The organism is Actinocorallia sp. A-T 12471 (assembly GCF_033875155.1).
GTDB lineage: Bacteria > Actinomycetota > Actinomycetes > Streptosporangiales > Streptosporangiaceae > Actinocorallia.
Genome location: NZ_JAWZTE010000001.1, coordinates 57,672 through 169,239 on the forward strand (window position 1 = coordinate 57,672; position 111,568 = coordinate 169,239).

118 protein-coding genes, 3 tRNA genes and 1 pseudogene (1 of these 122 running past the window's edge) are annotated in these 111,568 nt (G+C 69.7%); 98 read left to right on the top strand and 24 right to left on the bottom strand.

The annotated features are described in order from the left end of the window. Together R9X44_RS00230 and R9X44_RS00235 are read left to right on the top strand one after the other, a co-directional pair. Positions 1-116: the 3' end of a hypothetical protein gene (locus R9X44_RS00230; RefSeq protein WP_319811861.1), read on the top strand. Its footprint begins 5,323 nt before the window's first position; 116 of the gene's 5,439 nt are visible here — the last part of the coding sequence; its start codon lies off the left edge, out of view; its stop codon occupies positions 114-116. A 1,935-nt stretch (positions 117-2,051) separates the two neighbouring features. Continuing rightward, on the top strand, positions 2,052-2,222 hold the full coding sequence (locus R9X44_RS00235) for a hypothetical protein (RefSeq protein ID WP_319811862.1): 171 nt from the start codon (positions 2,052-2,054) through the stop codon (positions 2,220-2,222). A gap of 88 nt (positions 2,223-2,310) precedes the next feature. On the opposite strand, the gene R9X44_RS00240 is transcribed toward R9X44_RS00235, so the two are convergent. From R9X44_RS00240 to mshD, 7 genes are all read right to left on the bottom strand, one after another. Then, complete coding sequence (locus R9X44_RS00240) at positions 2,311-3,462, bottom strand: inorganic phosphate transporter (protein WP_319811863.1); 1,152 nt, start codon at positions 3,460-3,462, stop codon at positions 2,311-2,313. Continuing rightward, positions 3,459-4,076, bottom strand: a complete 618-nt coding sequence (locus R9X44_RS00245; RefSeq protein ID WP_319811864.1) for a DUF47 domain-containing protein — start codon at positions 4,074-4,076, stop codon at positions 3,459-3,461. Before R9X44_RS00245 ends, R9X44_RS00240 begins: the two co-directional genes overlap by 4 nt. A gap of 272 nt (positions 4,077-4,348) precedes the next feature. Next, complete coding sequence (pstB, locus tag R9X44_RS00250; protein WP_319811865.1) at positions 4,349-5,125, bottom strand: phosphate ABC transporter ATP-binding protein PstB; 777 nt, start codon at positions 5,123-5,125, stop codon at positions 4,349-4,351. Positions 5,126-5,145: 20 nt separating this feature from the next. Further along, positions 5,146-6,036, bottom strand: a complete 891-nt coding sequence (pstA, locus tag R9X44_RS00255; protein ID WP_319811866.1) for a phosphate ABC transporter permease PstA — start codon at positions 6,034-6,036, stop codon at positions 5,146-5,148. Then, on the bottom strand, positions 6,033-7,004 hold the full coding sequence (pstC, locus tag R9X44_RS00260) for a phosphate ABC transporter permease subunit PstC (RefSeq protein ID WP_413774900.1): 972 nt from the start codon (positions 7,002-7,004) through the stop codon (positions 6,033-6,035). The genes pstA and pstC overlap by 4 nt, the downstream gene beginning before the upstream one ends. Positions 7,005-7,133: 129 nt before the next feature. Then, positions 7,134-8,243: a phosphate ABC transporter substrate-binding protein PstS gene (pstS, locus tag R9X44_RS00265; RefSeq protein WP_319811867.1), complete on the bottom strand. Its 1,110-nt coding sequence runs from the start codon at positions 8,241-8,243 to the stop codon at positions 7,134-7,136. 172 nt (positions 8,244-8,415) lie between these two features. Then, positions 8,416-9,255, bottom strand: a complete 840-nt coding sequence (gene mshD, locus R9X44_RS00270) for a mycothiol synthase (RefSeq protein ID WP_319811868.1) — start codon at positions 9,253-9,255, stop codon at positions 8,416-8,418. A gap of 155 nt (positions 9,256-9,410) precedes the next feature. Between mshD and R9X44_RS00275 the strand changes: the two genes are divergently transcribed. After that, positions 9,411-11,222: a bifunctional UDP-sugar hydrolase/5'-nucleotidase gene (locus R9X44_RS00275; RefSeq protein WP_319811869.1), complete on the top strand. Its 1,812-nt coding sequence runs from the start codon at positions 9,411-9,413 to the stop codon at positions 11,220-11,222. A gap of 178 nt (positions 11,223-11,400) precedes the next feature. On the opposite strand, the gene R9X44_RS00280 is transcribed toward R9X44_RS00275, so the two are convergent. After that, positions 11,401-11,973, bottom strand: coding sequence for a TetR/AcrR family transcriptional regulator (locus R9X44_RS00280; RefSeq protein WP_319811870.1), 573 nt, complete (start codon positions 11,971-11,973; stop codon positions 11,401-11,403). Between the two features lie 98 nt (positions 11,974-12,071). Between R9X44_RS00280 and R9X44_RS00285 the strand changes: the two genes are divergently transcribed. Next, complete coding sequence (locus tag R9X44_RS00285) at positions 12,072-12,434, top strand: DUF4267 domain-containing protein (protein ID WP_319811871.1); 363 nt, start codon at positions 12,072-12,074, stop codon at positions 12,432-12,434. 70 nt (positions 12,435-12,504) lie between these two features. Here R9X44_RS00285 and R9X44_RS00290 read toward each other — a convergent pair whose 3' ends face one another. Beyond that, the gene (locus R9X44_RS00290; protein WP_319811872.1) at positions 12,505-14,160 is read right to left on the bottom strand and encodes an alpha/beta hydrolase; all 1,656 of its coding nucleotides are present in this window, start codon (positions 14,158-14,160) and stop codon (positions 12,505-12,507) included. Between the two features lie 173 nt (positions 14,161-14,333). On the opposite strand from R9X44_RS00290, the gene R9X44_RS00295 reads away from it, so the two are divergent. Next, the gene (locus R9X44_RS00295) at positions 14,334-14,513 is read left to right on the top strand and encodes a hypothetical protein (RefSeq protein ID WP_319811873.1); all 180 of its coding nucleotides are present in this window, start codon (positions 14,334-14,336) and stop codon (positions 14,511-14,513) included. A gap of 45 nt (positions 14,514-14,558) precedes the next feature. On the opposite strand, the gene R9X44_RS00300 is transcribed toward R9X44_RS00295, so the two are convergent. From R9X44_RS00300 to R9X44_RS00305, 3 genes are all read right to left on the bottom strand, one after another. Then, positions 14,559-14,951 (bottom strand): hypothetical protein, encoded by a 393-nt coding sequence (locus R9X44_RS00300; RefSeq protein ID WP_319811874.1) that lies wholly within the window; start codon positions 14,949-14,951, stop codon positions 14,559-14,561. After that, the gene (locus R9X44_RS35630) at positions 14,948-15,145 is read right to left on the bottom strand and encodes a type II toxin-antitoxin system HicA family toxin (protein ID WP_413774901.1); all 198 of its coding nucleotides are present in this window, start codon (positions 15,143-15,145) and stop codon (positions 14,948-14,950) included. The genes R9X44_RS00300 and R9X44_RS35630 overlap by 4 nt, the downstream gene beginning before the upstream one ends. A gap of 235 nt (positions 15,146-15,380) precedes the next feature. Then, positions 15,381-16,094 (bottom strand): response regulator transcription factor, encoded by a 714-nt coding sequence (locus tag R9X44_RS00305; protein ID WP_319811875.1) that lies wholly within the window; start codon positions 16,092-16,094, stop codon positions 15,381-15,383. 172 nt (positions 16,095-16,266) lie between these two features. On the opposite strand from R9X44_RS00305, the gene R9X44_RS00310 reads away from it, so the two are divergent. From R9X44_RS00310 to R9X44_RS00345, 9 genes are all read left to right on the top strand, one after another. Beyond that, positions 16,267-16,521 carry a MoaD/ThiS family protein gene (locus tag R9X44_RS00310; RefSeq protein WP_319811876.1) on the top strand — a complete coding sequence of 85 codons (255 nt, stop codon included), beginning with the start codon at positions 16,267-16,269 and terminating at the stop codon, positions 16,519-16,521. Between the two features lie 71 nt (positions 16,522-16,592). Beyond that, positions 16,593-17,294, top strand: a complete 702-nt coding sequence (locus tag R9X44_RS00315) for a DUF2993 domain-containing protein (RefSeq protein ID WP_319811877.1) — start codon at positions 16,593-16,595, stop codon at positions 17,292-17,294. Positions 17,295-17,415: 121 nt separating this feature from the next. After that, a complete protein-coding gene (locus R9X44_RS00320) occupies positions 17,416-17,727 on the top strand; it encodes a thioredoxin family protein (RefSeq protein ID WP_319812767.1) in 312 nt (103 codons plus the stop codon). Positions 17,728-17,850: 123 nt separating this feature from the next. Further along, positions 17,851-17,916, top strand: coding sequence for a putative leader peptide (locus R9X44_RS35635; protein ID WP_413774902.1), 66 nt, complete (start codon positions 17,851-17,853; stop codon positions 17,914-17,916). A gap of 81 nt (positions 17,917-17,997) precedes the next feature. Continuing rightward, positions 17,998-18,420 carry a DUF4395 domain-containing protein gene (locus R9X44_RS00325; RefSeq protein WP_319811878.1) on the top strand — a complete coding sequence of 141 codons (423 nt, stop codon included), beginning with the start codon at positions 17,998-18,000 and terminating at the stop codon, positions 18,418-18,420. 13 nt (positions 18,421-18,433) lie between these two features. Next, complete coding sequence (locus tag R9X44_RS00330; RefSeq protein WP_319811879.1) at positions 18,434-19,273, top strand: sulfurtransferase; 840 nt, start codon at positions 18,434-18,436, stop codon at positions 19,271-19,273. Positions 19,274-19,338: 65 nt separating this feature from the next. After that, positions 19,339-19,647, top strand: a complete 309-nt coding sequence (locus tag R9X44_RS00335) for a DUF1416 domain-containing protein (protein WP_319811880.1) — start codon at positions 19,339-19,341, stop codon at positions 19,645-19,647. 322 nt (positions 19,648-19,969) lie between these two features. After that, a complete protein-coding gene (locus R9X44_RS00340; protein ID WP_319811881.1) occupies positions 19,970-21,064 on the top strand; it encodes a hypothetical protein in 1,095 nt (364 codons plus the stop codon). Positions 21,065-21,285: 221 nt separating this feature from the next. Next, positions 21,286-23,064, top strand: a complete 1,779-nt coding sequence (locus tag R9X44_RS00345; RefSeq protein ID WP_319811882.1) for a hypothetical protein — start codon at positions 21,286-21,288, stop codon at positions 23,062-23,064. A 15-nt stretch (positions 23,065-23,079) separates the two neighbouring features. On the opposite strand, the gene R9X44_RS00350 is transcribed toward R9X44_RS00345, so the two are convergent. The 3 genes from R9X44_RS00350 to R9X44_RS00360 all read right to left on the bottom strand — a co-directional run bounded on the left by R9X44_RS00350 (position 23,080) and on the right by R9X44_RS00360 (position 30,215). Further along, a complete protein-coding gene (locus R9X44_RS00350; protein WP_319811883.1) occupies positions 23,080-25,875 on the bottom strand; it encodes an ATP-binding protein in 2,796 nt (931 codons plus the stop codon). 5 nt (positions 25,876-25,880) lie between these two features. Then, positions 25,881-27,005, bottom strand: a complete 1,125-nt coding sequence (locus R9X44_RS00355; RefSeq protein ID WP_319811884.1) for a hypothetical protein — start codon at positions 27,003-27,005, stop codon at positions 25,881-25,883. A 90-nt stretch (positions 27,006-27,095) separates the two neighbouring features. Next, a complete protein-coding gene (locus tag R9X44_RS00360; protein ID WP_319811885.1) occupies positions 27,096-30,215 on the bottom strand; it encodes a hypothetical protein in 3,120 nt (1,039 codons plus the stop codon). A 421-nt stretch (positions 30,216-30,636) separates the two neighbouring features. Here R9X44_RS00360 and R9X44_RS00365 point away from each other — a divergent pair, with 421 nt between their 5' ends. The 3 genes from R9X44_RS00365 to R9X44_RS00375 all read left to right on the top strand — a co-directional run bounded on the left by R9X44_RS00365 (position 30,637) and on the right by R9X44_RS00375 (position 33,023). Next, positions 30,637-31,869, top strand: coding sequence for a MurT ligase domain-containing protein (locus tag R9X44_RS00365; protein WP_319811886.1), 1,233 nt, complete (start codon positions 30,637-30,639; stop codon positions 31,867-31,869). After that, entirely contained in the window at positions 31,859-32,578 is a 720-nt protein-coding gene (locus tag R9X44_RS00370; protein ID WP_319811887.1) for a glutamine amidotransferase, read from the top strand. The genes R9X44_RS00365 and R9X44_RS00370 overlap by 11 nt, the downstream gene beginning before the upstream one ends. A 118-nt stretch (positions 32,579-32,696) precedes the next feature. Beyond that, positions 32,697-33,023 carry a hypothetical protein gene (locus tag R9X44_RS00375; protein ID WP_319811888.1) on the top strand — a complete coding sequence of 109 codons (327 nt, stop codon included), beginning with the start codon at positions 32,697-32,699 and terminating at the stop codon, positions 33,021-33,023. A gap of 8 nt (positions 33,024-33,031) precedes the next feature. On the opposite strand, the gene R9X44_RS00380 is transcribed toward R9X44_RS00375, so the two are convergent. Next, a complete protein-coding gene (locus R9X44_RS00380) occupies positions 33,032-33,397 on the bottom strand; it encodes a DsrE family protein (RefSeq protein ID WP_319811889.1) in 366 nt (121 codons plus the stop codon). 166 nt (positions 33,398-33,563) lie between these two features. Here R9X44_RS00380 and R9X44_RS00385 point away from each other — a divergent pair, with 166 nt between their 5' ends. The 30 genes from R9X44_RS00385 to R9X44_RS00530 all read left to right on the top strand — a co-directional run bounded on the left by R9X44_RS00385 (position 33,564) and on the right by R9X44_RS00530 (position 53,519). After that, positions 33,564-35,342, top strand: a complete 1,779-nt coding sequence (locus tag R9X44_RS00385; RefSeq protein WP_319811890.1) for a hypothetical protein — start codon at positions 33,564-33,566, stop codon at positions 35,340-35,342. Positions 35,343-35,904: 562 nt separating this feature from the next. Beyond that, on the top strand, positions 35,905-36,279 hold the full coding sequence (rpsL, locus tag R9X44_RS00390) for a 30S ribosomal protein S12 (protein WP_123669978.1): 375 nt from the start codon (positions 35,905-35,907) through the stop codon (positions 36,277-36,279). Beyond that, positions 36,279-36,749, top strand: coding sequence for a 30S ribosomal protein S7 (gene rpsG / locus R9X44_RS00395; RefSeq protein WP_230615144.1), 471 nt, complete (start codon positions 36,279-36,281; stop codon positions 36,747-36,749). Before rpsL ends, rpsG begins: the two co-directional genes overlap by 1 nt. A 41-nt stretch (positions 36,750-36,790) precedes the next feature. Then, positions 36,791-38,902, top strand: a complete 2,112-nt coding sequence (gene fusA / locus R9X44_RS00400) for an elongation factor G (RefSeq protein ID WP_319811891.1) — start codon at positions 36,791-36,793, stop codon at positions 38,900-38,902. 66 nt (positions 38,903-38,968) lie between these two features. Then, positions 38,969-40,162, top strand: a complete 1,194-nt coding sequence (tuf, locus tag R9X44_RS00405) for an elongation factor Tu (RefSeq protein ID WP_319811892.1) — start codon at positions 38,969-38,971, stop codon at positions 40,160-40,162. 218 nt (positions 40,163-40,380) lie between these two features. Continuing rightward, complete coding sequence (rpsJ, locus tag R9X44_RS00410; protein ID WP_012854632.1) at positions 40,381-40,689, top strand: 30S ribosomal protein S10; 309 nt, start codon at positions 40,381-40,383, stop codon at positions 40,687-40,689. Positions 40,690-40,697: 8 nt separating this feature from the next. Beyond that, on the top strand, positions 40,698-41,354 hold the full coding sequence (gene rplC / locus R9X44_RS00415) for a 50S ribosomal protein L3 (RefSeq protein ID WP_319811893.1): 657 nt from the start codon (positions 40,698-40,700) through the stop codon (positions 41,352-41,354). Then, positions 41,351-41,956 (top strand): 50S ribosomal protein L4, encoded by a 606-nt coding sequence (rplD, locus tag R9X44_RS00420; protein ID WP_319811894.1) that lies wholly within the window; start codon positions 41,351-41,353, stop codon positions 41,954-41,956. The genes rplC and rplD overlap by 4 nt, the downstream gene beginning before the upstream one ends. Next, positions 41,953-42,252, top strand: coding sequence for a 50S ribosomal protein L23 (gene rplW, locus R9X44_RS00425; RefSeq protein ID WP_319811895.1), 300 nt, complete (start codon positions 41,953-41,955; stop codon positions 42,250-42,252). The genes rplD and rplW overlap by 4 nt, the downstream gene beginning before the upstream one ends. A 38-nt stretch (positions 42,253-42,290) precedes the next feature. Then, on the top strand, positions 42,291-43,124 hold the full coding sequence (rplB, locus tag R9X44_RS00430; protein ID WP_319811896.1) for a 50S ribosomal protein L2: 834 nt from the start codon (positions 42,291-42,293) through the stop codon (positions 43,122-43,124). Positions 43,125-43,132: 8 nt separating this feature from the next. Beyond that, complete coding sequence (gene rpsS / locus R9X44_RS00435) at positions 43,133-43,414, top strand: 30S ribosomal protein S19 (RefSeq protein ID WP_319811897.1); 282 nt, start codon at positions 43,133-43,135, stop codon at positions 43,412-43,414. A 29-nt stretch (positions 43,415-43,443) separates the two neighbouring features. Beyond that, entirely contained in the window at positions 43,444-43,815 is a 372-nt protein-coding gene (gene rplV / locus R9X44_RS00440) for a 50S ribosomal protein L22 (protein WP_319811898.1), read from the top strand. After that, positions 43,815-44,645, top strand: a complete 831-nt coding sequence (gene rpsC, locus R9X44_RS00445) for a 30S ribosomal protein S3 (RefSeq protein ID WP_319811899.1) — start codon at positions 43,815-43,817, stop codon at positions 44,643-44,645. Before rplV ends, rpsC begins: the two co-directional genes overlap by 1 nt. 5 nt (positions 44,646-44,650) lie before the next feature. Beyond that, entirely contained in the window at positions 44,651-45,067 is a 417-nt protein-coding gene (rplP, locus tag R9X44_RS00450; protein WP_106402397.1) for a 50S ribosomal protein L16, read from the top strand. Beyond that, positions 45,067-45,294 carry a 50S ribosomal protein L29 gene (gene rpmC, locus R9X44_RS00455; protein WP_230615122.1) on the top strand — a complete coding sequence of 76 codons (228 nt, stop codon included), beginning with the start codon at positions 45,067-45,069 and terminating at the stop codon, positions 45,292-45,294. Before rplP ends, rpmC begins: the two co-directional genes overlap by 1 nt. Continuing rightward, a complete protein-coding gene (gene rpsQ / locus R9X44_RS00460) occupies positions 45,291-45,566 on the top strand; it encodes a 30S ribosomal protein S17 (RefSeq protein WP_319811900.1) in 276 nt (91 codons plus the stop codon). The genes rpmC and rpsQ overlap by 4 nt, the downstream gene beginning before the upstream one ends. 155 nt (positions 45,567-45,721) lie before the next feature. Then, entirely contained in the window at positions 45,722-46,090 is a 369-nt protein-coding gene (gene rplN, locus R9X44_RS00465; RefSeq protein ID WP_319811901.1) for a 50S ribosomal protein L14, read from the top strand. After that, on the top strand, positions 46,090-46,392 hold the full coding sequence (gene rplX, locus R9X44_RS00470) for a 50S ribosomal protein L24 (RefSeq protein WP_319811902.1): 303 nt from the start codon (positions 46,090-46,092) through the stop codon (positions 46,390-46,392). The genes rplN and rplX overlap by 1 nt, the downstream gene beginning before the upstream one ends. Before the next feature lie 2 nt (positions 46,393-46,394). Continuing rightward, positions 46,395-46,964 carry a 50S ribosomal protein L5 gene (gene rplE, locus R9X44_RS00475; protein ID WP_319811903.1) on the top strand — a complete coding sequence of 190 codons (570 nt, stop codon included), beginning with the start codon at positions 46,395-46,397 and terminating at the stop codon, positions 46,962-46,964. Between the two features lie 35 nt (positions 46,965-46,999). Beyond that, the gene (locus R9X44_RS00480; protein WP_123669994.1) at positions 47,000-47,185 is read left to right on the top strand and encodes a type Z 30S ribosomal protein S14; all 186 of its coding nucleotides are present in this window, start codon (positions 47,000-47,002) and stop codon (positions 47,183-47,185) included. Positions 47,186-47,446: 261 nt separating this feature from the next. Further along, positions 47,447-47,845 (top strand): 30S ribosomal protein S8, encoded by a 399-nt coding sequence (gene rpsH / locus R9X44_RS00485; protein ID WP_123669995.1) that lies wholly within the window; start codon positions 47,447-47,449, stop codon positions 47,843-47,845. A gap of 19 nt (positions 47,846-47,864) precedes the next feature. Beyond that, positions 47,865-48,401, top strand: coding sequence for a 50S ribosomal protein L6 (gene rplF, locus R9X44_RS00490; protein ID WP_319811904.1), 537 nt, complete (start codon positions 47,865-47,867; stop codon positions 48,399-48,401). Between the two features lie 2 nt (positions 48,402-48,403). Continuing rightward, on the top strand, positions 48,404-48,790 hold the full coding sequence (rplR, locus tag R9X44_RS00495) for a 50S ribosomal protein L18 (protein WP_319811905.1): 387 nt from the start codon (positions 48,404-48,406) through the stop codon (positions 48,788-48,790). A gap of 34 nt (positions 48,791-48,824) precedes the next feature. Continuing rightward, entirely contained in the window at positions 48,825-49,463 is a 639-nt protein-coding gene (gene rpsE / locus R9X44_RS00500) for a 30S ribosomal protein S5 (protein WP_319811906.1), read from the top strand. Next, positions 49,460-49,645, top strand: a complete 186-nt coding sequence (gene rpmD / locus R9X44_RS00505; protein WP_123669999.1) for a 50S ribosomal protein L30 — start codon at positions 49,460-49,462, stop codon at positions 49,643-49,645. Before rpsE ends, rpmD begins: the two co-directional genes overlap by 4 nt. Continuing rightward, the gene (rplO, locus tag R9X44_RS00510; protein ID WP_319811907.1) at positions 49,642-50,088 is read left to right on the top strand and encodes a 50S ribosomal protein L15; all 447 of its coding nucleotides are present in this window, start codon (positions 49,642-49,644) and stop codon (positions 50,086-50,088) included. The genes rpmD and rplO overlap by 4 nt, the downstream gene beginning before the upstream one ends. A 154-nt stretch (positions 50,089-50,242) precedes the next feature. Continuing rightward, positions 50,243-51,541 (top strand): preprotein translocase subunit SecY, encoded by a 1,299-nt coding sequence (gene secY, locus R9X44_RS00515; protein WP_319812768.1) that lies wholly within the window; start codon positions 50,243-50,245, stop codon positions 51,539-51,541. After that, positions 51,541-52,182: an adenylate kinase gene (locus tag R9X44_RS00520; RefSeq protein ID WP_319811908.1), complete on the top strand. Its 642-nt coding sequence runs from the start codon at positions 51,541-51,543 to the stop codon at positions 52,180-52,182. The genes secY and R9X44_RS00520 overlap by 1 nt, the downstream gene beginning before the upstream one ends. Positions 52,183-52,211: 29 nt before the next feature. Beyond that, positions 52,212-53,027 (top strand): type I methionyl aminopeptidase, encoded by an 816-nt coding sequence (map, locus tag R9X44_RS00525; protein WP_319811909.1) that lies wholly within the window; start codon positions 52,212-52,214, stop codon positions 53,025-53,027. A 48-nt stretch (positions 53,028-53,075) separates the two neighbouring features. After that, entirely contained in the window at positions 53,076-53,519 is a 444-nt protein-coding gene (locus R9X44_RS00530) for a DUF1707 domain-containing protein (RefSeq protein WP_319811910.1), read from the top strand. 55 nt (positions 53,520-53,574) lie between these two features. On the opposite strand, the gene R9X44_RS00535 is transcribed toward R9X44_RS00530, so the two are convergent. Then, positions 53,575-54,120, bottom strand: a complete 546-nt coding sequence (locus tag R9X44_RS00535; RefSeq protein WP_319811911.1) for a hypothetical protein — start codon at positions 54,118-54,120, stop codon at positions 53,575-53,577. 322 nt (positions 54,121-54,442) lie between these two features. Here R9X44_RS00535 and infA point away from each other — a divergent pair, with 322 nt between their 5' ends. The 8 genes from infA (at position 54,443) to truA (ending at position 59,288) form a co-directional block, all read left to right on the top strand. Then, on the top strand, positions 54,443-54,664 hold the full coding sequence (gene infA / locus R9X44_RS00540; RefSeq protein ID WP_123670005.1) for a translation initiation factor IF-1: 222 nt from the start codon (positions 54,443-54,445) through the stop codon (positions 54,662-54,664). 66 nt (positions 54,665-54,730) lie between these two features. Further along, positions 54,731-54,844 carry a 50S ribosomal protein L36 gene (gene rpmJ / locus R9X44_RS00545; protein WP_106402415.1) on the top strand — a complete coding sequence of 38 codons (114 nt, stop codon included), beginning with the start codon at positions 54,731-54,733 and terminating at the stop codon, positions 54,842-54,844. A 171-nt stretch (positions 54,845-55,015) separates the two neighbouring features. After that, on the top strand, positions 55,016-55,396 hold the full coding sequence (gene rpsM, locus R9X44_RS00550) for a 30S ribosomal protein S13 (protein ID WP_230615091.1): 381 nt from the start codon (positions 55,016-55,018) through the stop codon (positions 55,394-55,396). A 69-nt stretch (positions 55,397-55,465) separates the two neighbouring features. Next, positions 55,466-55,870, top strand: a complete 405-nt coding sequence (gene rpsK / locus R9X44_RS00555; protein WP_230615089.1) for a 30S ribosomal protein S11 — start codon at positions 55,466-55,468, stop codon at positions 55,868-55,870. 16 nt (positions 55,871-55,886) lie between these two features. Beyond that, positions 55,887-56,513 carry a 30S ribosomal protein S4 gene (gene rpsD / locus R9X44_RS00560; RefSeq protein WP_319811912.1) on the top strand — a complete coding sequence of 209 codons (627 nt, stop codon included), beginning with the start codon at positions 55,887-55,889 and terminating at the stop codon, positions 56,511-56,513. A gap of 127 nt (positions 56,514-56,640) precedes the next feature. Then, positions 56,641-57,657, top strand: a complete 1,017-nt coding sequence (locus R9X44_RS00565; RefSeq protein WP_319811913.1) for a DNA-directed RNA polymerase subunit alpha — start codon at positions 56,641-56,643, stop codon at positions 57,655-57,657. A 101-nt stretch (positions 57,658-57,758) separates the two neighbouring features. Then, the gene (rplQ, locus tag R9X44_RS00570) at positions 57,759-58,256 is read left to right on the top strand and encodes a 50S ribosomal protein L17 (protein WP_319811914.1); all 498 of its coding nucleotides are present in this window, start codon (positions 57,759-57,761) and stop codon (positions 58,254-58,256) included. A gap of 132 nt (positions 58,257-58,388) precedes the next feature. Continuing rightward, positions 58,389-59,288, top strand: a complete 900-nt coding sequence (gene truA / locus R9X44_RS00575; RefSeq protein ID WP_319811915.1) for a tRNA pseudouridine(38-40) synthase TruA — start codon at positions 58,389-58,391, stop codon at positions 59,286-59,288. 18 nt (positions 59,289-59,306) lie between these two features. On the opposite strand, the gene R9X44_RS00580 is transcribed toward truA, so the two are convergent. Together R9X44_RS00580 and R9X44_RS00585 are read right to left on the bottom strand one after the other, a co-directional pair. Further along, positions 59,307-60,560 (bottom strand): hypothetical protein, encoded by a 1,254-nt coding sequence (locus R9X44_RS00580; protein ID WP_319811916.1) that lies wholly within the window; start codon positions 60,558-60,560, stop codon positions 59,307-59,309. Positions 60,561-60,625: 65 nt separating this feature from the next. Next, the gene (locus R9X44_RS00585) at positions 60,626-62,353 is read right to left on the bottom strand and encodes a hypothetical protein (protein WP_319811917.1); all 1,728 of its coding nucleotides are present in this window, start codon (positions 62,351-62,353) and stop codon (positions 60,626-60,628) included. 393 nt (positions 62,354-62,746) lie between these two features. Between R9X44_RS00585 and rplM the strand changes: the two genes are divergently transcribed. The 4 genes from rplM to R9X44_RS00605 all read left to right on the top strand — a co-directional run bounded on the left by rplM (position 62,747) and on the right by R9X44_RS00605 (position 65,815). Then, complete coding sequence (gene rplM / locus R9X44_RS00590; protein WP_319811918.1) at positions 62,747-63,190, top strand: 50S ribosomal protein L13; 444 nt, start codon at positions 62,747-62,749, stop codon at positions 63,188-63,190. 113 nt (positions 63,191-63,303) lie between these two features. Further along, positions 63,304-63,807: a 30S ribosomal protein S9 gene (gene rpsI, locus R9X44_RS00595; RefSeq protein WP_319811919.1), complete on the top strand. Its 504-nt coding sequence runs from the start codon at positions 63,304-63,306 to the stop codon at positions 63,805-63,807. 207 nt (positions 63,808-64,014) lie between these two features. Then, positions 64,015-65,355, top strand: coding sequence for a phosphoglucosamine mutase (glmM, locus tag R9X44_RS00600; protein WP_319811920.1), 1,341 nt, complete (start codon positions 64,015-64,017; stop codon positions 65,353-65,355). 82 nt (positions 65,356-65,437) lie between these two features. Continuing rightward, a complete protein-coding gene (locus R9X44_RS00605; protein ID WP_319811921.1) occupies positions 65,438-65,815 on the top strand; it encodes a luciferase family protein in 378 nt (125 codons plus the stop codon). A 32-nt stretch (positions 65,816-65,847) separates the two neighbouring features. On the opposite strand, the gene R9X44_RS00610 is transcribed toward R9X44_RS00605, so the two are convergent. Then, positions 65,848-66,498: an HNH endonuclease family protein gene (locus R9X44_RS00610; RefSeq protein ID WP_319811922.1), complete on the bottom strand. Its 651-nt coding sequence runs from the start codon at positions 66,496-66,498 to the stop codon at positions 65,848-65,850. Positions 66,499-66,682: 184 nt separating this feature from the next. Here R9X44_RS00610 and R9X44_RS00615 point away from each other — a divergent pair, with 184 nt between their 5' ends. The 6 genes from R9X44_RS00615 (at position 66,683) to R9X44_RS00640 (ending at position 73,258) form a co-directional block, all read left to right on the top strand. Then, the gene (locus tag R9X44_RS00615) at positions 66,683-67,576 is read left to right on the top strand and encodes an ABC transporter ATP-binding protein (RefSeq protein ID WP_319811923.1); all 894 of its coding nucleotides are present in this window, start codon (positions 66,683-66,685) and stop codon (positions 67,574-67,576) included. Then, complete coding sequence (locus R9X44_RS00620) at positions 67,573-68,496, top strand: ABC transporter permease (RefSeq protein ID WP_319811924.1); 924 nt, start codon at positions 67,573-67,575, stop codon at positions 68,494-68,496. Before R9X44_RS00615 ends, R9X44_RS00620 begins: the two co-directional genes overlap by 4 nt. Continuing rightward, positions 68,496-69,407, top strand: a complete 912-nt coding sequence (locus R9X44_RS00625) for an ABC transporter ATP-binding protein (RefSeq protein WP_319811925.1) — start codon at positions 68,496-68,498, stop codon at positions 69,405-69,407. The genes R9X44_RS00620 and R9X44_RS00625 overlap by 1 nt, the downstream gene beginning before the upstream one ends. Further along, positions 69,404-70,120 carry an ABC transporter permease gene (locus R9X44_RS00630; RefSeq protein WP_319811926.1) on the top strand — a complete coding sequence of 239 codons (717 nt, stop codon included), beginning with the start codon at positions 69,404-69,406 and terminating at the stop codon, positions 70,118-70,120. Before R9X44_RS00625 ends, R9X44_RS00630 begins: the two co-directional genes overlap by 4 nt. Positions 70,121-70,541: 421 nt before the next feature. Beyond that, the gene (locus R9X44_RS00635) at positions 70,542-71,735 is read left to right on the top strand and encodes a CoA transferase (protein WP_319811927.1); all 1,194 of its coding nucleotides are present in this window, start codon (positions 70,542-70,544) and stop codon (positions 71,733-71,735) included. A 47-nt stretch (positions 71,736-71,782) separates the two neighbouring features. Further along, positions 71,783-73,258 carry a dihydroorotase family protein gene (locus R9X44_RS00640; RefSeq protein WP_319811928.1) on the top strand — a complete coding sequence of 492 codons (1,476 nt, stop codon included), beginning with the start codon at positions 71,783-71,785 and terminating at the stop codon, positions 73,256-73,258. A gap of 159 nt (positions 73,259-73,417) precedes the next feature. On the opposite strand, the gene R9X44_RS00645 is transcribed toward R9X44_RS00640, so the two are convergent. Continuing rightward, on the bottom strand, positions 73,418-73,819 hold the full coding sequence (locus R9X44_RS00645) for a nuclear transport factor 2 family protein (RefSeq protein ID WP_319811929.1): 402 nt from the start codon (positions 73,817-73,819) through the stop codon (positions 73,418-73,420). A gap of 123 nt (positions 73,820-73,942) precedes the next feature. Between R9X44_RS00645 and R9X44_RS00650 the strand changes: the two genes are divergently transcribed. After that, positions 73,943-75,376 (top strand): class I SAM-dependent methyltransferase, encoded by a 1,434-nt coding sequence (locus R9X44_RS00650; protein WP_319811930.1) that lies wholly within the window; start codon positions 73,943-73,945, stop codon positions 75,374-75,376. A gap of 131 nt (positions 75,377-75,507) precedes the next feature. Next, positions 75,508-76,875 (top strand): HAMP domain-containing sensor histidine kinase, encoded by a 1,368-nt coding sequence (locus R9X44_RS00655; protein ID WP_319811931.1) that lies wholly within the window; start codon positions 75,508-75,510, stop codon positions 76,873-76,875. Here R9X44_RS00655 and R9X44_RS00660 read toward each other — a convergent pair. Then, entirely contained in the window at positions 76,872-78,059 is a 1,188-nt protein-coding gene (locus R9X44_RS00660; RefSeq protein WP_319811932.1) for an MFS transporter, read from the bottom strand. The genes R9X44_RS00655 and R9X44_RS00660 overlap by 4 nt on opposite strands. Positions 78,060-78,135: 76 nt before the next feature. Between R9X44_RS00660 and R9X44_RS00665 the strand changes: the two genes are divergently transcribed. The 8 genes and pseudogenes from R9X44_RS00665 to R9X44_RS00705 all read left to right on the top strand — a co-directional run bounded on the left by R9X44_RS00665 (position 78,136) and on the right by R9X44_RS00705 (position 83,218). Next, complete coding sequence (locus R9X44_RS00665) at positions 78,136-78,843, top strand: FadR/GntR family transcriptional regulator (protein WP_319811933.1); 708 nt, start codon at positions 78,136-78,138, stop codon at positions 78,841-78,843. A 72-nt stretch (positions 78,844-78,915) separates the two neighbouring features. Beyond that, positions 78,916-80,283, top strand: a pseudogene (locus R9X44_RS35640) (alpha/beta hydrolase); the annotation flags it as partial. A gap of 213 nt (positions 80,284-80,496) precedes the next feature. Continuing rightward, positions 80,497-80,569, top strand: a tRNA-Thr gene (locus R9X44_RS00680). 116 nt (positions 80,570-80,685) lie between these two features. Continuing rightward, a tRNA-Met gene (locus tag R9X44_RS00685) sits at positions 80,686-80,759 on the top strand. 81 nt (positions 80,760-80,840) lie between these two features. Then, positions 80,841-81,005: a 50S ribosomal protein L33 gene (rpmG, locus tag R9X44_RS00690; protein ID WP_111167039.1), complete on the top strand. Its 165-nt coding sequence runs from the start codon at positions 80,841-80,843 to the stop codon at positions 81,003-81,005. Between the two features lie 193 nt (positions 81,006-81,198). Next, the gene (locus R9X44_RS00695; protein WP_319811936.1) at positions 81,199-81,636 is read left to right on the top strand and encodes a MaoC family dehydratase N-terminal domain-containing protein; all 438 of its coding nucleotides are present in this window, start codon (positions 81,199-81,201) and stop codon (positions 81,634-81,636) included. Positions 81,637-81,638: 2 nt separating this feature from the next. After that, complete coding sequence (locus tag R9X44_RS00700) at positions 81,639-82,064, top strand: MaoC family dehydratase (protein ID WP_319811937.1); 426 nt, start codon at positions 81,639-81,641, stop codon at positions 82,062-82,064. Positions 82,065-82,156: 92 nt separating this feature from the next. Next, entirely contained in the window at positions 82,157-83,218 is a 1,062-nt protein-coding gene (locus R9X44_RS00705) for a UDP-N-acetylmuramate dehydrogenase (RefSeq protein ID WP_319811938.1), read from the top strand. Here the strand turns inward: R9X44_RS00705 and R9X44_RS00710 are convergent. Further along, positions 83,215-84,249: an adenosine deaminase gene (locus R9X44_RS00710; RefSeq protein WP_319811939.1), complete on the bottom strand. Its 1,035-nt coding sequence runs from the start codon at positions 84,247-84,249 to the stop codon at positions 83,215-83,217. The two genes, R9X44_RS00705 and R9X44_RS00710, sit on opposite strands and share 4 nt — an antisense overlap. A gap of 156 nt (positions 84,250-84,405) precedes the next feature. Here R9X44_RS00710 and R9X44_RS00715 point away from each other — a divergent pair. The 23 genes from R9X44_RS00715 (at position 84,406) to R9X44_RS00825 (ending at position 110,768) form a co-directional block, all read left to right on the top strand. After that, positions 84,406-84,478: transfer RNA gene (locus R9X44_RS00715), tRNA-Trp, on the top strand. Between the two features lie 103 nt (positions 84,479-84,581). Continuing rightward, positions 84,582-84,824, top strand: coding sequence for a preprotein translocase subunit SecE (gene secE / locus R9X44_RS00720; RefSeq protein ID WP_319811940.1), 243 nt, complete (start codon positions 84,582-84,584; stop codon positions 84,822-84,824). 54 nt (positions 84,825-84,878) lie between these two features. Continuing rightward, on the top strand, positions 84,879-85,688 hold the full coding sequence (nusG, locus tag R9X44_RS00725; RefSeq protein ID WP_319811941.1) for a transcription termination/antitermination protein NusG: 810 nt from the start codon (positions 84,879-84,881) through the stop codon (positions 85,686-85,688). 168 nt (positions 85,689-85,856) lie between these two features. Then, positions 85,857-86,288 carry a 50S ribosomal protein L11 gene (gene rplK, locus R9X44_RS00730; protein ID WP_319811942.1) on the top strand — a complete coding sequence of 144 codons (432 nt, stop codon included), beginning with the start codon at positions 85,857-85,859 and terminating at the stop codon, positions 86,286-86,288. 93 nt (positions 86,289-86,381) lie between these two features. After that, positions 86,382-87,095 (top strand): 50S ribosomal protein L1, encoded by a 714-nt coding sequence (rplA, locus tag R9X44_RS00735; RefSeq protein ID WP_319811943.1) that lies wholly within the window; start codon positions 86,382-86,384, stop codon positions 87,093-87,095. Between the two features lie 198 nt (positions 87,096-87,293). After that, complete coding sequence (locus tag R9X44_RS00740) at positions 87,294-88,091, top strand: LppX_LprAFG lipoprotein (RefSeq protein WP_319811944.1); 798 nt, start codon at positions 87,294-87,296, stop codon at positions 88,089-88,091. A gap of 76 nt (positions 88,092-88,167) precedes the next feature. Continuing rightward, positions 88,168-89,028 carry an LppX_LprAFG lipoprotein gene (locus tag R9X44_RS00745; protein WP_319811945.1) on the top strand — a complete coding sequence of 287 codons (861 nt, stop codon included), beginning with the start codon at positions 88,168-88,170 and terminating at the stop codon, positions 89,026-89,028. A gap of 118 nt (positions 89,029-89,146) precedes the next feature. Further along, positions 89,147-89,956, top strand: a complete 810-nt coding sequence (locus tag R9X44_RS00750; protein WP_319811946.1) for a hypothetical protein — start codon at positions 89,147-89,149, stop codon at positions 89,954-89,956. Between the two features lie 334 nt (positions 89,957-90,290). After that, complete coding sequence (gene rplJ, locus R9X44_RS00755; protein ID WP_319811947.1) at positions 90,291-90,842, top strand: 50S ribosomal protein L10; 552 nt, start codon at positions 90,291-90,293, stop codon at positions 90,840-90,842. Between the two features lie 67 nt (positions 90,843-90,909). Then, the gene (rplL, locus tag R9X44_RS00760; protein ID WP_319811948.1) at positions 90,910-91,299 is read left to right on the top strand and encodes a 50S ribosomal protein L7/L12; all 390 of its coding nucleotides are present in this window, start codon (positions 90,910-90,912) and stop codon (positions 91,297-91,299) included. 373 nt (positions 91,300-91,672) lie between these two features. Beyond that, complete coding sequence (locus tag R9X44_RS00765) at positions 91,673-92,701, top strand: ABC transporter ATP-binding protein (protein ID WP_319811949.1); 1,029 nt, start codon at positions 91,673-91,675, stop codon at positions 92,699-92,701. Further along, a complete protein-coding gene (locus R9X44_RS00770; protein WP_319811950.1) occupies positions 92,702-93,523 on the top strand; it encodes an ABC transporter permease in 822 nt (273 codons plus the stop codon). Next, positions 93,523-94,338 (top strand): ABC transporter permease, encoded by an 816-nt coding sequence (locus R9X44_RS00775; RefSeq protein WP_319811951.1) that lies wholly within the window; start codon positions 93,523-93,525, stop codon positions 94,336-94,338. Before R9X44_RS00770 ends, R9X44_RS00775 begins: the two co-directional genes overlap by 1 nt. Then, a complete protein-coding gene (locus tag R9X44_RS00780; RefSeq protein ID WP_319811952.1) occupies positions 94,339-95,607 on the top strand; it encodes an MCE family protein in 1,269 nt (422 codons plus the stop codon). It abuts the gene before it with no gap. Then, the gene (locus tag R9X44_RS00785; protein ID WP_319811953.1) at positions 95,604-96,659 is read left to right on the top strand and encodes an MCE family protein; all 1,056 of its coding nucleotides are present in this window, start codon (positions 95,604-95,606) and stop codon (positions 96,657-96,659) included. Before R9X44_RS00780 ends, R9X44_RS00785 begins: the two co-directional genes overlap by 4 nt. After that, on the top strand, positions 96,656-97,726 hold the full coding sequence (locus R9X44_RS00790) for an MCE family protein (RefSeq protein WP_319811954.1): 1,071 nt from the start codon (positions 96,656-96,658) through the stop codon (positions 97,724-97,726). Before R9X44_RS00785 ends, R9X44_RS00790 begins: the two co-directional genes overlap by 4 nt. Then, positions 97,723-99,018: an MCE family protein gene (locus tag R9X44_RS00795; RefSeq protein ID WP_319811955.1), complete on the top strand. Its 1,296-nt coding sequence runs from the start codon at positions 97,723-97,725 to the stop codon at positions 99,016-99,018. Before R9X44_RS00790 ends, R9X44_RS00795 begins: the two co-directional genes overlap by 4 nt. Continuing rightward, positions 99,015-100,217, top strand: a complete 1,203-nt coding sequence (locus R9X44_RS00800; protein ID WP_319811956.1) for an MCE family protein — start codon at positions 99,015-99,017, stop codon at positions 100,215-100,217. Before R9X44_RS00795 ends, R9X44_RS00800 begins: the two co-directional genes overlap by 4 nt. Further along, positions 100,214-101,599 carry an MlaD family protein gene (locus R9X44_RS00805; RefSeq protein WP_319811957.1) on the top strand — a complete coding sequence of 462 codons (1,386 nt, stop codon included), beginning with the start codon at positions 100,214-100,216 and terminating at the stop codon, positions 101,597-101,599. Before R9X44_RS00800 ends, R9X44_RS00805 begins: the two co-directional genes overlap by 4 nt. Then, on the top strand, positions 101,572-102,084 hold the full coding sequence (locus R9X44_RS00810; protein ID WP_319811958.1) for a hypothetical protein: 513 nt from the start codon (positions 101,572-101,574) through the stop codon (positions 102,082-102,084). The genes R9X44_RS00805 and R9X44_RS00810 overlap by 28 nt, the downstream gene beginning before the upstream one ends. After that, on the top strand, positions 102,081-102,962 hold the full coding sequence (locus R9X44_RS00815; RefSeq protein ID WP_319811959.1) for a hypothetical protein: 882 nt from the start codon (positions 102,081-102,083) through the stop codon (positions 102,960-102,962). Before R9X44_RS00810 ends, R9X44_RS00815 begins: the two co-directional genes overlap by 4 nt. A gap of 432 nt (positions 102,963-103,394) precedes the next feature. After that, a complete protein-coding gene (rpoB, locus tag R9X44_RS00820) occupies positions 103,395-106,865 on the top strand; it encodes a DNA-directed RNA polymerase subunit beta (RefSeq protein WP_319811960.1) in 3,471 nt (1,156 codons plus the stop codon). A gap of 12 nt (positions 106,866-106,877) precedes the next feature. Beyond that, positions 106,878-110,768: a DNA-directed RNA polymerase subunit beta' gene (locus R9X44_RS00825; RefSeq protein WP_319811961.1), complete on the top strand. Its 3,891-nt coding sequence runs from the start codon at positions 106,878-106,880 to the stop codon at positions 110,766-110,768. Between the two features lie 62 nt (positions 110,769-110,830). Here R9X44_RS00825 and R9X44_RS00830 read toward each other — a convergent pair whose 3' ends face one another. Next, on the bottom strand, positions 110,831-111,445 hold the full coding sequence (locus R9X44_RS00830) for a TetR/AcrR family transcriptional regulator (protein WP_319811962.1): 615 nt from the start codon (positions 111,443-111,445) through the stop codon (positions 110,831-110,833). Between the last annotated feature and the right edge of the window lie 123 nt (positions 111,446-111,568).

Sequence of the window (111,568 nt, forward strand, 5' to 3'; positions counted from 1 at the left end):
TAACCGGCGCAGACGCCCTAACCGTCGCCCGCCTAACCACCCGAGACCTCCCCGAATCCGGCCTAGAACGCCTCCTAGGCAACCTCCACCAAACCCACCCCCCCACCCCCCAATAACCCCGCAGTCCCTCCGGGACCGCGGCTGTAAGCCCCCTCCGCCCCCCGGTCCCCCTCCGGCCCCACCCGAGACCCCCGGGCCCCGCCCCGGGAGCCGAAACCCCTCCGGACCGTGTCCCCGGGCCGCCCTTCGGGCCGCACCCTCGGGGAGCCGACACCTCACGCCAGGGGAGCGGACCTCGCCTCCGGGCGGTCCCCCCGGGGGGCCGACAGCTCGCGCACCGAGCAGCGGCCCTCGCCCCCCGGGGGAGTTCTTCGGGCCGCGCCCCGGGAGCCCTTCGGGCCGCGCCCCCGGGTACCTTCCGGGCAGGCCCCCGGGAAGCCGACAGCCGCGCCCCTGGGAGCGGGCCTCACACCCGGGAGTCCTCCGGGCAGTGCCCCCGGGAGCCGACAGTTTGCGCACCGAGCAGCGGGCCTCGCCCACAGGGGGTCCTTCGGGCCGCGCTCCCGGGAGTCCTCCGGGCCGTGCCCCGGAAATCCCCCACAGCCCTCGCCCTCGGAAGACCTCCTCCGGCCCTTACCCCCGGGAGCCCTTCGGGCCAAGCCCCGGGGAGCCGACGGCTCGCTCCCCGGGGAGCGAGCCTTGCCCCCGGCGAGTCCTTCGGGACTGCGGGAAAAGAGACCCACCCAGCCCCCCGGTCCCCACCCGGGACGCCGGGCCGCGCTCCCGGGAGGCCGGGACCCCTCCGGGCCCGTGCCCACGGGAGACGACACCTCACGCCAGGGGAGTGGAACTCGCCCCTGGGGAGTCCTTCGGGCCGAGCTCCAGGGAGTCCTCCGGGCCGTGCGCCGGAAGAGCCTCACAGCCCTCGCCCTTGGAAGACGCCCCCTGCGGTCAAAAGGCGTCGGGAGAGCCTCGCGCGGGCGAAAAGTCCCGTTAGGGCACCTGAGGGGGAAGGCTCCGCAGAAGGTCCCACAGGCGAAAGCTTCCGTGGGAGGCCCTGCGGGTGAAAGGTCCCGGTAGGACCCTGGGGGAAGGCTTCACAGGAGGTCCTGCGGGCGAAAGGTCTTGGAGGAGCTTCTGCGTGTGAAAGGTCTGGGTAGGTGCCCCGTGAGGGAAAAGCCCCGGTAGGGGCCCTGCTGGGGGAACGCCCCAGGGCTCCTCGCATCCGCGTCGGGTCCGTCTGCGGGAGGTCCCTGAGTGGGGCGGTCCCGGGGCCGTGCGGGAAAGGCTCTGGGGAGGGGTCGGGGAAGTCTTCTGGGCGGGGGTGGGCTTGGGGGAGTGCCCTGTGGGGAGGTTCCGGTGGGGGCTGGCCACGGAGAAGTGCATGGTGTTGATGGCCTGCGGGGTTGGCGCGGGTTGTTCTACTTGTGGGGGTGTGGGCGACCTGCGGGACTGGCCGGGCGGGGTGCGTGTGCGGTGGGTTCGAATGTGGGGAACTGCAGTAGCTGCCCCTGCAGTCCCGGAGGGACTGCAGGGAGGAGTGCGCTCCGCGGGGGTGTTTCGGCGGGTTCTGTCCGGGTTTCGGAGGGGTGGGCGGTATGCGGAGCTGCCGGGTGGGGCTGTGGTGTGCGCGTGCTTTTTGGGTGTGGGGGAGCGGAGCAGGTATCCCGGCAAGCACGGAGGGACTGGGGGAGGGGTGCGCGCCCTGCGGGTTGTTATGTGCGGGCCCGGGGTGTGGGGCCTGGAGCACCTGTTCCCGCAGGCTCGAAGAGACTTCGGGGGTGGCTCGGTGGGTTGCTGTGTCGAGTGGGGGGTGTGGACGCTGTGCGGAACTTGCCGGGTGGGTTGTGGTGTGTGCGTGGGGGCGTGGAGCAGCTGTTCGTGCAGTCCGGAGGGACTGCGCGGCGTGGGGCACCTGCCCGGCAGGCGCGAAGGGGCTGCGGGAGGGGGTGGGGCTAGGTGGGAATAGTCCGGGGGTAGTTCGGTTGGGTCATGGGAAGGGGGCGGGGCGGCGGCGTAGCCTTGGGGTCTGGCCAAGGAGGAGGTGGACGGTGCGTCTGTCTGAACTCGACCGGCGGCTGCACGACGACGTCGCGCTGGGCGAGATCGAGCTTGTCTCGGAGCTGCTCAGCGCTGTCGCGGTCGCCGACCGCAGGCTCACCGACGCCGAGATCGACATCGTGCTCGGCGTGAGCGAGGAGCCGGCGGTGGAGCGCCGTTGAACCGCGCGTCCGAGCCCGCACCCGGGGAAGGTGCGGGCTCGGACCACGGCAGTGAGCCCAGTGAGCCCCGTGAGCCCACCGAGGCCCGCTAGACCCCGAAGAGTTTCAGCCCGAGGAACACCAGCGCGGCCATCAGGCCCGCCGCCGGCAGGGTGAAGATCCACGCGAGCAGGATGTTCCCGGCGACCCCCCACCGCACGGCCGACAGCCGCTTGGTGGCGCCGACGCCCATGATGGCCGAGGAGATGACGTGGGTCGTGGAGATGGGCGCGTGGAAGCCCATCGCCGCGATGTAGAGGATCGACGAGGCGGTCGCCTCGGCGGCGAAGCCCTTGGGCGGGTCGAGTTCGATGACCTTGCGGCCGAGCGTGCGCATGATGCGCCAGCCGCCCGCGTAGGTGCCGATGGACAGCACCGCGGCGCTGACCAGGACCACCCAGGTCGGGACGTGCCCGAGGTCGTCCTGGTAGCCGGTCGAGACCAGCGCCAGGACGATGACGCCCATGGTCTTCTGCGCGTCCTGCAGGCCGTGGCCGAACGCCATGGCCGCGGCCGACAGCGACTGCGCGATGCGGAAGCCGCGCGACACCTTGGCCGGTTTGGCCCTGCGGAACGCCCACATGATGGCGACCATGAACAGGTAGCCGAGCAGGAACCCGGCGAACGGGGAGATGATCATCGGCAGGACGACCTTCTCGACGACCTTGTCCCAGCCGACGGTGGTCGACGCGGCGATGCCCGCGCCGACGAGACCGCCGATGAGGGCGTGGGAGGACGACGAGGGGAGGCCGAACCACCAGGTGATGAGGTTCCAGATGATGGCGCCGGCGAGCGCCGCGAAGACGACGCCGAGGCCGCTGAGCCCGGTCAGGTCGGGGAGGATCTCGGCGATCGTCTTGGCGACGCCGATGCCGACGAACGAGCCGAGCAGGTTCATGATCGCGGCCATCAGGAGCGCCGCCCGCGGTGTCAGCGCCCGGGTGGACACCGAGGTGGCGATGGCGTTGGCCGCGTCATGGAAGCCGTTGGTGTAGTTGAAGCCGAGCGCCACCGCGACGACCGCGACGAGCGCGACGGTCTCGGTGGACGGGCCGAGGTGGAAGACGAAGTAGACGCCGATGGCGACGGTGAGCACCGCGCCGATGACCGACACCCATGTGGTGCGCGCCTGTTTGGTGCTGGAGGCGACGACGTGTTCCGGCACCGGCTTTTCGGCCAGCTCCGGACCCTTCGTGGTCATGATTCCTTGACCGCGATCGTCTCGATGGTGTTGGCGACGTGCTCGAAGGCGTCGGCGGCGTCCTCGAGGCGGTCGATGACCTGCTGGAGCTTCATCACCTCAAGCGTCTCGTACTCGCCGCTGAACAGGCGGGCGAGCAGCCTGCGGTGGATGCGGTCGCCCTCGTTCTCCAGGCGGTTGATCTCGATCCAGTACTCGTTCAGCTCCCGCATCGACTTGAGCCGCGGCATCGCCTCGGCGGTGAGTTCGGCGGCGCGCTCCAGGACCTCGACCTGGCGGAGCACGTCCGTCGGCAGCTTGTCGATCTTGTAGAGGACGACGAGGTCCGCCGCCTCCTCCATGTAGTCCATGACGTCGTCGAGCTGCGAGGCGAGGTCGTAGATGTCCTCGCGGTCGAACGGCGTGATGAAGCTTTCGTTGAGTCTGTGCAAGATCGCGTGAGTGCATTCGTCGCCCGCGTGCTCGCAGGCGCGCATCTTCTCCGCGATGGCCTCCCGGTCAGCGCCGTCGCTGATGAGTTCCACGAGAAGGCGGGCCCCGGTCACGATGTTGTTCGCCGAGTCGGCGAACAGGTCGTAGAAGCCGTCTTCACGAGGTGTGAGACGCAAGCGCACGTTCTTCTCCTAGTGCGGGAACTGTCCGCGTGTGATCGTAGGCGCAGTCCGGAGGTATGACGAACTTTCACCCGAGATTTCGTTCGTGTCCACCGCCCTTCTCCTGTGATGGTTACCAATGATCGCCGCGAGCACACGCCGCGACACTCGCGTTTTGCGCACTGCGCCCGGCCTCGCGCCGCTTCGGGAAGACGAAGGCCCACACCGCGCGGCGGTGTGGGCCTTATCACCGGAAGGGTGCGGCGTCCCGCCCCCCGGGACGCCTTTCGCGGTCAGCCGAAGCGGCCGGTGATGTAGTCCTCGGTGGCCTTCTCCGACGGGTTCGTGAAGATCCGCGAGGTGTCGTCGAGCTCGATGAGCTTGCCCGGCTTGCCCGTCCCGGCGATGTTGAAGAACGCGGTGCGGTCCGAGACGCGCGCGGCCTGCTGCATGTTGTGCGTGACGATGACGATCGTGTACTGCGACTTCAGCTGCGCGATCAGGTCCTCGATGGCGAGGGTGGAGATCGGGTCGAGCGCCGAGCACGGCTCGTCCATCAGCAGGACCTGCGGCTGGACGGCGATCGCGCGGGCGATGCACAGCCGCTGCTGCTGTCCGCCGGAAAGACCCGCGCCGGGCTTGGCGAGCCTGTCCTTGACCTCGTTCCACAGGTTCGCGCCCTTGAGCGACGTCTCGACGATCCCGTCGAGCTCGCTCTTGCCCTTGACGCCGTTCAGCTTGAGCCCGGCCGCGACGTTGTCGTAGATCGACATCGTCGGGAACGGGTTGGGCCGCTGGAAGACCATGCCGACAACCCGCCGGACCGCGACGGGGTCGACCTTGTCGCCGTACAGGTCCTGGTCGTCGAGCATCACCTTGCCGTCGACGCGTGCGCCGGGGATGACCTCGTGCATGCGGTTGAGCGTGCGCAGGAACGTCGACTTGCCGCAGCCCGACGGGCCGATGAAGGCGGTCACCGAGCGGGGCTCGATCGTCATGGAGACGTCCTCGACGGCGAGGAAGCCGCCGTAGTAGGCGTTGAGGCCCGAGACCTCGATCCGCTTGGCCATGGTGCGGTACTCCTTGTCAGCTATCGGATCGAGGTCCGGCGGGCCAGCAGGCGGGCGCCGATGTTGAGGACCATGATGATGAAGATGAGGGCGAGGGCCGCGCCCCACGCGCGGGAGACCGCGACCTGGTTGGGGTCGGCGGCCTGCTCCCAGATGTAGGTCGGCAGCGAGGACTGCGCGCCGCTGAACGGGTTGAAGTTGATCACCTTGGTGACCCAGATGGTCAGCAGCAGCGGCGCGGTCTCGCCCATGACGCGGGCGATCGCCAGCATGATCCCGGTGATGATGCCGGTGAACGCGGTCGGCAGGACGACCCGGGTGATGGTCCGCCAGCGCGGCACGCCGAGCGCGTAGGACGCCTCGCGCAGCTCGTTCGGGACGAGCTTCAGCATCTCCTCGGCCGACCTGACGACGGTCGGGATCATCAGCACCGCGAGCGCGAGCGAGCCCGCGAAGCCGGACACCTCGAACCCGAGCACGAGGATCCAGAACGCGAGGACGAACAGGCCGGCGACGATCGACGGGATGCCGGTCATGACGTCGACGAAGAAGCTGATGGTCCGCGCGAGCCGCTTGCCCTGCCCGTACTCGACGAGGTAGACGGCGGTGAGCACGGCGATCGGGATCGACATGGCGCTGGCCAGCGCGACCTGCTCAAGCGTTCCGACGAGGGAGTGGTAGATGCCGCCGCCGGCGTCGCGTCCGCCGATGCCGTTCATCGACTTCAGCAGGAAGTCGGGGCTGATGACCCGGATGCCCTCGCCGATCACCTTGTACAGCACGCTCACCAGCGGGATGACCGCGAGCGCGAACGCCGCGTAGACCGCGACGAGCACGATCCGGTCCTTGACCTTGCGGCCGGTCGACGTCTCCGGAATCGCCTGCCCGGTCTTGGCGGTGAGGACGCTCATTCGGTGAACTCCTTGCGGCGGGAGACCACCGCGCGGGCGGCCATGTTCACGATCATCGTGATGACGAAGAGGACGAGGCCCGAGGCGATGAGCGCGCTGCGGCCGATCCCGCCGGACTCACCGAAGGTCCGGACGATGTTGGCGGCGAAGGTGTTGCCGCCGGGCTCCAGGATGTGCCAGTTGATCCCCGCGACCGTGGACAGCACGAGCGCGATCGCGACGGTCTCGCCGAGCGCGCGGCCGAGGCCGAGCATCATCGCGCTGATGACGCCGGAGCGGCCGTAGGGCAGCACGGACAAGCGGATGGTCTCCCAGCGGGTCGCGCCGAGCGCCTGCGCGGCCTCGATGTGCGGGGTGGGCACCTGGAGGAACACCTCGCGAGAGATCGACGAGATGATCGGCAGGATCATGATCGCCAGCACGACCGAGCCGATGAAGATCGACTGCCCGCCGACGTTGTCACCGGCGAAGAGCGGGATCCAGCCCAGGTAGGTGTTGAGGAACTCGATCACCGGGTCGGCGTTCATCACCAGGAAGTGCAGGCCCCACAGGCCGTAGATGATGCTGGGCACCGCGGCGAGGAGGTCGACGACGAACCCGAGCCCGTCGGCGAGCCTGCGCGGCGCGTAGAAGGAGATGAACAGGGCGATCCCGATCGCGACGGGGGTGGCCATGAGCAGCGCGAGGAACGCCGACATGATCGTGCCGAAGGCGAGCTGGGCGATGCCGAAGCGCGGCGGGTCCGCGTTGGCGCGCCACTCGGTGTCGGTGAGGAAGTTGCCCTCGTTCGCCTGGAGCGCGGGGATCGCCTTCCACACAAGGAACGCCGCGATCGCGCCCATGATGACCAGGACGAAGATGCCGGAGCCCAGGGCCGCGCCCCGGAAGACCTTGTCGCCCCGCCTTCCCGTGCTGATCGCCCTTCTCCTGCGCGCCGCGCCGACGGCCCTGCCCTGGACCTCGTCGATGCTGGTCACACCAGCTCCTCCCTCTGCCATTTCCGGGTAACCGGGTGAGGCCCCTCCGCCGTTCTCGGCGGAGGGGCTCGGGTGGTTCTCTGCGCTCAGTGCCCTGCTCTGTTCTTGAGAGGCTGTCTCTTAGGAGACGGAGATGGCGTCGATGGAGGCCCGGACCTTGGTGATGATCTCCTGCGGGAGCGGCGCGTAACCGAGTCCCTCGAGGGCGGCCTGGCCCGCGTCGGACGCGGTGTAGGTGAGGAACGACTTCACGAACTCGCCCTCGGTGCCGGTGAGGCCGCCCTCGCAGGCGATCTCGTAGGTGACCAGGACGATCGGGTACGCGCCCGGGGTCTTGGTCGCGTAGTCGATCTTCAGCGAGAGGTCGTTGCCGGTGCCGGTGATCTCCGCGCCCGCGACGACCTTCGACGCGCTCTCGGCGGTCAGCTCGGTGTACTCGCCCGCGCCGTTCTTCACCTTGACGGTCGACAGGTCGGCGTTCTCGGCGTAGGACATCTCGACGTAGCCGATGGAGCCCTTGGACTGCTTGACCAGCGTGGTGACGCCGTCGGACTTGGTGCCGCCCTGGCCGCCGGGGGCGGTCCACACCTTGCCGAGCTCGAACTTCCACACGTCGGGGGCGACGGCGGCGAGGTACTTGGTGAAGTTGTCCGTGGTGCCGGACTCGTCCGCGCGGTGGATCGTGGTGATGTTCTCGTCCGGCAGCTTCGCGTCGGGGTTGTCGGCGGCGATCGCCGGGTCGTTCCACTTCTTGATCTCGCCCGCGAAGATCTTCGCGAGGGTCTCGGGCGACAGCTGGAGGCCCTCGACGCCCTCCAGGTTGTAGGCGACCGCGACGGGGCCGACGACCATCGGCAGGTTGAGCGCGTTGTTGCCGGCGCAGCGCTCCTTGGCCGAGGTGGCCTCTTCGGGCTTGAGCGCGGAGTCGGAGCCCGCGAAGGACGCCTGCTTGCCGATGAACGCCTCGATGCCCGCGCCGGAGCCGCTGGGGTTGTAGTTCAGAACGGCACCGGCGCAGTTCGCGGTGTAGTTCTTGATCCACTCGTCGATCGCGTTCTTCTGCGCGCTCGACCCTGCGGCGTTGACGGTGGCCGCGACGCAGTTGCCGTCGGCGGGGGCCTTGGCGGCGTCGCCGGGGGTCGTGTTGTCGTCCGAGCCGCACGCGGACAGCGCCAGGGCGCCGGTCAGGATGACGCCGCCGAGGGCCGCAAGCCGAATGCCGTTCTTCACGGGTTGTTCCTCCAGATCGCTGCGGTGATCCCCGTAGCTAGGTCAGGGAGGTGGGGTCACCGTCAGGTCTGAAGGTAGGAAGGCCAGGTGAACGGCTCGGAGCGGTCCAGGTGAACGGAGAGTGAACAGCGCCGGGATGCTTCGGGAAGAATGTCTCGATTTGGCGTAGCCGTCAGGTGAACGAGCGTCCGAACATCACATCGACCTGGTAGCGGCGGAACCCGAGTGACTCGTAAAGCCTTACGGCACTGGTGTTCTCACCGTCGACATAGAGCAGGACGGTGTCCAGCCCGAGGCCCTTCAGGTGGTGCAGACCGGCCAGGGTGAGGGTGCGGCCGAGGCCGACGCCCTGCTGCGCGGGATCGACGCCGACGACGTAGACCTCGCCCATGCCGTCGGGATGAACTTTCGTCCAGTGGAACCCGACGAGCTTGTCGTCCTTGGTGACGACGAAGAAGCCCTTCGGGTCGAACCACGGCTCGCCCATCCGGCGGCGCAGGTCCTCTTCGGTCCACTTGCCCTGCTCGGGGTGCGAGGCGAAGGACGCGGCGTTCAGGCGCAGCCAGGCGGCGGCGTCGCCCGGCTGGAAGGTGCGCAGGGTGTACCCGGCGTGGATGCGGGTCACCGGCAGCGGCTCGCCCAGCGGCCGCCGCATCTGGATCAGCGTCCGGACCGGGCTCAGCCCCTGGGACGCGGCGAGCTCGGCCGCCCCCGGCAGGTCGCCGTGCGCCCAGATCCGCGCGTCCGGCGGCAGCTCGGCGAGCAGCCTGCCGCCGATGCCGCGCCTGCGGTAGGCCGGGTCGACCACCGCCTCGGCCGATCCGGCCTCGGCGAACGCGTAGCCCGCGAGGTCGGACCCCTCCTGCACGAGGTGGTGCTCGCCGCCGCCGTGCCGCACGGCGAGCAGGGTCTGTTCGGACAGGGGAGCCACGCCGTCGGCCTCGGCGGCCCGGTCGGCCAGATCGAGGACGGCGGCTGACTGCTCGGCTGACAACTCATGCACGACGACCATAGATCGCCAGCTTATTCGTCAGTCAGTTCGTACGTCACCACCAGGACGCACACCGTCCACTCGCAGACGTTCTCATCAATCTCCAAGTGACACGTATGACGGAGATCTTTAGTGTCATCGGTGGACTCCCGTCTTCAGACCCCCAAAGGATCTGCATGAAGCCCTCAAGCAGGACGCGCAGCCTCCGCAGCACACTGCTGGCCGGGGCGGTGGCCGCCTCGGCGGTCCTCGCCGTGACAGCCCCAGGCGTCCAGGCCAAGCCCAAGCCGCCCAAGCCGCCCAAAGACCAGTCGGTCCCCGTGCGGCTGCTCGCGCTCAACGACTTCCACGGCAACCTCGAGCCCCCGACCGGGTCGTCCGGCCGGATGGTCGACGAGGCAGGCAACACCGTCGACGCCGGGGGCGCGGCCTACATCGCCGCGTGGATGGACCGGATGTCGAACAAGAACACCCTCAAGGTGGCCCAGGGCGACCTCATCGGGGCGACCCCGTTGATCTCCGCGGCCTACCACGACGAGCCGAGCGTCGAGTTCCTCGGGAACGTCGGGATCACCGTGTCGTCGGTCGGGAACCACGAGTTCGACGAGGGCTACGGCGAGCTGAAGCGGATCATGAAGGGCGGGTCGCACCCCGTCGACGGGCCGTCGCCCGCCGGGAAGTGGAAGGGCGCGAAGTACTCCTACATCGGCGCGAACGTCTTCCTTGAGGACGGGACGGCGCTGCCGAACCTGCCCGGCATGGAGATCCTCAAGAAGATCGACAAGAAGCGGCTGTCCGCGCTCGTCCGGCAGTACGGGGTGCCCGCGCTGCCGCCCATCGCGGTGCGCAAGGTCAACGGCCAGGAGATCGGGTTCATCGGCGCGGTCACCGAGACCACGCCGACGATCGTCACCGCGTCCGGGATCGCGGGGCTGAAGTTCGGCGGGGTCGTCAAGTCCGCCGAGTTCGGCTCCAAGCTGCTCAAGGAACTCGGCGTCGACGCCCAGGTGCTGCTCGTGCACGAGGGCGACAACGTGCTCACCGGCCGCTCACCCGACTCCTGCTCCACCACCACCGACCCCGACGGCAGCGCCGGGGCGGGCACCGAGATCGCGGCCAAGGCCGACCCCGAGATCGACCTCATCCTGTCGGGCCACTCCCACCAGGCGTACATCTGCACGGTGAAGGACCCGTCGGGCAACCCGCGCCTGTACAGCCAGGGCGGCTCGTTCGGCCGGGTCATCTCCCAGGTCGACCTCAAGATCTCCAAGAAGACCGGCGAGATCGACAGGTCGTCGGTGACGATCGACAACCAGATCGTCACCCGCGACATCCCCGCGCACGCCAAGACCGCCGCGTTCGTCCAGACCTGGAAGGATCGGGTCGCCGACGTCGCGAACAAGCCGGTCGGCTCGATCACCGCGGACCTGACCCGCGCGACGACCCCGTCGGGGGAGACGACGCTCGGCAACCTCATCGCCGACGCGCAGCTCGCCGCCACCAAGGGCGAGGGCGGCGCGCAGATCGCGCTGATGAACCCCGGCGGCGTCCGCGCGGACCTGCCTTACGAGCCGGACGGCGGCGTCGTCACGTACGGCGAGGCGTTCGCGGTGCAGCCGTTCAACAACCTCATGCAGGTCGTGACGCTCACCGGGGCGCAGCTCGACGCGCTCCTCGAGCAGCAGTGGACGGCCTCGCGTACGGCGGTGCTGCTCCCGTCGGCGAGCCTGACGTACACCGCGACGCTCGCGAACCCGTTCGGCGAGCGCGTCAGCGGGATCAGGATCGACGGCGTGGCCGTCGACCCGGCCGGGACCTACCGGGTCGCGGCGAACAACTTCCTCGTCGGCGGCGGCGACGCCTTCTCCGTCTTCACCCAGGGCACGAACCTGTGGAGCGGGCCGCTCGACCTCGACGCGTTCACCGCGTACCTGACCGCCAACTCCCCGGTCGCGCCCCCGGCGACCGACCGCATCACCCTCGGCTAGGACGGGCCGCGCGTTTCCTTCGGCGCGCGGCCCCGTCCCTTCCCAAGGCCCCCACGTCTCGCGGCGTGGGGGCCTTCTGCGTTGTGCGGCCTGCGTGTACGGCCTGCGTGTGCGGCCGGTGTGTACGGCCTGCGTGTGCGGCCTGCGTGTGCGGCCGGTGTGTGCGGCTGCGGGTGCGTCAGCCCGCCAGACGGGACAGCAGGAGGGCGAGGCGGCGGTCGTGGTCCTGTCGGGGGAGGCGGCCGTTGCGGGTGAGCGTGAGCAGGCCGTGCAGGCAGCTCCACAAGACCTCGGCGAGGACCGCCTCCTCCCCGGGCCCGGCCATCGGACGGACGGCGCGGCACAGCTCCGCGAAGCACTCCTGGAGCGCGCTGGGGGTCTCCGGGGTGGCCCAGGGCAGCGGGAGCACCCGGTTGAACATGACGTCGTACAGCTCGGGACAGCGCTCGCCGAACGCCAGATAGGCGGCGGACACCTCCGCTAGCGTCTCCTGCCCGGGTGCGGCCTCCCGGCCCGCCGCGCGCAGCTCAGCCGCGAGGTCGGCCGACCCCTCGACGGCCACGGCCGCCATGATCGCGTCCTTGCCCTTGAAGTGGCTGTACAGGACGGGCTGGCTGTACTCGACGCGCTCGGCGAGCCGCCGGGTCGTGACCGCGTCCCACCCCTCGGCCTCGACGAGCTCGCGCGCCGCCATGACGATCAGCCGTTCCCGCTCCGCGCGCTCCCGCTCACGTCTCGCTTGTATCGACATGACACTGATTCTAGCAGTGCTAGCCAATCTGTCGAAGCTATGTTAGCGTCATTCTTGTTGCTAGCGCTGCTAGAAAAACTTGGAGAGGGAGTCCCCCCATGCTCACGTTCGCCGCCTACGGGCTCGCCATCGTCCTGTCCGTCTTCTGCGCCTATATCGGCGCGTTGTTCCTTCTTCGTCCTGTGGCCTCCGCCGCCGGTTATGGCGTCCCGTCGGAGATGAGCGCGTACCTGACCGTCAAGGGGCTGCGCGACTTCAGCTACGGGGTCCTCGGGCTCGTCCTGATCGCGTTCGCCGATCCGTCGGCGGTGGGGCTGTACATGCTCGTCGTGGCCCTCAACCCCCTCGGCGACACCCTTGTTGTGCTGCGGAACGGCGGGACCAAGGCCGTCGCCTTCGGGATCCACTTCGCGACCGCCGTCGCCGTCCTCGTCAGCGCGGGCCTGATGTTCGCCGTGTAGTGGCGGCGCACGAAACGGCTCAGGCCGGACCCCGTGGCGGGGTCCGGCCTGAGGAGTTCTCGGGGGAGGGTCAGAAGGGGAGGTAAGGGCGGATCTTGCCGGAGATCCGCTCGGCCTCCGCGAGGGGGTTCGGGGCGCGACCACCGGCCACGATGATGTCCCCGCCGTCCATGTCCGGGATCGGCTGGCCCTTGCAGGACGTCCCGGCCTTCGGGTACGTGCCGTCGAGGAGGTAGGACTCCACGATCCGGTTCACGCACGGGTTGTCACCGAGGTAGACGCCGTGGTCGCCCTCGTTCTTCACGACCACCAGGCGGCTGTTCCGGTACTTGGCGTGCGCGGCCTCGGCCCCGTCGAGCGGGGTCGCCGGGTCGAGCGCCGACTGGATCATCAGCAGCCGCGGGCCCTTGACCCCGGCCGGACGCTTCAGCTTCGGGTTCTTCGCCGGGAACTTCCAGTGCTGGCAGGGGTTGTCGGCGAGGTAGTAGCCGATGAGCGGGTACTTCTTCCCGGCCGCGACCGCCTGCGCCTTCAGGTCCTTCGGCGTCCCGGAGAACCGCGTGTCGTTGCAGGTGATGTCGTAGTACGTCGGCGTCTCACCCGCGTACGGGTCGGTCGCCGCGGGCTTGCGCACCGGACGCGTCCGCGCGCTGGACGGGAACGCCTGCGCGGCGTAGTACGCGAGCGTGTCGGCCGCGTAGGCGAACATGTACTTCACGTACATCGCCGAGGCGATCGTGTTGTCGAGCGTCGGGCCGTCGAGCGTCTCGATCCAGCCGCCGCCCGTGTCGACCTCGATCGGGCCCTTCTCGGCGATGGCCGTCCTGATCTCCTCGTACCTGGCGATGACGGCCGACGCCGTCGTCCCGAGGCCGAAGGTCTTGTCGTTCTTGGCCGCCCACGGCGCGAACTGCTTGACGAACCTGTCCTGGAAGCCCTTCGGCTGCCGGTCGGCCGCCTTCTTCCACGTCGAGGTGAAGTCGACGTTCGAGTCGAGCACGAAGCGCCGGGAGTGCTGCGGGAAGTAGCGCGCGTAGTGCGCGCCGAGCCAGGTGCCGCCCGAGAAGCCGAGCCAGTCGATCTTCTTGACCTGCTTGCCCGACGAGTCCCGCAGGTTCCGCCTGATCCACTCGAGGTCGTGGACGGTCTGGTGGGTCGTCACATAGCGCGCGGGAAGCTTCTTCGCGCCCTTCTGGCACGCCTTCGCGGTCTTCTTCGCGTCGGCGAGGATCTTGTCGAGGTTCCCCGCGACGCGCGGGTCGCGTCGGGCGTAGGACATGCCGGGGCATCTGGCCTGGGTGCTGAGGCCGGTGCCGCGCACGTCGATGCCGATGATGTCGAGGTTCTTCAGCATCCGCTCGCGTCCGGCGGCGGCGAACACCAGCGGCAGCTCGAGCCCGTAGCCTCCGGGGCCGCCCGGGTTGGTGAACAGCACGCCCTTGGGCTTGCCGCTCTTGGCCTTCAGCCGGGTGAACGCCAGCGTGATCTTCTTGCCCTTCGGCTTGCGCCAGTCGAGCGGCGCCTTGATCGTCGCGCACTCGAGGCGCTTGTACTGCGCGGGGAGCGGCACGATCGGCCCGAAGCAGTTCTCCCAGACGACCTTCTGCGCCCCGACCCCCGCGAACGGGTCGCCGGCCGCGCTCGCGCCGCCCGCCGGACCGAGGATGCCCCCCAACAGCACAAGGCCGAGCCCGGCCCCCGCAAACCTGCCCACGGCAAGCCGCATACATCCTCCTCGAACGAAAGGAAGGGCCCCCGGCCGTCACCCGACCGAAGACCCTCACCAAGCCGCCAAAGAGAATCTCACAGACATATGCCGCAAACCCACCCCCACCCCCCGAAAGTCACCACATCGAGTCCTCCCCGAAACCCAGGTTGCCGCGGCGGGTCGTCGAGCGCGTGCGGGCGCAGGCGAAGGAGCGAGGGCTGAAGCCGACGGCGTACCTGCGCGAGATCGTGGAGGCGTCGGTGGGCGACGAGGACGAGGAGGGACAGGGTGAGACCCGGATACCCGTCACCGCACTACGGGCGTTCCTCAACGAGTACGTAGGCGAGGAAAAGGCCCGCCGTGCCGGCTAAGACACGCGAAGAGCCCCCGGGCCGTGCGCGACGCCCCGGGGGTGCTCAAGCGCCGGCGCGTTCGGTGTCGGTTGCGAGAAGCTGGGAGACGCGTTGCGGGGACACATGAAGGATGGTGGCGATCTCCTTGCCGGTGAGCCCTTCGCGTTTGAGCTTGTACGCGACGGTCCGCGTCGAGCGCGCGGCCTCGGCCGCGGCGGACTGGGCCGCGGCGGTCGCCTCGCGGGCCGCGCGCATCTCCTCGTCGAGGCCGTCGCCGACGCTCGGGACGATCAAGACCGAGAAGGCGTCCGCCGGGACGTCGAGTTCGAGGGCGATGTAGTCGCGGGCGGCGGCTTCGGCCTCGGTGAGCCGGTGGACCTGGGTGACTCCGACGCCGTCGATGTGAAGTTCCCATCCGCGCTCCCAGCGCAAGGCGCGCACCGTGTAGTCCCTCACCGCAACCACCCCTCCGGTAGGCACTTCAGGCGGTCCACGGTGTCCCCGACAACGCCCGGCGACACCTCGCGGTGACGCGGAAGGATCGCCGTGTGCCGTCCACAGGGGCAGATCCACTTCGTGTGGCGGCCCGTGTCGGAGCGGACGGAACACCCGTGTTTGAGCAAGGCCCTCACCAGGTCCCTTAGCTTCATCGCCGTTGGCACGAGGCTAAATCTAGGGGGTCTAGACGTCAAGTCAAATCTGTGTGCGCATAGCTACATCAGGTAGTAAGCGCAGGTGGTCGCTATGTCGATTTGATTGGTGTAGGTCCGGGATGTGCCAGGGACGCGAAGAGCCCCCGGGCGGGGGGCGCGGGGGCTTCTTGGCGTGCGGGGTGGGCCTACCGGCGGGTAGGAACGTTCCAGGGGCCGGTGGGTGGTGGGGTGGTCAGTTCTTGCCGGCGAGGGCCTCTTCCGGGTCGCCGGGGCGGTGGTCGGGGACGAAGCGGTAGCCGACGTTGCGGACCGTGCCGATCAGGGACTCGTACTCCGCGCCGAGCTTGGCGCGCAGGCGGCGCACGTGGACGTCCACGGTGCGGGTGCCGCCGAAGTAGTCGTATCCCCAGACCTCCTGGAGCAGCTGGGCGCGGGTGAAGACCCGGCCGGGGTGCTGCGCGAGGTACTTCAGCAGCTCGAACTCCTTGAACGTGAGATCGAGCACCCGGCCGCGGAGCCGGGCGGTGTAGGTCGCCTCGTCGATGGTCAGGTCGCCGGAACGGATCTCGCCGGGCTGGTCCTCCGCCTCGCCGGCCGACGAACGGCCGATCGCGAGCCGGAGCCTGGCCTCGACCTCGGCCGGACCCGACGCCTGCAGCAGCACGTCGTCAAGACCCCACTCGGGGGTGAGCGCGGCGAGGCCGCCCTCGGTGACGACGGCCAGCAGCGGGCAGTCAAGACCGGTCGTGCGCAGCAGCCTGCACAGGCTCTTGGCCTGGACGAGGTCGCGGCGCGCGTCGACGAGGATCACGTCGGCCGGTGGTGCGTCGATCAGGGCGGACGCCTCCGCCGGCGCGACGCGGATCGAGTGCAAGAGCAAACCCAACGCCGGAAGAACCTCGTCTGACGGTTCCAGAGCGTTGGTGAGCAACAGCAAGCTGCTCAACGGCCGCCTCCCTCTCTTGCCCTTCGGGGGTGGAATATCCCCTTAAAGACGTCAAGGACCCGGGGGCCTCATCGCCCGGATCCTTCGCTAGAAGCTTATACGAGCCCTCGAAAGGGGCAATGGTCGGCCGACCGATTCATTACGGGCGATACATGAATGAGATCCTTGGACGATGGCCAACGGAGTGATCCGCTACTGGGCCGCGGCCAAGGCCGCCGCCGGCGTCCCGGAGGAACCCTACGCGGCGGAGACCGTCGCCGAAGCGCTGGAAAACGCCTGCACTGGGCGGGATGCGGAGTTTCGACGGGTTCTTCGGCGCAGCTCGTTCCTGCTCGACGGCGCCCCCGTCGGGGCACGTCCGCACGCCTCGGTGACGCTCCCCGAGGGCGGCGTCCTCGAGGTTCTCCCCCCGTTCGCCGGTGGTTGACGTCACATTAAGAACTTTCCGGGCATTAACCTTCGTCCCACTGGTGTACGCCCCAGGAACCCGGAGGTCCGATGCGCAAGGTGCTGATCGTCCTGCTCGTGCTGATCCTCGCCGGGCTCTTCGGAGCCGACCGGTACGCGGAGTCCCGCGCCGAGGCCGAGGTCGCGCGCCAGGTCGCGGTCCAGTACCGGCTGACGTCCGAGCCGTCCGTCTCCTTCGGCGGCTTCCCGTTCCTCACCCAGGCGCTGTCCGGCAAGTACGACTCGGTCGACGTGTCCATCGGCGCGTTCACCGACCAGGGCATCTCCCTCCAGGACGTCAACGTCAGGCTGGAGGGCCTGAACGCGCCGCTGTCGGACCTCATGAACGGCGACGCGTCATCCCTGACGGCCGACAAAGCGGTCGCCTCGGCCGTCATCCCCTACGGGATCGTGCAGAAGCAGCTCGCCGACCGCGGCGTGACGGCGGTCGCGCGCAGCGCCGACGGGAACGTCCTCGCCAAGGGCACCTACAGCGCGCCGGTCGTCGGCGAGATCCCGATCGACCTGACCGTCTCCCTGCGCCTCACCGACGAGGGCGTCGCGATCGTGCCGGAGAAGGTCGCCGCCGTCGGCTTCCAGGTGCCGCTCGCCGCGGTGAAGGGCATGTTCACCCACACGATCCCGATCTCCGGCCTGCCGTTCGGCGCGAAGATCACCGGCGTCGAGCCCGTCGCGTCGGGGCTGAAGGTCACCGGCGAGGCCGCCAACGTCCCCCTCAACCGGGCGCTCTAGCACCCCGATCGCATACATTTCCGGTATGACCGGAGCTCTCGTCGCCGTGGCGACCCTCGCCCTGTGCACCGTGTTCGGCCTGGTCTGGCAGCGACGGACCGGAAGGCTGAAGGCGCAGGGGATGGCCGAGCAGACCCGCACGTGGGACTTCGAGCTGGGGGAGCGGGCGACCCTCCTGCAGTTCTCCAGCGCCTTCTGCGCGCCGTGCCGGGCCACCCGGCGCGTCCTCGAGGACGTCGCGGGCATGGTCGACGGCGTCCGGCACATCGAGGTCGACGCCGAGGCCCACCTCGACCTCGTCCGCGAGCTGAACGTCCTCAAAACCCCGACGGTCTTCGTCCTCGACGCGTCCGGCGCGATCGTCCAACGGGCTTCCGGACAGCCCCGTAAGGCCGACGTCATCGCCGCCCTGGGACGTTCCACCAGCGTCTGAACCCACACTGACCAGCCGAAACGATCTTCTAACGGCGTGGTAATCGTCTCGTCATACGAGACGGGGGTGACATCGCGCCGGAAGGCTCGTAACATCGTGTCCGTGCGTTACTGGACAGAGCAGATGCTGACGAAGCGACGGGCGGTTGACTACTGCCGCGTCGCCACAGCGCTCTGTCGCATGGCCTGAGAACAGCCGTAGCCGCTGTCGCGGGGAGCTCCCCGCACCGTCCAGGCGCCCGCACTACCTGCTTCCTGAGGGAGCACCCACATGAAAGTCGACCCGCGAGGTCAGCGTTTCGCTGCCTTCCTCACCTCGATCGTCCTGTTGGCTGTTCTCCTCACCGGAAGCTGGGCGCTCCTCGCCGCTCAGGCCGTGGTGTTCGCGATCGGAGTTCTCTTCGGACTGCGTCACCATCCGTACGGGCTGGTCTTCGCCCGCCTCGTACGGCCGCGCTTGGGCCCCCCGGCAGAACTCGAGGACGAAGCCCCGCCGCGTTTCGCGCAGGGCGTCGGCCTTGCGTTCGCGCTGGTGGGCGTGGCCGGATACAGCCTGGGAGCCACGTGGCTGGGCATCACAGCCACCGCCTTCGCACTCGGGGCGGCGTTCCTGAACGCCGCGTTCTCGTTCTGTCTCGGGTGCGAGATGTTTCTGATCATCAAGCGTGTCACGCCGAAGAAGAAGTTCTCCTAGAGGAGGTTCCGTAATGAGCCGCAACGACGTCCTGGTGGACGCCGCCTGGGTCGAGGCCAACCTTGACGCCCCCGGCCTGGTGCTGGTCGAGGTCGACGAGGACGTCTCCGCCTACGACAAGGGTCACATCCGTGGCGCCGTCAAGCTGGACTGGAAGACCGAGCTGCAGGACCCGGTCCGCCGCGACTTCGTGGACCAGGTCGGCTTCGAGCAGCTGCTGTCGTCCAAGGGCATCGCCAACGACGACACCGTGATCCTGTACGGCGGCAATAACAACTGGTTCGCGGCCTACGCGTACTGGTACTTCAAGCTGTACGGCCACGAGAACGTCAAGCTGCTCGACGGCGGCCGCAAGAAGTGGGAGCTCGACTCGCGCGAGCTGGTCACCGACGTCCCGACCCGTCCGGCCACCGACTACAAGGCCAAGGCGCAGGACCTCGCGATCCGCGCGTTCCGCGACGAGGTCGTCGACGCCATCGGCAACAAGGGCCTGATCGACGTCCGCTCCCCCGACGAGTTCAGCGGCAAGCTGCTCGCGCCGGCCCACCTGCCGCAGGAGCAGGCGCAGCGCGCCGGCCACGTGCCGACCGCCCGCAACATCCCGTGGTCCAAGGCCGCGAACGACGACGGCACCTTCAAGTCCGACGAGGACCTGCGCGCGCTGTACACCGAGGCGGGCGTCGACCTCGACAACCCGATCATCGCCTACTGCCGGATCGGCGAGCGCTCCTCGCACACCTGGTTCGCCCTGAAGGAGCTGCTCGGCCTGCCCGACGTCAAGAACTACGACGGTTCCTGGACCGAGTACGGCTCGCTGGTCGGCGTGCCGGTCGAGCTCGGCCCCGCGAAGTAGTCCGGGTCTCCCGGTAATTCCGGCCACAGCCAAGTTCGGTTCAAAGCTCCAAAGGGAGAACAGTCATGACCCAGGGATGCGCCGCCCCGGCCCAGACCGCTCACCTTCCGGCGACCGTCGACCTCAACAACGAGGCGGTGATCCAGGGCACCGTCATCCGTGACGGGTCCCCCGTCTCGGGCGCCTACGCCAGGCTGCTCGACTCCAGCGGTGAGTTCACCGCCGAGGTCGTCACCAGCGAGGAGGGCGTGTTCCGCTTCTTCGCCGCCGACGGTTCCTGGACCGTCCGCGTCCTGGCCCCCGGCGGGGTCAGCGTGGACTCGTCCGTGACCGCCGAGACCGGCACCATCGCCGGCCTCGAGGTCGCCATCTAGGCAGAGCGGAAATCTCCCCGTACGCAAGAGCCCCGGAACCCGTTCCGGGGCTCTTCGCATACCCGGCAACCTCGGGGGCCAGGCGAGCTTCGGTCCCCGGCAGTTCGGCGGCCGGCAAGCTTGGGTCCCCGGCCGCTCGGAGCCCGGCGAGCTCGGGGGCCAGGCGAGCTTGGGGGCCTGGCAACGCCCCCGAGTCGTCCGCCCGCCCGCAGGGCCGGGCGCCCCCGGTGTCGCCCCGGAGGCCCCCCAGGGCCGGAGGGGCGGCGCCGGGCTTGTAAGGCGCCCGGCCCTGCGGGCCAATAAACAGGTAAAGTTCTGGGGTATGGGTAATCCCGGGAGCCATGAGCCGTCGCCCTATCAGGGGCAGAGCCCGGGGGAGGAGACCCACCTCGGGACGCCGCTGGTGCAGCCAGGGCAGCCGCAGGGCGCGCCGCCGTCGTTCGCGCAGCCGCCCGGCGCGCAGCCCGAGCAGCCGCCGCAGTCAGGGCCCGGCACCCAGCCGCCGTTCCCCGCCGCGCCCTTCGCCCCGCAGCCCGGCGCGCCGCAGCCCTTCGCGCAGCCGGAGGCCGCGCCGCAGGCGTTCGCGCAGCAGCCGGGCACCCCGCCGCCGTTCGCGCCGCCCTCCGGCACCCCGCAGCCCTTCGCGCCCCCGTACGGCGCGGGCTACGCGCCGCCCGGCACGCCGCCGCCGTTCGGGCAGGGCGGGTTCCCCGCGCCGCCGCCCGGCCCGCCGAAGGCCAAGACGAACCCCGTGCTCATCGTGGGCGCGGTCGTGGTGGCCCTCGTCGTCGCGGTGGGCGCGGTGACGGCCGTCAGCCTGCTCGGCAAGGACGAGGCCAAGGACAAGCGGCCCGTCGTGGCGCTCCCGACGGTGAGCGCCCCGCCGATCCCGACGGTGTCGATCCCGCCGATCGACGTGCCGACGCTCCCGGCCGACACCGGCCCGAGGCAGGTCCCCGACATCCTGAAGGCGTCGGTGAAGACGTCGTTCGGCACGACCTACCGCAGGGTCGGGACGGCGTCAGGCAAGTGCCCGTCTATCGCGCCCAAGAGCCTGCGCAAGGCGCTGACGAAGAACCCGTGCATAGGCAGGTTCAAGGGAGCGGTCTACAGCAGCCCCAAGAAGGACGCCGTCATCACGGTCGTCATCATGCCGATGAAGAGCACCGAGGCCGCCTCGGCGGTGAAGCGCGCGAGCCAGTACCCGTACCTGATCGCGCCGAAGAAGGGCAGCGGCGTGAAGTCGTTCGGCGACGGCCTCGTGCACACCTGGTGCCAGATCCACACCCAGGGCAACCTCGTGCTGTTCTCCATGGCCTACCGCGGCGACCTCGGCAAGAAGGACAAGGACGGCGTCGCCAACAAGGCGTCGGCCGAGCTCGGCACCGAACTGAGCAACGTCCTCATCCAGCGGTGACCCACGTGTCACGCAGCGGCAGGGATATCGGTCGGATGTCCGGCGAGTTGTGTCGTGTGCCCGACTTGGCATGAAGGCTCCCGACCTGTTCCGTTGAACTCCGGGCGGAAAACCGGCAACCTTCTTAGTCTGACACCAGTGGGAAACTACCGGACACGCCGCGACTGACACATGCAGGAACCTTCGGACGAACAGGGGACACCGGACGTGGACGACGTGAGGTGGACCGCACGGTTATGGACCGGGTCTTCGTCGGCTGGCGCTACGCACAGACGCACCCCGACCCGGGGCCGGCACCCCGGCCTCCGTCCCCGCACGTCCGCGTCGCGCCCACGTGGCGGGAGGAGGCCGAACGGTACGAGGGCGAGACGCTGCTCAACCGTCCGCTGAAGTACACCGCCGGGTTCTCGGGCGCGGGGGCCGTGCTGCTGTTGACGCTCGGCGTGCTGGACTGGCTGCCGTGGCCGTTCGCGCTCGTCGGGCTGCTCGCGTGCGCGCTCGTCGCGGGCATCACGGGGTGGGCGATCTGGCAGGGCGAGCAGGCGATGCGGATTCGTCGGCGGGCCGAGCAGGTCAGGCAGGACCGGGAGCGGGCGCGGGTCGAGCGGCGGCGCGCGGAGGCCGAGGACGGGTACGTCCGGGCGCGCCTGGCGTGGGAAAGGCAGCGCGCCGCCTACGAGGACCAGCCCGAGTGGCATCCCGTGCCCGTCCCGCCCGGCGTCGACAGGATCGACGTCGCCGGCGGCACCCTCGCGGGGTGGGCCGCCGCCGTCACCCTGATGGGCTCGGCGCGGCTCGCGGCCGGATCGCAGGTGACCGTCCTCGACCTTTCCGAGGGCGCTGTCGCGCGCGACCTGCTGCGCGCCGCCGGAGACGACCCGCTGGTGTGGGTGCTGCCCGCCGACCTGCGCCGCTTCGACCTCGGCGCGCGGCTGTCCCCGTCGGCCCTCGCCGACGTGCTCTCCGTCGTCGTCAACGCCACGGAAGCCGAGTCGACCGTACGCGACACCTCGATAGACAACTCGATCCTCGAGCGCGTCATCTCCGTCCTCGGCGAAACGCCCCGGATCAGCCAGATCACCGCCGCGCTGCGCGCCCTCGGCCAGGTCGGCGACCCCCGCGACGACCTGCGCGCCGGCCTCCTCACCGAGCCCCAGCTCGACGCCCTCACCACCCTGTTCGGCAGAACCGCCGCCGACCGCGTCGTCCTGGAACGCGCCTGGACCCTGGAATCCCAACTCCGCAAACTCGACGACCTGGGCGCGGAAACCGTCCACCTCCCCCCAGCGCGCTTGCGCGTGGTCTCCCTCGACCGCAAAGCAGGCGTCCTCACCAACAAGGTCCTGGGCACCTACGTAGCGACAGTCCTCACGCACCTCCTACGCCAGTCCCCCAGCAGCAACCCCTGGGACCACACCCTCTTCCTCTGCGGCGCGGAGAAGCTACGCGGCGACGTCATAGACCGCCTGACCGACGCCTGCGAAACCACAGGCACCGGCCTGGTCCTCCTCTACCGGACCATCCCCCCACACGTCCGCGAACGCCTCGGCCGAGGCAGCAGCGCCGTCGGCTTCATGCGCCTGGGCAACGCCGACGACGCCGCCGCAGCCGCCGCCTACCTGGGCGCAGACCCCCGCCTCCTCCTGGCGGAAACGACCGAACGCGCCTCCCCGGAAGAACCCACCGGCCCCTACCCCAGCACCATCGCCTACGCCCGCCGCAAACAAGACGAACACATCCTCACCGCCCCCGTAACCGCCCCCACCCACCCCGCCCCCACCCTCCTGGACGCCATCCGCACCGGCCCCTGGCCCGACACGGTCGCCGGTGCCCCCACCCCCCAACCCACCCGGGAACTCCGCCCAGAACGCCGCCAACTCCAGGACCTCCCCCCCACCGCCATGGTCTTCGCCCACAAATCCAAAATCCACCTCCTCGACACCAACCCCGGCATCCTCACCCTCCCCACCGCCCACCCCCTAACCCCCAACAAAGACTGACAACCCGCATGACGGCTAGAGGTCGGGGTCGTTTTGGTCGGGGTTGGGGGGGTCGATGAGGCGGTCGGGCCAGGAGAGGACCGGGGGGAGCCAGGGGGTGTTGAGGGAGGTGGTGAGGTGGTCCAGGTGGGAGGTGGGGGGGAGGCCGACGGAGACGGTTTCCAGGTCGGTTTCGAAAGGGTCGGGCGGGGTGCCGATGAGGGCGGTCAGGGCCGGGGGGCGGTTGGCGGGGAGGTCCATGGACAGGGGGTGGCGGCGGAGGGCGTGGAGGCGGTGGCCCATCTTGACGGCGGGGTCGCGGGAGCGGAGGCCGGAGAGGGCGTAGTCGAGGGGTGGGGCGGGGGCGTGGGCGTCGGGGGTGGGGACGTCGAGGGGGAGGAGTTTGTCTATCTCGTGGAGCCAGCGGAGTTGGGGGATGACGAAGGCGGGGCCCGGAGGGGCGGCCGCCGGGGTGCCGCTCAGGAGGGGGCCTGCGGCGGACGTCACCGCGCGGGTCAGGTCGAGGGGGTCGAAGGAGGCGCGGAGGGCTCGGGCGCGGCGGTCCACCGTGCGGTCGACGACGGTGGCGAGCATGCATTCGCGGGTGCGTGGGCCGAGGCGCTGCCAGGCGCGGCGCAGGTCGGCGGGGACCTCGGGCAGGGGCCGGTTCACCAGGTGGGCGACGACCAGGACTTCGGTCCACAGCCGCAGCCACGCCTGTTCGGTCGCGCCCGCGAGCAGTTCGGCCTCGCGCAACTCGCGCAGTGAGCAGGCGCGGCCCGCCCGGCATTCGGTGCCGCAGGCGGCGGAGCGGCGTCCGGCGATCGGCGGCGGCGGGCCCGGCATCCTGCGCTCGCGTCCCTCGCCGTGCGGGACGCGGACGCGCAGCGGCCGGTCCATCCCGTCGGCGAACACCGCCGCGACCCCCGGCCGCAGCGAGACGACCTCGCGCGACTGCTCGGGATCGAGGTTCATCGCCGACCCCACGACGTGCCTGTCGTCATAAGCCGGAAGCCGGTGCACGATCTTCAGAGCCGTGTTCTTGACGACGTCGGGAATGAGCTTCACCGGGATCTGCTCGGCCACCACGATCCCCTCGCCGTACGCGCGGATCTCCGCGAGCAGCCCCGCGAACAGCTCGACCGCGTGCGCGCTCGCGTTCTCCCGGTGCCGCAGCAGCCGGTGCGCCTCCTCGATGACGATCACATGCCGCAGGCCCGGCGGACGCTCCTCGCGCGCCCGCATCCGCAGGTGCTCCACGACGCGGATGATGAGCGTGCCCATGAGGAACGCCTTGTCCTCGTCGTTGGCCACGTCCTCGATCGCCAGGACGACGTTCTCGCGCAGCAGCCCGCTGATGTCGGCGTCGTGCCCGCCCTCGAAGAACCGCCCGGCCGACCCGATCCGCAGCGACCGCAGCCGGACGTCCACGAACCCCTTCACATCGGCCATGAGCTCCTTGCCGTAGCCGACGTCGTCGATGACCTCCAAGGCCGCGCGCTGCAACTGCTCGAGCGTCGGCACGGCCGGACGGACGTGCGCGCCGGGCCGTCCCGCACCCGTCACGACGTCCCACCCGCACTCCTCGTAGACCCGCTGCAACGCCTGCGCGATGATCTGCGGGAACGGCTCGTCCGCCGCGAACGCCGCCTGGAACAGCGCGCGGACCATGTCGATGTGCGCCTGCACCGGATACCCAGGCTCGGGCGCGAGCGGATTGACCGAAAGCGGCACCGCCGCCGGATCCGACGGATTCACCACCGTCACCGGGGTCCCGATCCGCCCGGCCATCGCCGCGTACTCCGACTTCGCGGGCTCGATCGCCAGCCACGGCACCCCCGCCGACGTCAGCTGCTCGAGCAGGTGCCGCACGGTCTGCGACTTGCCGGAACCCGTCGCCCCCGTGACGAACGCGTGCCGGTTCAACGTCTCGAGCGGCACCGTGAACGCCCCGACGGCCCTGTCCCGCCCGTCGAGGATCTCCCCGAGGACGAGCCCGCCCGAGGGGGTCTCCGACGTCACGTCGAACGACCCCGAGTCCAGCACCCGCACGCCGGGAACCTCACGCCGCGGCAGCCCCGCTAGCGGCGCTAGAACTCCTGCCGTCGCTGCGAACGGGAACCCTTCCTGCCCGCCCGCGAGCGCGTCACGCAGCGCGTGTACGCCGCGTCCGGTGCGCAGCCGGTACGGGTGGTGGCCGAGCTCCACCGAGCCGACGAGCACCGGCGCGACGCGTTCCAGGTCGGCGGCGCTCGCCGCGCCCGCGAGCACCCGGACGTCCCACAGCGCGCCCTCGCGGTAGGCGTCGAGCTCGGCGAGCCTGCGCTCGAGCCGCTCCGCGCCGCCCTGCTCGTCCCTGCGGGCCATGCGCAGCTCGTGCCTGACCGCCCTGATCTCGTCCTCGAGCTCGGCCTCGGTGCGCGGCTCGGCCGCCACGAGCCACCCGAACGGACGCCCGAGCAGCGTCACCAGCATCGACTCGAACAGCGACGCGCCCTCGGCGGGCGGCGAGGCCAACGGCGGCGCCTGACGCCCAGGGCAGCGCGTCCACACGAGCCGCGACGCCTCCGCAAGGAAGTCCACCGGATACCGCGTGCCGCGCGCCCCGTTGGGGAACAGCAGCCCCCCGTCCCCGGAGACCGCGTTCGTGACGAGGTCGAGCGGCGTCCCGCCCCCGCGCGACAGCCACCCAGCGACGAACGGACGCCGCTGCTGCGCCGCCGACAGCGCCGCGGGCAGCATCGTCAGGAAGTCCCACTCGGGCGAGGCCGTGCGCTGCGCCGCGGGCACCGCCTCGACGCGCATCCACGGCCCGGGGGCGCTCCCGGACATCGCGGTCAGATCTCCCCGGTCTCCCGCTCGGGGAGCCCCTGGTCCTCCGCGACGGGGTTCCACAGGGCGAGGAACGCCTCCTTGGCCTCGGTCGCCTTGTCGTTGACGGCCTTCAACCGGTCGGCCGGGTCGACGCCGTCGCAGGGCCCGTCGTCCTCGAGGAACTCAAGGGCCGCGGAGTTGGCGTCCACCGACGCCTGGAGCGCGGCCTGGAGCGCCTCCTTCAGCTCCGCGCCCTCGGGCAGCGCGGCGGTGTCGAGCTTGCCGACCGACGCGAGCTGCGCCTCACGCTCCCCGACGACTGTGCTGAACGTCGAGATCTCCGACTCGGTGTTCGCGCACGAGTAGGTGATGTTCGCGAGCTTGCTCCGGCTGCCCTTCATCTCGCCGAGCAGCCCGTCGACGGCCTCGGCCTGCGCGGCGGCGTCGCCGGACGGGCCACCCGCCTCGTCGCCCGCGTCGACCCCGTCGCCGGGGGAGGGCGGCGCGGCCTGCTCGGTGCCCTGCCCGCCGTTCAGCTGGAGGTCGGTGTCGGCGCCGGAGTCGCGCGTCCAGAAGACGTAGCCGACGACGATCGCCGCGGTCAGCAGCGCCGCGACGAGCCCCGCCGCGAGCGGGCCGCGCCAGCGCGGGCCCTCGTCCGGGAGCCAGTCGCCGCCCTGGTAGCGGCGCGCGGAGTCGTCGGAGGACTGCGGGGTGCGCGGCGGGGCCTGCGGGGCCCTGCCCCACACCCTCGGCGGGTCGTCGCCGGCCTGGCCTGGCGGCTGCGGGGACCCGCCCCACGCCTCAGGACGGCCCGCGCCGCCCCACCCGGGATCGGGCTGCTCGGCCCACGGGGTGTCGTCGGCCTGCCACGGCGGCGGCTCCTCGGGCGCTTCGGCGCGCTGCTCGGCGGGGCTCGGCGACGGCGTCACCGGGTCGGGCCAGGGCGCGCGCTCCTCCTCGACGGGTTCGGGCGGCCGCCACGACGAACGCACCGCAGGATCGGGCTGCCACGGCTCGGGCGGCCACGGCTCGCCGGAGAAGCGCGGCGTCCACGGTGCCTCGTCCGCCTGCGGGAGCTGCGCATCGCAGCGGGTGCACCGGCCGAGGGAACCGGGGGTCTCGCTCCGGCATTCGGGACACTGCATCGCGGTCGCTCCAGGGGGGAGTGCTCAGACCTGGCGTTCGTCGCAGCTCACATTAGCGCCAGCATGCCCGGCATTTCCCCGCACGGCCCCTCAGAAGTGCTGCCGCTTGGCGAGCCCGTGCGTCGGCGCGACCTTGTTCCACACCGAAAGGAACTGGCTCTTGGCGGTGCTGGCCTGCGCGGACAGGGAGTTGCCGCGCTCGTAGTCGGGGTCCTTGGTCGGCGTCTTGCCCTTGCAGCCCTTGTGCCGGTCGGCCCACGCGAGGAACGCGTTGTCGACGTCGAGGGACAGCTGGATCGAGCGGACCAGCGTCGAGCGCAGCTTGCCCCGGTTCGGCAGCTTGCCCAGCCGCAGGTTCTGCGCCCGCTGCAACTGCTCCTGCCGCTGCTGGGCGATCTGCTGCATCGACGTGATCGCCTCGGGCAGCCGCTTGCACTTCTTGGCGCTCTCCAGGGCCGACCCGAGCTGGGTACGGCTCTTGGACGACGCGTTGAGCAGCGCGTTGACCTTCTTGGCCTGCCGCGCGGCGGCCGGATCGGCCGACGAGCCCGCCGCGACGTTGTCCGACGACTTCTGCGGCTTCACCGTCTGGACGGGGTCGGCGTCGTCCCCGCCGAACACCACGAACATGACGGCGACGATCGCGGCGGCCACCAGCGCGGCGACGCCGATCAGCATGGGTTTGCGCGCCCGGTCGGCGCGGCCGGACTCCGGAGCGGGGGCGCGGTGCGAACGCGTCATGGGCAGGGGGCCGTCGGGGTCCCACAGCGGACGCTCCTCACGCCGCTCCGCGGTGTACGGGCCGGGCATGGGCGGCGGCGCGTACGGGACCGGAGGCCCGGCCGGAAGCTGCGCGACCGGGGGCGGCCCGGCGGGCGCGTGCCCCGCGGGCCCCTGCGCGGACGGCTGCCCGAGCGGCGGCAGCGCGGCGGTGGCCTGCGCGGCGGCCCTGCCCGGGTCGACGGGCTCGGCGAACCACGAGTCGGGCACGACGGGCGCGACTGGCGGTTCCGGCGCGGGCGCGGGCACGGCCGGGGGAGCCGACGGGGTCGGCGGCAGCGGGCTCGCGCCGGACGGCCCGTCGAGCGCGGGCGTCCACCACTGGGTGGCCTCGCCCGGGTCCTCGGCGGGCGGCGGCGGACCGGCCGCGAGCGCGCCCGGCGACCCGGCGAACGTCGAGTCGAACGGCGACCCGCCCTCACCCGCCGGCGGATACCCGCCGAACGGCCCGGGCGCGCCGAACGGATCGTCCGACGGCGTCGCGAACGGCGTAGCGGGCGCGGGATCGTAAACAGAAGCCGCGAACGTGGACCCGGGCGGCAACCCCCCGTCCCCGAACCCGGGCACCTCACCCCGGTCGATCGCGAACGTGCTGTCCGCACCCCTTGGGAACGAATCCGACCCCCCGGGGAACACCCGCTCCCCCTGCCGCTCCCCGTCTGTCGACCCTCCGACCCCGCTCACCTGACCCCCAAACCCAGCATCCCCCGCAAAGCCCCCATCCGAAGCGAACCCCGCCCCACCACCGACCCCCCCGTCACCGGAGAACCCGGACCTACCAGCCGATATCGCCCCACCCGAGAACCCCGGATCACTCGCGAACCCGTTGTCGTTGAAGCCGCTGTCGCCGCCGAACCCCGGCCCGCCAGCCGCTATCGCTCCGCCGGGGAACCCCGGATCGCTCGCGAACCCGTTGTCGCTGAAGCCGCTGTCGCCGCCGAACCCCGGCCCGCCAGCCGCTATCGCGCCACCCGAGAACCCCGGATCGCTCGCGAACCCGTTGTCGCTGAAGCCGTTGTCGCCGCCGAACCCCGGCCCACCGGCCGCTGTCGCTCCTCCGGGGAACCCGGGATCGCTCGGGAACGCGGTGTCCGAGAACGCGTCGCCCCCGGCCCTGCTCGCGGACGCGGCCCCACCCGGGAACGCCGGATCGTCACCGAACCCGGCGTCAGAGAACCCGTTGTCTCCGCCGAAGCCCGGCCCACCGGGCCCCGTCCCTCCGGGGAAGGACACGTCGCCGCCGAACTCGGTGTCGCGGAACCCGTTGTCACCGCCGAAGCCCGGCCCACTGCCGGGCCCCGATCCTCCGGGGAAGGCTGTGTCGCCGCTGAACTCGGTGTCGCGGAAGCCGTTGTCACCGGGGAAGCCCGGGCCACCGCCAGGTCCCGATCCTCCTGGGAAGGTCGGGCCGCTGCCGGGTCCCGTTCCGGTCGCCGACGAAGAGGGGAATCCCGTGTCGTTTCCGAACGCGCTGTCGCCGGGGAAAGCCGGGCCGCCTGCCGGTACGCCGCCGGGGAAGCCCGGGTCGCTGGCGAACGCGGTGTCAGGGAAGGCGTTGTCGCCGGGGAAGGCCGGGCCGGTCGCGGAGATCGCGCCGCCTGAGAAGGCCGGGTCGCTCGTGAAGGCGTTGTCGCCGGGGAAGCCGGGGCCGTTCGCGGGGAGTGCGCCGTTGGGGAAGGCGGTGTCGGGGAAGCCCGGGCCATTTGTGGACATCGGGGGTGCGGGGAAGGGCGGGTCGCTGGGGAACGGGCCGCTGCCTGTGCCGGGTGGGGGCGTTGTGTTGGGGAAGGCGGGGTCGTTGCCGAAGGCGTTGTCGTAGGCGAGGCCCGGGTTGCTTGCGGAGGTCGGGTCGCTCGGGTAGCCGGGGACCTGGTTGCTCGTCGGGTCGCCTGGGTAGGCGAGGCCCGGGGTGCTCGCGTTGCCGGGGCCGCCGGGGAAGGCTGGGGACGGGTCGGCGGGGTAGGCCGACAGGGCGGGGTCGCTCGCGTAAGGGTCGGAAGGGAAAGGGGGAGGGGTGGGGAAGCCCGGGTTGCTCGGGAAGGAGGAGTCCGGGGGGAAGGTGGGGGAGGGGTAGCGGTCGGAGGGGGGTGGGGAGTCAGGGGTGAAGGGGGTGTCGGTGTAAGGCTGGTCGGCGTAGGGGTTGCCGCCTATGGGGGGGAAGCCCTGGCCGGGGGTGAATGCGCCGTTGGGGGGCGTGCCGGGGGTGAAGGGCGGCTCGGCCGCGTAGGGCTGCTGCTGCGGGAAGGGCGCGCCGGGGAAGGACGGGCCCGCGCCGGGCGGGGGCGTCTCGGGCGCGCCGAACGGCGGCGTGTACGGCGTGCCGAAGGCCGCGCCCTCGGCTCCCGGGGCCGCCGCGCCGAACTGCGGGGCGGGCGGGACGGGCGGGGCGGGCTGCTCGGGCTCGGGTTCCGGAGGCCACTTGTCGAACAAGATCGTCTTCTCCGTGCTGCTCGTCGGTGCGGCGTAGGCGCCGGCGAGAGCGGAGGACGCACCCGGGGCGGCGGGAAGGGCACTACCACAGTGGGCACACGACGGTTGCCCCTCGGGCGCCTGCACGGCGCAGGACGGACACCGCATGGCGCTCAACCCTTCTTCACGTCGTTACCCGGTGATTCTGCCCTGTCCCTCACGTGAGTAGGGGCGCAAGGAAGATTCCTCGGCACATGTGGCATTTGGCGTGCATGTCTAGCTGCGGCTCGCGGCACGGTGCGGCGTTGGTCACAGTACTGCAACCGGTAGTCGTACCGTAGCTCAGCGTGCGAGAGTAGCCCGTTTACCCTCGGGAAGACGGGAATGGCCGCGCCAACCACTAGGCTCGGCGGGAGTCGGGCTTATAGGGGAAAGAGATTCGATGAGTGATCTTCCGCTGCGGTCGCAGTTGGCGGTCGCCCTCGGGCGTACCGCCTCCCGGATGTCGCGACTTGCGGGGCGGGGCGACGGTTCGGTGATCGGCGGGAAGATCGGGCTGAAGCTCGACCCCGACCTGCTCACCCGTCTGTCCGCCGACCGCAAGCTCGTCCTGGTCAGCGCCACCAACGGCAAGACGACCACGACCCGTCTGATCGCGAGCGCGATGAGCGGGCTCGGCGAGGTCGCCACCAACGCGTTCGGCGCGAACATGCCGACCGGCCACGTCAGCGCGCTCGCCGCCGCGCCGCACGCCCAGTACGGCGTGCTGGAGTGCGACGAGAAGTACGTGCCGCTGGTCCTCAGCGAGACCAGGGCCAACATCGTCCTGCTGATGAACCTCAGCCGCGACCAGATGGACCGCGCGGGCGAGATCTGGCAGCTGGCGGGCAAGTGGCGCAAGGCCCTCGACGGCGCGGACACGCATGTCGTCGCCAACTGCGACGACCCCCTCGTCACGTGGGGCGCGTCCACCGCCAAGAAGGTCACCTGGGTGGCCGTCGGCCAGCACTGGAAGGAGGACTCCTGGTGCTGCCCCGAGTGCGGCGGGCCGCTCGACCGCGACGGCAGCCACTGGGCGTGCCGCCAGTGCTCCTTCGCCAGGCCGAAGCCCGACTGGATTCTGCACGGCGACCGGGTGACGGCCCCCGGCGGTCACACCTACTCGCTCGACCTCCAGCTCCCCGGGCGCGCCAACCGCTCGAACGGCGCGATGGCACTCGCCGTCGTGGCGCTGTTCGGGATCGCGCCCGAACAGGCGCTGCCGCTGCTGGGCAAGGTCGCCTCGGTCGCGGGCCGCTACACCACCGTGCAGTACCAGGGCCGTGACATCCGGCTGCTGCTCGCCAAGAACCCGGCGGGCTGGCTAGAGGCGTTCGACGTGCTCGAGCCCGCGCCCGGCCCCGTCGCGCTGTCGATCAACGCCCAGGGTCCCGACGGCAGGGACACCTCGTGGCTGTGGGACGTGGACTACCGGGTGCTGAAGGGCCGTCCGGTGTGGGCGACGGGCGAGCGCAGGCTCGACCTCGCGACCCGCCTGGAGGCCGCCGAGGTCGACTTCCGCCTCGTGGACGACATCGAGCAGGCGGTCCTGGCGGTGCCGCCCGGCAAGCTCGACGTGATCGCCAACTACACAGCCTTCCAGGACATCCGAACGAGGTACGGCCGTGCCCTCTGAGACCATCAAGATCGTCTGGATCTACCCGGACCTGCTGAGCACCTACGGCGACGGCGGCAACGTCATCGTCCTGGAACGCCGGGCGCGGCTGCGCGGCATCATCCCCCGCACGGTCCGGGTCCGCTCCGACGAGCCGGTCCCGGTCGACGGCGACATCTACCTGCTCGGCGGCGGCGAGGACAGGCCGCAGATCCTCGCGGCGCAGCGGCTGCGCGTCGACGGCGGCCTGCACAAGGCGGTCGAGTTCGGCGCGGCGGTGTTCGCGGTCTGCGCGGGCTACCAGCTGCTCGGCCACGAGTTCGGCGGCGAGGAGGGCCAGCCCGTCCAGGGCGTCGGGCTGCTCGACATCCGCAGCGGCCGCGGCGAGGTCCGCGCGGTCGGCGAGCTGGCGGGCGAGGTCGACCCGGCGCTCGGCGTGCCGATGATCACCGGCTTCGAGAACCACCAGGGCGTCACCCACCTCGGCCCCGGCGCGAAGCCGCTGGCCAGGGTCGCGGTCGGCGTCGGCAACGGCGACGGCTACGAGGGCGCCTACAGCGGCAGGATCGTCGGCACCTACATGCACGGCCCCGCGCTGGTCCGCAACCCGGGCCTTGCCGACCTGCTGCTCAGCTGGGCGGTCAAGCGGCGGCTCGACCCGATCGACGACAGCTGGGCCGGAAGGCTGCGCGAGGAGCGGCTGCGCGCCGTCCTCCCCTCGCCCTCCTGACGACGGGCACCAAAACCCCTTTCCGGACGTTGTCCGATACACGTGTCCTATAGAACGTCCCTCCCCTGGGGAGGAACGGGGACGGACGTGGAAGGCACGGCGATCGGGGAGGGGTCTCATGGCCCGGGAGCACGAACACCGACACGAACGCGGGGACGACGGCCGGGACCGGACAGCGCGGCCCGACCTCGGCGACGACGACCAGCAGTACCAGACCGACCTCCTGCGCGAGTACGAGGAGAACCCGCCCCGCGACCTCGTCATCACCGACGAGGACCGGGGCGAGATCGGCATCACCGCGTGGGTGCGGCGGGAGAGCAGGACGGGCGAGCGGCCCCCGGACGACCGTCCGGCCGAGGAGGCCGCGATCCACGTCGAGTCCCGCGAGCACCACGCGCCAAGGGACGACGATGAGGACGAGGCCGGCAAGGCCCCGTCCCGGTAGCGGGCGGCTCAGTAGACGAGCGCCTGAGCCCCCTCGGCGGTGGCCTCCTCGACGAACGCCGGAGCGCCCGCGATGCGGACGCCTTCCAGCAGGTCGTCCTGGGTGAGGTTCCTGCGCGCCGCGCACTGCGTGCACAGGGTGACCCGCCCGGACGCCCTGACGACGTCGAGCAGATCGGCCACGGGGGTCGCGTGCTCGAGCGCGGGGAAGCGCTCAGACCCGCCGGGCACCGCGAACCACGCCGCCTCGCCCGTCAGCCACAGCGAGACCTGCACGCCGCTGGCCACCGCGGCGGCGGCCACGGTCAGCGCCTGGTTGGCGCGTTCGGGGGCGTCGGCCCCCGCGGTCACTTTGATCACCAGTGAGCGAGTCATGGCGGCAGCCTACTTTCCGGGATGCGGCCCGCCCCAAAGCGGAGATCTTTGTGCAATCGCGACGCAAATATTCTTGACCGGGTCCCGGGGGATTTGCCGTATGCAGACGCACCGGGCACTCTGTGACTGGTCGCGTGGTATTCGAGAGCCGATAAGGAGTCCACCGATGACCGAGCAGAGCGGCCCCCAGCGGCCGTCGCCAGAGGAGCCGGCATCGGCCGACCAGACCGGCGCGGCCCCCGACCAGGTCGATCCGCCCACCCGCCCCGCGGGCGAGCGGACCGTGGTCTTCGGCGCGCCGCAGCTGCGCCCGCAGCAGGCGCAGCCGCAGCAGCCCCAACCGCCCGCGCCGCAGCCGCCGCAGCAGCCTTACGGCCAGCCCGCGCAGCCGCCGCAGGGGCAGCCCGGGCAGCCGCAGTACGGCGCGCCCGCCGAGCCGTACGGGCAGCAGCCGCCCGCGTGGCAGCCGCCCGCGCCGCAGCCGCAGCAGCCCGCCCCGCAGGCCCCGCCGTCGGCGTGGGCCCCGCCCGGAGGCGCGTCCTCCTACCCGGCCCCGGCGAACTACGAGCCTCCGGCCGACTACCAGCCTCCGGCCGAGCAGCCGCAGCCTCCGGCCTACGGGGCTCCGGCGGAGCAGCCGCAGTATCAGCCTCCGGCGGAGCCGCAGTACCCGCCGCCGCCCGAGTACCAGCAGGCCGCGCAGCCGCCCGCCGAGACGGTGTACCAGCCGCTGGCCGAGGCCCCTTCTTACGGCGCTCCGGAGCAGCAGCCCTACCAGCCGCCGCAGCCCCCGGCCTACGGGTCTCCGGCCGAGCAGCCCTATCAGCCGCAGGCCGAGTCGCCGTCCTACGGCGGCGAGCAGGGCGGCTTCGGCGCGGGCGGGTCGGCGTACCCGTCGGCTCCGGCCTACGGCAGCCCCGGCGCGTCCGGCGACCGGAACCCCGCCGTCGGGGAGTCGGCTCCGGCCCCCGAGGTCGAGGACCCGTGGGGCACCGCGCCGACGGCGCTGCCGCGCCGCGAGGACCTGCGTCCCCCGGTCGGCGAGGCCCCGGCCACCACCGTCATCCCCGGCCTCGGCGGGCCCGCCGCGCCCGAGGCCCCCGCGGCGTCCGGGCAGCCGTACCCCGGCGACATCCCGCTCGTCACGAACAAGCCGCAGGGCCAGCCGGTCGAGGAGACGGCCCGCGAGCCCGAGCGGCCGTGGGGCGCGCCGAACCCGTCGGCCGCGCCCGGCGGCGAGACGGTCCTCGACTTCGACGCCCGCGCCTACCAGCAGCAGGCCCCGCAGCCGCCCGCACCGCAGCCCCAGGCTCCCCAGGCCCCGCAGCCGCAGGCCGAGGACCCGGACGCCACCCAGGCGTTCGGCGTCGGCGACCGCCCCCAGCCCCCGCAGCCCTACGGCCAGCAGGGTCAGGGCCAGCCCGGGCAGTACGGCCAGCAGCCTTACGGGCAGCAGGGCCAGTACGGCCAGGCCCCCGAGCAGGGCGGCTACGGCCAGCAGCCGGGCCAGGGCTACGGCCAGCCCCAGCAGGGCCAGCCCCAGCCCGGCCAGCCCGGCCAGTACGCCCAGCAGCCCTACGGCCAGCCCGCCGACCAGGCGCAGCAGCCGTACGGGCAGCAGGGCCAGCCCGCCCAGGGCCAGCCGGGTCAGCAGGGCCAGTACGGACAGCAGGGTTACGGCCAGCAGCAGGGCTACGGGCAGCCGCCGCAGCAGTACGGCGGCGAACAGCAGCAGCAGTACGGCGAGCAGCCCTACGGGCAGCAGGGGCAGCAGGGCCAGCAGGGGCAGGCGTACGCGCAGCAGTACGGCGAGCAGCAGCCCGCCCACGCCGCCGACGAAGAGCAGGGCGAGCGTTCGGACAACAAGGTCTGGATCTGGCTCGGCCTCGTCGCGCTCGTCGCGGTCATCGTCATCCTCGTGGCGTTCTTCTCCCCGTTCTGGTGACCGTCCCGGCGGACGCCCGGTGACGGATCGCGTGAAGACCCGTATGATCTCCGGTCATACGGGTCTCTTTCGTTCACGCGGGTTCATCCCGCCTTCCCCGGAACTTCCTCGTAGACCACCCCGTTCGTCATGGTGAGCACCCGCGCCTCGGCCGCGCGAAGGTTGCGCGGGGCGGCCCTTTCCCGGTAATGGCGTATTCGCTTTGACCTCGCCCGGGGGGTTGGGTACGCTCTATCTTCGTGCCCGCGGCATCGCGGGTTACGCGTGCGTGCGCTCCGGCGGGTACCCCGTGATAGGAGCGGCGCGGATCTCTTCCCCCACGGCACGATCGGGTCCTTCTTTTGGGACGCGGCGGGTCACGGACGGCGCGACACGCCCGACCGCGGGGGTCGGCGGATCAGGCAAACCGGCAGGTCAGAGGCCCCTCAAGGGTCCTTGATCAGGGTTATGCGCGGACGAGAAATTCCGGGTGTGACTCGCGCATACAAAACCGAGCATGGACAAGCCGTGCTCACCCGGTCGCGGAGACCGGGCCCGGTACGACGAAGGAAGACGGAGAGCGGTGCCCACAATCCAGCAGTTGGTCCGAAAGGGCCGGCAGGACAAGGTGACCAAGACCAAGACGCCCGCGCTGAAGGGAAGCCCCCAGCGCCGCGGCGTCTGCACCCGCGTGTACACGACGACGCCGAAGAAGCCGAACTCGGCGCTGCGGAAGGTCGCCCGTGTCCGCCTGAGCAGTGGCATCGAGGTCACCGCCTACATCCCGGGTGTCGGACACAACCTGCAGGAGCACTCCATCGTGCTGGTGCGCGGCGGTCGTGTGAAGGACCTGCCGGGTGTTCGCTACAAGATCATCCGCGGTTCGCTCGACACCCAGGGTGTCCGCAACCGCAAGCAGGCGCGCAGCCGCTACGGCGCGAAGAAGGAGAAGAGCTAATGCCGCGTAAGGGCCCCGCGGGCAAGCGCGTACTGGTCGCCGACCCGGTGTACAACTCGCCGCTGGTCACCAGCCTGATCAACAAGATCCTGCTGGACGGCAAGCGTTCCATCGCCGAGCGCATCGTGTACAACGCGCTCGAAGGCTGCCGCGAGAAGACCGGCAACGACCCGGTCGTCACCCTCAAGCGCGCGCTCGACAACGTGAAGCCGACCATCGAGGTCAAGTCCCGCCGCGTCGGCGGCGCGACCTACCAGGTCCCCGTCGAGGTCCGGCCGGCCCGCAGCACCACCCTGGCGCTGCGCTGGCTCGTCACCTACTCCCGCGGCCGCCGCGAGAAGACGATGACCGAGCGCCTGATGAACGAGCTCCTGGACGCCAGCAACGGCCTGGGCGCGTCGGTCAAGAAGCGCGAGGACACCCACAAGATGGCCGAGTCCAACAAGGCCTTCGCCCACTACCGCTGGTAACAGCGGTCGGCTGAACCCACGAGAGCAAGGACGCGAGCACAATGGCTGCTAAGACCGGTGTAGACCTCTCCAAGGTCCGCAACATCGGGATCATGGCGCACATCGACGCTGGCAAGACCACGACGACCGAGCGCATCCTGTACTACACGGGGATGAGCTACAAGATCGGCGAGGTCCACGACGGCGCGGCGACCACCGACTGGATGGAGCAGGAGCAGGAGCGGGGGATCACCATCACCTCCGCCGCTGTCACCTGCAAGTGGCCGGTGGAGAGCGTCGAGCACACCATCAACATCATCGACACTCCCGGCCACGTCGACTTCACCGTCGAGGTCGAGCGCTCGCTGCGCGTCCTCGACGGCGCCGTCGCGGTGTTCGACGGTGTGGCGGGGGTCGAGCCGCAGTCCGAGACCGTGTGGCGTCAGGCCGACCGTTACAGCGTTCCGCGGATCTGCTTCGTCAACAAGCTGGACCGCACCGGCGCTGACTTCCAGCGCTGCGTCGACATGATCGTGAACCGCCTCGGCGCGGTTCCGCTGGTCATGCAGCTGCCGATCGGCGCCGAGGCCGACTTCCTCGGCGTCGTCGACCTGGTCCGCGGCAAGGCGCTGGTCTGGAACGCCGAGGCCAAGCTGGGCGAGATGTACAACGAGGTGGAGATCCCCGCGGATCTCGCCGACGCCGCCGCCGAGGCGCGCGCCGCCCTCATCGAGACGCTCGCCGAGAACGACGACGAGGTCATGGAGCAGTTCCTCGAGGGCGAGGAGCCCTCGATCGAGCAGATCTACGCCGGCGTCCGCCGCGCGACCCTCGCCGCCAAGCTCACCCCCGTGTTCTGTGGCACCGCCTTCAAGAACAAGGGTGTGCAGCCCCTTCTTGACGCCATCGTCCGCTACCTGCCGTCCCCGCTGGACGTCGAGGCGATCGAGGGCCACAAGATGGGTGACGAGGACACCGTCATCGCGCGCAAGCCGAGCGAGGACGAGCCGTTCTCCGGCCTGGCCTTCAAGATCATGTCCGACCCGCACCTGGGCAAGCTGACGTTCGTCCGGGTCTACTCCGGCGTGCTGGAGGCGGGCTCCTCGGTTCTGAACACAGTTCGGGACAAGAAGGAGCGCATCGGCAAGATCTACCGGATGCACGCCAACAAGCGCGAGGAGATCTCGCAGGTCGGCGCGGGCGACATCGTCGCCGTCATGGGCCTCAAGCAGACCACCACCGGTGAGACGCTGGCCGACGACAAGAACCCGGTCGTGCTCGAGTCCATGAGCTTCCCGGCGCCGGTCATCGACGTCGCGATCGAGCCCAAGACCAAGGCCGACCAGCAGAAGCTGGGCACCGCGATCCAGCGGCTCGCCGAGGAGGACCCGTCCTTCCGCGTGCACACCGACGAGGAGACCGGCCAGACCGTCATCTCCGGCATGGGCGAGCTCCACCTGGAGATCCTCGTCGACCGGATGAAGCGCGAGTTCAAGGTCGACGCCAACGTCGGTCGCCCGCAGGTGGCCTACCGCGAGACGATCACCAAGACCGTCGAGAAGGTCGAGTACACCCACAAGAAGCAGACGGGTGGCTCCGGCCAGTTCGGTCGCGTGATCATCACGCTGTCGCCCATCGGCGGCGGCAGCGACGGCTACGAGTTCGAGAACAAGGTCACCGGTGGCCGCATCCCCCGGGAGTACATCCCGTCGGTGGACGCGGGCTGCCAGGAGGCGGCCGAGTTCGGCGTGCTCGCCGGCTACCCGATGGTGGGCGTGAAGGTCACCCTTCTCGACGGCGCCTACCACGAGGTGGACTCCTCGGAAATGGCGTTCAAGGTCGCCGGCTCGATGGCGTTCAAGGAGGCGGCGCGTCGCGCGTCCCCCGCGCTGCTCGAGCCGATGATGGCGGTCGAGGTCACCACGCCCGAGGACAACATGGGCGACGTCATCGGCGACCTCAACAGCCGCCGTGGACAGATCCAGGCCATGGACGAGTCCCACGGCGCCCGGATCGTCAAGGCGCTCGTGCCCCTGTCGGAGATGTTCGGCTACGTGGGCGACCTGCGCAGCAAGACCCAGGGCCGGGCTGTTTTCACCATGCAGTTCGACTCCTACGCCGAGGTTCCGGGGAACGTCGCGCAGGAGATCATCGCCAAGGCCAAGGGCGAATAGCCTCCGGCCTCCGGCGACCACAAGCCAACTGTCAACACGCACGTCAGAATCACTGAGGAGAACCTCGTGGCGAAGGCCAAGTTCGAGCGGACGAAGCCGCACGTAAACATCGGCACCATCGGTCACATCGACCACGGTAAGACCACCCTTACCGCGGCGATCACCAAGGTGCTGCACGACGCCTACCCGGACGTCAACCCGTTCACGCCGTTCGAGGACATCGACAAGGCGCCCGAGGAGCGCGAGCGCGGTATCACCATCTCCATCGCGCACGTCGAGTACCAGACCGAGGCGCGCCACTACGCGCACGTGGACTGCCCGGGTCACGCGGACTACGTCAAGAACATGATCACCGGCGCCGCCCAGATGGACGGCGCGATCCTGGTCGTGGCCGCCACCGACGGCCCGATGCCGCAGACGCGTGAGCACGTCCTCCTGGCCCGTCAGGTCGGCGTTCCCTACATCGTCGTCGCCCTGAACAAGTGCGACATGGTCGACGACGAGGAGATCCTCGAGCTCGTCGAGCTCGAGGTCCGCGAGCTGCTGTCGGACCAGGAGTTCCCCGGCGACGACCTGCCGGTCGTGCGGGTGTCGGCCTACCAGGCGCTGCAGGGCGACGAGAAGTGGGCCGCCAGCATCCTGGAGCTCATGAAGGCCGTGGACGAGAACGTCCCGCAGCCCGAGCGTGACACCGAGAAGCCGTTCCTGATGCCGATCGAGGACGTCTTCTCGATCACCGGTCGCGGCACGGTCGTCACCGGCCGTATCGAGCGCGGCGTCGTGAACGTCAACGAGGTCGTCGACATCATCGGCATCAAGGAGAAGAGCACCTCGACCACCGTCACCGGTGTCGAGATGTTCCGCAAGCTGCTCGACCAGGGCCAGGCGGGCGACAACGTCGGTCTGCTCCTGCGCGGCATCAAGCGCGAGGACGTCGAGCGCGGCCAGTGTGTCATCAAGCCGGGCACCAACACCCCGCACACCGAGTTCACCGCGCAGGTCTACATCCTGGGCAAGGACGAGGGCGGCCGCCACACCCCGTTCTTCAACAACTACCGTCCGCAGTTCTACTTCCGGACGACCGACGTGACCGGCGTGGTGAACCTCCCCGAGGGCACCGAGATGGTCATGCCGGGCGACAACACCGACATGACGGTCCAGCTGATCCAGCCGGTCGCCATGGAGGAGGGTCTGAAGTTCGCCATCCGTGAGGGTGGCCGGACCGTCGGCGCGGGTCGCGTCGTCAAGATCATCAAGTAAGGCTCCACCGTATGTGACCGCGGGGGAGTGCCCCGCCTGTGCGGAAGGTACCCCCGCGGTCACATATCATTGTCCCTGGCCCTTTTTCAGTCAGGGCACGCCGCGAGTGCGCGAGCACTCGCACTTTGACACGTCAGCCCGCCTCTCGCGAGAGCGGGAGGTTATAGCGGAGAGTGTCCACACTCGCCGCTTGAGCAGTAAAGGACACCGAGGGCACCATGGCGGGACAGAAGATCCGCATTCGGCTCAAGGCCTACGACCACGAGGTCATCGACAGCTCGGCGAAGAAGATCGTCGAGACTGTCACGCGGACTGGCGCCAAGGTCGCCGGACCGGTGCCGCTGCCGACCGAGAAGAACGTGTACTGCGTCATCCGCTCGCCGCACAAGTACAAGGACAGCCGCGAGCACTTCGAGATGCGCACGCACAAGCGGCTGATCGACATCATCGACCCCACCCCGAAGACGGTCGACTCGCTCATGCGGCTCGACCTCCCCGCGGGCGTGGACATCGAGATCAAGCTCTAAGGAAAACGATGAGCGTCAACAGGAAGGGCGTCCTGGGCGAGAAGCTCGGCATGACCCAGGTTTACGACGATGAGGGCCGGATCGTTCCGGTGACCGTCGTCCTCGCCGGGCCCAATGTCGTGACCCAGGTCCGCTCCACCGAAAGCGACGGCTACAACGCCGTGCAGCTCGGTTTCGGCCAGATCGATCCGCGCAAGGTCAACAAGCCGCTCGCGGGCCACTTCGAGAAGGCGGGCGTCACGCCCCGCCGCTACCTCGTCGAGCTCCGCACCGACGACGCCGGCGAGTACACCCTCGGTCAGGAGATCACCGCCTCGACCTTCGAGCCGGGCCAGAAGATCGACGTCACCGGCACCAGCAAGGGCAAGGGCTTCGCGGGCGTCATGAAGCGCCACGGCTTCGCCGGTCTGGGCGCGGGTCACGGCGTCCAGCGCAAGCACCGCTCGCCGGGCTCCATCGGCGGCTGCGCGACCCCCGGTCGCGTCTTCAAGGGTCTGCGCATGGCCGGCCGCATGGGCTCGGTCCGCAAGACCATCCAGAACCTCACCGTGCACTCCGTGGACGCCGAGAAGAACCTCATCCTCATCAAGGGTGCTGTTCCCGGCCCGAACGGCGGCGTGGTGCTGGTCCGCAACGCCGTGAAGAAGATGGAGAACCAGTCGTGACGAAGGTCAACGTCGAGCTGGCCCCGGAGATCTTCGAGGCCAAGGTCAACGTCCCGCTGATCCACCAGGTCGTGGTGGCGCAGCTCGCCGCGGCGCGGCAGGGCACGCACAAGACCAAGACCCGCGGTGAGGTCCGGGGCGGTGGCAAGAAGCCGTACCGCCAGAAGGGCACCGGCCGCGCCCGCCAGGGTTCGACCCGTGCGCCGCAGTTCGCCGGCGGTGGCGTCGTCCACGGCCCGCAGCCGCGCGACTACAGCCAGAAGACGCCGAAGAAGATGAAGGCCGCCGCGCTGCGCGGCGCGCTGAGCGACCGGGCCCGCGCGGGCCAGGTGCACATCGTCGACGGCCTGGTCGAGGGGGACACCCCCAAGACGAAGCTCGCCGTGAAGGCGCTGCGCGAGGTGACCTCGGCCAAGCGCGTTCTCGTGGTCCTCGACCGTGAGGACGACCTGACCTGGAAGTCGCTGCGCAACGAGCCGTCCGTGCACGTCCTCGTCGCCGACCAGCTGAACACCTACGACGTCATGGTCAATGACGACGTCGTGTTCACCGAGAAGGGCTACGAGGCTTTCGTCGCCCACGCCAAGGGGAGCGACAAGTGAGCAAGATCTACGACCCCCGGGACATCCTTCTCGCGCCGGTCGTGTCCGAGAAGTCCTACGGCCTGCTCGACGAGGGCAAGTACACCTTCCTCGTCGCCACCGACGCCAACAAGGTCCAGATCCGCCAGGCGGTGGAAGAGGTCTTCGGCGTCAAGGTCATCGGCGTCAACACGATCAACCGGCAGGGCAAGCGCAAGCGCACCCGCTACGGCTACGGCAAGCGCAAGGACACCAAGCGCGCCATCGTCAGCCTGGCGGAGGGCGAGCGGATCGACATTTTCGGGCCTCAGGCGTAAGGCCGCAGGCACCGAACTGGATGGGATGAACGAAAAAGATGGGCATCCGTAAGTACAAGCCGACGACTCCGGGTCGTCGCGGCTCCAGCGTGGCCGACTTCGTCGAGATCACGCGCTCCGAGCCGGAGAAGTCGCTGCTGCGACCGCTCCCCAAGAAGGGCGGCCGTAACAACCACGGCCGCATCACCACGCGCCACCAGGGCGGCGGGCACAAGCGCGCCTACCGGCTGATCGACTTCCGTCGCCACGACAAGGACGGAATCCCCGCCAAGGTCGCGCACATCGAGTACGACCCCAACCGGACCGCGCGCATCGCGCTGCTGCACTACGCGGACGGTGAGAAGCGCTACATCCTCGCCCCGCAGGGTCTGCGTCAGGGCGACGCGGTGGAGAACGGCGCCGGCGCCGACATCAAGCCCGGCAACTGCCTCCCGCTGCGCAACATCCCGGCCGGTACCGTGGTGCACGCCATCGAGCTGCGTCCCGGCGGCGGCGCGAAGCTGGCCCGCTCGGCGGGTTCCGGCGCGCAGCTGCTGGCCAAGGAGGGCGCCTACGCCACCCTGCGCATGCCGTCCGGCGAAATGCGCAAGGTCGACGTGCGCTGCCGCGCGACGGTGGGCGAGGTCGGCAACGCCGAGCAGTCCAACATCAACTGGGGCAAGGCCGGCCGTATGCGCTGGAAGGGCAAGCGCCCGACCGTCCGCGGTGTGGCCATGAACCCGATCGACCACCCGCACGGTGGTGGTGAGGGCAAGACCTCCGGTGGACGCCACCCGGTCAGCCCGTGGGGCCAGAAGGAAGGCCGGACCCGTAAGCCCGGCAAGCCCAGCGACAAGCTGATCGTCCGTCGTCGCAGCAACAAGAAGCGGTAGGAGTCGTCATGCCACGTAGCCTGAAGAAGGGCCCCTTCGTGGACGACCACCTTATGAAGAAGGTGGACGCACAGAATGAGAAGGGGACCCACACCGTCATCAAGACGTGGTCGCGGCGCTCCATGATCGTGCCGGAGATGATCGGTCACACGATCGCCGTGCACGACGGCCGCAAGCACGTCCCGGTGTTCATCTCCGAGTCGATGGTCGGCCACAAGCTGGGCGAGTTCGCGCTCACCCGCACGTTCCGCAGCCACGTCAAGGAAGACCGCCGCAGCCGTCGAGGCTGAAGCACAGCAATCACACGAGAGGAACAGTCATGGAAGCCAGGGCCCAGGCGCGGTTCATCCGCGTCACGCCCAGGAAGGCCCGCCGTGTGGTGGACCTCATCCGTGGCCTGCCGGCCGCGGAGGCTCAGGCTGTGCTGCGCTTCGCCCCCCAGGCAGCCAGCGAGCCGGTCGGCAAGGTGCTGAACAGCGCCATCGCCAACGCCACCCACAACTTCAACCTCGCGCAGGACACGCTCGTCGTCTCCCGCACGTGGGTTGACGAGGGCCCGACCCTGAAGCGGTTCCGGCCGCGCGCGCAGGGTCGTGCGTACCGCATCAACAAGCGCACCAGCCACATCACCGTGGTCGTCGAGTCCGTCGATGAGGGCGCGCCGGTCAAGAAGACAAGGAGGGCCCGGTAGTGGGGCAGAAGATCAACCCGCACGGGTTCCGCCTGGGCATCACGACCGACTTCAAGAGCCGTTGGTACGCCGACAAGCTCTACAAGGACTACATCAAGGAAGACGTCGCGATCCGTCGCATGCTCACCAAGGGCATGGACCGGGCCGGCATCTCCAAGGTGGAGATCGAGCGCACCCGTGACCGTGTCCGGGTCGACATCCACACCGCCCGGCCTGGCATCGTCATCGGCCGCCGCGGCGCGGAGGCCGACCGCATCCGGGGCGACCTGGAGAAGCTGACCGGCAAGCAGGTGCAGCTGAACATCCTCGAGGTCAAGAACCCCGAGATGGACGCCCAGCTCGTCGCGCAGGGCGTGGCCGAGCAGCTGTCCAGCCGTGTCGCGTTCCGTCGCGCCATGCGCAAGGCGATCCAGTCCTCGATGAAGTCCGGCGCCAAGGGCATCAAGGTCCAGTGCTCCGGCCGTCTCGGCGGCGCTGAGATGTCCCGGTCGGAGTTCTACCGCGAGGGCCAGGTGCCGCTGCACACCCTGCGCGCGGACATCGACTACGGCTTCTACGAGGCCCGCACCACCTTCGGCCGCATCGGCGTGAAGGTCTGGATCTACAAGGGTGACGCGGCTGCGACCCGCGCCGAGCGCGAGCAGCGCGCGGCCGCCCAGCGCGCCGGCGCCGGCGGCGGCGGCGACCGTCGTGGCGACCGCCGCGGCGGCCGTGGCGAGCGCCCCGCGCGTGGCGGCGCCCGTCGCGGTGGTGGCGAGCGCGCCCCGCGTCAGAACGAGAACACCGCGCCGGCCGCCCCCGAGGCTGCTCCGGCGCCTGAGGGGAGCTGAGTTCCATGCTGATCCCTCGCAGGGTCAAGCACCGCAAGCAGCACCACCCGAAGCGCCGTGGCATGGCCAAGGGCGGTACGAAGGTGACGTTCGGCGAGTACGGCATCCAGGCTGTCGAGGGTCACTACGTGACCAACCGGCAGATCGAGTCCGCGCGTATCGCCATGACCCGTCACATCAAGCGTGGCGGCAAGGTCTGGATCAACATCTTCCCGGACCGCCCGCTGACCAAGAAGCCCGCCGAGACCCGCATGGGTTCCGGTAAGGGTTCCCCCGAGTGGTGGATCGCGAACGTCAAGCCCGGTCGGGTGATGTTCGAGCTGTCCTACCCGAACGAAGAGATCGCTCGTGAGGCGCTCACCCGCGCCATCCACAAGCTGCCGATGAAGTGCCGGATCGTGAAGAGGGAGGTGGGCGAGTAATGGCGAACACGGCCGAAGACCTGCGCACCCAGCCCGAGGACGAGCTGGTGACCAAGCTGAAGGAATTCAAGGAGGAGCTTTTCAACCTCCGGTTCCAGGCGGCGACCGGTCAGCTGGAGAACCACGGGCGGCTGCGGACGGTCAAGCGTGAGATCGCCCGCATCTACACCGTGATGCGGGAGCGCGAGCTCGGCATCGTCACCGTTGCCGAGGAGGGCGAGAAGTGAGCGAGACCACCGAGACAGCTGCGCGCAGCAACCGCAAGGTCCGCGAGGGCCTCGTGGTGAGCGACAAGATGGACAAGACCGTCGTCGTCGCCGTCGAGGACCGCGTCAAGCACCGCCTGTACGGCAAGATCATCCGCCGTACGACCAAGTACAAGGCTCACGACGAGGCCAACGCCTGCGGCGTCGGCGACCGGGTCCGCCTGATGGAGACCCGTCCGCTGTCGGCGTCCAAGCGCTGGCGCGTCGTCGAGATCCTGGAGAAGGCCAAGTAACTGGACCTGCGGGGGGCCGAGCTGCCCCGGCCGCCGGGCTCGTCCCGTGCCGCGGCAGCTCCCCGCACTCCCCCTCGCGGGCCGATTCCGCGAGGGCAGATCCACCAGGCTCCGGCCAGGGCCGGAGAACCGGTGAGAACCAACAGGAGTTAGAAGTGATCCAGCAGGAGTCGCGACTGAAGGTCGCCGACAACACTGGTGCGAAGGAGATCCTTTGCATCCGTGTGCTCGGTGGCTCGGGTCGGCGCTATGCGGGCATCGGCGACGTCATCGTCGCCACGGTGAAGGACGCCATCCCCGCGGCCGGCGTGAAGAAGGGCGACGTCGTCAAGGCGGTCGTCGTCCGTACGCGTAAGGAAGTCCGTCGTCCCGACGGTTCCTACATTCGTTTCGACGAGAACGCTGCCGTGCTCATCAAGGACAGCAACGACCCCCGGGGCACCCGTATCTTCGGCCCGGTCGGCCGCGAGCTGCGCGAGAAGAAGTTCATGCGCATCGTCTCGCTCGCGCCGGAGGTGCTGTAATGAAGATCCGTAAGGGCGACGAGGTCGTCATCATCGCCGGCAAGTCCAAGGGCGCGACCGGCAAGGTCATCGCCGTCGACCTGAAGCGCGAGCGCGTCACGGTCGAGGGTGCGAACCTCATCAAGAAGAACACCAAGGTGGACGCCCAGGGCAAGGGCGGCGGGATCGTCACCGTCGAGGCGCCGCTGCACGTCAGCAATGTCGCGCTGGTCGAGGATGGCAAGCCGACTCGCGTGGGCTTCACGGTCAACGAAGACGGCAAGAAGGTCCGGATCTCGCGTCGTACCGGCAAGGAGATCTGAACATGACCGAGACTTCCGTCGAGATCCCGCAGCCGCGGCTGAAGCTGCGCTACCGGGAAGAGATCAAGGGCCAGCTCCAGGAGCAGTTCGGCTACGCCAACGTCATGCAGATCCCCGGTCTTACCAAGATCGTGGTGAACATGGGCGTGGGCGAGGCCGCGCGCGACGCCAAGCTCATCGAAGGCGCCGTCAAGGACCTGACCGCGATCACCGGCCAGAAGCCCGCCGTCGCGCGGGCCAAGAAGTCCATCGCGCAGTTCAAGCTGCGTGAGGGCATGCCGATCGGCGCGCACGTCACGCTGCGCGGCGACCGCATGTGGGAGTTCCTCGACCGGCTGCTGTCGCTCGCGCTGCCGCGCATCCGCGACTTCCGGGGTCTCAACCCCAAGCAGTTCGACGGCCGCGGCAACTACACCTTCGGTCTCACCGAGCAGGTCATGTTCCACGAGGTCGACGTCGACAAGGTCGACCGGCAGCGGGGCATGGACATCACGATCGTGACGACCGCGACCAACGACGAAGAGGGCCGGGCGCTGCTGAAGCTCCTCGGCTTCCCGTTCAAGGAAGCTTGATGGCTTCAGAGGATCGCAACAAGGAGGCTTAGGACATGGCGAAGAAGGCTCTGATCGCCAAGGCCGCGCGCAAGCCGAAGTTCGGCGTCCGGGGTTACACCCGGTGCTCGCGCTGCGGCCGCCCCCACTCCGTCTACCGGAAGTTCGGCCTGTGCCGCGTGTGCTTCCGCGAGATGGCGCACCGGGGCGAGCTGCCCGGCATCACCAAGTCGTCCTGGTAACAGCGACGACGGCCCGGAACCCGAAAGCGCCAGCCGCCTGACGGGTTCCGGACCACACGGAACATCGCGTCGATCGCGTGCCGTGACCGCCGATTGCGCGGTCACGGCGCGGATCGCGTACCGTACGTACAACAAACCGGGCGCCCTTTCTCTAGAGGCGCCCACGACCGCGCTGTAGGTCCGTAGGGTCCTGCGCTCCCCGCTCGTGAGGCGGGCGGAGCCGGGGCAGCTGGAAACCGCAGCGAGGAGGGCCAAGCGGCCATGACGATGACCGACCCGATCGCAGACATGCTCACGCGTCTGCGCAACGCGAACTCGGCATACCACGACAGCGTGTCGATGCCGTACTCGAAGATCAAGGCGCACATCTCGGAGATCCTCCAGCAGGAGGGCTACATCACCGGATGGCACGTGGAGGACGCCGAAGTCGGCAAGAAGCTCGTGGTGGACCTGAAGTTCGGTCCCACCCGCGAGCGCTCCATCGCCGGCATCAAGCGCGTCTCCAAGCCCGGTCTCCGGGTGTACGCGAAGAAGGACAACCTGCCGAAGGTCCTGGGTGGCCTGGGCGTCGCGATCATCTCGACGTCCTCCGGCCTCATGACCGACAAGCAGGCCGGCAAGCGTGGCGTGGGCGGCGAAGTCCTCGCCTACGTCTGGTAGCGGAAAGGAGCAACAGACAATGTCTCGCATTGGACGTCTGCCGATCTCCGTTCCCAGCGGAGTCGAGGTCAAGATCGAGGGCCAGCTGGTCTCGGTCAAGGGCCCGAAGGGCAAGCTCGAGCACGTGATCGCCGAGCCGATCAAGGCCGAGCTCAACGACGGAGTGATCACGGTCACCCGTCCCAACGACATCAACACGGTTCGGAGCCTGCACGGCCTGAGCCGCACCCTGATCTTCAACATGATCGTCGGGGTGACCCAGGGGTACGCCAAGACCCTGGAGATCCAGGGCGTCGGCTACCGCGTCGTGGCCAAGGGCAAGGACCTCGAGTTCTCCCTCGGCTACAGCCACCCGATCCTGATCAAGGCGCCGGAAGGCATCACCTTCACGGTCGAGAAGCCGACCCTGTTCAAGGTCGAGGGCATCGACAAGCAGCAGGTCGGCGAGATCTCTGCCAACATCCGCAAGCTGCGCAAGCCCGACCCGTACAAGGGCAAGGGCGTGCGGTACCAGGGTGAGCAGATCCGCCGCAAGGTCGGAAAGGCTGGTAAGTAGTCATGGCTGGCACCAAGGGCCTGTTCCGCAAGGGCACGAGCGCGCGCGCGGTCTCCCGCAAGCGGCGCCACCTTCGGGTCCGCAAGCGGGTGGTCGGCACGGCTGCGCGTCCGCGCCTCATCGTGACCCGCTCCACCAAGCACGTCTTCGTCCAGGTCGTGGACGACACGCTGGGCAAGACCCTCGCGTCGGCGTCCACCATGGAGGCCGCGCTGCGCACGGCCGAGGGCGACAAGACCGCCAAGTCGAAGGAAGTCGGCAAGCTCGTCGCCGAGCGCGCCAAGGCCGCCGGCGTCGACGCCGTCGTCTTCGACCGGGCGGGCAACAAGTACCACGGCCGTGTCGCCGCCGTCGCGGACGGCGCCCGTGAGGGGGGTCTCGCACTGTGACCTCCAAGACCCAGTCTGAGAAGAGGAACCACTAATGGCAGCTGCTCCCAGTCGCGGAGGCGGCCAGGGCGGCGAGCGTCGTGACGGCCGTCGTGACGGACGCCGTGACGACCGCCGCGGTGGCGCCGACAAGGGCACGTCTTACATCGAGCGCGTCGTCGCGATCAACCGCGTCGCCAAGGTCGTGAAGGGTGGTCGTCGCTTCAGCTTCACCGCCCTGGTGATCGTCGGCGACGGCAACGGCACGGTCGGCGTCGGCTACGGCAAGGCCAAGGAAGTTCCCGCGGCCATCGCCAAGGGCGTCGAAGAGGCCAAGAAGAACTTCTTCAAGGTCCCCAGGATTCAGGGCACCATCCCCCACCTCACCCAGGGTGAGGCCGCCGCGGGCGTCGTGCTGCTGAAGCCGGCCAGCCCCGGTACCGGTGTCATCGCCGGTGGCCCGGTGCGCGCGGTCCTGGAGTGCGCGGGCGTCCACGACGTCCTGTCGAAGTCGCTCGGCAGCTCGAACGCCATCAACATCGTCCACGCGACGGTGGCGGCGCTCAAGCAGCTCAAGCGCCCCGAGGAGATCGCGGCCAAGCGCGGTCTGCCGATCGAGGACGTCGCCCCCGCCGCCATGCTGCGCGCGCGTGCCGCCGGCCTCGAGGCCGCGAAGGTCGAGGTGAACTCGTGAGCCAGCTCAAGATCACGCAGATCAAGTCCGTGATCAGCGAGAAGCAGAACCAGCGGGACTCGCTGCGGACCCTGGGCCTCAAGAAGATCGGCCAGAGTGTCGTTCGGGAGGACAAGCCCGAGGTCATCGGCCTGATCCGCACCGTTGCCCACCTGGTGAAGGTGGAGGAGGTCGAATCATGAGCGAGGCTCTGAAGGTCCACGACCTCAAGCCGGCTCCGGGCGCCCACAAGAAGAAGACCCGCAAGGGTCGGGGCGAGGCGTCCAAGGGCAAGACCGCGGGCCGCGGCACCAAGGGCACCAAGGCCCGCAACACGGTCCCGGTCGGTTTTGAGGGCGGCCAGATGCCGCTGATCCGGCGGGTTCCGAAGCTCAAGGGCTTCAAGAACCCCAACCGGGTCGAGTTCCAGGTCGTCAACCTGGACAAGCTCGCCGAGCTGTACCCCTCCGGTGGAGAGGTCACCGCCGAGGACCTGGCGGCCAAGGGCGCGGTGCGCGCCGGCCGTCCGGTCAAGATCCTCGGCACCGGCGACATCTCCGTCGCGGTGCAGGTGAAGGTGACCGCCTTCTCCGGCTCCGCCAAGGAGAAGATCGTGGCCGCCGGCGGAAGCGCCGAGCAGGTCTAAGGGAAGTGGAACCGGGGCTGACCGTCCGTCGTTGGAGGGTCGGCCCCGGCTTCGTCTGCTGTTAGCATTCGACGGGTCCCCTCCGGGATCCGTGCAAGGTGTAGAGCGGCCAGCCGGGCCGTATGAACAGGGTCGTAAACGCGCAGGAGGAATGGTGCTCACCGCTGTTGTTAGGGCATTCAAGACGCCCGACCTGCGCAAAAAGATACTGTTCACATTGTTCATCATCCTGGTGTTCCGCGTCGGCTCGCTGATGCCGACCCCGGGTGTGAACGTGGGAGCGGTGCAGACGGCGATCGAGGCCGCCGAGTCCGGGGCCAACGCCAGCCTGTACTCGCTGATCAACCTCTTCAGCGGCGGCGCGCTGCTGAAGCTCTCGGTGTTCGCGCTCGGCATCATGCCGTACATCACCGCGAGCATCATCCTCCAGCTGCTGACGGTGGTGATCCCACGGCTCGAGGCCCTCAAGAAGGAGGGCCAGGCCGGGACCTCGAAGATCACCCAGTACACCCGGTACCTGACGATCGCGCTGGCGATCCTGCAGTCCACCGGCATCGTGGCCATGGCCTCGACCGGCAACCTGTTCACCGGGCAGTCCGTCGACGTGCTCTACGACACCTCGCTGTTCACGGTCATCACCATGGTGATCGTGATGACCGCGGGCACCGCCGTCATCATGTGGCTCGGCGAGCTCATCACCGACCGCGGCATCGGCAACGGCATGTCGATCCTCATCTTCACCACGGTCGTCGCGTCGTTCCCGCAGCAGTTCATCAACATCTTCCAGACCAAGGGCGGCTTCGTCTTCACGATCGTCCTTCTGGTCGGCCTGGCGATCGTCGCCGCCGTCGTCTTCGTCGAGCAGGCGCAGCGCCGCATCCCCGTCCAGTACGCCAAGCGGATGGTCGGCCGCCGCATGTACGGCGGCACCTCGACCTACATCCCACTGAAGGTGAACCAGGCGGGCATCATCCCCGTCATCTTCGCCTCCTCGCTGCTGTACCTCCCGCAGCTCGCCGGGCAGCTCTGGCCCAACAGCGAGTTCCTCGGCAAGTACGTCCTGCCGTACCTCCAGCAGGACAACCCGGTGAACATGGCGGTCACGTTCGCACTGATCGTGTTCTTCACGTACTTCTACGTGGCCATCACCTTCAACCCCACTGAAGTCGCCGACAACATGAAGAAGTACGGTGGTTTCATCCCGGGTATCCGTCCGGGGCGGCCCACCGCCGAGTACCTCGACTACGTGCTCACGCGGATCACCGCTCCCGGCGCGCTCTACCTGGGTCTGGTCGCCCTCATTCCGTTGGTGGCGTTCTCGCTGATCCAGGCGGCGAACGACTTCCCCTTCGGCGGCACCAGCATCCTGATCATCGTCGGCGTTGGGTTGGACACCGTGAAGCAGATCGAATCTCAGCTCCAGCAGCGTAGTTACGAAGGTTTCCTCCGCTAGTGCGTATCGTGCTCGTGGGCCCCCCGGGAGCGGGCAAGGGAACTCAGGCCCAGTTCATCGCATCCCATCTGTCGGTCCCGAAGATCTCGACAGGTGACATCTTCCGCGCCAATGTGAGCGGCGGAACCGAGCTCGGCGTCCTCGCCAAGCAGTACATGGACAAAGGCGACCTTGTCCCCGACGAGGTGACCGTCGCCATGGTCCGGGACAGGATCTCCCAGCCCGACGCCCTCGGCGGGTTCCTCCTGGACGGCTTCCCCCGCAACGTCCCGCAGGCCGAGACGCTGCGGTCGATCCTCGCCGACGGCGGCCTCGCCCTCGACAAGGTCCTCGAACTCGTCGTGGACGAGGAAGAGGTCGTCCGGCGGCTGTCGGGCCGGCGTACCTGCGGCCAGTGCGGCCGCATCTGGCACGTCGAGTTCGACGAGGGCCGCGACGACATCTGCGACGACTGCGGCGGACACCTCTTCCAGCGGGACGACGACAAGGAAGACGTCGTCCGGCACCGGCTCGAGGTCTACAAGGAACAGACCGAACCTCTCGTGGAGTTCTACGAGAAGGAAGGCATCCTGGTCGGCATCAACGCCACCGGGACCGTCGAAGCGGTCACCGAGCGCGCGCTCGACGCGTTGCGCGCCTAGGCCGAGCAACAGGGCAGCAGGGGGGACGGGTGTTCAGAAGGCGGACGCGTATCCAGGTGAAGTCGCCTGAGCAGATCGAGCTCATGCGGGTCGCCGGACGGCTGGTGGGCGAGACGCTCGCGCTGGTCGCCGCGGCGGTGAAGCCCGGCGTCAGCACGCTCGACCTGGACCGCATCGCCGAGGACAACATCCGCGCGGGCGGCGGCGTCCCATCCTTCATCGGCGTACCCGGGCCGATCACCCCCTTCCCGGCCACCCTGTGCACCTCGGTGAACGAGGAGATCGTGCACTGCATCCCCCGCGCCGACAAGGTGCTGCGCGAGGGGGACGTGGTGTCGATCGACTGCGGCGCGATCGTCGGCGGCTGGCACGGCGACGCCGCCGTGACCGTCCCCGTCGGGGAGATCGCCGCGGACGTCAGCAAGCTCCTCGACGTCACCGAGGAGTCGCTGTGGCGCGGTATGGCCGCCTGCAAGGTCGGCGGGCACCTCGGCGACATCGGATACGCGGTGGAGTCCTACGTGCGCTCCCAGGGCCGCTACGGCATCGTCGAGGGTTACGGCGGGCACGGGATCGGCACCGAGATGCACATGGAGCCGTTCATCCCCAATGTCGGACGCAAGGGCGGCGGGATGCTGCTCGGCCCCGGCATGGTGTTCGCGGTCGAGCCGATGGTGAACCTCGGCAAGCCGCACACCGAGGAGATGGAGGACGGCTGGACCGTCGTCACCTCCGACCGCAGCCCCTCGGCGCACTTCGAGCACACCGTCGCGATCACCGCGCAGGGCCCCCAGGTGCTCACCGCACTTGATGGGTGGGCCGAGCGCATCGCAGAATTGGCCTGAGCCCGGCCGATCATGGCCGTGCCGGCGAGGTGAGGGAAGTGACAGGCGATGCCGTCGAGTCCGGAGATGCGGGCCTCGGACAGGGACCGTGACCGGTTCGCGGAGATCCTGCGCGACAACTATGCGCAGGGCAGGCTGAACCTCGAGGAGCTGAACGAGCGGCTCGAGTCGGCCTACGCCGCACGTACGCTCGGCGACCTCGAGGCGCTGACGGCCGACCTCCCGGCCAAGGACATGTACGACCTCCCCATCCCGGCCTCCGACCAGACCGCGCTCGCCCGCAAGGAGGGCGGCGGGATCGTCGGCAGTGAGAAGGGCATGCGCGGGGCGTGGGCGACGTACGCGTCGGTGAACCTCGTGATGGCGTCGATCTGGCTGATCGCGTCGGTCGCCTCGGGCGGGCTGACCTTCCCCTGGTTCCTGTGGGTCGCCGGGCCGTGGGGCGCGGTCCTGCTCGCGCAGACGCTGTTCGGCTACCCGGGCAAGGACTGACCTGACGGGCTGACGCGCAGGGCTGCGGGTCTGGCGGTTCGGTCTGGCGGGTGCGTCAGGCCGTCGCGCGGATCGCGTGGGTGAGTGCCTTGACGAGGGTGCGCGCGTCGGGCGCGAGCTCGGGGACGACCTCGCGCAGCGCGAGCCAGCCGTTGACCGCGCGGGTCGTGGGCGCCGCCTCGTCCAAAGCGGGGTCGTCGATGCCGTACCAGGCGGAGATGAGTGACCAACGCCACAGCCTGTGCTGCTCGGGCGGCGGGAATCCGCCGGGCCCGCGCTGGCCGGTGGAGGCCAGCCGCACCGACTCGACGGTGCGGCCCACCCGCTCGGCGATCTCGCGCAGCGCGAGCAGCGGATCGGCCTCGACGCGCCGCACGACGATGCCGGGCGCGGCGGCCTCGACCTCGGTGACGACCTCGACCATGGCCTGGGCCAGGGACGGAGCCTCCCAGCTGCACCTGGCGTTGGCGGGTCCGGTGACGTCGGAGGCGGACCTGACGAAGGAGACGGTGACGTACCCTTGCGTCCGTTCGAACAGCGGGTCAAGCTCATGCTCGAAGACTGGTCTGCTGAGGACCAGTTCGAAGTCATAAGCCACCATGGCAGCAACGTACCCGCCCTCGCACCCAGGCGAAAGCCGGTAAGGGCTTCGGGGGCGGCGGGTCGCCGATTTCGCATTCTCGGGCGCGTCGCGTAGACTCGCTATTCGGTCCAGTATCAGACCCGTCATGTGCTCGTTTATCGAACGTGTGTTTGCATCTTACACGGCTTCGAATGAGCGGTCCGGGTCGTGGACGTCCCTCGATCGAGGGCCTGTCCTGGACTTTTCCGCGAGGAACACGCAGCCCCGTCGGCCGTTGGCCGAAGGTGGGTTCGTGTCGTCGCGGGAAACAGACGAAACCGAGCAGCGAAGCGCGGAGGTCATGGCCAAGAAGGAAGGCGCCATCGAGATCGAGGGCGTTGTCGTCGAGTCCCTCCCGAACGCCATGTTCCGGGTGGAACTGGACAACGGGCACAAGGTCCTCGCGCATATCAGCGGCAAGATGCGGATGCACTACATCCGAATCCTCCCCGATGACCGGGTTGTGGTGGAGCTGTCTCCCTACGACCTGACTCGCGGCCGGATCGTCTACCGCTACAAGTAACCGACAAGGGTTGCCTTTCCCGTCGTGGCAGACGGGAATGACCCTGCGATCACGTCAGGAGACCCGATGAAGGTCAAGCCGAGCGTCAAGAAGATCTGCTCGAAGTGCCGCGTCATCCGCCGGCACGGCCGCGTCATGGTGATCTGCCAGGACCCGCGCCACAAGCAGCGTCAGGGCTGAGGCTCTCTCCAACGCTCCACCACAACAAAACAACAGGCCGCAGTTCGCCACGTCCCCCGCACGCCGGGGGATACGGGCGAGTGACCCCCGGTCGGAGGCCGGGGCCCGCCCTGGGCAGGGACGGGAACGCGGTCGGTAGGACCTCCGCCTGAAACGAAAGGACACTGCCCGATGGCACGCATCGCCGGTGTCGACCTTCCGCGCGAAAAGCGCCTGGAGGTCGCGCTGACCTACATCTACGGCATCGGTCGCACCCGTGCGCTCGAGACCCTCGCCGCCACCGGTGTCTCCGGTGACCTGCGGGTGCACCAGCTCAGCGACGCCGAGCTGATCCCGCTGCGCGAGTACATCGACGCCAACTACAAGATCGAGGGCGACCTGCGCCGCGAGGTGCAGGCCGACATCCGCCGCAAGATCGAGATCGGGTGCTACCAGGGCATCCGTCACCGCAAGGGCCTTCCGGTCCACGGTCAGCGGACGCAGACCAACGCGCGCACCCGCAAGGGCAAGAAGAAGACCGTCGCCGGCAAGAAGAAGGCCGGCAAGAAGTAGGCCGTAGGGGCCCGCGCATAAGGGCCCCGCCGACGACCGGTCCGATGACCTCTGGAGTGAAGAAGAGCAATGCCTCCTAAGAGCCGCCAGGGCGCCGCCAAGAAGCTGCGCCGCAAGGAAAAGAAGAACGTCGCTCACGGGCACGCCCACATCAAGAGCACGTTCAACAACACGATCGTCTCCATCACCGACCCCAACGGGAACGTGATCTCCTGGGCCTCGTCCGGGCACGTGGGCTTCAAGGGCTCCCGCAAGTCCACCCCGTACGCCGCCCAGCAGGCCGCCGAGAACGCCGCCCGCCGCGCCATGGAGCACGGCATGCGCAAGGTCGACGTCTTCGTGAAGGGTCCCGGCTCCGGCCGTGAGACCGCGATCCGTTCGCTCCAGGCCACCGGCCTCGAGGTCGGCTCGATCCAGGACGTCACGCCCGTGCCGCACAACGGCTGCCGCCCGCCGAAGCGTCGTCGGGTCTGATCGGAGAGATAGAGACATGGCTCGTTACACCGGTGCCGACTGCAAGCTGTGCCGTCGGGAGAAGACCAAGCTGTTCCTGAAGGGCAGCAAGTGCCTCAGCGCCAAGTGCCCGATCGAGAACCGCCCCTACCCTCCGGGTGAGCACGGGCGCGGCCGCACCAAGGAGTCGGAGTACCAGCTCCAGCTGCGCGAGAAGCAGAAGACCCGCCGCATCTACGGCGTGCTGGAGAAGCAGTTCCGCAACTACTACGAAGAGGCCAACCGCAAGGCCGGCAAGACGGGTGAGAACCTGCTCTCGCTGCTCGAGCGCCGCCTCGACAACGTCGTCTACCGGGCCGGGTTCGCCAAGTCGCGCGACGCCGCCCGTCAGGCGATCCGCCACAACCACATCCTGGTGAACGGCAAGAAGGTCAACATCCCGTCGTTCCTGGTGTCCGAGAAGGACATCATCGAGGTGCGCGCGAAGTCGGCCGACCTGACCCCGTTCGTGGTGGCCCGCGCCGAGTCCGAGGCCCACCAGGTCCCGGGCTGGATCGAGGTCGTCGCGGACAAGATGCGCATCCTGGTGCACGCGCTGCCGGTCCGTCAGCAGATCGACACGCAGGTCCAGGAACAGCTGATCGTCGAGCTCTACTCGAAGTAAGTCCCTTCGGGGACCGCTTCTGGCGGATCTCACCGGCCCCCGGCAGGCGTCATGGACGCCGGTCGGGGGCACCCTGTTGGTTGTCAGAGCCGTCAAATAGCGGGCGGCCCGACAGAAAGTGGGCATCATGCTCATCGCACAGCGTCCGGCTCTCACCGAAGAGCAGGTCGACGACTACCGCAGCCGCTTCGTCATCGAGCCGCTGGAGCCGGGCTTCGGCTACACCATCGGCAACTCGCTGCGGCGCACCCTGCTCTCCTCCATCCCCGGCGCGGCGGTCACCAGCATCCGCGTCGAGGGCGTCCTGCACGAGTTCTCCACCGTGCCGGGCGTCAAGGAGGACCTGACCGACATCATCCTGAACCTCAAGCAGCTCGTCGTCTCCTCCGAGCACGACGAGCCCGTGGTCATGTACCTGCGCAAGCAGGGCCCGGGTGACGTCACCGCCGCGGACATCGCGCCGCCGGCCGGGGTCGAGGTGCACAACCCCGACCTGAAGATCGCCACGCTGAACGGCAAGGCGAAGCTGGAGATGGAGCTGACGGTCGAGCGCGGCCGCGGTTACGTCTCGGCGACCCAGAACAAGCAGCCGGGGCAGGAGATCGGCCGGATTCCGATCGACTCCATCTACTCCCCGGTCCTCAAGGTCACCTACAAGGTCGAGGCCACCCGAGTCGAGCAGCGCACCGACTTCGACCGGCTCATCCTCGACGTGGAGACCAAGCACTGCATGCTGCCGCGCGACGCCGTCGCGTCGGCGGGCAAGACCCTCATGGAGCTGTTCGGCCTGGCCCGCGAGCTCAACGTCGAGGCCGAGGGCATCGACATGGGCCCGTCCATCGCCGACGCCGCGCTGGCGGCCGATCTGGCGCTGCCGATCGAGGAGCTGAACCTCACGGTCCGCTCCTACAACTGCCTCAAGCGCGAGGGCATCCACTCGGTCGGCGAGCTCGTCGCCCGCTCCGAGCAGGACCTGCTGGACATCCGCAACTTCGGCGCCAAGTCGATCGAGGAAGTCAAGCAGAAGCTGCACGACATGGGGCTGTCCCTCAAGGACTCCCCGCCCGGGTTCGACCCGACCGCCGCCGCCTTCGGTGACGGCGACGGCGACGACGAGTCGTTCGCCGAGACCGAGCAGTACTGAGCCCCACGGCGTCGGGGGCACTCGCCCCCGACGCCGGGACTTTTTCCGCAGGAACAAGCTGACTCCAGTACCTGACACGGCTGGAGCAGGAAGGAAACACCATGCCCAGGCCCACCAAGGGAGCCCGCCTCGGCGGCAGCCCGGCGCACGAGAAGCTGATCCTGTCGAACCTCGCGACGCAGCTTTTCGAGCACGGCCGCATCACCACCACCGAGGCCAAGGCGCGCCGGCTGCGTCCGCTGGCCGAGAAGCTGATCACCAAGGCGAAGAAGGGCGACATCGCCAACCGCCGCCTGGTGCTGCAGACCGTCCGCGACAAGGGCGTGGTGCACAAGCTGTTCACCGAGATCGGCCCGCACTTCGCGGACCGTCCCGGCGGCTACACCCGGATCACCAAGATCGGCCCCCGCAAGGGCGACAACGCGCCGATGGCCGTGATCGAGCTCGTCGCCGAGCAGGTCTCCGGCGTCACCGTTCGCAAGACCTCCGCTCCGGCGGAAGAGGTCGCGCCGAAGACTGAGGAGACCGCTCCCGAGGCGGCCGCCGAGGAGACTCCGGCGGAGACCGCCGAGGCGACCGAGGCCGAAGAGGCCAAGTGAGCACAGGGCCGGCCGAGTAAAGGCCGCGCTTGATTCGGGTCCGTCGTCCCAAGTCAGGGACGGCGGACCCGTCTCGTTTGAGAGACTGGAGTCCCCGGGCGGGGGCGCGTGGCGTGAACGGGAAGCGGGGAAATGACGTCGTTGGTGAGGCTCCGGCTCGACATCTCCTATGACGGGTCGGATTTCGCGGGCTGGGCGCGGCAGCCGGAGCAGCGGACCGTCCAGGGGGTCGTCGAGGACGCCCTCGCGCGGATCATGCGGCTCGACCCGCCGCCCGTGCTGACCGTCGCGGGCCGCACCGACGCGGGCGTGCACGCCACGGGCCAGGTCGCGCACGTGGTGGTGCCGTACCCGAACTACCAGGCGATCAGCGGCGCGATGACGCGGCGGCTCGCGGCGGTGCTGCCGCCCGACGTGCGCGTCACGGGGGTGACGATCGCGCCCGACGGCTTCGACGCGCGGTTCTCGGCGCTGCGCAGGCGCTACGAGTACCGGGTGAGCGACGAGCCCACCGGCCTGCCGCCGCTCGACCGGCACGACACCGTCTGGCATCCGCGGCCGCTGAACGTCGACAGGATGAACGCCGCAGCGGCGCTGCTGGTCGGCGAGCACGACTTCGCCGCGTACTGCCGCAGGCGCGAGGGCGCGACGACGATCCGGCGGCTGCTGCGCTACGAGTGGGAGCGGCGCGGGGAGCGGCTGGCGGTCGCGACCGTCGAGGCCGACGCGTTCTGCCACTCGATGGTGCGCGCGCTGGTCGGCGCGCTGCTGTCGGTCGGCGACGGCCGCAAGCCCGTCGAGTGGCCGTATGAGGTGCTGGTCGCGGGGGTGCGCGACTCGGCCGTGAAGGTCGCGCCCGCGCACGGGCTCGCGCTGGTCGAGATCGTCTACCCGGAGAACGCCAAGCTCGCGGCGCGCGCGCAGGAGACGCGGCGCGTCCGCACGCTCGCCGCGCCGACGCCTCCCGCGCCGCAGCCCGGCGCGGTGGAGCCGCCCGCGCAGAGCGAGCCCGCCGAACACGTCATCCGTTAGCGGTGCCGGCCCGCGGCGTCAGCGTTGGCGCAGCGGGGCGTTGACGTAGGTGATGAAGGCCGAGGCGAGCTTGGGGTAGGTCTGGTCCGCCTTGGCGGGCTTGCGGCCCTCCAGATGGCGTACGTAGACGTACAGGATGTATCTGCCGTAGGTGGTGCTCGCGGCGAAGCCGCCGGAGTCGCCGATCTGCTTGGTGCGCTTGCCCGGCAGGCCGATGAACCAGTTGCCCTTGCGGGCCGGGCTCCCGGCCTTCTGGACGTTGATGGCGACCCGCTTGCTCGGCATCGCCACGACCCCGACGGTGACGCCGGTCCTGCCGTTGCCGCTCACGAACGTGGAACGCACCACCATCTGGCAGTCGTTCTTGATGAGCGCGCGGGACATGCCGCCCGCGGCCGCGTAGTCGCAGCGCAGGTTGAGCGACTTGCGGTCCACCGCGTAGGTGCGGCCCTCGAGGGTGATGCGCCGGTCGGGGAAGACCTCCTCCAGCGTCAGCGCCTCGGGGTCGGTGTCGACGGAGTCGACGGCCGGGACCCCGGACGCCGGCGGGCTGTCGGCGGGCTCGGGTGCGGGCGCGGTCACCGTGGCGGTGACCGTCGGGATCGCGGCGGGCGGCGCGGGCTCGTCGGTGACGACCGCGTAGGCGAGCGCCGCGACGGCGAGCGTGGGCACGAGGGCGAGCGCGACGTACAGCGGGACCCTGCCGCGCCTGCGGCGGCCGTGCCGCGCCGAGCGCGGGGGCGTCGGGACATCCTCGGGCCCGGCTTCCGCGACGGGTTCGGCGGGCGGCGGCGCGGGCCGTGAGGCCATGCCGACGACGGACAGGCCGGCCCCTGAGGACTCGGCGGGGCGGGCGGCGGAGTCGGGGGCGGGCGCGGCCCAGCGGGGGATCTCCCCGGTGATCGTCGCCTCGGCGGGCGGGATCTCCGGGCCCTTGGGCACGATCGTGCCGGTGAGGAAGTCGCCGGACGCCTCGGGGTCGGAGGGCGCGGCGTCGAGGGCGTCAGGGACCGGTGCGGCCAGGACGCCGACGGCCGGGGCGGGGTCGGCCGGGGGGATCACCGGAGCCCACCAGGGGGCGGCGGGTGGACCCTCGGCGGGGTCGGCGGGGGCGCCCGTGCCGTCGGCGGGCAGGGCGGGGGAGGCAGCGGGAGACGGGGGAGCCGCCGCGGCCTCGGTCCCGGGACGTGTGCGTTGGTGCCCGGGGGCGCCGTGGGCGACCCCGACTTCGTCGGGAGCGCCTCCGGACCGGGTGTCGTCAGGACCGGACATGGTCGTACAGGGTAGTCAACCCGGCGAAGATCCGGAGGGTTCGTCGGGAATTCGCGCTTCCCCGATCAGGTGGACGGTTTGCCCGCCGAGTCGCGGTAGTGCAGCGCGGGTCCCAGATTGCTGCCGTTCACCGTGTTCTGCGCGAAGACCTGCGCGCGCTTGCGGTTCTTGGCCGGGACGGGCTTGCCGTCGGGCGTCTGCACCCAGGTCATGATCAGGTAGTGGCCCCTGGTCCAGGCCGCGCCGAGCGCGTCGCCCTGGCCGATCTTGGCCGTGACGCCCTTGCCGGGCAGCGCGACGACGTAGGCGTCCTTGTCCTTGGCGGCCTTCTCCGCCCTGGCGGCGGCCTGGGAGGTGCCCAGGTTCGCGACGCCGACGGTGCCGATCATGCGGCCGTCCTTCGTGGCGAAGGTCGCCCGCAGGAACTGGGTGCACTTGCCCTTCTTCAGGGCGGCCTGCAGGGCGGTGCCGTGCACCGCGCCCGCGCAGTCCTTGGTCGTCTTGCGGACGTGCATCACATAGGTGGTGCCCTTGACCGTGAAGCGCTTCTTGGCGAAGACCTCGCCGAGCTTGAGCGGCTTGGGGTCGGTCTTGCGCGACTTGAGCAGCCCGCCCGCGGGATCGAGGGTGGGCGCGCCGCCGCCGGGGGCCGCGGACTCGCCGGGGGCGGGGCTCTGCGCGGCGCTCTGGGTGGCCTGGCCGCCCGGCTTGTCGTCGTCGCCGCCCCGGGTGAAGGCGTACGCGCCCGCGCCCGCGACGACCACGACGGCGGCCAGCGCGCCCGCGATCATCAGGCCCTTGCCGCCACCGCCGCCGCGCTTGCCGCTGCCGATCTCCTCGCGTGCGCCGTCGGGCTGCCACTGCTCGCCGCGCTCGTACGGGCCGCCGGGGCCTCCCGGTCCGCCCGGACCACCGGGGCCGCCGGGCGCTGCGGGGGCGTCCCACGCCTGCTGCGGGGGTGTCTGGGGATCGCCGGACGGCGGCTCGCCCCAGCCCGCGGGGGGCGGGACGGCCTGCGCGCCGGTGAAGGGCCGGTCGGCGGCGTCGTAGCGCGGGACCTCGTAGCTGCCGCTGGCGGTCGCGCCGCCGCCGAAGCGCTCGGCGTCGTGCCTCGCCTCGTCGCCGTAGGGCTGCTCGCGCCCATAGGAGTCCTGCCCATAGGAATCCTGGGCGTAGGGCTCCTGCGCGTAAGACTCCTGGGCGTACGGGTTGTTGGCGTCGGCGTAGGGGTTCTGGTCGCCGGGCCTGGCGTAGGGGCCCGAGTCCTGCTCGAACCGGGGCGGCTCGCCGTACTGCGGGAGCGCGTAGGCGCTGGTGCCGCCCTCGCCGGGCGGAGGGGTGGCGACGGTCGGGTTGTCGAAGCCGCCCGCGGGGGCCTCGCCGACGGGCACGCCGTCATGCCACGGGGTCTGCTGCGGGCCGCTGGGGCCGTCGTAGGCGGCGGGGGCCTCGGCGTAGCCGGTCGACGGGGCCGCCAGCGGGGACTCCGGCGCGTAGGGCTGCTCGACGGGCGCGCCGGGCTCGGGCCACGGCTTGCCGTCCAGCGGGCTCTGCGGCCGCGCGGCCGCGCCCTCGAGCCACGAGCCGCCGCCGCTCTGCTCGCCGCCCCAGCCCGCCTCGGGACCGTGCCAGGACGCGGTGGCCTCGCCCGGCTGCTCCTCGGGGGGCTGCGGCTGCTGCTGCGGGGGGATGGGAGCGCTCAGGGGGTGTCGGGACCAGTCGTCGTCGGCAGCTTCCGGCGGTTCGCCTTCCCAGGACGGCCGCTGCTGGTTGCTGTCACCCGGATAACCCATGATGCTGAGCCTATCGGTCGATATCGTCAGTTGCCCTTACGGCCCGGCGCGGACTCCACGATGGCACGGGCCCAGGCCCGTGCGCAGCCGCTTTGCCGCATGCTCCCAGGCTCGGATATGCTGGGCGTTCGTATGTGTCGGGTTGCCTGAACGTCAGGGATGATGCAGCGCGGGAGTTCCCGCGACATCCGGCGTCTCAACATCCGGCACTGACCGGCCCGGCTGAAGTACGGCCACGTTGAAGTCCGGACACCGCGAAGCCAGATCCTGTCGCCACGGGGACCTCCCCGTGCCGAGAGCCTCCCGCCGAGCACGTCCGGCACGACAGCGCGACCGCTACGGCAGTGACCGACAGGGCCGCATCCGACAGTCGACAAAAAGAAGGCTTACGCCGTGCGCACGTACACCCCTAAGCCCGCTGACGTGGAGCGTCAGTGGCACGTCATCGACGCGACCGATGTCGTGCTGGGTCGCCTTGCCAGCCAGGTCGCGATCCTGCTTCGGGGCAAGCACAAGCCGATCTACGCGCCGCACGTTGACACCGGTGACTTCGTCATCATCGTCAACGCCGACAAGGTTTCGCTTTCGGGCAAGAAGCTCGAGCAGAAGAAGGCTTACCGTCACTCGGGCTACCCGGGTGGTCTGCGGTCGGTGGCCTACAAGGACCTGCTCGAGAAGTTCCCGGAGCGCGCCGTCGAGAAGGCGATCAAGGGCATGCTGCCGAAGACCAAGCTGGGCCGCGCCCAGTTCGGCAAGGTGAAGGTCTACGCAGGTCCGAACCACCCGCACGCGGCCCAGCAGCCCGTGCCGTTCGAGATCGAGCAGATCGCCCAGTAGTAGGTCTGGCTTACGCCAGCCCCCGCATCAAAAAGAGGCCGCTGGGGCGCCCTGAGAGCTTGGGTCAGGGTCCGCCGCCCCGGTTAGAAGACCAGACAGGAGAACGGAAGAACGTGGCCGAGACCACCGAGACCGAAACGGTCGCCGAGTTCGAGTTCGAGGAAGCCCCCTCGGAGTACACCACCGAGTCCGCGGTCGTGGAGGAAGCCGTCGTGCGCGTCCCCGCCGCGACGGGCCCCGCTTCGGCCACCGGCCGGCGCAAGGAGGCGATCGCGCGCGTGCGCATCGTCCCCGGTTCGGGCAACTGGACCATCAACGGCCGCACCCTTGAGGGCTACTTCCCCAACAAGGTGCACCAGCAGCTCATCAACGAGCCCTTCGTCACGCTCGGCCTCGAGGGCCAGTGGGACGTCATCGCCCGCATCAACGGCGGCGGTGTCACCGGTCAGGCCGGCGCCCTGCGCATGGGGATCTCCCGGGCGCTGCAGCTCTCCGACCCCGACAACCGTCCGGCGCTGAAGAAGGCCGGCTTCCTCACCCGTGACGCGCGGGCCAAGGAACGCAAGAAGGCCGGTCTCAAGAAGGCCCGTAAGGCTCCGCAGTACAGCAAGCGTTGATCAGACGCGCTGTTTGACGGGTCGCTGGTCATCTTGGCGGCTTGTCTGTTCGGGCGGCGGACATCACGATGCACGAAGGTGCAGCACGTGGTGTCCGCCGCCTCTGCGTATTTCCGGTGCCTCGTCTCCGGCGTTCTGCGTCCGGGAAGCGTCGAACGGAATGCGTGACTGGGATTTCGTTGACTTGGGATTGCGGGTGATCTTGACGTGGGTCGGCTGTTCGGCACCGACGGGGTGCGGGGTCTGGCGAACCGGGACCTGACGGCGCGGCTCGCGATGGACCTGTCCATCGCGGCCGCTCGGGTGCTCGGCGACGCGGGGGCGTTCGAGGGGCACCGCCCGGTGGCGGTCGTGGGCAGGGACCCGCGCGCCTCGGGCGAGTTCCTTGAGGCGGCGGTCGTCGCGGGCCTGGCGAGCGCGGGCGTCGACGTCCTGCGCCTCGGCGTGCTGCCGACGCCGGCGGTGGCCTATCTGACGCGTGAGCTCGGCGCGGACCTCGGGGTGATGCTGTCGGCGTCGCACAACCCCGCGCCCGACAACGGGATCAAGTTCTTCGACCGCAGCGGGTTCAAGCTCGCCGACGAGATCGAGGACAAGATCGAGGCGCGCCTCGGCGAGGACTGGCAGGGCCCGACGGGCGGCGGCGTCGGACGGGTCAGTGAGGCCGCCGACGAGGGCTCGCGCTACGCCGACCACATCCTGGCGACGGTCGGGATCTCCCTCGCGGGCCTGCGCGTCGTGGTGGACTGCGCGAACGGCGCGGCCGCCGGGCTCGCCCCCGACCTGCTGCGCCGCGCGGGCGCGGACGTGATCGCGATCGGCGCGGAGCCCGACGGCCTCAACATCAACGACGGCGTCGGCTCGACCCATCTCGACGCGCTGCGCGCCGCCGTCGTCGCCAACGACGCCGACGCGGGCATCGCCTTCGACGGCGACGCCGACCGGTGCCTGGCGGTGACCGCGTCCGGCGAGATCGTGGACGGCGACCAGATCATGGCGATCCTCGCGCTCGAACTGCACGACGCGGGCAGGCTCCCGTCGGCGACCGTCGTGGCGACGGTCATGTCGAACCTCGGCTTCAAGCTCGCGCTGCGCGAGCAGGGCCTGACCGTCGTGGAGACGGCCGTCGGCGACAGGTACGTGCTCGAGGCGATGCGCGAGGGGTCGTTCGGGTTCGGCGGCGAGCAGTCGGGCCACGTCATCATGCTGGAGCACGGCACGACCGGCGACGGCGTCCTGACGGGGCTGCACCTGCTGGCCGCGGTCGCGCGCCGCCGCCGTCCGCTCGACGAGCTCGCCAAGTGCATGACCCGGCTGCCGCAGGTCCTCATCAACGTGCGCGGCGTGGCCAAGGAGCGGGCCGCGACGTCGGCGGAGCTGGCCGCGGCCGTCGCCGCCGCGGAGGCCGAGCTGGGCGACTCGGGCCGGGTGCTGATCCGCCCGTCGGGCACCGAGCCGATGGTCCGCGTGATGGTCGAGGCGGCCGCCGAGGACCAGGCGCACACCGTCGCCGAACGGCTCGCCGAGGCCGTGCGGACCCACCTGTAGCGTGAACGGCTTTCGAATCCGCGGATAACGATTTGGGCGCATCTGGTTCCGGGGCGGTGCGCGGCCGGGTCACCATGAGGCCATGGACGACGCCTGCGCGGAAAGTCCCTTCTCCCAGCGAGTGCTCGCACTTACCCGGTCCTGGCCGCATCTGCGGGCCGAGCGCGCCGACTGCGGGGTGGGCGTCGCCCTCGCCGTGGACGGCGGCCAGGTGGCCCACCTGCACGACGACGACGCCGAGCTGCTGGTCGGCACGGCGAGCGTCGACCGGATCCGCCCGGCCCTTGAGGGCGCGGGCCGGATCGTCCCCGAGGGCCCGGCGATCCGGGTGCGCCTCGAGGGCGAGAGCGACGTGCGGCTGCTGCTGACCCTGCTGAGCGTGGCGATCAAGGCGCGGCGCACCGAGGAGGGGAACGGTCCATGGTGCCGGGTGGCGCGCCGCCGCCTGGCGGTCCCGTGAGCGTCGGCTAGCGGGTTTGGCTGGCAGTTTGGCTAGCAGGTCTTCTGCATCTCGCCGAGCTTCCGGTGCGCCTCGGCGGTCACCGGGAGCTCGTAGGCGAGCGCGACGCCGATGAAGCGCTTGGCGTACTCGCACTGGTAGTCGCGCGGCGGCTGCCACTCCTCGGGGCCCGAGTCGCCCTTGCGCTGGTTGGCGCGGCCGCCGACGGCGAGGAGGTTGTCGGGGTCGTTGGCGAACTTCTCGCGCTTGTCCTTGTCCCACTGTGACGCGCCCATCCGCCAGGCCAGGGCGAGCGGGTAGATGTGGTCGATCTGGACCTCGGTGGGCCGCGCGCGGTCGAAGTCGATGGAGCCGTCGCCGTAGGGGTCGTCCTTGAGGACGCCGGACAGGACGACGCAGTCGTCGCGCTTCGTTATGTCGGCGAGGTCGCGGGCGAGGATGTCGTTGCGGGTGTCGCAGCGGTTGCGGTCGACGTCCTTCCACGAGGTGCCGAACGCCTTGCGGTCGTAGCTGCCGTCGTTGACCTCCTTGGCGACGCCGACCATGTCGAGGACGCGCTTGTCGGCGAAGGACAGCTCCTCGGTGGTCTCGGCCCCGCCCTCGGTCTCGGGGGAGGTGAGGACGACCGAGCACGAGGTGAGCGTCAGGGCGGCGCAGATCGCGGCGAGGGCCTGGCGGAGCATGGGGGGTACCTCTTTTGAGTTTTCCGCGGGCGACAGCCCTGATCGGGGGGAATGTCAGGTTACGCCCGGGAAGGCCGTCGCGTCCCTTCAGGTACCGGCCCGCCGCGCAGTTCGTCCTATGGAGGGGTATGGGTCGTTCCCCGGAGGGATGACGGGGTCGCCCGCACCGCCCTAGCCTGACACCATGCCCATCATCACCACCCGGGACCTCACCATGAGGTTCCCCGGCGTGACCGCGCTGGAATCGCTCAGCGTCGGCGTCGAACCCGGCGTCACCGGGCTCGTCGGCGCGAACGGCGCGGGCAAGTCGACCCTCATCAAGATCCTCCTGGGCCTCCAGCGGCCGACCTCGGGTTCGGCCGAGGTCCTCGGACACGACATCGCCACGGGCGGCGCGGAGATCCGCCGCCGGGTCGGCTTCATGCCCGAGTACGAGTGCCTCCTCCCCGACGTGACCGCGACCGAGTTCGTCGTGCACCTGGCCCGCATGTCGGGGCTGCCGTCGTCGGCGGCCCGTGAGCGCGCCGCCGACGTGCTGCGCCACGTCGGCCTGTACGAGGAGCGGTACCGCCCGATGGGCGGGTACTCCACGGGCATGCGCCAGAAGGTGAAGCTCGCCCAGGCGCTGGTCCACGACCCGAGCCTCGTCTTCCTCGACGAGCCCACCAACGGCCTCGACCCGCGCGGCCGCGACGAGATGCTCGCGCTGATCCGCAAGGTCGGCGCGGAGTTCGGCATCAGCGTCCTGGTCACCTCGCACCTGCTCGGCGAGCTCGAGCGCGTCTGCGACAACGTGGTGATCATCGACGGCGGCAAGCTGCTGCGCTCGTCGGCCGTCGCGTCGTTCACCGAGACCAGCGGCATGCTCGTGGTCGAGGTGGAGGAGGGCCGCGACGCCCTCGGCGCGCACCTGGCCGAGCGCGGCCTCACCGTCCAGGCGGACGGCCGCACCCTCGTCGTCCAGCTCGACGGCGAGGAGACCTACGACGCGATCCGCGACGGGGTCGTCGACCTCGACCTCGCGCTCATCCGCATGGAGCACGGGCGTCACCACATCGAGGAGGTGTTCCAGCGGTGAGCACCGCCATCCACGACATCGGCTACCGCCACTACGACGGGCCGCGCCAGAAGCACGGGCAGACCGTGCGCGCGCTGTACGTCCACAACCTTCGGACCCTGTTCGGGCTGGGCCGCGGCGGCAAGGCCAAGGTCATCCCGTTCGCGCTGCTGGCGATGATGATGCTGCCCGCGCTCGGCGACATCGCCATCAAGGCGGTGGTGAAGCAGCCCGACTCGTTCCCGATGCAGGGGTACGGGTACATCCTCAACCCGCTCATCGCGATCTTCCTCGCCGCGCAGGCCCCGGTGGCGGCGTCGCGGGAGATCAGGTACCGGACCGTCCCGCTGTACTTCTCGCGGCCGGTCGGGCCGCGCGACTTCGTCGCCGCGAAGTTCGGCGCGTTCACCACCGCGCTGCTGCTGCTCACCGCGCTGCCGATGACGGTCATGCACATCGGCTTCCTGCTGACCAGGCAGGGCATCGTCGAGGCGGCGTCGCAGCCTGGCGCGTTCCGCGACGTGAGCGAGATCCCGACGGTCATGGAGGCCACCCGGGAGTGGGCGTTCGGCCTCATCGGGGCGCTGCTGCTCGCGCTCGTGCTGTCGTCGTTCGCGCTGCTGGTCGCCGCGTACATGCCGCGCCGTGGGTTCGGCATCGCCGCGGTCATCGCGCTCTACCTGGTCTCCAACGCGGTCGTCGGCATCGCCCAGGGCATCGCGCTGACGCGCAGCGCCTACGACCTCGCCGGGTGGCTGAACCTGTTCACCCCGTTCAACCTCGTCTACGGCACCCAGGTGGCGTTGTTCAAGGCCGACGGCGGCGTCATCGCCGCGCCGCCGCCGTCGGGTACGGGGATCTTCTTCCTGCTGTTCTGCGTGATCATCGTGGCCGGTTCGCTCGCCGCGCTGCACGCCAGGTTCCGGAAGGCGGGCGCGTGATGGGCGTCATCACCGTGGAGAACGTCTCGCGCTGGTACGGCAACGTCGTCGCGGTCAACGGGATCTCGATGACGATCGGGCCCGGCGTGACCGGCCTGCTCGGGCCGAACGGGGCGGGCAAGTCGACCCTCATCCACATGATGGGCGGGTTCCTCGAACCGTCGGCGGGCGCGCTCAAGATCGACGGACAGGACATCTGGGGGCATCCCGAGGTGTACCGGCACATCGGGCTCGTGCCCGAGCGGGAGAGCGCCTACGACTTCCTCACCGGGGAGCAGTTCATCCTCGCGATGGCCAGGCTGCACAAGCTGCCCGACCCGCGCGGCGCGGCGCGCCGCGCGATCGGCCTCGTGGAGATGGACTACGCCGCACAGCGGCAGATCGGCACCTACTCCAAGGGCATGAAGCAGCGGATCAAGATGGCCTCCGCGCTCGTGCACGACCCGGCGGTGCTGCTGCTGGACGAGCCCTTCAACGGGATGGACCCGCGCCAGCGGCTCCAGCTCATGGACCTCATCCGGGGCATGGCCGAGCAGGGCCGCACGATCCTGTTCAGCTCGCACATCCTCGAGGAGGTCGAGCGGCTCGCGACGCACATCGAGGTCGTCGTCGCGGGCAGGCACGCCGCGTCCGGCGACTTCCGGGAGATCCGGCGGCTGATGACCGACCGGGCGCACGTGTTCTCGCTGCGCTCCTCCGACGACCGCGCGCTCGCCGCCGCGGTGATCGCCGACGGGTCCGCGACCGCCGTGCGCGTCACCGACCAGGGCCTCGAGGTGGAGGCGGGGGACTTCGCGCGCTTCACGCGGCTGCTCCCGCGGCTGGCCAAGGAGTCGGGTGTCCGGCTGCGCGAGGTCTCCCCGTCCGACGAGTCCCTCGAAAGCGTCTTCAGCTACCTGGTGGAAAAGTGAACTCGACCATCGCCTCCCTGACCCTGCGGGGCATGCTCGGCCGGCGCCGCGCGGTGCTGCTGTTCCTGCTGCCCGCGGTGCTGCTCGGGCTCTCCGTGGTGCTCGCCGCCACCGGCTACGACACGCTCAGCACCTCCACGGGCGTGCTGCACGCGTTCGGGATCGTGGTGCTGCTGCCGCTGCTCGCGCTGATCGTCGGGACCGGGGTGATCGGCCCCGAGATCGACGAGGGCCAGATCATGTACGTGCTCACCAAGCCGATCTCGCGGGCGTCGGTGGTGCTGACGAAGTTCGCGTGCGCGGTCGGGCTCGTCGTCGTGTTCGCCGTCGTGCCAGTCTGGGCGGCCTCGGCGATCATGGTCGGGCCGGAGTCCGACGTGTCCTGGGCGTTCGCCGTGGGCGCGCTGCAAGGCGGCGTCGTCTACGCGGCGGTGTTCCTGGCGCTGGCCGTGGTGAGCCGCAACGCCGTCACCATCGGCCTCATCTACGCGCTGGTCTGGGAGTCGATGATCGGCGGCTTCGTCGCCGGTTCCCGCAACCTCTCGATCCAGAGCTGGGCCCTGTCCAGCGTCGACGCCCTCACCTCCGCCACCACCGTCAACATCGGCTCCTCAGCCACCACGGGCCTCATCCTGACGGCCATCACCGTCACAGCCGCCCTCACCCTCGCCATCACCAAACTCCGCACCCTAACCCTCGCCACAGCCGACTAACCCCCTTACCCCACGCGCAGGCCCTCCCGACTCCGTCGAGAGGGCCTGCGCTTTTGCGGAACCCGCCCCCGACCGCGCAGCGTCGGGTTCCCGCCTCCCGCGCGCTACCGGACGCTCGTTTCTCGCGCGGCGCCGCATACCCGCCTTCCGTGCGGCGTCGGACGCTCGTCTCCCGCGCGGTGCCGGACGCTCGCTTCCCGCGCGGTGCTGGGCACTCGTTTCGCGCGCGCCGCGGACCTCACCCGCAACGCGGGTGAGGTCCGCGGCGCGCGGTCCGCGGCGCGCGGTCAGGGTGGGCGGTCAGGGTGGGCGGGGTTGGGGGGTGCGTTGACCGGGGTTGTGGGGGCGGCTTATTGTTGCGCGTGATGGAACGGTGTATCGGCTGGCGGAACGGGCTGGTCGAGAGGGGGAGGTGGGCAGGGTGACGGACGGGCCGTTGGCGGGGGTGCGGGTGCTTGACGTGTCGACGATTCTTGCCGGGCCGTTGTGTGCTCAGATCCTTGGGGATTTCGGGGCGGACGTCGTCAAGGTCGAGCATCCGGACAAGCCGGACGGGATGCGGGGGCACGGGAAGTCCAAGGACGGGCATCCGCTGTGGTGGAAGGAGGTCGGGCGGAACAAGCGGACCGTGGGGTTGAAGCTCAGCGATCCCGAAGGGGCCGCGCTGCTGCTTCGGCTCGCGGAGACCGCTGATGTGCTCATCGAGAACTTTCGGCCGGGCACCCTGGAGAAGTGGGGGATCGGGCCTGAGCGGCTGCATGAGGTGAACCCGCGGCTCGTCATCGTGCGGGTCACCGGGTTCGGGCAGACCGGGCCGTATGCGTCGCGGGCCGGGTTCGGGACGCTCGCCGAGGCGATGAGCGGGTTCGCCCACCTCACCGGCGATCCGGACGGGCCGCCGACGCTGCCCGCGTTCGGCCTCGCCGACAGCGTCTGCGGGATCGCCGCGTCCTCGGCCGCGACCATGGCCCTGCTGGCGCGCGAGCGCACCGGGCTGGGCCAGGTGATCGACATGAGCCTGCTCGAGCCGCTGATGGCCGCCGTGGGCCCGTCGCCGACCGTCTACGACCAGCTCGGCGTCGTGGAGACAAGGCACGGCAACCGCTCGACCAACAACGCGCCGCGCAACACCTACCGGACCAAGGACGGCGCGTGGCTCGCCGTGTCCACCAGCGCGCAGGCCATCGCCGAGCGCGTCATGCGGCTCGTCGGGCACCCCGAGGTCATCGACGAGCCGTGGTTCGCCACCGGACGCGGCCGCGTCGAGCACGTCGAGCTGCTCGACGCCCTGGTCGGCGGCTGGATCGGCGCGCGCACCCGCGACGAGGTCGTCACCGCCTTCACCGAGGCGGGGGCGGCCGTCGCGCCCGTCTACGACGCGCGCGACCTCGTCACCGACCCGCACGTGCGCGAGACCGGGATGTTGACGACCGTGCCCGACCCCGACCTCGGGCCGCTGCTCCAGCACAACGTCATGTGGCGGATGTCGCGCACGCCGGGCCGGGTGCGCTTCACCGGCCGCGCGCACGGCGCGGACACCGCGGAGGTGCTCGCCGAACTCGGCGTCGCCGCCGAGGACGTCGCCGCGCTGCGCGACCGCCGGATCGTGGGATAGCCGCGGGCTGTCCCGCGCCAAGTGAGAGAGGGAGACCTTTGACCAACGTGAACGGACCCGCCTTCGACCTCGTGGTCAGGGACGTCCTCGTCGTCTCGCACGAACGCGACGAACCCGTCGCGGGGGACATCGGCGTCAAGGACGGAAAGATCGCCGCGATCGGCCCGAACCTCGACGTCACCGGCGTGCCCGAGGTCGTGGACGGCGGCGGCAGGCTCGCCTTCCCCGGCGCGGTCGACGCCCACCAGCACTGGGGCATCTACAACCCGCTGTCCGACGACACGGTGAGCGAGTCGCGCGCGAGCGCGCAGGGCGGCGTCACCACCGCGCTGACGTACATGCGCACCGGCCAGTACTACCTGAACAAGGGCGGGCCTTACGCCGACTTCTTCCCCGAGGTCCTTGCGGCCGCCGAGGGACGCGCGCACGTCGACTACGCCTTCCACCTCGCGCCGATGTCCAAGGGGCACATCGCGGAGATCCCCGAGCTGGTCGAGCGGTTCGGCGTGACCTCGTTCAAGATCTTCATGTTCTACGGGTCGCACGGCCTGCACGGGCGCTCGGCCGACCAGAGCAGCTTCCTGATGATCCCGCAGGACGAGCGCTACGACTACGCGCACTTCGAGTTCGTCATGCGCGGGGTCCAGGCGGCGCGGGAGAAGTTCCCGCACCTCGCCGACGAGATCTCGCTGTCGCTGCACTGCGAGACCGCCGAGATCATGACCGCCTACACGCGGCTCGTGGAGGAGGCCGGCGACCTGTCCGGCCTCGCCGCCTACAGCGCCTCGCGTCCCGCGCACTCCGAGGGCCTCGCGGTGTCGATCGCGTCGTACCTCGCGCACGAGACGGGCCTGCCGACGATCAACCTGCTGCACCTTTCCGGCTTCAAGGCGGTCGACGCCGCAGTCCGCATGGCCAAGGCGTTCCCGCACATCGACTTCCGCCGCGAGGTCACCGTCGGGCACCTGCTCGCCGACATCACCACAGCCTCCGGCATCGGCGGCAAGGTGAACCCGCCGCTGCGCGACCGCGAGGACGTCGAGGCGCTGTGGTCGTACGTCGCCGACGGGACCATCGACTGGGTCGTGTCCGACCACGCCTGCTGCCGCGACGAGGCAAAGTTCGGCGCGGACCGCGACGACGTCTTCCTCGCCAAGTCCGGCTTCGGCGGCGCGGAGTACCTGCTGCCCGGCATGGTCACCGAGGCGCGCAAGCGCGGCGTCCCCCTGGGCCGCGTGGCCGCCCTCACCGCCGCCAACCCCGCCGCGCGCTACGGCCTGCGCGCCAAGGGCGTCCTCGAGCCGGGCCGCGACGCCGACATCGCGCTCGTCGACCCGAACGTCACGTGGACGGTCCGCGCGGAGGACTCCGAGTCCACCCAGGAGTACACCCCGTTCGAGGGCTTCGAACTGACCGCCAAGGTCACCGACACATTCCTACGCGGCACACGCGTCCTGCACAACGGCTCCGTCACGGGCCCGCCAACGGGCCGCTTCCTCACCCGCCCATACCCGGCTGCGTAAGGGGCCCCCACGGGCCGCTTCCTCGCTCGCCCGTACGCGGCTGCGTAAGGGGCCCCACGGGCCGCTTCCTCGCCCGCCCGTACGCGGCCGCGTAAGGGGCGTCATACGGGACCTCGTACCCCCGCCCGGCTTGCGCCGCGCGGGGGTGCGGTCGTTGCGTCAGCAGCCCGCTTTCGCGTGGGCGATGGTCTCTACCTGGGGGCGTAGGGCTTCGGACATGGCGTGGACGGCGGACATGGGCCTGAGCATGACGGTGACGTCGGTGATGACGCCGTCGGCGTCGGTGGTGAGGAGGTCGCAGCCGTGCACCTCGGTCGGGCCGATGCGCGCCTTGAAGACCAAGGCGTGGGAGCCGGTGGCGGGGTCGGAGATCTCCTGTGTGTACTTGACGTCCTCGAAGACGGTGAACGCGGCGCGCAGGACCGCCGCGACGGTGTCGCGGCCCCGGTAGGGCTTGTGGGCCACGGGGCTGTGGAAGACCGCGTCGTCGGCGAGGAGAGCCGCGAAGGCCGCGGCGTCGCCCTTGTCGACTGCCGCACGGAAGGGATGCAAGGCGGCCACCTCTGAGATTCGTTCGTTACCTACCGGACAGTGGGTAATTATTGGCGGAAATAGCCGTTTGTCCAGCTTTGCCAGAGGTCGCGCCGAGACCGGCCACCCCCGTCCGACGGCTACCCTGGGCCGGTGTTGGAGCGGCTGACGACGGCCTGGGGCGCGCTGGACCTCGGCCGGTACCCGGAAGACGAACGCGACAATCTGCGCGCCTGGGACGCCGCGGACGAGTACCTCCTCAGGCATCTCGCCGAAAGGGACATCTCACCCCGAGGTGAGGTCGTCGTCCTCGGCGACCGCTGGGGCGCGCTCGCGACGGCCCTCGCGGCCGGGCCCGAGGGCCCGCCGCCGGTCTCGGTCACCGACTCCTTCCTCGCCCACCGGGCCGCCCAGGCGAACCTCGCGCGCAACGGCCTCGCCCCCGACGCCGTCTCCTTCCGAACCCCCGGCGACCGGCTTCCCGACAAGGCCGACATCCTGCTCGTCCGGGTCCCCAAGAGCCTCGCCGCGCTCGAACACGGCCTGCACGCGCTCCGCCCGGCCCTGCACGCCGGGACGGTCGTCGTCGGCACCGGCATGGTCAAGGAGATCCACACCTCGACGCTGCGCCTGTTCGAGCAGATCATCGGCCCGACCCGCACCTCACTCGCCGAACGCAAGGCCCGCCTGATCCTCACCACCCCCACCCGGTCCCTCGACCCCGCCCGGTCCCTGGACCCTGCCCCGTCCCTGGCCCCCGGCCCCGGCCCGTCGCTCGACCCCGCCCGGTCCCTGGACCCCGCTTCGCCCTTGGACCCCGCCCGGTCCCTGGACCCCGCTTCGCCCTTGGACCCCGCCCGGTCCCTCGACCCCGCCCCGCCTCTGGACCCCGTCCCGCTCCTGGACCCTGGGCCCTCCCTGGACCCCGGCCGGTTCCTCGACCCCGGCCGGTTCCTCGACCCCGGCCGGTCCCTCGACCCCGGCCGGTCCCTGGACCCTGGGTCGGACCCGTGGCCGCTCACGTACACCCTTGACGACGATGCCGGGCCCGTCTCGGGTCGTGTCGTCGTCAACCACGCGGGGGTCTTCTGCGCCGACCGGCTCGACGTCGGGACCCGGTTCCTGCTGCGGCACATGCCCGTCATGCCGGAAGCGCGCCGGATCGTCGACCTGGGTTGTGGCAACGGGGTCCTCGGCCTCGCCGCCGCGCTCACCCACCCCGCCGCCGAGATCGTCTGCACCGACGAGTCCTACGCGGCGGTCGCGTCGGCCCGCGCGACCTTCGCGGCCAACGGCGTCACCACCGGCGTGTTCCAGGCGGCCGACGGGATCGGCGACATCGCGCCGGGATCGTGCGACCTCGTCCTCACCAATCCGCCCTTCCACTCCCACCAGGCCACCACCGAGGCCGCCGCCCGCAGGATGTTCGCCGGTGCCCGCCGCGCCCTGGCCCCGGGCGGCGAGCTGTGGGTCGTCGCGAACCGGCACCTGGGCCACCACGCGGCGCTGCGGCGGATCTTCGGCAACTGCTCGGTCGCCGCGTCCGACCGGAAGTTCACGGTCCTGCGGGCCGTTCGCCGCCGCTAGGGTCCGGGGTTCACCGCCGCTGACCTGGGGGTACATCACGGTTCGGTGGAATTCGAGCCTTCGGGGGTGGAGTGTTCCGGCGTGGGGGAGACGGACGCTTCGCGCGGATGTGGGCGCGGGCGTTCCACTCCGTGCGCGGAAGGGTCACCGGCCTCGCCGTCACCGTCTCGCTGATCGTCCTGTCGGTGTGCGCGCTGCTGCTGCTCGCGCTGATCCGCCAGGACGCCGCCATGAAGGCCGCGGCGACGGCGGCGCACACCTCGCGGTCCCTGGCCGTCAAGGCGATCACCGAACGGCTCGCCGACCCCATCGAGCGGACCGGCGACCAGGCCGAGCTCATCCAGGTCGTCGGCGTGGACGGCAGGGTCCTCGCCGCGACCCCCGCGCTGCGCGGCCACGACCCGCTGACGACCGCGCGCCCCGCCGACCCCGACGACGTCAGGATCGACACCACGGCGTGCCCGAAGCGGATCAGGGGCTGCCTGTACGTGGTCGGCTTCCATGTCGCGTCCTCCGCCTATGAGCAGCCCGTCACCGTCTACGCGGCCGTCGAGCTGCCCGGCATCCTCGGCGACGGCTCCTCCATCGGCATCCGCGTGCTCATCCTGCTGGTCCTGCTCGTCTCCCTGATCGGCTTCGGCACCTGGGTGGCCATCGGCGCGGCTCTACGGCCCGTGGAGGAGATCACCGACGAGCTCGCCGACATCACCGCCTCCGACCTCTCCCGGCGCGTCCCCGTCCACTACAGCGGCGGCGGGGAGGTGCAGAAGCTCGCCGAGACCGTCAACGGGACGCTGCACCGGCTGGAGCAGGCGACCGACCGGCAGCGCAGGTTCGTCGCGGAGGCGTCGCACGACCTGCGCAACCCCATCGCGGGCATGCTCACCCGTCTCGAGGTGCTGGACGGCGAGGACGAGGACTACCCGTGGAAGGAGGTCGTCCACGAGGCGGTGCACGACGCCGAGCGGCTGAGCGCGATCGTCGAGGACCTGCTTGAGCTGGCCAGGCTCGAGGCGGGGTCCGCGCCGCCGACCGAGACGCTCGACCTCGGCGCGCTGGTGCGCCGCGAGATCGCCCAGCGCCCGCCCGACGCCCTCCCGATCACCACCGACCTCGTCGGCGGCGTCTGGGTGCGCGGCAGCCCCCTGCGGCTGGCCCGTGTGTTGGAGAACCTGCTCGCCAACGCGGTCAGGCACGGCAGGTCGGGCGTCCGGGTGCAGGTGCGCGTCGAGGACGGCGACGCCGTCATGGGCGTCTACGACGACGGCGACGGCGTGCCGGAGGCCGACCGGGAGCGGATCTTCGAGCGGTTCGCCAGGCTGAAGGAGTCGCGCGAGCGTGACTCGGGCGGCACGGGCCTCGGCCTGCCCATCGCCAGGGAGATCGCGCGCAACTACGGCGGTTCCCTCGCCGTCGCCGAGGGCGAGGGCGGCCGGTTCGAGCTGCGCCTCCCGATCGCCGACCCGCCCGAGCCGCAGGAGCCGCCGCCCGAGGGTTAGAGCTCGTCCTCAAGCACATGCGGCGACGCCGCCCGCAGCCCGCCGATGAGCGCGGGGACGAGCAGGACCATCAGGAACAGCAGCGGGACGACCCACTCGCCCGTCCACTGGTAGAAGACGCCCATGATGATCGGCCCCGGTACCGCGCATAGGTAACCCGTGCTCTGCGCGAAGGACGACAGCAGCGTCACGCCCTCGTTGGTACGCGCCCGCAAGCCGATCAGCGCGAGGCTCAGCGGGAACGCCGACTGGGAGACGCCCGCGAGCAGCGCCCACAACCAGGGCAGGTCCGCGGGCCAGAAGGCGAGCCCCGCATACGCGACGAACCCGGTGCCGAGCAGCACCGCCACCAGCGCGCGCTGGTTGGGCCGTCGTACGGCCAGCACGGGCATCACGAAAGCGAGCGGGATGCCTATCGCGATGCACAGCGCGAGCAGCAGTCCCGCGGTGTTCGGGGAGAAGCCGGCGTCCCGGTAGATCTGCGGCAGCCACCCCATCGTGGAGTAGGCGGCGGTCGCGTTGACCATGAAGAACACCGCGAGCGCCCACGCGGTCCTGCTGCCGCGCAGCGGCGGCAGCGTGCGCGCGCCGCCGTCGGTCTTGGCCGTCAGGCCGCGGCAGCGCACCGCGACGAGCAGCGCGAGCAGCGCGAGCGTCCCCCAGACGGCGAGGCCGCTGCGCCACGACCCGAGCGACTGCGCGACGGGCACGGCCAGCGCCGCCCCGACGGCCGCCCCGATCGTCAGGAACGCGGTGTAGACGCCCGTCACCAGCCCGGCCTTCTCCGGGAACTCGCGTTTGACGACCGACGGCATGAGCACGTTGGCGATAGCGATCCCGCCGAGCGCCAGCATGCTGAACAGCAGGAACACCACCGGCTCGGCCGCCAGCGCGCGGACCGCGAGGCCCACGCCGAGCAGCAGCATCCCGACGCCGAGCGCGCCCGCCGCGCCGAACCGCCTGGCGAGCCGGGGCGCGAGCGGGCCGAACGCGGCGAAGCACAGCGGCGGCAGGGCGGTCAGCAGGCCCGCGGTGAAGCCGTTGAGGCCGACCGCCGCCCTGATCTCCGGCAGCAGCGGGCCGACGGTGGTCGCGCCGGGCCGCAGGTTGAGCGAGACGAGCAGGATCAGCGCGACGACGGGTCCCGCCGCGGTGGCACGGCGCAGGGGGGTGGCGAGCGACATAGGGGCAATCATAGAATCATTGGATGAATTGTCCCGCGCTTGCCCCCCGGGTCGGCCCTGCTGGAACGATGGCCCCATGACGCTGTCGTCCGCCCGCCGCACACCGCTCTTCGAGCAGGTCGCCGCCCAGTTGCGCGAACAGATCACCGCGGGCCGCTGGCCCGTCGGCAGCCGCATCCCCACCGAACCCGAACTCGCGGAACAGCTCGGCGTCGCGCGCGGCACCCTCCGCGAGGCGGTACGGGCCCTCGCCCATAACGGGCTCCTCGACATCCGCCAGGGCTCCGGCACGTACGTGGTCTCGTCAAGCGAGCTCGCCGGGGTCATGCGGCGGCGCTTCGCCGACTTCGACCGCGAGCACGTCAAGGAACTCAGGACGATGCTCGAGACGTCGGCCGCCGGGCTCGCCGCGCTGCGCCGCACCGAGGCCGACCTCGTCCACCTCGACGCGCTCCTCGACCGGCGCGAGCGCGCCTGGCGGCACGCCGAGCTGACCGGCGAGCTCGAGGACTTCGTCCAGGCCGACGCCGCGCTGCACCACGCGATCGTCGAGGCCGCCCACAACCCGGCCCTCAGCGGCATCTACGCCGACCTCGGCGACTTCTTCCGCGCCGAACTGCGCGACTTCTTCGCCGGCGAGCTCACCCCCGACCGCCACGTCGACCACACCCGCCTCATCGCCGCCATCCGCGCCGGCGACGCCAACGCCGCGACCCGCGAATGCGCCCTCTTCGCCACCTTCCCCGACCCCCACCCGACCCCCGCCCCCGACACCCAGGCTTAAGGGGACATAGGGCGGGAAGTACTACTTTCGGTAGGGGGATTTTCACGGACTGACAGCTTCGGGGGAAGCCAGATGGGCGTGCGGGTCTGGCTGGCTCTCGCGGGTCTGGCGATCGCGTGGATTCCCGCCTTCGCGCCGCCGCCCGCCGATCCGTTGCGCGACTTCTATGCGCAGCGTCCGCTGTGGACGCCTTGTGCGCACGACCCCTCGTTCTCGTGTGCGCGCGTCAAGGTGCCGCTCGACTACGCCGAGCCCGACGGGCCCACCCTGTCACTCGCGCTCAACCGGCTTCCGGCGGCCGACCCCTCGCATCGTGTGGGCGCGCTCGTCACCAACCCGGGCGGGCCCGGCTCGTCGGGGCTCGCCTTCGCCTACCGCGCGCGCTCGTTCTTCTCCGACGACCTCCGCGCGCGCTACGACATCGTCGGCATGGACCCCAGGGGAGTGGGCGAGAGCGACCCGGTCTCCTGCGCGATCACCACGGCCATGGACCAGGCCGAGAACACCGCCGACTACGCGCGCGCGCTTGCGGCGAGCTGCACGGCGACCGCAGGCAAGGTCATCGGACATGTCCGCACCCCCGACGTCGCCCGCGACCTCGAAGTGGTCCGCCACGTCCTCGACGAGCCCGCGCTCAACTACTACGGCGCTTCTTACGGCACGGTCCTCGGCCAGTTCTACGCCCACCTGTTCCCCGCGTCCGTCGGCAGGATGACCCTCGACTCCATCGCCGACCCCACGGGGTGGCCCGGCGACCCGTCGGCCCAGGCCGTCGGCTTCGAGACGGCGTTCGGCGTGATGGTCGCCACCTGCGTCAAGCAGGGCGGGTGCCCGCTCGGCAAGGACCGCACCGACATCATGTCCCGGGTCGGCCGCATGGTCGCCCGCCTCGACGCCAAACCGCTGCGCACCGCCGTCGGGGGCCCGCCCGTCACCAGCCGGGAGCTCCTGCGCGTGATCGAACTCGCCACCTACCGCGAGGCGTCCTGGCCGAAGGTCGCCAAGGCGCTAGCCAAGGCGCTGCGCGGCGACGGCTCCGGCCTGCGCGCCCTCACCGCCGAGCAGGCCGACGCCGAGGACGGCGCGGGGACCGTCCCGGCCGGATACCACGCGGTCCTGTGCCCGCACCTGCGTCCCGAGGAGCGCACCGCCGACGCCGCCGCGCGCGCCGGGGCCGAGGCGGTGGCCGTCGCGCCGCTGTTCGGCAGGCAGGTCGAGTCCCAATGGCTCGCCTGCGTGGACTGGCCGGTGCCCTCACTGCCCGAGGCGGGCAAGGCCCTTTCCGGCTCCGGCGCGCCGCCGATCCTGCTCGTCCACAACAGCCACGACGCGGCGACGCCCGTCCACTGGGCGCGGGCCCTGCACGGACGGCTCGACGGCAGCGCGCTCGTGGTCAACGAGTCGGGCGGCCACGGCTTCTATCCGATGGGCGAGTGCACCCGCGCGGTGGTCGATTCCTTCCTCCTGAAGGGGGCTCTTCCGGCCGGCGGAACGGCCTGCGGCGACCGTGCCCACGAGGCCGTCAAAAGCCCGGAAAGCGCAGGTCGGAACGGGCGCGACACCTCATCGGCCGACCCCGGGCCTGACCGGCCCTTATCCGGTTCGCGCAAGGGGTCGGGACCGTGTATTGTTTTCCCTGCGAGCACGACGCAAGCCCCTTTAGCTCAGTCGGCAGAGCGTCTCCATGGTAAGGAGAAGGTCTACGGTTCGATTCCGTAAAGGGGCTCGATGAAACACTGAAGTGACGCCCGGCCCGCATCGGGCCGGGCGTTCACCGTGTTTCGGGCGACCACTGGGTCAGGTACTCTTGGCAGTGCCGACCGCTCTCAGTGGCCTCGTCATGGCGGGGTAGCTCAGTCAGGCAGAGCAAGCGGCTCATAATCGCTGTGTCGCCGGTTCAAGTCCGGCCCTCGCTACAAAATCCGATCACATCAAGTCCCCCCGGGACGTGGTCGGATCAGTATGTCCGAATCCCTTGAACAGAAAGGCACTCCATCGTGGCTGCCACCGACGTTCGGCCGAAGATCACGCTGGCCTGCCAGGAGTGCAAGCACCGCAACTACATCACGCGCAAGAACCGGCGTAACGACCCGGACCGCCTTGAGCTGAAGAAGTACTGCCCGAACTGCCGGTGCCACCAGCCGCACCGCGAGACCCGCTGACGCTCCGCGATCCGCGAAAGCCGGCTCGGCACTGGCGACAGATAGACCGAGCGCTTGCCTAATTCGGCCCGTTCCCAGGCGCACCCGCCGGGGACGGGCCGAACGTCGTTCTGTAACCTTCCCCACTAGGCGCGAACGGTTTCCCCGTCACCCCCGGGGACCGAGATCCGAAGAGACTCGGAAGGAAAGCGGCATGGCACTCAACACCGATTTCATCGGGCGGACGTTCCCGCCCAGTCCTCCTTATGAGGTCTCCCGGGTGAAGATCCGCGAGTTCGCCGACGCGATCGGCGACGGCAACCCGATCTACCGCGACCCGGAGGCGGCGCGGGCCGCGGGTCACCCGGACGTCGTCGCCCCGCCCACGTTCCCCATCGTCTTCTCCCTCGGCGGCGACTACTTCGCCGACCCCGACCTGGGCCTCAACTACGCCATGGTCGTGCACGGAGAACAGCGCTTCGAGTACAAGCGGCCCGTCGTGGCCGGTGACGCGCTCACCGCGCAGGCGACCATCGCCGACATCCGCAAGGCGGGGCGCAACGAGCTGCTGAAGATCGTCACCGAGATCCGGGACACCGCCGGCGAACTCGTCGTCACCACGTACAACACCATCGTCGAGCGGGGGGCCTGACCATGGCGGCGACAGTCAAGTACGACGAGGTCGAGGTCGGCACCGAGATCCCCGCGACGAGCTACGACGTCAAGCGGCTCAACCTCGTGATGTACGCGGGCGCGTCCGGCGACTTCAACCCCATCCACTGGGACGAGCACTTCGCCAAGTCCGTCGGCCTGCCCGACGTCATCGCGCACGGCATGTTCACCATGGCCCAGGGCGGCAGGTTCGTCACCGACTGGGTCGGCGACCCCGGAGCCGTCCTCGACTACGGCGTCCGCTTCGCCGGCATGGTCCCGGTGCCGCACCAGGCCGGGAACACCATCGTGATCAGCGGCGTCGTAGAGGAGAAGCTCGAGGACAACAAGGTCGTCGTCGGGCTCACCGCCAAGACCGGCGACCAGAAGGTGCTCAGCCAGGCCAAGGCCGTCGTCCGGCTAGCCTGAGGCCGGGTCGCGCGCACGCGCGGAACCGACGCGTGCGCGCCCACCCGTCCCGTCACGCCGCCCAGACCCGCCGCCCAGACCCAGGGGGAGACATGAACGTCCACTGCCAGGACGTCCGGCTGTCCGGATACACCACCCTGCGGCTCGGCGGCCCGGCCCGCACCTTCGTCGAGGTCACCACCGAGGACGACCTCGTCGCGGCGGTCCGCGCGGCCGACCGGGACGGGGAGCCGGTGCTCGTGCTGGGCGGCGGCAGCAACCTCGTCGTCAGCGACGCGGGCTTCCCCGGGACCGTCGTGCGGGTCGCGACCCGCGGTGTGTCGATCAAGGGCGGGACGGTCAGGGCCGAGGCGGGCGAGGACTGGGACGCGCTCGTCGCCAGGACCGTCACGGCGGGCCTCGCCGGGCTCGAGTGCCTGTCCGGCATCCCCGGGCGGGTCGGCGCGACCCCGATCCAGAACGTCGGCGCCTACGGCCAGGACGTCAGCGAGACGGTCACCGAGGTCCGCGTCTACGACCGCGTGGACGACGCCGTACGCACCCTCAAAGCCGACGAGTGCGGCTTCACCTACCGGCACAGCGTCTTCAAGGGCCACGACAGGTACGTCGTGCTGTCGGTCGCCTTCGAGCTCGCCGAGACCGGCGAGTCCCGGCCCGTCAAGTACGCCGAGCTCGCACGCCGCCTGGGCGTCGCGGTAGGCGAGTGCGCGCCTCTGGCCGACGTACGCGCCGCCGTCCTCGAACTGCGCAGGGGCAAGGGCATGGTCCTCGACCCCGCCGACCCCGACACGCGCAGCGCCGGGAGCTTCTTCACCAACCCGATCCTCACCCCCGCCGAACTCGCGGTCCTCGCCGAGCGCGCCGAGGGCTTCCCCGCGTTCCCCGAGCCGGACGGGCGCACCAAGACGTCGGCGGCATGGCTGATCGACCGCGCCGGATTCGCCAGGGGACATGCGCGCGGACCCGTCAGGCTGTCCACCAAGCACACCCTCGCGCTCACCAACCCCGGCCCCGACGGGACCGCCGCCGACCTCCTCGCGCTCGCCCGCGAGGTCCGCGAGGGCGTCCGCGCGGCCTTCGGGGTGACGCTCGTCAACGAGCCTGTCTTCATCGGGCTCAGCCTTGACGAGGACGCCCCGGCGGCCCGGAACTAGGCGGCCGGGCCCGGCGGCGTCGCGAGCCACTCGTCAACGCCCGCGAGCAGCCGCTTGCGCACCGCGTCGGGCGCGGCCGACCCCCGGATCGAGGAGCGGGCCAGCTCGGCGAGCTCCTCGTCGGTGAAGCCGTGCTCGCTGCGCGCCAGCTCGTACTGGGTGACGAGCCGGGACCCGAACAGCAGCGGGTCGTCCGCGCCCAGCGCCATCGACACCCCCGCCTCGAACAGTGTGCGCACCGGCACCTCGGCCGCGCTGTTGGCGACGCCGAGCGACACGTTCGAGGCCGGGCAGACCTCGAGGGTCACCCCGAGCCGCGCGATCTGCTCGACGAGCGCGGGGTCCTCCACCGAGCGGACCCCGTGGCCGAGCCGGTCGGCGTGCAGCAGGTCGAGGCACGGCCGCACCGACTCCGGCCCCTGGAGCTCGCCGCCGTGCGGGGACAGCAGCAGCCCGGCCCTGCGCGCTATCCGGAACGCGCCCTCGAACTCGTAAGGCTTGCCCCTGCGCTCGTCGTTCGACAGCCCGAACCCGACGACGCCGCGCCCGGCGTACTGCGCCGCGAGCCGCGCGAGGATCTTGGCGTCGAGCGGGTGACGTGTCCGGTTCGCCGCGACGATCACGCCGATCCCCACCCCCGTCGCGTCCTCGGCCGCGCGGGCGGCGTCCAGGACGAGTTCGAGCGTCGGCGTCAGGCCGCCGAAACGGCTCTGGTAGCCCGACGGGTCGACCTGGATCTCCAGCCAGCCGGAACCCTCCGCCGCCTCGTCCTGGGCGGTCTCCAGGACCAGCCTGACCAGGTCGGCGGGCTCCTGCAGGACCGAGCGGGCCAGGTCGTAGAGCCGCTGGAACCTGAACCAGCCGCGCTCGTCGGTGGCGCGCAGCGCGGGCGGCCACTCCGACACCAGCGCCTCGGGCAGCCGCACACCGTGCCTGATCGCCAGCTCCACGAGGGTGCTGTGCCGCATCGAGCCGGTGAAGTGCAGGTGCAGATGTGCCTTGGGCAACAGGGCGAGATCACGGCGCTCCATCTGCCAATCCTGCCTGATCAGACAGGGGTTCATGGGACGGCTGCGCCGGAACCACCCGGAAGTACTAGACGCGCCGCGCGGTTTCCGGTTCGACGTGGGGCGCTCGGGGACGTATGCTGCTGGCCTAGCGGCGCGCTGCGCGAGCACGCCCGCTGTAGGGCAATGGCGCAATTGGTAGCGCTCCGGTCTCCAAAACCGGCGGTTGGGGGTTCGAGTCCCTCTTGCCCTGCGGAGCAGCTTCACGTTCCCAGCCGCACGTGAGCGCGCATAGTGTGGATGCACGCGCGGCGGATACCACGCCGTGTCGGACGATCAATCCGAACGAGGGTGAGATGGCGACTGACATTCGCGACGCCGCGACCGAGGACAAGGGCAAGCCCGCGAAGCGCAAGCGCACCGGTCCTGTTCTCTTTATCCGCCAGGTCGTCGGCGAGCTGCGCAAGGTCATCTGGCCGACTCGCAAGGAGCTCATCACCTACACGATCGTGTCGTTGGTGTTCGTCCTCGTCATGATCGGCATCGTCTCGCTGCTCGACTGGGGGCTTCAGGAGGCCATCTTCGCCCTCTTCACCTAGAAGAGCCGAGCGAAGCGTTCCACCACCCGTCCCCGTAGGAAGAGAGTCACCGCCGTGTCCGAGTCCTCGCAGTTCCACGACGAGCTCCCGCAGGAGCCGCTGTCGGATGAGGTTCTCCCGCAGGGAGAGGACGCTGAGGCGCAGGACACCGACGCGGACGTCGAGGCCGCCGAGCCCGTCGAGGCCGAGCTGGAGTCTGACGAGGCCGACGGCGAAGAGGCCGAGGAGTCCGACGCCGACGAGGCGGAGGCCGAAGAGCCCGCCCCCGTCGTCGACCCGATCGCCGACTACATGCGCGAGCTGCGGATGCTCCCGGGCGACTGGTACGTCATCCACTCCTACGCGGGGTACGAGAACCGGGTCAAGAGCAACATCGAGACCCGCACCACGACCCTGAACATGGAGGACTACATCTTCCAGATCGAGGTCCCTCAGCACGAGGTCACCGAGATCAAGGGCGGCAAGCGCCAGAAGGTGAACGAGAAGGTCCTGCCGGGCTACATCCTGGTGCGCATGGACCTGACCGACGAGTCCTGGGGCGCGGTCCGCAACACCCCGGGCGTCACCGGCTTCGTCGGCCTGTCGAACAAGCCGTCGCCGCTCAGCCTCGAAGAGGTCGCCAAGCTGCTCGCGCCCGAGGCCCCCGAGCAGGCGCAGACCGCCAAGTCCGCCGCCACCAAGGCCGCCGCGACCGTCGACTTCGAGGTCGGCGAGTCCGTCACCGTCATGGACGGCCCCTTCGCGACGCTGCCCGCCACGGTCAACGAGATCAACCTCGACACCCAGAAGCTCAAGGTCCTCGTCTCGATCTTCGGCCGCGAGACCCCCGTCGAACTCTCCTTCAACCAGGTCTCCAAGATCTGACGAAGGCCCACCCGCCCTGTCAGGGCGGGTACCCTTTGCATATGCTTCCCGGCGCTCACGCGCGGGGACCAAGGGCTCCAACATCCCCGGCTCACGTTCCAGCCGGGGATGTTGCCTGTGAAGCAGGAGTCGGAGCCGAAACCACCCTGGAACGGAAGAAGGCGAACCATGCCTCCGAAGAAGAAGAAGATCAGCGCCATCGTCAAGGTCCAGCTGAACGCCGGTGCCGCGACGCCCGCGCCGCCCGTCGGTACCGCGCTCGGTCCGCACGGCGTCAACATCATGGACTTCTGCAAGCAGTACAACGCTGCCACCGAAGCCCAGCGCGGCAACGTGATCCCCGTTGAGATCACGATCTACGAGGACCGCTCCTTCACCTTCATCACCAAGACGCCGCCGGCGCCGCAGATGATCCTGAAGGCCGCCGGCATCGACAAGGGCTCCGCGGTCCCGCACAAGACCAAGGTCGGCTCGATCACGCAGGACCAGCTCCGCGAGATCGCCGAGTTCAAGATGAAGGACCTCAACGCCAACGACATCGAGGCCGCCGCGAAGATCATCGCCGGCACCGCCCGCTCCATGGGCATCGAGGTCAAGTAGCAAGGTGCCGCGGCTTCCGCCGCGGCAATCCAACACAGTGGTAGAGCCTGCGCGGCTCGTTAACACCACGAACTCCCGAGGAAGGGGAGCAGTATGAAGCGCAGCAAGGCTTACCGGGCCGCGGCTGAGAAGATCAACCAGGACGAGCTGTACACGCCGCTCGACGCGGTGCGGCTGGCCAAGGAGACCAAGGTCACCAAGTTCGACCCGACGATCGAGGTCAACACCCGCCTGGGCGTCGACCCGCGTAAGGCCGACCAGATGGTGCGCGGCACCGTCAACCTGCCGCACGGCACCGGCAAGACCGCCCGCGTGCTGGTCATCGCCGGTGGCGCGAAGGCCGACGAGGCCCGCGCCGCGGGCGCCGACTTCGTGGGCGCCGACGACATGATCGAGCAGATCTCCGGCGGCTTCCTCGACTTCGACGCCGTCGTCGCGACCCCGGACATGATGGGCAAGGTCGGTCGTCTCGGCCGGGTCCTCGGTCCGCGCGGCCTCATGCCGAACCCGAAGACCGGCACCGTGACGATGGACGTGGCCAAGGCCGTCACCGACATCAAGGGCGGCAAGATCGAGTTCCGCGTCGACCGGCACTCCAACCTCCACTTCATCATCGGCAAGGCGTCCTTCGACGACCGCCAGCTCGTGGAGAACTACGCCGCCGCGATCGAGGAGATCCTCCGCCTCAAGCCGTCGGCCGCCAAGGGCCGCTACCTGAAGAAGGTCACCGTCACCTCGACGATGGCCCCCGGCATCCCGGTCGACCCGTCGGTCACCCGCGGCTTCACCGCCGAAATCGACGAGTAAGACCACCCCGTCCCCGGACGGCCCCCGCACCACCGCAAGGCCCGCGCGAGCCCCGCTCCCGCGGGCCTTCCGCATTTCCCCACGACGGCCCCCAGCCCGGGGAGCAGGTGGCGGTGGGGTGAGTTTCTGGTTGTTTCGTTATGTAATTGGGTGTTTCGGGGTGGTGCGGGGGGGTGGGGGTGGGGCGAGAATCCGGGGATGAAGAAATGGGTTGCCGGCGGGGTCGTCGGTGTGAGCCTTGTGCTGGGGCTTGTCGGGTGTTCGGGGGAGTCGTCCACGGGGGGTGGGGGAGGCGCGTCGGCTTCGGCCGCGCCGGCGGGGCAGGACGCGGGGAACGCGATCAGGGCGGTCGCCGAGCGGTCCAAGGGCATTGAGTCCCTGGCCGTGGAGATGAAGATCGAGGGGACGGAGCAGGTCACGGGCAAGGGCGTGCTCCGGTTCAAGCCCGACGTCGCGATCTCGATGGAGATGACGGTCGCGGGCTCGGGGGCCAGCAAGGTCATCGTGCTCGGCGACGCGGTCTACGTCGGGAGCGGCGACGGTTCGCCGATGGTCGGCGGCAAGCCGTGGATGAAGATCAAGACCGGTGACATCGCCGCGCAGGGGGGTCTTGACCCCGAGGCGCTCACCGCCCAGTTCCGGCAGAACGACCCGGCGGCCCTGGCCAAGCTGTTCGCCGCGTCGAAGGACGTCGTCGTGGTCGGCGAGGAGGACTTCGAGGGCGTCAAGACCGTGCGCTACAAGGGCACGATCGACGCGAAGGCCGCGGCCGCGTCCGACCCGTCGCTGCAGGGCACGCTCGACGGGTTCGGCGAGGGCGTCGGCGAGGTGAAGTTCGACGTCTGGATCGACGCCGACAACCTGCCCCGCAAGACCGTCACCTCGGTGGACATCAAGGACGTCGGGACGACGACCGTCACGGTCGTCTTCCGCGACTACAACAAGCCGGTGACCATCGAGGCCCCGCCGGCCGACCAGGTGGCTTCGGCGAACTGAGTCCGCACGGTGACCGGGCTCGGCGGAGCCCGGTCACTGTTGGGCCGGGGGCGGGCGGCGGGGGAGAATCCGGGGTATGAGGCAGCGGGTCGTGGGCGTGGTCGCCGGGATGGGTCTTCTGTTGGGCGCGGTGGGGTGCGCGGATGACGGGGCGGTGAAGGTGGAGCCGCCGGGGACCGTGGCGGCGACCGCGGGGGCGCCGGTGCCGACGCTTCCCGGGACGCCCGGGGCGACGCCGCCGCCGGTGACGACGTCGGCTCCCGCGCAGGGCACCCCGGCCGCCGCGTTGCGGGCGGCCGCCGAGCGGGCCGGTCAGATCACCGCATACGCGATGGAAGTGCGGGTGGACGGGCAGGAGAAGGTCACCGGCACCGGGAGTTTCCAGGTGCGGCCGACCCCGGCGAGCTCGGTCGAGATGACGACGGTCGGGGCCGGGACGGCGAAGCTGATCGTGATCGGCGACACCGTCTACATGAGCTCCCCGGGCGCGGAGGCGTCGTACGGCGGGAAGAAGTGGCTGAAGGTGACGCCGCAGGACGCCGCGTCCGGCAGCGGCGCGGACCCCGAGGACCTGAAGTCGCAGTTCGACCAGACCGATCCGGCCAAGCTCGCCGCGCTGTACGCGCTGTCGACCGACGCGGTGGTGGTCGGCGCGGAGGACGTCGGCGGGGTCGCGACCACGCACTACCGGGGCACCGTCGACGCGGCCGCCGTGACCGACCCGGCCCTGAAGCCGATGGCGCAGCAGCTCGCGGGCGGCGCGCCGAAGATCGCCTTCGACCTGTGGACGGACGCCGAGGGCCTCCCGCGCAAGGCGGTGAGCACGGTGACGGGCTCGGCCCCGATGACGACGACCGTCGTCTTCCGCGACTACGGCAAACCGGTGACGGTCTCGCCCCCGCCCGCGAGCGAGGTCGCCGACTTCGGCCAGCCCTGACCAGGCCGTCGCTGCAGAAAGGGGGAAACGGGCTACTTCGGGAGGCTGACGCCGAAGGGACCATGGTTGGTTCCGACGGGGGATGTGCCGTCGGCCGGGGGAAGGCAGACTGCGAGGCATGAAGAAGCTCGTTGCCGGTGCCGCGGTAGGCACCTCCCTCGTTCTGGCGCTCAGCGCGTGTTCCGGCGCGACGTCGGACTCCGCGCTCCCCGCGCAGAACGTCAGCGCGGTCCAGGCTCTGGACCAGGTCGCGATCGAGGCGGAGAAGGTGGAGACCTTCACCGCCGAGCTCACCATGGACGGCGCCGGGAAGGCGCACGCCACAGGGTCGTTCCGCCTGAAGCCCACCCCCGCGTTCTCGGTCGCGATGGACTCATTCTCGGTCGCCGGGATCGACGTCCCGGCGGCGGGCACGCAGGTGGTGCTGCTCGACGAGACGATCTACGTGCGCAACCAGCAGCTGTCGCAGTTCGTCGGCGGCGGCAAGCCCTGGCTGAAGATCAGCGTCGGGGAGGCCGCGGGCGCTGCCGGGTTCGACGCCAACGCGCTGGTCCACCAGTTCCAGCAGGCCGACCCGGGCCATCTCGCCAAGATCTTCTCCGACTCGACCGACGTCACGCGCGTCGGCGAGGAGAAGATCGACGGCGTCGCGACAGTCCACTACAAGGGCACCGTCGACATCAAGAAGGCGATCACCGAGTACGACGGCGATCTGAAGCAGGCGGCCGAGCAGCTCAGCAACGGCTCGGAGAAGCTCGCGTTCGACATCTGGACCGACGCCGAGAACCTGCCGCGCAAGGTCGTCACGCATGTGACGACGAGCGAGGCCAAGACCTTCGACGTGACTGTCGTCTTCCGCGACTACGGCTCGAAGGTGTCGGTGGCCGCGCCCCCGGCCGACCAGGTCGGCGACATCAAGGTCCCCTGACCCACCCTCGGGCCTGCGGGCCCCTGTTGACTCGAGGGCCCGGCGGGCGCGCCGCCGGGCCCTCGAACACGTCGCGGCGCGGCATCCGATTTGGCGGGCGCCGCGCTTTGACGTAGTGTGTGCTGCAACCGAAGACCGCCGGTCGCTGCCGCATGGCAGCCGAAGAGTCCTGAGGCATCTCAGGGCGGCCCGCGTAGGTGAACCCGAGCTTCACATGGCTTTTTTCTCCTGTGACGCCCCGTGTGCATCTGCGCCGGGGCGCTTTGTGTGTTTCAGGGCTCCGGTGGTCGGCTCCCGGCAACGGGAGTGGTCCCTGTGAAATTGAAGGAGTCCCATGGCGAGGGCGGACAAGGCCACGGTCGTCGCGGAGCTGAAGGAAGACTTCTCCAGCTCCAGCGCCGCCGTGCTGACCGAGTACCGCGGGCTCACTGTGGCTCAGCTCAAGGAGTTGCGCCGCAGCCTCGGTGACACGACGAAGTTCGCCGTCGTGAAGAACACGCTGACCAAGATCGCCGCGAAGGACGCCGGCGTCGAGGGCCTGGAAGACCTGCTCCAGGGCCCCTCGGCGATCGCGTTCGTCAAGGGCGATGTGGTCGAGGCCGCCAAGGGCCTGCGCGAGTTCTCCAAGGCGAACCCGTTCCTGGTGATCAAGGGCGGCTACCTCGACGGTAAGCCGCTCGACGCCGACCAGGTCACGAAGCTGGCCGACCTCGAGTCGCGTGAGGTCCTGCTCGCGAAGCTCGCGGGTGCGCTGAAGGCTTCGCAGAGCAACGCCGCGGCGCTGTTCAACGCGCTGCCGACGCAGCTCGCCCAGCTTTCCGAGGCCCTGCGCGTCAAGCGCGCCGAGGGTTCGGACGCTGTCACCGAGGAGGCTCCGGCCGAATAAGGCCGGAGTTTTCTGACCCCCGTGGTCCACAGACCATAAGCAAGAAGCCATACCCGGAGGAACAATCATGGCGAAGCTCAGCACCGAAGAGCTGCTCGACGCGTTCAAGGAGATGACCCTTCTCGAGCTCTCCGAGTTCGTGAAGCTGTTCGAGGAGACCTTCGACGTCAAGGCCGCCGCGCCCGTCGCGGTCGCCGCGCCCGGTGCCGCTGGCCCCGGCGCCCCCGCCGCCGCCGAGGAGGAGAAGGACGAGTTCGACGTCATCCTCGAGGCCGCCGGCGACAAGAAGATCCAGGTCATCAAGGAAGTCCGCGGCCTGACCTCCCTCGGCCTCAAGGAGGCCAAGGACCTGGTCGACGGTGCTCCCAAGGCGCTGCTGGAGAAGGTCAACAAGGAGACCGCCGACAAGGCCAAGGCCGCCCTCGAGGGCGCCGGCGCCACCGTCACGGTCAAGTAAGGCCCCGCGCTCAGGCGCACCACGGCCGGTCACCCCGTTGGGGGTGGCCGGCCGTTCTGTTTGTCGGGCCGACCCCAACGGAGGCGGCCGTGTGTGGCAGTAGCTGGTGTTTTGCGGTGGGCGCACATACTTCAGCCTGGTTTTGTCACTGCGCAATAATCACGGGAGTGCCGTAAGTAACGATTGTCTTACGTCGTCGTGTTCCGTCTCGAAAACGGGGTCCCGGCCCTTCCCTTTTGGTGATTCCGCACTAGATTAGTGAAACCGGACACAGGCTACTGGCCGGTAGTCACGAAGGGGTCGCACCCCGTGACGTTGCAGCTGCTACTCGCGCATGGGTTCGGAATCCCCCCGGCTGGACGAGAGGTGACGAGTGGGCGTCGAAATCCGCGTTGAAGGGCTGACCAAGCGCTTCGGCCGTCAGACCATTTGGGAAGACGTCTCCCTGACGCTGCCCGCAGGAGAGATCTCGGTTCTGCTCGGCCCCTCGGGAACCGGCAAGTCGGTGTTCCTGAAGACCCTGGTCGGGCTGCTCAAGCCCGAGCGCGGCAACGTCTGGATCGGCGACCGCAACCTGCCGCAGCTGCCCGAGGACCTCCTGTACGAGACGAGGAAGCTCTTCGGCGTCCTGTTCCAGGACGGCGCGCTGTTCGGCTCGATGAACCTCTTCGACAACATCGCGTTCCCCCTGCGCGAGCACACGAAGAAGTCCGAGTCCGAGGTGCGGCGGATCGTCCTTGAGAAGATGGAGATGGTCGGCCTCATCGGGGCCGAGGGCAAGCTCCCGGGTGAGATCTCCGGCGGTATGCGCAAGCGGGCCGGCCTGGCCCGCGCGCTCGTGCTGAACCCCGAGATCATCCTGTTCGACGAGCCGGACTCGGGTCTCGACCCCGTCCGCACCGCCTACCTCAACCAGCTGATCGTCGACCTGAACGCGCAGATCGGCGCGACGTTCCTGATCGTCACGCACGACATCAACACCGCGCGCACCGTCCCGGACAACATCGGCCTGCTGTTCCGCCGCGAGCTGATCATGTTCGGGCAGCGCGAGATGCTGCTGTCGTCGGAGGAGCCCGTCGTCAGGCAGTTCCTCAACGCGCGGCGCGTCGGCCCGATCGGCATGTCCGAGGAGAAGGACGTCAGCGAGCTCGAGGCCGAGGCCAAGCTCGGCAGCGACCCCGGCAAGCTCCCCCCGATCGCGCCGCAGCTCATGCCGTCCGACGGCAGGGTGCGGCCCACCCAGCACGCGCCGGGCTCGTGGCTGCGCGCCAACGGCGTCACGCCCCCGCCCGGTTCGTTCATCGACGACCTCGGCCGCGACTGGGTCCAGGAGTGGCCCCGTTACGTGGCGAGCATGGGCGCGTCGGCCGCGGCGCCGGGACCCGCCGGGAAAGGTCTGTAGATGAAGACGGCACGACATGGCGCAGCCCCGTCGGGGCTGCGCCCGGTCGCCGATGGCGCGTTCAACCTGCTGGTGAAGGAACCGGGGCGGTTCTTCGCCCTGTCGCTCGACGTGTTCAGGGCGCTGTTCCAGCGGCCGTTCCAGTGGCGCGAGTTCATCCAGCAGGCGTGGTTCATCGTCGGGGTCACGGTGATTCCGACGGTCCTCGTGGCGATTCCGTTCGGCGGCATCCTCTCGCTCCAGATGGGCGGCCTGGTCCGTCAGCTCGGCGCGCAGTCCTACATCGGCGCGACGAGCGTCATCGCGATCGTCCGCGAGGTCAGTCCGATCGTCACCGCGCTGCTCATCGCGGGCGCGGCGGGCTCGGCCATGTGCGCGGACCTCGGCGCGCGCAAGATCCGCGAGGAGATCGACGCGATGGAGGTGCTGGGCATCAACCCGCTGCACCGCCTCGTCGTCCCGCGCACCCTGGCGTGCGCGTTCATCGCGCTGTTCCTGAACGGCCTGGTCAGCGTCGTCGGCATCGTCGGCGGTTACGTGTTCAACGTGATGCTCCAGGGCGGCACGCCCGGTGCGTACCTGGCCTCGTTCAGCGGCATCGCGCAGCTTCCCGACCTGTACCAGGCGGAGTTCAAGGCGTTCGTGTTCGGTCTGACGGCGGGCCTCGTGGCCGCCTACAAGGGCCTGAACGCGAAGGGCGGCCCCAAGGGCGTCGGCGACGCGGTTAACCAGACGGTCGTCATCACGTTCATGCTGCTGTTCCTGGAGAACACGATCATCTCCGCCCTGTACCTCCAGCTCGTCCCGGCGAAGGGCATGTGATGGGCACCCTCGGCAAGCCGCTTGAGCGGCTGGACGACCTCGGCAGACAACTGTCGTTCTACGGGCGCGCGTTCGCCTGGTTCTTCAAGGCGCTGACGCGCTACCGCACCGAGGTGCTGCGGCTGCTCGCTGAGGTGTCGCTCGGCACGGGCGGCCTCGCGGTGATCGGCGGCTCGGCGGTGATCGTCGGCTTCATGACCTTCTTCACCGGCGCTGAACTGGGCTTGCAGGGCTTCAAGTCGCTCGACCAGATCGGCTCGTCGGCGTTCACCGGCTTCATCGCCTCGTACTTCAACACCCGCGAGCTCGCCCCGCTGGTGAGCGCGTTGGCGCTGTCGGCGACGGTCGGGTGCGGCTTCACCGCGCAGCTCGGCGCGATGCGGATCTCCGACGAGATCGACGCGCTCGAGGTCATGGCGGTCCCGTCACTGCCGTTCCTGGTCTCCACGCGCCTGGTCGCGGGTCTGATCGCGGTGATCCCGCTGTACGTGATCGGCCTGCTGTCGTCCTATGTGGCGACAAGGGTGATCGTGACGGTCTTCTTCGGGCAGTCCGGCGGGACCTACGACCACTACTTCAATTTGTTCCTGTTGCCCTACGACATCTTGTGGTCGTTCGGCAAGGTGCTCATCTTCGCGACGCTCGTCATGCTGATCCACTGCTACTACGGCTACCACGCCTCCGGCGGCCCCGCGGGCGTCGGCGTCGCGGTGGGGCGCTCGGTGCGCACCAGCCTTGTCACGATCAACGTGCTCGACCTGCTGCTCGGCCTCGCGATCTGGGGCACCACGACGAGCGTGAGAGTGGCGGGATAGATGAGCGAGACGATCAGGCTCCGGTCCCTCGGAGTCGCCTTCATTGTCGTGTGCCTGCTGCTGCTCGCGCTGTGCGTCGCCTTCTACCAGAAGGCGTTCACCCCGGTCGTGAAGGTGCGCTTCACCACCGACCGGGCGGGGCTCCAGCTCCTCGAACACTCGGACGTGAAGATCCGCGGGCTCATCGTCGGCGAGGTGCGCTCCATCTCCGCCGACGGCCAGGGCGCGGTGATGGAGCTGGCGATCCAGGAGGACAAGGCCAAGCACGTCCCGTCGAACGCGACGGGCAGGCTGCTGCCCAAGACGCTGTTCGGCGAGAAGTACATCGACCTGTCCGTGCCGGACCAGCCCGCCCAGCCCGTCCGCGACGGCGTCGTCCTCAGGCAGGACACCTCGCAGGAGACCATCGAGATCAACAAGGTCCTCGACGACGTCCTTCCGCTGCTGAAGGCGGTCGAGCCGGCGAAGCTGAACGCCACGCTCAACGCGATGGCGATGGCGCTGGAAGGCCGCGGCGACCAGCTCGGCGACACCCTCGAACAGCTCGACGGGCTGCTCGGCAAGGTGAACCCGGAGCTGAAGCAGCTGCTGTACGACTTCGAGGCGTTCGGCGACGTGTCCCAGGTGTACGCGAACGCGACGCCCGACCTCATGCGGGCGCTGCGCAACATCAACGTGACGTCCGGGACGATCGTGGAGAAGGAGGCGGCCATCGAGTCGCTGATCCCCGCGGTCACCGCGGTCGCCGACAAGGGCACCCGGTTCATGTTCGACAACGGCAACAAGATCGTCGGCGTGAACATCGCGTCAAAGCAGGTGCTCCAGCTGCTGGCGACCTACGCCCCGTCGTTCCCGTGCATCTTCGACGGCATCGAGGTCATGGCCCCGCGCGCCGACGAGGCGTTCGGCAACAACAAGCGGCCCTCCTCGAACCTCTACATCGAGATCGTGAAGCCGCGTCCGGCGTACAAGTACCCGATCGACCTGCCGGAGGCCAAGGACTACCGCAAGCCGCGGTGCTACGGCCTGCCGAACCCCGAGGTCCCGTTCCCCGACTACGTCGCGCTGGACGGCACCGAGGACAACGTCTGGTGGAAGCAGCGCGGCATGTCGGAGATGTTCGTGCAGCCCGGCGCTGAGATGAGCCAGGAGGACCTGGTGAAGGCCGTCGCCGCGCCGACGCTCAAGCAGGACGCCTCCGAGGTGCCCGACTTCGCGACGCTGCTGCTCGGCCCCCTGGTCGGCGGCAAGGTGGTGACCCTCAAGTGAGTGAGAACAGGCGCACCGCCACGGCGGGTGTGAAGCTGCTGGTGTTCGTCGCCGTCGCGTCGGTGCTGACCGGCATGCTCGGCGTCGCGATCGCCAACCGCTCGTTCGGCCCGACCACCGAGTACCGCGCGGTCTTCAAGGACGCGACGAGCCTGCTCGAGGGCGACGAGGTCAGGGTGTCCGGCGTGCGCGTCGGCCAGGTGACCGGCGTGAAGCTGCTGTCGCGCGAGGACGAGCAGTTCGCCGAGGTGTCGTTCTCCGTGGAGGAGACCGGCCCGTTCGTCGACGGCCTGCCCGCGAGCACCAAGGCGCAGATCAGGTACCGCAACCTCATCGGCACCCGCTACCTCGCCCTTTCCGAGGGCGCGGGCACGCCGGGACAGATGCTGAAGGCCGGCGGTTCGCTGCCGGTCGAGCAGACGACCCCCGCGCTCGACCTGACCGTGCTGTTCAACGGCTTCCGGCCGCTGTTCAACGCGCTCCAGCCGGGCGACGTCAACCAGCTGTCCATGGAGATCATCAAGGTCCTGCAGGGCGAGGGCGGCACGATCAACAGCCTCCTGTCGCACGTGGCGTCGCTGACCAACACCCTCGCCGACCGCGACGAGGTCATCGGCCGCGTCATCACCAACCTCAGCGAGGTCCTGACGACCGTCGCCGACCGCACCGACCAGACGAGCCGGCTCATCAAGGAGCTGAACGGGTTCGTCAGCGGCGTCGCCGGCGACCGGGTGGCGATCTTCGACGCGCTCGACTCGCTGAACACCCTGTCCGACGTGACCGCCGACCTGCTCGTGGACGCCAGGCCGTCGCTGAAGACCGACATCGACGGGCTCAACGAGCTGACCCGCACCCTCGCCGACAACGGCAAGGTGATCGACAAGAACCTCGGCGACACCCGGGACCGGCTGGAGAAGCTCGGCCGCACCTCGGCCTACGGCTCCTGGTTCAACTACTACCTCTGCTCGATGGACGCGCGGATCGTGCTGCCCGGGGCCCCGGCGTACTACACGCCGAAGCTCGTCAACGACAACGCGAGGTGCAAGCAGTGAGGCCGTTCAGAGAGAGGAACCCGGCCGCGCTCGGCGCGGTCGCGCTCGCCGGGATCGCGACGGGGATCGCGCTCGCGCTGAACCTCGACAGCCTTCCGGTGATCGGCGGCGGCACGACCTACCACGCGCACTTCGCCGAGGCCGCGGGCCTCAAGGAGGGCGAGGAGGTCAGGGTCGCGGGCGTCAAGGTCGGCAAGGTGACGGGCCTCGACCTCGAGGGCGACCACGTGCGGGTCGACTTCAAGGTCGACAAGGACCTGCACGTCGGGGACGCCTCGGAACTCGAGATCAAGATCAAGACCCTGCTCGGCGCGCACTATCTGGCGCTCGACCCGCGCGGCCGCGCCAAGCAGCGGCCGGCCAAGGCGATCCCGATCTCGCGGACGACGGTCCCCTACGAGGTCGTCCCGGCGCTGTCGGACCTCACCCGCAACGTCGAGGAGATCGACACCGACCAGCTCGCGAAGTCCTTCGACACCCTGTCGGAGACCTTCGAGAACTCGCCGGAGGAGATCAAGGCGTCGCTGCGCGGTCTGCGCCGCATCTCCGAGACCATCTCAAGCCGCGACGACGAGCTCAGCGAGCTGATCGACCGGGCCAAGGACGTCACCGGCGTGCTGAACGAGCGGCAGGACGACCTGGTCCAGCTCGTCAAGGACGGCGACAAGGTGCTCCAGGCGGTCAAGGCGCGGCGGCAGACGATCCACGAGCTGCTGGTCAACACCTACGCGCTCGCCCAGCAGCTCAACGCGCTGATCGACGAGAACGAGGACGAGATCAAGCCGCTGCTGGCGAATCTGAAGAAGGTCACCGGCATCCTCCTGGACAACCGGGAGAACCTCGACCGGACGATCCAGCTCATGGCGGTCTACGGCAGGCAGTTCACCGACGCCACGGGTCAGGGCCGCTGGTTCGACAGCTACATCCAGAACCTGCTCCCCCTGCCGGTCTCCATCGGGGACCCCTCCACCGACAAGAAGACCGACAAGAAGACCGAGAAGAAGGGCAAGTCAGGCAAGGAAACCAAGCCTGAGTCGTCCGACGGCCCGCTTCCGCTGCTCCCGTGAGGTCCCCCGTGCGTTCCTTCTTCAAAGCCTTGGTGCCGCTCGTGGTCGCGGCCCTGGCCGTGACGGCGGTGGTGCTGTTCTGGCCGGGCGAGCCGCGCAACCGCGTCACCGCCTACTTCTCCAACGCGGTCGGCCTGTACGCGGGGGCCGACGTGCGCATCCTCGGCATCCCGGTCGGCGAGGTCGAGTCGGTGACGCCGTCCGGCACCTCCGTCAAGGTCGTGCTGAACTACGCGTCCAAGTACAAGGTCCCGCAGAACGGCAAGGCGGTCATCGTCTCGCAGTCGCTGGTCTCCGACCGGTTCGTCCAGCTCGCCCCGGTCTACAAGTCGGGTCCGGCGATGCAGGACGGCGGCGTCTTCCCGCGCAACCAGACCGACGTGCCCGTCGAGGTCGACCAGGTCGCGCAGAGCCTGAACGAGCTGTCGCTCGCGCTCGGCCCGGACGGCGCGAACTCCGACGGCTCCCTGTCGCGCCTCCTCGAGGTCGCCGCCGCCAACCTCGACGGCAACGGCGACGACATCCGCGCGACGATCGACGACTCGGCCAAGGTGCTGTCCACGCTCAGCGAGAACCGCGAGGACATCACCGCGACCATCCAGAACCTCGAGGGCGTCACCTCCGCCCTCGCCGCCAACGACGACGCCGTCCGCAGGTTCACCCAGAACCTCTCGGACGTGTCGGTGCAGCTGAACGGCGAGAAGGAGGAGCTCAGCCAGGCGCTGAAGATCCTCGGCCCGACGCTGCGCAACGTCACACGGTTCGTCAAGGACAACCGCGAGGCGCTGTCGGACGACGTGCACGACCTCGCCGAGGTCACCGCGATCCTCGTCAAGCGCCAGGAGGCGCTGGGCGACTTCCTGCAGACCGCGCCGATCGGCATCAGCAACATGACGCGCGCCTACGACCCGATCTCCGGCACCCTGCACACCCGGACGAACTTCCGGATGCTGAAGAACCCCGCCGACTGGATCTGCTCGCTGGCCTACTCGCTCGGCACCCCCGCCGACGAGTGCCTGAAGACGCTCGCGCCGATCAGCGGCGGCCTGCCGATCGACCTGCACCTGGACATCTCGTGGATCACCGCGATGACCACCACCTACAACCCCAAGCCGCTCCCGCCCGACGCCTACGGGCCGAACGGCAAGCCCGGCAAGAGCGACGGCAAGGGCGACGGCAAGGGCGACGGCAAGGGCAAGGGCGGGACCAAGAAGGACAAGGACGCCGACGGCGGCGTGCCGACCTCCACCGACCTGACCCTCGGCGGCCTGTTCACCGGAGGTAACCCATGAGACGGTTCGCGCTCGCGCTCGCCGGGACGTCGCTCGCCCTCGCGGGCTGTGGCTTCCAGGGCGTGCAGTCGATCCCGCTTCCTGGCGGCCCCGACCTCGGCGACGACCCGTACGAGGTGTCGATCGACTTCGAGAACGTGCTCGACCTGGTCCCGCAGTCGACGGTCAAGGTCAACGACGTCAACGTCGGCAGGGTCGAGGAGATCACCCTCGACGGCTGGCGGGCCAAGGTGAAGGTGCGGCTGAACGGCGACGTGAAGCTGCCCGACAACGCCGTCGCCACGATCAGCCAGACGAGCCTGCTCGGCGAGAAGTTCGTCGCGATCGCCCCGCCCGCGCAGGGCGCGGTCGGTGAACTCGGCGACGGCGACAAGATCGAGATGATCGCGACGTCGAGCAGCACCGAGGTCGAAGAGGTGCTGTCGGCGCTGTCGATGCTGCTGAACGGCGGCGGCATCGAGGAGATCTCGACCATCACCCGCGAGCTCAACGCGGCGATGTCCGGCCGTGAGGAGTCGATCAAGTCGGTGCTGCGCCGCGTCAACACGTTCGTCAAGACGCTCGACCGGCAGCGCGACACCATCACCGACGCGCTCGACAAGATCGACGACCTGCTGGTGAAGCTCGAGGCGGAGAAGGAGACGATCGCCGACACGATCGAGCGGACCGAGCCCGCGATCGCGATCCTCGAGCAGAACCAGAAGGACCTGACCAAGATGCTGGTCAGCCTCGACAAGTTCGGCGACATCACCACGAAGGTCATCAAGGACTCCAAGGGCGACCTGCTGACCAACCTCAAGAGCCTCCAGCCGATCCTGAAGAACCTCAACAAGACCGGCGACCTGCTGCCCGAGCACCTCGGCACGATCATGACCTTCCCGTTCTCCCAGGCGTTCTCCAACACCGTCCGCGGTGACTTCGCCAACATGAACATGACGGTCTCGCTCGACATCGAGGAACTCGCGCACAACCTCCTGACCGGCACCGAGCTCGACCCGGCGCTCGACAAGTCGATCAAGAAGCAGGCCGAGGCGCTGCGCGACCTCGTCAGCCCGCCCGGGATCAGCGTCACCCAGACCCCGCCCGGCGTCCTGGGCGCCGGCGACGAGGCGGGCGGCGGCACGTCGATCCTGCCGAGCATCGGCATGGGCGGCACGGACCCGGCCCTCACATCCCTGCTCATGGGAGGTCTGTCGTGATCCTGAAGCGCGGCGTCAAGATCCAGCTCCTGGTCTTCCTCATCGTCACCGTGCTCGGCGTCAGCTACACGCTGGTCCGGTACGTGGGCATCGGCGGCGGGCTGTTCAACCAGACCTACAAGGCGTACGTGCAGCTGCCCGACTCCGGGGGCGCGTTCACCAACTCCGAGGTCACCTACCAGGGCGTGCCCGTCGGCAAGGTCGGGCCGATCGACCTCGTGGACGGCGGCGTCAAGATCGAGCTCGTCCTGGACAAGGGCTACCGCATCCCGCGCGACACGATCGCCGTCGTCGCCAACCGCTCGGCGGTCGGCGAGCAGTACGTCGACCTCCAGCCGCGCAGCGACAAGCCGCCGTACCTTGACGAGGGCAAGCCCTTCACGATCACCGACGCGCGGATTCCGGTGAAGACCGCCGACCTGCTGCGCAACCTCGACAAGACCGTCACGTCGGTCAACGTCGATGACCTCGGCACGATCGTGGACGAACTCGACAAGGCGTTCAACGGCGCGGGCGGCGACCTCCAGTCGATCCTCGACGACAGCGGGAACATCATCAAGGAGGCGGACGAGAACTTCGAGACCACCTCCCGGCTGCTCGACAGCGGCGGCACGTTCCTGGACTCCCAGCGCGACAACGGCGGCGCGATCCAGACGTTCGCCCGCAACCTCGCCCTGCTGACCGACTCGATCCGCAACGACGACCCGTCGATCAGGGCCGACATCGACGCCGTCAAGCCGGCCGTCGGCCAGGTCGACGCGCTGATCGACGGCCTGTCGGACGACCTTCCCGTCCTGCTGGCCAACCTCACAAGCACCGGCCAGGTGATCACCGCGCGCCAGGACGGCCTGCGCTCGATGCTGATCATGTTCCCGTTCACCGTCGCGGGCGCGCAGACCGTCATGCCGGGCGACGGCTACCAGCACTTCGGCCTCGCCCTCAACATCGACGACCCGGCGCCCTGCACCGACGGCTACGAGAACACCAAGCCGCGCTGGCCGCAGCAGACCAAGGACCTCCCGGCCCGCCTCGACATCGGCTGCAAGTCGAAGGACAAGTCGGTCGGCGTCCGCGGCGCGCAGAACGCGCCCAAGCCCCGCCCGTACGTCGCGCTTCCCCCCGGCGCGCTGGACGGCGCGGGCGAGCCGCCCGCCGCGAGCACCCGGCTCAACGTGTCCGACGCGAACAAGGACAAGGACGGCGAGACCACCGTCTACCAGACGAACTCGTCAAAGTCCGTCTTCGTGACCGGCTACGATCCGACATCCGGCAAGTACACCGGCCCGGACGGCGTCACCTACACGATCGGTTCCTCCGGGGGAGCCCAGAACCTCTTGGGGGAGGAGTCATGGAAGTGGCTGCTGCTCGGACCGCTCTCCTAGGCGGCAGATCGCGGATGGTCGCGGCGACGGTGCTCGCACTGCTCGCCGCCGCCCTCCTCGCCGCGACGATCGTCCTCGGCCTCCGCACGATGGAGGCCGCGGACGCCGCCCGCGACCGCGACGGCGCGATCAACGCCGCGCGCCAGACGGCGCTGAACATGATGACGCTGGACTACAAGACGATCAACGAGGACATGCAGCGCGTCCTCGCGGGCACCACCGGCGTCTTCAAGGACCAGTACGCCTCGAACTCGGCGACCTTCATCGAGGAGGTCACCAAGACCCAGGCGACCTCGCAGGCCGAGATCCTCTCCGCGGGGCTCACCGGCGGCGACGCCGACTCCGCCGAGGTGATCGTCGCGGTGTCGGCGCTGGTGACCAGCCCGGCGGTGCCCGAGGGCAACCCCCGCTACATGCGGTTCGTCCTCGACGTCACCAAGGTCGACGGCAAGTGGCTCGTCTCGAAGTTCGGAGTGGCCCTGTGAGCGAAGCGACCGACACCGCGCGGCCCGTCGACGACGCCGTCGCGGACGCCCCGGCGGAGACCATCGAGGAGATCGACGGCCAGCTGTCCCTCGCCGACGCCGAGCCGGAGCCCGCCGAGCCCGCCGAAGCGAAGGCCGAGGACGCCGACGAGATCGACGCCGACGAGCCCGCCGAGGACGACGACGCGAAGGCCGAGCCCTCCGCGAAGACGAAGACCAAGGCGAAGCCCGAGACCGAGGACGCTGAGGACGCTGAGGACTCAGAAGAGTCCGGCGAGGCCGACGCGGAAGCCGACGGCGACGCCGATGCCGACGACGCCGTCGCGGCGAAGGCCGTCGAGAAGAAGCGGAAGAAGGCCGTCAGGCCCACGCAGAAGCCCGTACGGGCCTCCCCCGGCCCGGGAGTCCCGCTGTGGGTCCTCGGCGTCCTGGGCGCTCTGGTGGTCGCCCTGGGGGTGTCGACGGCCTGGCTGTGGTCCTCGGGCCGCACCGCGCTCACCCAGGACGAGATCGACAAGGCGGTCCGCACGGCGGCGGCGTCCGCGCAGCACATCTCCTCGTGGGACTACCGGACGATCGAGCAGGACATCGACCAGGTCCTCGGCGAGACGACCGGCGACTTCCACAAGGCGTACGAGGCGAGCGCCGCCAAGCTGCTCCAGACGGCTCCGGAGCAGGAGGCCGTGACCGTCGGCATGACGAGCAAGGCGGGCGTCGAGGCGGTGAAGGACGACGGGTCGGTGACGGTCCTGGTCTTCCTCAACCAGCAGACGACGAGCAAGGACGCCGAGGCGCACATCGAGCAGCACAGGCTCAGGTTGACCATGGTCGACCGCGACGGCCGCTGGCTGGTCTCCAAGCTCGAGGTCCTCGGCTGACGGACGCCGAAGACGGCCTGGTCAAAGATCTTTTCCCGTACTGTGAGGGACCCCTCAACCGGAGGGGTCCTTCGCCGTTTCGGAACCTGCGGATTTGTGGTTATTCCATGTGACCCGCGTCTCTAAACTATGAGGCTTGTCACTGCTGCTCAGGGCCCGAAAAGTCCCTGTGCGGCCTTGACTTGGCCGCCTCGAAGGACGATGCTGCGAGGCAACTGTGATGTGCATAGCGAATGTAGGCTTGCAAGCGGTGTGGCAGTCGGCTACACTGCCCCTTTGCGCTGCCCTTTAGCTATCCTCCGTGCAACCATGCCGTGATCTTGGTCCGGGCGCCGGTCGTCACAGATCGGACCCCTTCCATGCGACACGGGTTTTTCGGGGATGCATTGGCGTGCACGCCCGTACCGCCGCGAGCCCTCGGAAGGACCACTCTTGGCAGCCTCGCGCAACGCCTCGAAGACCCTGACCGGTCCGAACCGCGTCTCCTTCGCGCGCATCAATGAGCCGCTGGAAGTCCCGGATCTCCTTGCTCTCCAGACAGAGTCGTTCGACACTCTGCTCGGGAACGAGCGCTGGAAGAACCGGGTGAAGTCGGCCCAGGATGCTGGTCGAAAGGATGTACCGACCCAGTCGGGTCTCGAAGAGATCTTCGAGGAGATCAGTCCCATCGAGGACTTCTCCGGGACCATGTCCCTCTCGTTCCGTGACCACCGGTTCGAGCCGCCCAAGTACTCGGTAGACGAGTGCAAGGACAAGGACATGACCTACTCCGCCCCCATGTTCGTCACGGCGGAGTTCATCAACAACACCACCGGTGAGATCAAGAGCCAGACGGTGTTCATGGGCGACTTCCCGCTCATGACCCCCAAGGGCACCTTCATCATCAACGGGACCGAGCGCGTCGTCGTGTCGCAGCTCGTGCGCTCCCCCGGTGTCTACTTCGACCGTCAGCTGGACAAGACGTCCGACAAGGACATCTACGGCTGCAAGGTCATCCCGTCCCGGGGCGCATGGCTGGAATTCGAGATCGACAAGCGCGACAACGTCGGCGTGCGCATCGACCGCAAGCGCAAGCAGGGCGTCACCGTCCTGCTCAAGGCCCTCGGCTGGGACGACGAGCGCATCCGCGAGCGCTTCGGCCAGTACGAGTCGATGAACATCACCCTGGAGAAGGACCACACGGCCAACCAGGACGAGGCGCTGCTCGACATCTACCGCAAGCTGCGGCCGGGTGAGCCGCCGACCAAGGAGTCGGCGCAGACGCTGCTGAACAACCTGTACTTCAACCCCAAGCGTTACGACCTGGCGAAGGTCGGCCGCTACAAGGTGAACAAGAAGCTCGGCCTCGACCTGGAGATGAGCCAGGGCACCCTGACCGAGGACGACATCGTCGCGACGATCGAGTACCTGGTCCGGCTGCACGCCGGCGAGGAGGAGTTCACCGCGACCGACGGCCGCACGCTGCCCGTCGAGGTCGACGACATCGACCACTTCGGCAACCGGCGCCTGCGCTCGGTCGGCGAGCTCATCCAGAACCAGGTCCGCCTTGGCCTGGCCCGCATGGAGCGCGTCGTCCGCGAGCGGATGACCACCCAGGACGTCGAGGCGATCACCCCGCAGACCCTGATCAACATCCGCCCGGTCGTGGCGTCGATCAAGGAGTTCTTCGGCACCTCGCAGCTGTCGCAGTTCATGGACCAGACCAACCCGCTCGCGGGCCTGACCCACAAGCGCCGGCTTTCCGCGCTGGGTCCGGGCGGTCTGTCGCGTGAGCGCGCCGGCATGGAGGTCCGTGACGTCCACCCGTCGCACTACGGCCGCATGTGCCCGATCGAGACGCCGGAAGGCCCGAACATCGGTCTGATCGGCTCGCTCGCGGCGTTCGGCAGGGTGAACCCGTTCGGGTTCATCGAGACGCCGTACCGCAAGGTCGTCGACGGCAAGGTCACCGACCAGATCGACTACCTGACCGCCGACGAGGAGGACCGCTTCGTCAAGGCGCAGGCCAACTCGGGCCTGAACTCCGACGGCTCCTTCGCCGAGGCCCGCGTCCTGGTCCGCACCAAGGGCGGTGAGACCGAACTGGCACGCGCCAGCGAGGTCGACTACATGGACGTCTCGGCGCGGCAGATGACCTCGGTCGCCACCGCGATGATCCCGTTCCTCGAGCACGACGACGCCAACCGCGCGCTCATGGGCTCGAACATGCAGCGCCAGTCCGTCCCGCTGCTGCGCAGCGAGGCCCCGCTGGTCGGCACCGGCATGGAGTACCGCGCCGCCACCGACGCGGGCGACGTCATCACCTCCGACAAGGCCGGTGTGGTCGAGGAGGTCTCCGCCGACTACATCACCGTCATGAACGACGACGGCACGCGCCAGACCTACCGCGTCGCGAAGTTCAAGCGGTCCAACCAGGGCACCTGCTTCAACCAGAAGCCGATCGTGGACGAGGGCCAGCGGGTCGAGCAGGGCCAGGTCCTGGCCGACGGCCCCTGCACCGACCAGGGCGAGATGGCGCTGGGCAAGAACCTCCTCGTGGCGTTCATGCCGTGGGAAGGCCACAACTACGAGGACGCGATCATCCTGTCGCAGCGCCTCGTGCAGGACGACGTGCTGTCCTCGATCCACATCGAGGAGCACGAGGTCGACGCCCGCGACACCAAGCTCGGCCCCGAAGAGATCACCCGGGACATCCCGAACGTCTCCGAGGAGGTCCTGGCCGACCTCGACGAGCGCGGCATCATCCGCATCGGCGCCGACGTCGTCACCGGCGACATCCTCGTCGGCAAGGTCACGCCCAAGGGCGAGACCGAGCTGACCCCCGAGGAGCGGCTGCTGCGCGCGATCTTCGGTGAGAAGGCCCGCGAGGTCCGCGACACCTCCCTGAAGGTCCCGCACGGCGAGTCCGGCAAGGTCATCGGCGTGCGCGTGTTCTCCCGCGACGAGGGCGACGAGCTCCCCCCCGGCGTGAACGAGCTGGTCCGCGTGTACGTGGCCCAGAAGCGCAAGATCACCGACGGCGACAAGCTCGCCGGCCGGCACGGCAACAAGGGCGTCATCTCCAAGGTCCTGCCCGTGGAGGACATGCCGTTCCTCGAGGACGGCACCCCCGTCGACATCGTTCTGAACCCGCTCGGTGTTCCTGGACGTATGAACGTCGGCCAGGTCCTGGAGACGCACCTCGGCTGGGTCGCCTCGCGCGGCTGGAAGATCGAGGGCGACGACGCCGACTGGAAGCGCCAGCTCAAGGCCATCGGCCTCGAGGAGGCCGACCCGTGGACCAACACGGCCACGCCGGTCTTCGACGGCGCGCACCAGGAGGACGTGCAGGGTCTGCTGGACAGCACCATCCCCAACCGCGACGGCAACCGCATGGTCGGCCCCGGCGGCAAGGCGAGGCTGTTCGACGGCCGCTCCGGCGAGCCGTTCAAGGACCCGATCTCGGTCGGCTACATCTACATCCTGAAGCTGCTGCACCTCGTGGACGACAAGATCCACGCCCGGTCCACCGGCCCGTACTCGATGATCACCCAGCAGCCGCTGGGCGGTAAGGCGCAGTTCGGCGGCCAGCGGTTCGGCGAGATGGAGGTGTGGGCGCTCGAGGCGTACGGCGCCGCCTACGCCCTGCAGGAGCTGCTGACCATCAAGTCCGACGACGTGCTCGGCCGCGTGAAGGTCTACGAGGCCATCGTCAAGGGCGAGAACATCCCCGAGCCCGGCATCCCCGAGTCCTTCAAGGTGCTCATCAAGGAGATGCAGTCGCTCTGCCTGAACGTCGAGGTGCTGTCGAGCGACGGCATGAACATCGAACTCAGGGACAGCGACGAGGACGTGTTCCGGGCCGCAGAAGAGCTGGGCATCGACCTGTCGCGGCGTGAGCCGTCCAGCGTCGAGGAAGTCTGAGAGGAGTAGCCAGTGCTAGACGTCAACTTCTTCGACGAGCTGCGCATCGGCCTGGCGACCGCCGACGACATCCGTCAGTGGTCGCACGGCGAGGTGAAGAAGCCCGAGACCATCAACTACCGGACCCTCAAGCCCGAGAAGGACGGACTCTTCTGCGAGAAGATCTTCGGCCCGACCCGGGACTGGGAGTGCTACTGCGGCAAGTACAAGCGCGTCCGGTTCAAGGGCATCATCTGTGAGCGCTGCGGCGTCGAGGTGACCCGGGCCAAGGTGCGCCGTGAGCGGATGGGCCACATCGAGCTCGCCGCCCCGGTCACCCACATCTGGTACTTCAAGGGCGTTCCGTCGCGGCTGGGCTACCTGCTCGACCTCGCCCCGAAGGACCTCGAGAAGATCATCTACTTCGCGGCCTACATGATCACGAGCGTCGACACCGAGCGCCGTGACCGTGACCTGCCGACGCTCGAGGCGCACGTGTCCGTCGAGCGTCAGCAGCTCGAGCAGCGGCGTGACAGCGACGTCGAGGCCCGGCAGCAGAAGCTCGAGGCCGACCTGGCCGAGCTCGAGGCGGCCGGCGCCAAGGCCGACCAGCGCCGCAAGGTCCGCGAGGGCGCCGAGCGCGAGATGAAGCAGCTGCGCGACCGCGCCCAGCGCGAGATCGACCGGCTCGACGAGGTGTGGACGAGGTTCAAGAACCTCAAGGTCCAGGACCTCGAGGGCGACGAGATGCTGTACCGCGAGATGCGCGACCGCTTCGGCAAGTACTTCGCGGGCGGCATGGGCGCGGCGGCCATCCAGGCGCGCCTGCAGAACTTCGACCTCGACGCCGAGGCCGAGAAGCTGCGCGAGATCATCCGCTCGGGCAAGGGCCAGAAGAAGGCACGCGCCCTCAAGCGGCTCAAGGTCGTCTCGGCGTTCCTCAACACCAGCAACAGCCCGCTCGGCATGGTGCTCGACTGCATCCCGGTGATCCCGCCGGACCTGCGGCCGATGGTCCAGCTCGACGGTGGCCGCTTCGCCACCTCCGACCTGAACGACCTGTACCGCCGGGTGATCAACCGGAACAACCGCCTCAAGCGTCTCCTTGACCTCGGCGCGCCCGAGATCATCGTGAACAACGAGAAGCGGATGCTCCAGGAGGCCGTCGACGCGCTGTTCGACAACGGCCGCCGCGGCCGTCCGGTGACCGGTCCTGGCAACCGCCCGCTCAAGTCGCTGTCGGACATGCTGAAGGGCAAGCAGGGCCGGTTCCGGCAGAACCTGCTCGGCAAGCGCGTCGACTACTCGGGCCGCTCCGTCATCGTCGTCGGCCCGCAGCTCAAGCTGCACCAGTGCGGTCTGCCCAAGCAGATGGCCCTTGAGCTGTTCAAGCCGTTCGTCATGAAGCGGCTGGTCGACCTCAACCACGCGCAGAACATCAAGTCCGCCAAGCGGATGGTCGAGCGGGCCCGCCCGGTCGTGTGGGACGTGCTCGAAGAGGTCATCACCGAGCACCCGGTGCTGCTGAACCGCGCGCCGACCCTGCACCGCCTCGGCATCCAGGCGTTCGAGCCGCAGCTGGTCGAGGGCAAGGCCATCCAGATCCACCCGCTGGTCTGCACCGCCTTCAACGCCGACTTCGACGGCGACCAGATGGCGGTCCACCTGCCGCTGTCGGCCGAGGCGCAGGCCGAGGCGCGGATTCTGATGCTGTCCACGAACAACATCCTGAAGCCGTCGGACGGCAAGCCCGTCACCATGCCCACCCAGGACATGGTGATCGGCCTGTACTGGCTGACCGGCGAGCGCGACGGCGCGGTGGGCGAGAGCCGCACCTTCGCCAACGTGTCCGAGGCGATCATGGCCTTCGACCGCAACGAGCTGTCGCTCCAGGCCAAGATCCAGATCCGCTTCTCCGGCGTCGTCCCGCCGCGCGGCTGGGTCGCGCCCGAGGGCTACGAGCAGGGCCAGCCCTACCGCCTGGAGACCACGCTCGGCCGCGCCCTGTTCAACGAGACGCTGCCCGCGGACTACCCCTTCGTGAACTACGAGGTGGGCAAGAAGCAGCTTTCCGTCATCGTGAACGAGCTCGCCGAGTCCTACCCCAAGGTCGAGGTCGCCGCCTCGCTGGACGCCCTCAAGAGCGCGGGCTTCCACTGGGCGACCCGCTCGGGCGTCACGATCTCCATCGACGACGTCATCGCGCCGCCGAACAAGGCAGGCATCCTCGAGGGCTACGAGCGCCGCGCCGAGAAGGTGCAGCGCGAGTACGAGCGCGGTCTGATCACCGACGACGAGCGCCGCCAGGAACTGATCGAGATCTGGACGCACGCGACCACCGAGGTCGCGAACGACATGATGGACGAGTTCAAGAGCAACCCGAACAACCCCATCTGGATGATGGTCAACTCGGGCGCCCGCGGTAACCCGATGCAGGTCAGGCAGATCTCCGGTATGCGTGGTCTGGTGTCGAACCCCAAGGGTGAGACCATCCCGCGGCCGATCAAGTCCTCCTTCCGCGAGGGCCTGACGGTTCTGGAGTACTTCATCTCCACGCACGGCGCCCGCAAGGGTCTGGCCGACACCGCGCTCCGTACCGCCGACTCGGGTTACCTGACCCGTCGTCTGGTGGACGTCGCGCAGGACGTCATCGTGCGCGAGATCGACTGCGGCACCGACCGGACGATCCCGTTCCGGATCGCCGAGAACGACCGCGCGGCCGACGGCTCGCTGGTCAAGCTCGGCACCTCGGAGTCCAGCCTGATCGGCCGGACCATCGCGATCGACGTCGAGGTCGACGGGACGGTCATCTACCCGGCCGACACCGACCTTTCGGACGTGGTCGTCAGCCGGCTGATCGAGGCGGGCGTCGAAGAGGTCCGCACCCGCAGCGCGCTGGTGTGCGAGGCCAAGATCGGCGTCTGCGCCGCCTGCTACGGCCGCTCCCTGGCCACCGGCAAGCGGGTCGACGTCGGCGAGGCCGTCGGCATCATCGCGGCCCAGTCGATCGGTGAGCCCGGCACCCAGCTGACGATGCGCACCTTCCACACCGGTGGTGTGGCGGGCGGCGACATCACGCACGGTCTGCCGCGTGTCCAGGAACTGTTCGAGGCGCGCATCCCCAAGGGCGTCGCCCCGATCACCGAGGTCGCCGGCCGGGTCAAGATCGACGAGACCGAGCGCACCCGGAAGATCATCATCGTGCCGGACGACGGCTCCGACGAGATCGCCTACCCGGTGTCGATGCGGTCGCGCTTCGAGGAGGGCATCCACGAGGGCGCCCACGTCGAGGTCGGCCAGCAGCTCATCAAGGGCGCGGTCAACCCGCACGAGGTGCTGCGCATCCTCGGCCCGCGCGCGGTCCAGCTCCACCTGGTCCACGAGGTCCAGGAGGTCTACCGCTCGCAGGGTGTGTCGATCCACGACAAGCACATCGAGATCATCGTCCGCCAGATGCTCAAGCGGGTGAACATCCTCGAGGCGGGGGACACCAACCTGCTGCCGGGCGACCTGGTCGAGCGGCCGATCTTCGAGCGGACCAACCGCTCGGTGGTCGCCGAGGGCGGCACCCCCGCCGCCGGCCGTCCGGTCCTGATGGGCATCACCAAGGCGTCGCTCGCCACCGAGTCCTGGCTGTCGGCCGCCTCCTTCCAGGAGACGACCCGCGTCCTCACCGAGGCCGCCATGCACTCCAAGAGCGACTCCCTGCTTGGCCTCAAGGAGAACGTCATCATCGGCAAGCTCATCCCGGCCGGCACTGGCATGCCCCAGTACCGCAACGTCCGGGTCGAGCCCACCGAGGAGGCCAAGGCCGCCGTCTACAGCGTCGGCTCCTACGACGACGCCGGCGAGTACACCTTCGGCACGGGCTCCGGCGAGGCCGTCCCGCTGGAGGAGTACGACTTCGGCCAGTACAACCGCTGACCCCGCTCAGCCCCGGAAGGGCCCCGTCCGCTTGGACGGGGCCCTTCCCCGTTCTCGGCCTTCTAGGAGGCGGCCTCGTCGGGGTCCCGGCGGAGGAGGGGGTCGATGGAGGAGTGGAGGTGGCGGCGGAAGCGGGCCACGGCGCGGCGGTCCACGGCGCTCGAGCGGCCGCCCTGGGCGTCGGGGATGCCGCCGTAGACGAAGGTCTGGACCGACCAGACGATGCCCCAGATGACGAGTTCCATGTCGACGTCGGGGCGGACCAGCTCGGCCGTCAGCTCCGAGACCGCGTGGATCTGCGGGAACGAGTACAGGCGTTCGATGTCGCGCAGGTCCGAGGCGTCGTACATGCGGCGCTGCATCCACAGGGCCGCCTCGCGCGGATGGTCAACGAAGTGGTCGAGGTACTGGTCGAGGAGGCGGTGGATGCCCGCCGCGTCGTGCGTGTAGGTCTCGGTCATCCGGTCAAGGAGGGCCTGTTCCTCCTCGTGCACATGCTTGATCACCGCGAGGTACAGCTCGCGCTTGCCGCCGAACTCGGTGCGGATCGTGACCACGGGCAGGCCCGCGACGTCGGCGATCAGCTGGCTCGTGGTCTGGTCGTAGCCCAGCTCGGCGAACAGGCCGAGGGCGGCGGACAGCAGCCGCTGGCCGGGCTCCGACGTGGGCTCGCCCACCTGCCGCACCTCCTCGGGTCCACCTCTCCTCGCAGGATAACAACGCGATCACGGTGCGTGGTCGGGCGGGTTCGTCAGACGGATTCCCCGGGCGGCGGCTAGGGTCGGGGCCATGGGACTGGT

Coding starts and splice junctions, on each gene's coding strand:
- R9X44_RS00240 (WP_319811863.1), bottom strand. CDS start 3,462: ATGACCACGAAGGGTCCGGAGCTGGCCGAAAAGCCGGTGCCGGAACAC.
- pstB (WP_319811865.1), bottom strand. CDS start 5,125: ATGGCCAAGCGGATCGAGGTCTCGGGCCTCAACGCCTACTACGGCGGC.
- pstA (WP_319811866.1), bottom strand. CDS start 6,036: ATGAGCGTCCTCACCGCCAAGACCGGGCAGGCGATTCCGGAGACGTCG.
- mshD (WP_319811868.1), bottom strand. CDS start 9,255: ATGGTCGTCGTGCATGAGTTGTCAGCCGAGCAGTCAGCCGCCGTCCTC.
- R9X44_RS00275 (WP_319811869.1), top strand. CDS start 9,411: ATGAAGCCCTCAAGCAGGACGCGCAGCCTCCGCAGCACACTGCTGGCC.
- R9X44_RS00280 (WP_319811870.1), bottom strand. CDS start 11,973: ATGTCGATACAAGCGAGACGTGAGCGGGAGCGCGCGGAGCGGGAACGG.
- R9X44_RS00285 (WP_319811871.1), top strand. CDS start 12,072: ATGCTCACGTTCGCCGCCTACGGGCTCGCCATCGTCCTGTCCGTCTTC.
- R9X44_RS00290 (WP_319811872.1), bottom strand. CDS start 14,160: ATGCGGCTTGCCGTGGGCAGGTTTGCGGGGGCCGGGCTCGGCCTTGTG.
- R9X44_RS35630 (WP_413774901.1), bottom strand. CDS start 15,145: ATGAAGCTAAGGGACCTGGTGAGGGCCTTGCTCAAACACGGGTGTTCC.
- R9X44_RS00310 (WP_319811876.1), top strand. CDS start 16,267: ATGGCCAACGGAGTGATCCGCTACTGGGCCGCGGCCAAGGCCGCCGCC.
- R9X44_RS00315 (WP_319811877.1), top strand. CDS start 16,593: ATGCGCAAGGTGCTGATCGTCCTGCTCGTGCTGATCCTCGCCGGGCTC.
- R9X44_RS00320 (WP_319812767.1), top strand. CDS start 17,416: ATGGCCGAGCAGACCCGCACGTGGGACTTCGAGCTGGGGGAGCGGGCG.
- R9X44_RS00325 (WP_319811878.1), top strand. CDS start 17,998: ATGAAAGTCGACCCGCGAGGTCAGCGTTTCGCTGCCTTCCTCACCTCG.
- R9X44_RS00330 (WP_319811879.1), top strand. CDS start 18,434: ATGAGCCGCAACGACGTCCTGGTGGACGCCGCCTGGGTCGAGGCCAAC.
- R9X44_RS00335 (WP_319811880.1), top strand. CDS start 19,339: ATGACCCAGGGATGCGCCGCCCCGGCCCAGACCGCTCACCTTCCGGCG.
- R9X44_RS00340 (WP_319811881.1), top strand. CDS start 19,970: ATGGGTAATCCCGGGAGCCATGAGCCGTCGCCCTATCAGGGGCAGAGC.
- R9X44_RS00350 (WP_319811883.1), bottom strand. CDS start 25,875: ATGTCCGGGAGCGCCCCCGGGCCGTGGATGCGCGTCGAGGCGGTGCCC.
- R9X44_RS00355 (WP_319811884.1), bottom strand. CDS start 27,005: ATGCAGTGTCCCGAATGCCGGAGCGAGACCCCCGGTTCCCTCGGCCGG.
- R9X44_RS00365 (WP_319811886.1), top strand. CDS start 30,637: ATGAGTGATCTTCCGCTGCGGTCGCAGTTGGCGGTCGCCCTCGGGCGT.
- R9X44_RS00375 (WP_319811888.1), top strand. CDS start 32,697: ATGGCCCGGGAGCACGAACACCGACACGAACGCGGGGACGACGGCCGG.
- R9X44_RS00380 (WP_319811889.1), bottom strand. CDS start 33,397: ATGACTCGCTCACTGGTGATCAAAGTGACCGCGGGGGCCGACGCCCCC.
- R9X44_RS00385 (WP_319811890.1), top strand. CDS start 33,564: ATGACCGAGCAGAGCGGCCCCCAGCGGCCGTCGCCAGAGGAGCCGGCA.
- rpsG (WP_230615144.1), top strand. CDS start 36,279: ATGCCGCGTAAGGGCCCCGCGGGCAAGCGCGTACTGGTCGCCGACCCG.
- fusA (WP_319811891.1), top strand. CDS start 36,791: ATGGCTGCTAAGACCGGTGTAGACCTCTCCAAGGTCCGCAACATCGGG.
- rpsJ (WP_012854632.1), top strand. CDS start 40,381: ATGGCGGGACAGAAGATCCGCATTCGGCTCAAGGCCTACGACCACGAG.
- rplC (WP_319811893.1), top strand. CDS start 40,698: ATGAGCGTCAACAGGAAGGGCGTCCTGGGCGAGAAGCTCGGCATGACC.
- rplB (WP_319811896.1), top strand. CDS start 42,291: ATGGGCATCCGTAAGTACAAGCCGACGACTCCGGGTCGTCGCGGCTCC.
- rpsS (WP_319811897.1), top strand. CDS start 43,133: ATGCCACGTAGCCTGAAGAAGGGCCCCTTCGTGGACGACCACCTTATG.
- rplV (WP_319811898.1), top strand. CDS start 43,444: ATGGAAGCCAGGGCCCAGGCGCGGTTCATCCGCGTCACGCCCAGGAAG.
- rplP (WP_106402397.1), top strand. CDS start 44,651: ATGCTGATCCCTCGCAGGGTCAAGCACCGCAAGCAGCACCACCCGAAG.
- rpmC (WP_230615122.1), top strand. CDS start 45,067: ATGGCGAACACGGCCGAAGACCTGCGCACCCAGCCCGAGGACGAGCTG.
- rplX (WP_319811902.1), top strand. CDS start 46,090: ATGAAGATCCGTAAGGGCGACGAGGTCGTCATCATCGCCGGCAAGTCC.
- rplE (WP_319811903.1), top strand. CDS start 46,395: ATGACCGAGACTTCCGTCGAGATCCCGCAGCCGCGGCTGAAGCTGCGC.
- R9X44_RS00480 (WP_123669994.1), top strand. CDS start 47,000: ATGGCGAAGAAGGCTCTGATCGCCAAGGCCGCGCGCAAGCCGAAGTTC.
- rpsH (WP_123669995.1), top strand. CDS start 47,447: ATGACGATGACCGACCCGATCGCAGACATGCTCACGCGTCTGCGCAAC.
- rplF (WP_319811904.1), top strand. CDS start 47,865: ATGTCTCGCATTGGACGTCTGCCGATCTCCGTTCCCAGCGGAGTCGAG.
- rplR (WP_319811905.1), top strand. CDS start 48,404: ATGGCTGGCACCAAGGGCCTGTTCCGCAAGGGCACGAGCGCGCGCGCG.
- rpsE (WP_319811906.1), top strand. CDS start 48,825: ATGGCAGCTGCTCCCAGTCGCGGAGGCGGCCAGGGCGGCGAGCGTCGT.
- rplO (WP_319811907.1), top strand. CDS start 49,642: ATGAGCGAGGCTCTGAAGGTCCACGACCTCAAGCCGGCTCCGGGCGCC.
- R9X44_RS00530 (WP_319811910.1), top strand. CDS start 53,076: ATGCCGTCGAGTCCGGAGATGCGGGCCTCGGACAGGGACCGTGACCGG.
- R9X44_RS00535 (WP_319811911.1), bottom strand. CDS start 54,120: ATGGTGGCTTATGACTTCGAACTGGTCCTCAGCAGACCAGTCTTCGAG.
- infA (WP_123670005.1), top strand. CDS start 54,443: ATGGCCAAGAAGGAAGGCGCCATCGAGATCGAGGGCGTTGTCGTCGAG.
- rpmJ (WP_106402415.1), top strand. CDS start 54,731: ATGAAGGTCAAGCCGAGCGTCAAGAAGATCTGCTCGAAGTGCCGCGTC.
- rpsM (WP_230615091.1), top strand. CDS start 55,016: ATGGCACGCATCGCCGGTGTCGACCTTCCGCGCGAAAAGCGCCTGGAG.
- rpsK (WP_230615089.1), top strand. CDS start 55,466: ATGCCTCCTAAGAGCCGCCAGGGCGCCGCCAAGAAGCTGCGCCGCAAG.
- rpsD (WP_319811912.1), top strand. CDS start 55,887: ATGGCTCGTTACACCGGTGCCGACTGCAAGCTGTGCCGTCGGGAGAAG.
- R9X44_RS00565 (WP_319811913.1), top strand. CDS start 56,641: ATGCTCATCGCACAGCGTCCGGCTCTCACCGAAGAGCAGGTCGACGAC.
- rplQ (WP_319811914.1), top strand. CDS start 57,759: ATGCCCAGGCCCACCAAGGGAGCCCGCCTCGGCGGCAGCCCGGCGCAC.
- truA (WP_319811915.1), top strand. CDS start 58,389: ATGACGTCGTTGGTGAGGCTCCGGCTCGACATCTCCTATGACGGGTCG.
- R9X44_RS00580 (WP_319811916.1), bottom strand. CDS start 60,560: ATGTCCGGTCCTGACGACACCCGGTCCGGAGGCGCTCCCGACGAAGTC.
- R9X44_RS00585 (WP_319811917.1), bottom strand. CDS start 62,353: ATGGGTTATCCGGGTGACAGCAACCAGCAGCGGCCGTCCTGGGAAGGC.
- R9X44_RS00605 (WP_319811921.1), top strand. CDS start 65,438: ATGGACGACGCCTGCGCGGAAAGTCCCTTCTCCCAGCGAGTGCTCGCA.
- R9X44_RS00610 (WP_319811922.1), bottom strand. CDS start 66,498: ATGCTCCGCCAGGCCCTCGCCGCGATCTGCGCCGCCCTGACGCTCACC.
- R9X44_RS00615 (WP_319811923.1), top strand. CDS start 66,683: ATGCCCATCATCACCACCCGGGACCTCACCATGAGGTTCCCCGGCGTG.
- R9X44_RS00625 (WP_319811925.1), top strand. CDS start 68,496: ATGGGCGTCATCACCGTGGAGAACGTCTCGCGCTGGTACGGCAACGTC.
- R9X44_RS00660 (WP_319811932.1), bottom strand. CDS start 78,059: ATGTCGCTCGCCACCCCCCTGCGCCGTGCCACCGCGGCGGGACCCGTC.
- R9X44_RS00665 (WP_319811933.1), top strand. CDS start 78,136: ATGACGCTGTCGTCCGCCCGCCGCACACCGCTCTTCGAGCAGGTCGCC.
- R9X44_RS00695 (WP_319811936.1), top strand. CDS start 81,199: ATGGCACTCAACACCGATTTCATCGGGCGGACGTTCCCGCCCAGTCCT.
- R9X44_RS00700 (WP_319811937.1), top strand. CDS start 81,639: ATGGCGGCGACAGTCAAGTACGACGAGGTCGAGGTCGGCACCGAGATC.
- R9X44_RS00705 (WP_319811938.1), top strand. CDS start 82,157: ATGAACGTCCACTGCCAGGACGTCCGGCTGTCCGGATACACCACCCTG.
- R9X44_RS00710 (WP_319811939.1), bottom strand. CDS start 84,249: ATGGAGCGCCGTGATCTCGCCCTGTTGCCCAAGGCACATCTGCACCTG.
- secE (WP_319811940.1), top strand. CDS start 84,582: ATGGCGACTGACATTCGCGACGCCGCGACCGAGGACAAGGGCAAGCCC.
- rplK (WP_319811942.1), top strand. CDS start 85,857: ATGCCTCCGAAGAAGAAGAAGATCAGCGCCATCGTCAAGGTCCAGCTG.
- rplA (WP_319811943.1), top strand. CDS start 86,382: ATGAAGCGCAGCAAGGCTTACCGGGCCGCGGCTGAGAAGATCAACCAG.
- R9X44_RS00740 (WP_319811944.1), top strand. CDS start 87,294: ATGAAGAAATGGGTTGCCGGCGGGGTCGTCGGTGTGAGCCTTGTGCTG.
- R9X44_RS00745 (WP_319811945.1), top strand. CDS start 88,168: ATGAGGCAGCGGGTCGTGGGCGTGGTCGCCGGGATGGGTCTTCTGTTG.
- R9X44_RS00750 (WP_319811946.1), top strand. CDS start 89,147: ATGAAGAAGCTCGTTGCCGGTGCCGCGGTAGGCACCTCCCTCGTTCTG.
- rplJ (WP_319811947.1), top strand. CDS start 90,291: ATGGCGAGGGCGGACAAGGCCACGGTCGTCGCGGAGCTGAAGGAAGAC.
- rplL (WP_319811948.1), top strand. CDS start 90,910: ATGGCGAAGCTCAGCACCGAAGAGCTGCTCGACGCGTTCAAGGAGATG.
- R9X44_RS00770 (WP_319811950.1), top strand. CDS start 92,702: ATGAAGACGGCACGACATGGCGCAGCCCCGTCGGGGCTGCGCCCGGTC.
- R9X44_RS00775 (WP_319811951.1), top strand. CDS start 93,523: ATGGGCACCCTCGGCAAGCCGCTTGAGCGGCTGGACGACCTCGGCAGA.
- R9X44_RS00780 (WP_319811952.1), top strand. CDS start 94,339: ATGAGCGAGACGATCAGGCTCCGGTCCCTCGGAGTCGCCTTCATTGTC.
- R9X44_RS00800 (WP_319811956.1), top strand. CDS start 99,015: ATGAGACGGTTCGCGCTCGCGCTCGCCGGGACGTCGCTCGCCCTCGCG.